Origin of the sequence: Massilia sp. TWP1-3-3 (assembly GCF_049897805.1) — a bacterium.
Classification (GTDB): domain Bacteria; phylum Pseudomonadota; class Gammaproteobacteria; order Burkholderiales; family Burkholderiaceae_D; genus Telluria_A.
Genome location: NZ_JAFCWX010000010.1, coordinates 1 through 108,448, shown reverse-complemented (window position 1 = coordinate 108,448; position 108,448 = coordinate 1). Strand labels below are relative to the sequence as shown.

Here is a 108,448-nt window from a genome sequence, read left to right as displayed (position 1 = left end):
CGCTGGTCTGGCTGGCCGTGTTCCTGAGCGCCGAGCGCTTGCAGCAAAAACTTGGCCCGCAGGTCATGACGGCCTTCGAACGCTTGATGGGGCTCATTCTCAGTGCCATGGCGGTCGAGATGTTTTTGGCGGGCATACGCGCCTTCGTCAAATCGCTGTAACTGCCGGAGTCCGCCTCTATCCATCTCTTGGTAGGCATATTTGCTATTATATAGCAAAATTGTGTATTTTAAATCGCAGTCTTACCGTATAGTTCCTGGAGATCGCTTTGTCAACGTTTTCGCGCTGGCCGAGGCGGCATTCCATACAAAAACGGAGACAAACCATGCATTTTGCACTGCCTCACGCCCTCATTTTCCTATCCGTGTCTTGCTGCCACGCAGTTGCAGCCGATGGCGCCACGGTAACGCCCGTGGCCCCTGCTACCGCCACGGCCACCCGTTCGCTCGGCATTACCACCCGCGCTGGCGAGTCAACCATCGCCTACGATGTGAACGCGCGCGGCCAGGTCGCCGCCGTGCTGCAGGATGAAGCCGGGCGCCAGCGCGGCGTGCTGTTTGAAAAAGGTGTGTTGACCGAGCTGGCCGCGCGCGCCGGCCAGTACAGCGATGCCAAGGGCATCAACCAGCGCGGCGAAATCGTTGGTTCTGCCAGCCAGAGCGATGGCACCTGGCGCGCCTTTTTGTTCGACCGCGTGAACGGGCGGCGCGACTTGCCCACGCTGGGCGGGCCGAGCAGCTATGGCATGGCGATCAACGACGCCGGCGAGGCCGTCGGTTTTGCCGATACCGAGGCAGGCGAGTGGCACGCCTTTGCCTACGCAGGCGGGGACGCGCTGACCGACCTGGGCACGCTGGGCGGCAAGGTCAGCTACGCGAGCGGCATGAACAATCACGGGCAGGTGGTTGGCACCGCCGCCACTGCCGACGACTACCGCCACGCCTTTGTCTACAGCTCCGTGGCGGGCATGCGCGACCTGGGCACGCTGGGCGGCCGCCTGAGCTCGGCCACGGCGATCAACGACGCCGGCATGGTCGTCGGCGCCTCGGAAATGCCGAACCGCCAGTGGCATGCCTTCGTCCATGACGGCAAGCGCATGATCGACCTTGGTGCGATGATTGGCTACGGCAACAGCTACGCGAGCGACATCAACAGCGGCGGACACGTGGTAGGCACGGTGCTGACCGGCGACGAACGCCGTACCTTCGTATGGCGCGACGGAAAAATGACGGTGCACCGGGGCGGCAAGGGCTTGCACCTGACCAATGCCATCAACGATAGTGAACTGGTCATCGGCGCCACCTACGACCTGCACATGGATGCGGCCAGCATGCCCTCGAACGCCGTTCCCAGCATCGCAAAGAACCCGTACCGGCTGTTTTCCTACATTGCCATTGTGCTGCTGTTGGCGGCATCGGCCGTGGCCTACCGGCAGCTCGCGCGTCACAATGCAGACGAGCCGCGCAGCGCTTGATGCCTGTGGCTTTTTTGCCTCCTTGGCGATAATAGCAAGATATATACAGCCAGCATGAAAATTGTTGCTAAAATTATAGTTTTACAACTTTCTTCCTGGTCCAACATGAAATCTTTCGCCCTAGCTTTTGCGGTCGCCGCCGCCGCCCTTCCGGCCCACGCTCAGGAAACGAGCAGCAATGTTGAGCGCTGCGAACGGCCGCTGGGCACGATCGCGGTGAGCGAAAATCAGGGCGCCAGCCAGCACCAGTTGCAAAGTTACGGTCTCGGTTCGCCCATTTCGCTGCTGCGCATCATGATCCAGCAATCGCATTGCTTCACCGTCGTCGAGCGCGGCGTGGCCATGCAAAACTTGCAGGAAGAGCGCGCCCTGGCCGCCGGCGGGCAAATGCTGGCTGGCTCGAACGTAGGGCAGGGCCAGTTGCAGGCGGCTGACTTCGTGATGACGCCGGGCGTGCAATTTACCGCCGGCGACACCGGCGGCATGGGGGCGGCGTTGAGCAGCTATGGCGGGCGTTTCCTCGGCGGCCTGGGCGGCATCGTGGGCGGTATCGCCGGCAACATCAAGTTTAAGGAAGCGCAGACTTCGCTGCTGATCGCCGACGTGCGCTCCGGCATTCAGGTGGCGGCGGCCGAAGGCATGGCCAAGAAGACGGACTTTGGCGTGTCGGGCTGGAACTGGGGCGGCGGTGGCTACACCAGCCTGGGCGGCTACACCAATACGCCGGAAGGCAAGATGGTCGCCGCCAGCTTGCTCGACAATTACAATCGCATCGTCAACACCATCCGCAACCAGCCGAGCCTGGTAAAGTCCAGCAGCGCGGCCAGCCGCGTAAATGCGGCCGCATCGACCCGCGAAGGCACGCCGGTGGCGGGCGGCGCCAGCGTGTATGCGCGCCTGGCATCGGTCAAGGTGTACAGCGAACCACGTTCGAGCAGCAAATTGATGGGCTCGCTCAAGCGTTCGGAAGAAGCCATTGCCACCGGCGAAGAGCGCGACGGCTTCGTCAAGATCGATGGCGAAAACGTGTCCGGCGGCTGGGTGCAGCGCACGCTCGTGACGACCTCGCCGGCGCCGCAATAAGCCACATGCCGGTGGCCGGCCAGCGGGGCGCCGCCACTGGCCGTGTGCGGTGTTATTGCGCAGTGCTGGCGCGCGCGGCGAACGCGCCGGCAGGCAAGCGCTGCTTGAGGATCGCCAGCACTTCCTGCGCTTCGGCCGGCGTGAGCGAGGGGGCGATGCAGACCGCGCGCGTGCCGCAGTCAAAGGCGATGGGGCCGGCACGCTCGCCCCAGAAGGGCGGGAGCCGGTCGCGCCGCCAGCTGAACCACCTGACTGAAAAATCGATCGTACGCAGAGAACTGATGCGGTCCGTGGCATAGTTGCGGCTGTAGCCAGAGCCAAACAATTCAATCCGGTAGGTGAGGGCGGCCCCGTCATCGATGATCACTTCCTGGCCGAACAGCTGCCACAGCAAGAGCAACAGGCCATAGGCAAGCATCAGGCACAGCACGACCTTGCCCCCGGTGGCGGCGTGTTTTTCATGTCCGCCCAGCACTGCACCGGCGACCAGCATAAGCCAGCCGCAAGTAGCGACGATGGCGAGCCAGTTGCGTTTGACGGGGATCGCGATGCGCAGCGCATCGACGCTGCGCGCGATGGAGTAGCGTGGGCGAGTCTTGGACTGCATGCTAGTGTCCCGAGTTGGAAGTTCGTGTATAAATATCCCGAGAATCCCCGCGATACTGCGTCAAAAATGCTCGCAAGGCCTCGGCCTTGCTCCGCTTTTGTTCCTTGTCTCTCGGCGATTTCCGAATATTTATAAACAACGAACTTCCAACTCAGGACACTAGCGTCCCGCTGGCTTGTCCAGCCCGAACAGCATGCTTGACCCCTGCGGGACGACATTGGCGGGCAGATGGCCATCCCATTTGCGCACCGATTCCAGCTGCGCTTGCGCCTGCAACTGGCGGATGTCGAGGTCGATTTTCGCGATTGACGCATCCTTCGCTTTGACAAATTCTTCGGCCGCAAGGCGCAACTGGTAAGCCTCGCGCACTTTCTGCTCGGCCTTTTGCACCGCCATGCTCGCTTCAAAGGTTTCGTTGATGGATTTCTGGATTGCCGGGTCGGCGTAGGTCATGCCTTCCGAGTAGCCCAGGTTGTCGATGGAAATGCCTTTGATGGTGAAGGTGTCCCGCGTTTCTTGCAGCACTTTGGCGAAAATGGCGGCCTTGTCTTTTCTTGCCGCATCCAGTTCGCGCGAACCGAATTCGCGCGACAGGGCCGCCTGCACGAAGCCGCGGATGTTGGTGTCGGCAATGCTCGACAGCGGCGTGCCGGCGTAGTGGTAAAGAAATTTTGCCGCCAACTGTTCCGGCACCGAGGCTGTCATCACCACGCCGACGGTAAAATCGATGCTCTCGCGCGATTCGACCGAAATGGCCTGGTTCGACATGCTGGTGCCGGTCTTGTTCGAGCGGGTCCATTCGCGCGTGACGGGCGTGCGGTCGACGGTGATCAGCTTGGCGGCGAGCACGCGCTGGCGAAAGCCGCCGCCCGGTACGCCCACGTAGGCAATGACCACGCGCTTGGACGCGACCTTGTTTTCGGCCAGATAGTCTTCCGACATGAAGGCTTTCTGGGTCTTGCTGTTGCCGTCCATTTGGATCAGGAAGGCCGTTTCGTTGGGTTTGATTTCAACCACTTCGGGAGGGGTGCAGCCTGCAAGCAGCAGGGCGGCAATCGGCGCTAAACGGGTCAGGGTGAGTGATTTCATTTTTTTGAGCGCAGCATCAGGTGAAGGGCCAGCGCGAACAGGCAGGTGATGACGAGCGGCGCCAGGGACGACAGGTACAGCAGGAACATCGACAGGTGGTAGGCGGAGTCGGATGCATCGAGTTGCGCCACGGTGGCCGCACCCATGGCGGGCGCGATAAATACGCGCGCGGCGGCAAGCGAGACGGCGCCTGCGGCCAGTACTGCACTGACGACAAAAATTTTTCTGATCATGGCTCGCTTCCTTGTTTGCAGGGAAGTCCAGCTTAGCGAAGGGCCGTTAAAAATGTCGTAAAGACTAGGGGCTTAGCTGTAAAGGAAATGTAAAGAAGACGCGTAAGTAGGTGCAGTGCTTGCGCTGGCCGGCCATTGATGCAAGCATGACGTTTGTTGCCATCGCAGGAGGAAACCGGTGTCGCCCACGCTGTATTACCACCCGCTGGCATCGTACTGCCACAAAGTGCTGGTCGCGCTGTACGAGCTCGGGACGGCGTTCGAACCGCGCTTGATCGACCTAGGCAATGATGCCGACCGGGCCGCGCTGAGGGCGCTCTGGCCCATGATGAAGTTTCCGGTATTGAACGACCATGCGCGCGGACGCACCGTGGCCGAGAGCTCGGTCATTATCGAATACCTGGACCATCACCACGCGGCGCCGCACATCTTGATCCCGCGGCAGTGGGAAGCGGCGCTCGACGTGCGTCTGTGGGATCGGGTGTTCGACCATCATGTGCAGGGGCCGATGCAGGAGATCGTGCTCGACCGTTTGCGTGCAGCGGGCGGCGACTTACCAGCGCAGCGCGCGGCGCTGGGCAGCGCATACCACATGATCGACGAGCGCATGGCGGGGCGCACCTGGGTGGGCGCGGACGCGTTTTCGATGGCCGATTGCGCGGCGGCGCCGGCGCTGTTCTACGCCGGCACGGTGCAGCCGTTCCCCGATGCATGCGTGCAATTGCGGGCATACTTCGACAGGCTGATGGCGCGCCCGTCAGTGGCGCGCGTCTTGGAGCAAGCCAAGCCATACTTCGGTATGTATCCGTTTGCCGAAGCAATTCCCGGGGCATTTCGCTAATCAGTTCGCGAACACGTAGGGGGAAGCGCAGCGCATTGCGCCATGGCTAGTGTCTCCATGACGCTCGCCTTGGCGGAATGCGCTAGCGCTTTTCCGCCCTACCGGACGCCGTGCTTCTGGACAAGGATTTTAGCCAGCTGCGCGAACAAGTAGGGCGGAAAAGCGCAGCGCATTCCGCCATGGCTAATGTCTCGGTGACGCTGCCCTTGGCGGAGTGCGTTAGCGCTTTTCCGCCCTACCGGACACCGTGCTTCTGGGCAAGGATTTTAGCCAGCTGCGCGAACAGGTAGGGCGGAAAAGCGCAGCGCATTCCGCCATGGCTAATGTCTCGGTGACGCTGCCCTTGGCGCAATGCGCTAGCGCTTTTCCGCCCCACCAGGCGCCGCGCTTTGGTGAGCCAGGATGTTGACCAGCTGGCCAAACGGATCGCGCACGTAAAATCGCCGCACGCCCCAGGGTTCGTCGACCGGGCCATACTCTGCCATGAAGCCGGCAGCACCCATGCGTGCGCATGCTTCATCGACGTCATCGACTTCGATCGACAGCGCCGGTACGGCCGTGCCCGCCCCGCCTTCCGACGCAAAGCTCAGCTGCAAGCGCATGGACTGCTCGGACCCGTAGGTCCTGATCCAGCCCTGATCCATCAACAGCTCGAGGCCGAGCACGTCCTGGTAAAAGGCCTGCGCCCGCGCCGGGTCGCCGGTGCCGACGTTGGCAACGATGCGCTTGACTTTCATTTGCCCAGAATCGAGACGACGTTGTCGGTGCCCGGCGCGCCAAAGGCTTGCGTCTTGAGCACGTGCAGCTGGTCGCGCACCTGCGCCGCCTTTTCGAATTCCAGGTTGCGCGCATGGTCGAGCATCAGCTTTTCGAGCCGCTTGATCTCTTTGCCGATCTGCTTTTCGCTCATCGACTCGATCTTCGCGGTTTCCTTTTCGGTCTCCATATGCTCGCGCGCCTGCTGCGGGCTGTAGACGCCGTCGATGAGCTCCTTGATCTGCTTCTTGATGCCCACTGCCGTGATGCCGTGCAAGATGTTGTGCGCCTGCTGCTTGGCGCGCCGCCGCTCGGTTTCGTCGATCGCCTGGCGCATCGAATCGGTGACCCGGTCGGCATACAAAATCGCCACGCCATTGATGTTGCGCGCCGCGCGCCCGATGGTCTGGATCAGGCTGCGCTCGGAACGCAGGAAACCTTCCTTGTCGGCGTCCAGGATGGCCACCAGCGACACTTCCGGCAAATCCAGGCCCTCGCGCAGCAGGTTGATCCCGACCAGCACGTCAAAGGTGCCAAGACGTAGGTCGCGCAAGATCTCGACCCGTTCCACCGTCTCGATGTCGCTGTGCAGGTAGCGCACCTTGATGCCATGGTCGCCCAGGTAGTCGGTGAGCTGCTCGGCCATGCGCTTGGTTAGCGTGGTGACCAGCACCCGCTCGTCCTTCTTGACCCGGTCCTGGATCTCGGACATCAGGTCGTCGACCTGCGACAGGGCCGGCTTGACGATCACTTGCGGGTCGACCAGGCCGGTGGGGCGCACCACCTGCTCGACGACATTGTCGGAGTGCGTTTTTTCATACTCGGCCGGGGTGGCCGAGACGAAGATCGTCTGGCGCAGCTTGCCCTCGAATTCTTCGAACTTGAGCGGGCGGTTGTCCAGCGCCGACGGCAGCCGGAAACCATAGTCGACCAGGTTGGTCTTGCGCGAGCGGTCGCCGTTGTACATGGCGTTGAGCTGCCCGACCAATACGTGCGACTCGTCGAGGAACATCAGCGCGTCCTTGGGCAGGTAGTCGACCAGCGTTGGCGGCGGCTCGCCCGGCATGGCGCCCGACAGGTGGCGCGAATAGTTCTCGATACCTTTGGTGAAGCCGATTTCGGCCATCATCTCCAGATCAAAACGGGTGCGCTGCTCGATGCGCTGCTCTTCAATGAGCTTGTTCTCCTTGCGGAAAAACTCGAGCCGGTCGGCCAGTTCCAGCTTGATCGATTCGATCGCGCGCAGCACCGTGGAGCGCGGCGTGACGTAGTGCGAACCGGGGTAGACGGTAAAGCGGGGAATTTTCTGGCGCACGCGCCCGGTGAGCGGATCGAACAGCTGGAGCGACTCAATCTGGTCGTCGAACATCTCGAGGCGGATCGCCAGTTCGGCATGCTCGGCCGGGAAAATGTCGATGGTGTCGCCGCGCACGCGGAAGGTGCCGCGCCCGAAGTCCACTTCGTTGCGCGTGTACTGCATCTGGATCAGGCGCGCGATGACGTCGCGCTGCGCGACCTTGTCCTTGGCGCGCAGCGTCAGGATCATTTGGTGGTATTCGCTCGGGTTGCCGATGCCATAAATGGCCGACACGGTAGCCACGATGATGACGTCGCGCCGCTCCATCAGGCTCTTGGTGCACGACAGGCGCATCTGCTCGATATGCTCGTTGATCGACGAGTCCTTTTCAATGAACAGGTCGCGCTGCGGGACGTAGGCTTCGGGCTGGTAGTAGTCGTAGTAGCTGACGAAATACTCGACCGCATTTTGCGGGAAGAATTCGCGAAACTCCGAGTACAGCTGCGCGGCCAGCGTCTTGTTGGGCGCAAACACGATGGCCGGACGGCCCGCCTGGGCGATCACGTTGGCCATGGTGTAGGTCTTGCCGGAACCGGTCACGCCGAGCAGTGTCTGGAACGACAGGCCGTCGTTGATGCCTTCGATCAGGCCGGCGATGGCGGTGGGCTGGTCGCCCGCCGGCGCGAACGGCTGGTGCAGCTTGAAGGGGGAGCCGGGGAACGTGATGACGTTCGGCGCGCTCTCGGTTGCAATTGATAGTTCTGCCATGGGTACTGACCTTTGTTAGAATGGTGGTCCCGCAAACGGACCCAATGTTCATATGGGTCCGCTGTCTATACAACCACAGCCGACAACCCTTTTATCCAGATGACTTCCACAGCTTCCGCCAGTATGTTCAGCGCGATCGACATGGCCCCGCGCGACCCGATCCTGGGCATCACCGAGGCGTTCAACGCCGACACCAGTCCAGCGAAGATCAACCTTGGCGTCGGGGTCTATTATGACGACAACGGCAAAGTGCCGCTGCTCGCCTGCGTGCGCAAAGCTGAAGAAATATTGATCGAACAGCAAGCGCCGCGCACCTACCTGCCGATCGAAGGCCTGGCTGCCTACGACAAGGCGGTGCAAGAGCTGGTATTTGGTGCCGGCAGCCCGATTATTCAAGACGGGCGCGCCGTCACCGTGCAAGCCATCGGCGGCACTGGCGCACTGAAAATCGGCGCCGACTTCCTGCAGCGCTTTGCGCCCGGTTCGTGCGTCTACATCAGCGACCCGAGCTGGGAAAACCATCGCGCGCTGTTCGAAAGCGCCGGCTTCACCGTCCGGACTTACCGCTACTACGACGCGGCCACCCGCGGCGTCGACTTTGCCGGCATGCTGGCCGACCTGCAAGCCATGCCGCGCGGCGCCATCGTGCTGCTGCACGCATGCTGCCACAATCCGACCGGCGCCGACCTGACTGCGGCCCAGTGGGATCTGGTCGTCGCCGCCGTGGCAGACGCCGGCCTAGTGCCGTTCCTCGACATGGCTTACCAGGGCTTTGGCGCCGGCATCGCAGCCGACGGCGCGGTCGTGGCCAAGTTTGCCGCAGCCGGCGGGCCGCTGCTGGTCTCCAATTCCTTTTCCAAATCCTTTTCGCTGTACGGCGAGCGCGTGGGTGCGCTCAGCGTGGTGGGCGCGAGCGCCGAGGAGGCCGCGCGCCTGCTTTCGCAGCTCAAGCGCGTGGTGCGCACCAACTACTCGAACCCGCCGGTCCATGGCGGCAAGGTGGTCGCCACCGTGCTCACTTCGCCGGATTTGCGCGCCCTGTGGGAAGACGAGCTGGCCGGCATGCGCGTGCGGATCAAGGAGATGCGCACGGCCTTCGTTGAAAAACTCAGGCTACAGGCTCCCGAACACGACTTTGCCTTTGTGCGCGAGCAGGTCGGCATGTTTTCGTATTCGGGGCTGACCCGGCAGCAGGTCGAGCGTTTGCGCACCGAGCACGCGATTTATGCGATCGACACGGGACGCATCTGCATTGCCGCGCTCAATTCGAAAAATATTGATCGCGTCATTGACGCGATTGCGAAAGTCCTCTAAAATCTTGCTTCTTCGGATCGCGCACTGTGCGGTTCGAAAGGCATCAGGAAGTACTGCAACACTTTGTGCGAATGTCATCATCTTGACAGTGCAATCTGGGAAGTACATAATGTTGCCTCTTTTCCCTGATAGCTCAGTTGGTAGAGCGACGGACTGTTAATCCGCAGGTCCCTGGTTCGAGTCCAGGTCGGGGAGCCAGAATATGAAAGGCCACGTTGAAAAACGTGGCCTTTTTTGTTATTGCGCTGCTATCGGCAGCGCCTGTATCTGTTTGTCGGCAATTTGCTACAAGTGCAATAGTTAAATTTGCTTGCAGGTAAGTAACTCCTTATCATGATGCAATTGGACAAAACACAAGCTTAGTGTCTCGCCAATTTCTCCATTTATATTCCCATGAAAACTACTTTTCTTTCGATCGCCCTGGTCATCGCCTCCATCGGCGCGGCCCAAGCCCAGAATGCCGACATGCAAAACGGTGTTCCCCTGTCGGCGCAACCGGCGCAGCAGGCACAATTGCCTCAGAGCGCACAGCCGCAGCAACAGCCTGCGCGCCTGGCAGTCAAGAAGACCCACTTCATGATCGGCATGGGTATCACCGGCGGCGGCGACGACATTGCGACGACCGAATTTACCGACGGCTCGAGCCAGACCATCCATTCGGGCGGCCTGGTCGCCTTCACGGTTGGTGTTGAACATCGCATCAATGAGCAGTTTTCGGTGCAGGGGAACGTTGGTTTTCACGTCGACAATTCGACCGCCAAGAATGGCGACATTCATTTCCGCCGTTATCCGATCGAAGTCATCGGCTATTACCACGTCTCGCCAAAATGGCGCTTCGGCACCGGTATTCGCCACGTGACCAACGTGCGCCTCAAGAGCAGCGGCGTGATTGACGGCTACGACACCGAGTTCGACAACACCACGGGCGCGCTGGGGGAAGTTGAGTACATGTTTTCCCCTAGTGCTGGCGTGAAAGTACGCTACGTCCGCGAAAAGTACACGGTGAGCGGCACCAATTACAAATTCGACGGCAATCATGTCGGCCTTTTCGGCAATTACTACTTCTAATATTGCTGCCGGGCCGCTATAATGCGGCCTCTTTTCCCTGATAGCTCAGTTGGTAGAGCGACGGACTGTTAATCCGCAGGTCCCTGGTTCGAGTCCAGGTCGGGGAGCCAGAATTGTAGGGCTACATCGCGAGGTGTAGCCCTTTTTCTATTGCAGTTTTACTTATTGGACAACCATGAACGATCTCGCGAAATCTGTGCAATTCTGGGATGAATGGCAGTTGGCGGCCGTGGCCGCCGGCGTTGCCGCGCCGCTGGCGGAACTGGGCTGCGACGTCCTGCGCACCCATCGCAACAATCGCTGGAGCAAGGATTTTCTGGGCGTCGAGGAAGATGGTCCGGTGATGCTCGAAATGTGCCTGGACGACCCGGCACAGGCCGAAATGCTGTTCCTCGAAAACCTGCATCCCTACGATGTCGCCCTGCTGGCGGCCGCGCGCAGCCGCCTTAAGCTGGATTGACCGGGACTGCGAGGCGAACAAAGGCCGTCGTCCAGGATGGCTTGCTGGGGAACGGCGCTCGCTGATGCCTTGCGGCGGCCCGCCACGCAGCCCATCGCAGCCATCGCAGCCATCGCAGCCATGGCAGCGACGAGCAGCGCAAGGCTGCCCGGTTCCGGCACGGCCACTGCGGCGTTAAAGGTCAGATCGTCCATGACGAAGTATTCGGGTTTGTTGCTAAAGACCGTGACGCGGTCCACCAGGCCAGCATAGCCGCTGGAAAGGAAGGTCGGGCGGTCCGACACTTCCAGCGTGCCCGATGAGCCGACCAGGGCACCGCCGCGGAACATGTTGAAATGCACGAGCACGCGCGCGTCGCCGGCCAGGCTGGCGCCTTCGAAAGTAAATGCGGTGGCGCTGCCAAAGTCGTTCTTGTTGCTCAAGCTGAACAGGCGGGTCTGGCCCGACGCCGGGTTGTAGGGCGACTGCGCGAAGTCGTAATAATTCCAGTCGCTGAAAGTGAAGCCGCCATAGGAGCTCATCGCGCCGATACCGGTCAGGTCATCGAAATTGAGAACCGTCGCGGTCGCCATCGGCGCTGCCATAACCAGCGCTGCAACGGCCAAGATGCGCTTGAAAGCTGTTTTCATCGTATGGTCCCGGTAGTTGGTCTCGCCATGGCTTCGTGGCCGGCTGCAACAAGCAGACTGCAGGCGCTTCCCACTAACTTATCGTTCTTCGATGATTATTGTCAATTCGTAATTTGTTTTTCAACAAGAAATGACGCGAATGGTGTTGTATTTGCGATATCGTGGTCTTGCCAAGTGGACAGTGCCCGCCTGCCTGTTTTTCTATTCCGCGAACAAATGATGTGCCTCATGCCCACTGCATAGCGCTGGGCTAGCCTGTCCGTTTGGGAGGGGCAAAGATGAAACTGCTTTCATGGAATATCCAGCGTGGGCGTGGCCTGCGCGACACTTGCAGCATCGCGCGCGTGGTGGCCGACCTGCGCCACATGGCCGACTTTGACGTACTCTGCCTGCAGGAAGTCTCGTCCGGCTATACCGATCTGCCGGGCGCCGACGGCGGCAACCAGTTCATGCAACTGGCGCGCCTGCTGCATGGCTACACGCCCCTTGCCGGCGTAGCCACCGATACGCAGGGGGAGGGCGACGCCAGGCTACTATTTGGAAACATGATTTTTTCGCGCTTTCCGGTCGTGCAGGTGCTGCGCCATGCGCTGCCTTGGCCGGCCGATGCCGCCGTCATGAGCATGCAGCGCGGCGCCATTGAAGCCACACTCGACACAGCGCGCGGCTTGCTGCGCGTAAGCACGGCCCATCTTGAATATTTTTCGCTTGTGCAGCGCGCGGCGCAAGTGGAGCGTTTGCGCGAACTGCACCGCGACGCCTGCCTGCACGCAGCGGCCACGCGCCCGGGCGACAGCGACAACGGGCCTTTTTGCGCGGTACCGCGCGCCATGCCGGCACTGCTTACGGGCGACTTCAATTTCTTGCCCGGTTCAGCCGAGTACCTGCGCCTGCAAGACCCGTACGAAGATGGCGTGCCGGCCATGCGCGATGCGTGGCGCGTGCGCCATCCCGCGCTGACGCACGCGCCTACCGTCTGCCTGCATGACGAGCGCACCGTACCTTTTACGAGCGACTTCATCTTCGCCAGCGCCGACCTGGCGCCGCGCGTGCGCGAGCTGCGCGTCATGCCGGGCAACTTCGGCCCCGACCACCAGCCTTTGCTGATCGAGCTGGACTGAAAAAAGGGCCGCGTTTCGCAAAACGCGACCCCCACCGACCTCGCCAGATCAACAGTTGGCTTACTTGCCGCCCTGGTTGCCCTTTGGCTCTTGCGAACCGGCCTGCTGCGCGGCCGGGTTCACGTGGTGGCCTTGTTTGCCGCCGTCAGCCTGCTGGCGCGCGCCGCCCTGGTTGCCACTGGAACTTGACTGCTGGTTCTGCTGTCCGGCTTTGTCTTTGCCTGACGAGCCCGATTTGTTGCCGCCTTGTGGCGTGTTGTGGCCACCGGCCTGGTTGTTTTTGTTCATGCTGTGCTCCTAGAAATTGTTCAGGTAGGTTTATCTTAGCCATCAGCGCGACCGTGATTCATCGGATGTTCACCCACGCGCCCGTCGGAAGATTTGCGCTCTGCGCGTAGGACTAAGCGCAGCGGCATATTCACGCGCCGTCGTGGTGTAAAACGACAACAAGCGCCCTTGTGCGCACGCTTGCGTATGAGACAATTCCGCGATGAGTCCTCTGCCCGACTTTCAAGCGCTGTTTCGCGTTTCGCCTTATCCCTACCTCGTGATGGACCTCGAGCTGAACATCATTGGCGTCAACGACGCCTACCTGCGCGCGACCGGGCGCATCGAGGGCGACTTGCTGGGGCGCTATGTGTTCGACGCTTTTCCGCAAAACCCGGACGATCCCGATTCGACCGCAATCGAGGAAGTGCGCAGCTCGCTGTTGTATGCCATTGAAAGCGGCCAGCCGCATACCACGGCCTTTCTGCGCTACTCGGTGCCGCGCGAAACGGCGCAGGGCAAGGTATTTGATGAGCGCTTCTGGAGCACGGTGCACACCCCGGTCAAGGGTGCGGACGGCAAGGTCGCCTTTGTGGCGCAAAACGCGATCGACGTAACCGATCTGTACCGCTTCGACCGTACCTCGCACGTCGCTGCCGTGGAGACGGCGCCACCGGCGCGCAGCGTGGCCGACCACTTCACGCACGCCCAGATGCACGAGGCGATGAGCCGCATCATCAACGAAGAGCGCAGCCACCTGCGCAACCTGTTCAACCAGGCGCCCGGCTTTATCGCCGTGCTGACCGGCGAACAGCACGTGTTCGAAATGGTCAATGAAGCCTATTACCAGTTGGTGGGCCACCGCGAACTGATCGGCAAACCGGTGTGGCAGGCGCTGCCCGAAGTACAGGGCCAGGGTTACGAAGAGCTGCTCGACCGGGTCACCAGCACCGGCGAGCCGTTTGTCGGGCGCGGCATCAAGCTGCGCGTGCAGCCGGTGGCGGGCGGGCCGGTGTCGGAGCGCTATATCGACATGCTGTACCAGCCGGTGTTCGGCAACGATGGCAAGGCCATCGGGATTTTCGTGCAGGGCCACGACGTCACCGATGCGGTCACCGCCCAATTCGCCCAGCGCGAAAGCGCCGAGCGCCTGTCCGACGGCATGAACGCGGCGCGCATGCTGGTGTGGGACTGGGACGTCGCCTCTAGCCGGATGGACTTTTTAGACAATGCGGCGCTGGTGCTGGGCCGCAGCGAAAATAATATCGACCTCATGTCCCAGTCCATCCATTCCGAAGACGCCGCGCGCCTGATCCGTTCGCGCGCGCGCGCCATTGCCGACAAAGGCGGCTACCAGTAGATCGTGCGCTTCAAGCGGCCCGATGACGGGCGCCTGCTGTGGCTCGACATCCGCGGCAAGGTGCGCTGCGATGAAGCGGGCAAGGTGCATTCGGTGCGCGGCGTCACGCTCGACATCACCGAGCGCATGAAGGCCGAAGAAGACCTGCGCGAAGCGCACCGGCGCAAGGATGAATTTTTGGCGATGCTGGCGCACGAACTGCGCAATCCGCTCGCGCCCATCAGTTCGGCGGCCCAGTTGCTGCGCCACGCGCGGCTGGACGAAACGCGCATGCGCGACATCACCGACATCATCATCCGCCAGGTGGGCCATATCACCGGCCTGGTCGACGACCTGATCGACGTCTCGCGCGTGACGCGCGGCTTGATCTCGACCGAGAAAAATCCGCAGGATATGCAAGGTATCGTCAACGACGCCGTCGAGCAGGTGCGACCGACCATCGAAGCGCGCCGCCACGGCCTGGCGGTGAGCGTGCCGCCGCAGCGGCTGCGCATTCTGGGCGACCAGAAACGGGTGGTGCAAGTCATTACCAACCTGCTTAACAATGCCGCCAAATATACGCCGCAGGGCGGCCAGATTGCACTGGTCATGACGCGCGAAGGCGCACACGTCAAGCTCGAGGTGCGCGACAACGGCATTGGGATTGCACCCGACCTGCTGCCGCATGTTTTCGACCTGTTCACCCAGGGCGCACGCAGCGCGGACCGGGGGCAGGGCGGCCTGGGGGTGGGGCTGGCGGTGGTCAAGAGCCTGGCCGAGCTGCATGGCGGACAGGTGCTCGCCGCCAGCGACGGGCCCGGCCTGGGCAGTATATTTACGCTGATCCTGCCGCTGCTCGATGGCGACGACGCACACGCGCAGCGCGACGAGCAGCGCCCGGCCGGGACGCCGGCACGGGCCTTGCGCATCATGGTGGTCGACGACAATCCCGATGCGGCGCTGATGCTCTCGATGCTGCTGGAAGCCAGCGGCTACGAAGTGATGACGGAAAACAGTTCGCAGGCAGCCCTGGCGCGGGCGCGCGCGCGTTTGCCCGACGTGTGCCTGCTCGATATCGGCTTGCCCGACATGGATGGCTACCAGCTGGCGCAGCAGATTCGCCTTGTACCGGGCATGGCGTGCGCCACCTTGATTGCCATTACCGGCTACGGCCAGGCACAAGACCGGCGCAAAACCCAGGAAGCGGGCTTTCATCACCATCTGGTCAAGCCGGTCGATCCGGCCGAGCTGGCGGCGCTGCTGTTGAGCGTGGCCGACGACGCTGCGGCGGCCTGAGCTGGGCCGACAGCTTCATCGTTCGCGACCGCTTCGCGGGACAGATCGACAGGTGCAGCGCGGTCAACGCGGCCATGCTAAACTTTCAACCATGACTACACTACGCCTCATCCTCGGTGACCAGCTCAACCCGCTGCACAGCTGGTTTGCCACCGTTAGCACCGACGTGCTTTACACGCTCATGGAAGTGCGTCAGGAAACTGATTACGTTCACCACCACGCGCAAAAAATCATTGCCATCTTCGCGGGCATGCGCGACTTTGCGCGTGCGCTGCGGGCGGGGGGGCACCAGGTTCACTACCTGGCCATCGACGACGCCGAGAACACCCATTCGATCCCCGACAACGTGGCGTGGCTGCGCCAGCGCCACGCCGGCGCCGCCTTCGAATACCAGTGCCCTGACGAATGGCGCCTGGACCAGCAGCTGGCCACGATTCCTGGCGCCGTCATGGTTGGCAGCGAACATTTCCTTACCGAGCGCGACGAGGCGCAGCGCATGTTTGCCGACCGCAAGCAGTGGCTGATGGAATACTTTTATCGCCAAATGCGCATTGTCCACAAGGTGCTGATCGAGAAAGACAAAAAACCGGCTGGCGGCCAATGGAATTTTGACGTCGAGAACCGCAAGAGCTGGCGCGGCGAGCCGCCCGAGCCGCCCGACACGCGCGCCTTGCACGATCACACGGCGCTATGGGACACCATCGTCGCGGCCGGCGTGCAAAGCTTTGGCCGGCCCGACAGCGCGCGCATCGTCTGGCCGCTCAACCGCGCCGAAGCGCTGGTGCATCTGGACCAGTTCATCGACCACGGCCTGCCGCATTTTGGCGACTACCAGGATGCCATGAGCAGCAAGGCCTCGCGCCTGTTTCACTCGATGCTCTCGTTTGCGCTCAACACCAAGATGCTGCACCCGCGCGAAGTCATCGCCGAAGCCGAGGATGCCTGGCGCGCCGGGCATGCGCCGCTGCACGCGGTGGAAGGTTTTATTCGCCAGATACTGGGCTGGCGCGAGTACGTGCGCGGCGTCTACTGGGCCAACATGCCCGGCTACGGCGAGCACAATGTGTTTGGCCACACGCAGGACTTGCCCTCGTGGTTCTGGGACGGCAAGACTAAAATGAATTGCATGCGCCACGCCATCGGCCAGTCGCTTGACGACGCGCATGCGCACCACATCCAGCGCCTGATGGTGATCGGGAACTTCGCGCTGCTGGCGGGCCTGGACCCGCATCAAGTCCACCTGTGGTACCTGGGCGTGTACATCGACGCCTTCGAGTGGGTCGAAATGCCCAACACGGTGGGCATGAGCCAGTTCGCCGATGGCGGTCTGCTGGCCACCAAGCCGTATGTCTCGAGCGCGGCCTACATCGACCGCATGAGCGACTACTGCAAGGGCTGCCATTACGATAAAAAGGCGCGCCTGGGCGAGCGCGCCTGTCCCTACAATGCGCTGTACTGGGATTTTTTCGCGCGCAACGCCGAGCGCCTGTCGGGCAACCAGCGCCTGGCCATGGTGTACCGCAACCTGGGCAAGATGGACGATGAAGCGCGCGCCGCCTTCCAGAATCACGCCGCCGACCTGCGTTCGCGGCTCGACCAACTTTGATTTTTACCCGGGACCACGATGACGCTTCCTGTCGCGCCTGTGAATACGAGTACGCCCCTGCATATCGAAACGCCGCTGATCGCATCAAGCGCCATGGCCGGCCCGACCGGGCGCCAAGTCTGGCTCAAGATGGAGGCGCTGCAGCCACCCGGCTCGTTCAAGATTCGCGGCGTCGGCTTTGCTTGCCAAACCTATGTGCAGCGCGGCGCCAAGCGCTTTATTTCTTCGTCGGGCGGCAATGCCGGCATCGCTGCGGCCTACGCCGGGCGCCGCCTGCAAGTGCCCGTACTGGTGGTGGTGCCGGAGACGACGACCGAACGCGCGCGCGAATTGATTCGGCGCGAACAGGGCGACATCATCGTGCATGGCGCCTCGTTCCAGGAAGCCAATGCGCACGCCCTGGAGTTGGTGGGACCAAGCGACGCCTTCATCCATCCGTTTGACGATGCCTTGCTGTGGGAAGGCCATGCCACGATGATCGATGAAGTCGCGCGCGCCGGCGTCACGCCCGATGCGGTGGTGCTGTCGGTGGGCGGCGGCGGGCTGCTGTGCGGCGTGGTGGAGGGCTTGCGCCGCAATGGCTGGGGTCACGTCCCAATCATGGCCGTGGAAACGGCCGGCGCCGATTCGCTGGCGCAGGCCATCGCGGCCGGGGAACGCGTGACGCTGCCGGCCATTACCAGCATTGCCACCTCGCTGGGAGCGCGCCAGGTGTCGGCGCAGGCGTTTGCGCTGTCGCAGCAGGGTGCGGCCACTAGCGCGGTGACCAGCGTGGTGGTGTCGGACCAGGCGGCGGTGCAGGCATGCCTGCGCTTCATGGACGACCAGCGCGTGGTGGTGGAGCCGGCATGCGGCGCCGCGCTGGCGCTGGTGTACGCCGACGCGCCGCAGCTGGCCGGCTTCAAGAACGTGCTCGTCATCGTGTGCGGCGGGGTGACGGCCACCGTTGCGCAGCTCCAGAAATGGGCTGCGCAATAAATAGCGCCTTCCGGCGCTTGCGTTACAGGGCGTACAGGATGGCGCTCACGCTATCGTAAATTGGATAGACCTTCGCGCCCGACCTTGGCCAACCGAGCATGTCGAAGTGGTCGTAGGTCTTGTACTCCTGAAGAAAATTCCACACGCCGCGCACCGCCTGCCCGTTGTAGTCAATCACCGGCTGCCCTGTCGGCGCGCGCATGCTGATGGTGTTGACCACGCCGTCGTTGCGAAACCACCGGCTGTCGACCGCCACCCGGTCCGGCGCCGACTGCGTGTACGAGCCCAGGCCGCGCCGGCCCAGCGAAGGCACGATCCATTCGCCCGCGTACGGCTTGGTCAGCGGCGCCATATCCTCGCGCGGGTACTGATACTGCGACTGCTGCAGCGGCGCGAGCATGCGGTCGGTGCGGTTGCAGCACCAGGCACCCGCTTCGGTGGCGCTGTTGGCGATCGAGAAGTAGTACACATTGGGCGACGTCCTGACCCACTTGTTGAATTCCCGTGCGCCGTCGGGCCCCATTTCCCATTGGGCCGAGTCGAAATTGTCCTGGTTCCAGACCGGCGCGGCCATCGCGCGCGCCACGTAGCTGGCGCTTGACTCGTTGCTCACGCGCCGGATCCCGAACTGTTCGAGTTTCAGGTCGGGGATGGGATGGGCGGCGTCGGCCGGATCGGCCATGCGGGTGATCAGGGCGGCCCAGTCCATGGCGAAGGGCGCAAAGCTGCCGATCGCGTCGCGCAAGCTGGTGCCGTCGTGCGGGGCAGAGAGCGTGGTGGCGCTGACCACCCAGCCGATTTTCCCGCCTTTGTAAAGCTCCCCGCCGCCTTCGTCGCCATGGGGCGAACCTTGCTCGAGCAGCTGGATCAGCGAACGGATGGTCTGGCCGCCCTGGCTGTGGCCGAGCAGGTGGATGGGGTGCTGGGCGTCCCACGCGGGGTAGAGCGCGATCGGATAGTTTTCGGGATTGTTGGACGGGTCGGCGGCCCAGCACTTGCCGGGCGGCCTGCGTTCTTCGACGTGCTGGAAGCGGGCGGTGTGGGTGTCGCCGTAATCGACGCAGCCGCCCTTGATCTGGTAATACAGTTCGGCCGTGCGGTCCCAGCTCGAGCTGATCGAGCCGACCGAAGCGGCCATGACCATGTGCGTGCCCTGGTGGGAGCGCATGTGGGCGGCAATGTCGTCGAACCCGCCCCAATATTTGAACCCGCTGCGGGTAAATTGTTCCGGCCCGAAGCCGAGAAAGCCGTGCACCAGCACGATCGGATAATTATTCGCGGCACTGGCCGTGGCGCTCACGCCCAGCAAGGCCAGCGCGAGGAGGGATTTGATGCGTCGTTGCATGGCGTTCTTCCTAAAATGAAGTTCGCCACCATTATTAAGGCGCTTCTTGGGCGCGGCCTTGAACCGGGCTAAACAACAGCCGAATGCTGTTGTTTTATGGGTTCGCCGTCGGTCCGTTGCCGCCCAGTGCGCCGCCCGCCGCCTCGGCGCCGCTATTGCCGCGCCAAACAACATAATCGTCGACCGAATACAACTGGCAAGGCTGCTTGCTTTTTTTCGCGCAGGTCGCCAGCGCGCGCGTGTCAGGGTCTTCCCCTTCCTCGGCCCAGCACCAAGCCCCGCTGGGCGAAACGGCAAAGGCGCGCGGGGTGAGCTTGGCGAGGTATTCGCGGTAGGCTTCGCGCCCGCGCTCGCTCAGGTAGGGCACGGCGGCAATATCGTCCACTTTGGCGAAATCGGTCTTGGGCGGCGCGGGCGGAGGGCCGACGGCATACACTTGCTCGGTTGGCATGTCCACCTGACGCAGGAAACGCGCTGTTTCGGTCCACCAGATTTTTTCCCCGTCGCGGCTGGCCAGCATGCCGTGCGCATCGCGCTTGAAGGCGCCAAATTCGTGCAGACGGGCGCGCCCGCCGTTGCCGACAAAGGCGGCGTACATGCGCGCCACCAAAGCCGGTGAGAACAGTGAATCATTGGCACCGTACAGCCACAGGCTGGGAATCTTGTTGGCGTCGCCATAGCTGGCAAATGCGCGCACCAGTTCGGTGCGCCAGTTGCAATCGTTGCCGTCGTCGCGCAAGCCGCCGGCAACATTGATCAGGCCGCGCACGCCCGGTACCGCCTGCGTGCCCAGCGCGATGGCGGCCAAGCCGCCGTAAGACTGGCCAGCGATCACGATGCGGTCGGCGTTGATCCAGTCCTGGCTTCGCGCAAAGGCCACCGCGTCAAGCACATCGGCCGCCTGGGCCCGGCCGTTGGCGGTCATGTCGCAGCCGTGGTCGGCGTAGGTGCCGGTGGAGCCGGCGAAGCCCTGGCGCATCGGCACCATCACCGCGTAGCCGCGCTTGACGAAAGCGGTGGCCATGAAAATGAAACGCTCGCGCTGCTGGAGGTGCGGGTTGCCCGCGTCTTTGCCGTGATTAATGATTAGCAAGGGAAACGGCCCCGGTCCGTTCGGGCGGAACACCGTCGTTTGCAAACTTGCGCTCAGGTCCGGCCCGGCCGGAATCAGGATCACCTGTTCATTCATGCGAAAGTCCAGCGGCAATTCTTGCTCCACTGCCAACGATGGGATCAGCGAGCAGCACACCACAACCGCGCTGGCGATGGCGTGAAGAATGGATCGGGGGCGGTGCAGAGCAATAAAAATGATGGACCCCGGTAAATGGGATTGCCTAAAGGAATGTACTGATTTTATGCATGAGTAATTTCCTGAGCAATACACGATTGATAATTTCCGGCATCAAAATCAAAAATAGTTGCGCCTGGGCGCGCAGGTATTGCGAGCCTGATCACCTTGCCTACCAGTACGCTCGCGCAACTCTTTGTTAGTTCAATAAATGTGACATGGACTTGCGCCAGCGAGTGGCGAGAGCTGGCGACCTTGTTCAAAATCATTGGAAAGAACGCAACAAATTGTTATCATCCACTTGTCCCACCGTGAAGAGAGCAACCATGCAGCGTATCCCAGCCGGCGACTCACGCGAAGCCCCTGTCCTGGCGTTGGAAAAGGTGCATGGCGATGCTGGTCCCGCGCGTCAATCGGGTTCGCGCATGCTGGCGGCGAGTGCGCAGCCGGACTATATTGTCGAGCTCGCCACTGAGCGGGCGGCCGACCCTGCTTTTTGCCTGCTCTGGCGCGCGCTGGTGGTGGCCGGGGGCAGCCACCAGAAAATCTATCAGACGCCCGAGTTTTTCCATTTCCAGCGCGAAACTTGTGACAGCGGCGAGCGGCTCGAACTGTTGACGATCAGCCGGCGCGACGATCGCGCGCTGGTGGGCGTGGTTCCGGTGCGCATCGGACGCCAGGATGTCGTGTTTGGCGTGGGCAAACTGGTGTTGTACAAGGCCAGCGTCGAGATGATCAACTTGCTCGGCAGCGTTCCGGCCGCGCCCGGCGGCGTGCTCACGCAAAAGCTCGGCTTGCAGCTGCTGGCCGCTTTCCCCCAGGCCAAGGCAATTTTCATGCAATCGTTGCCCTTGTCCAGCCCGCATTGGCGCGCGCTGCAAGCGAGCGCCGACAGCGCCCCACAGTTGCTCGGCTGCGCCTTGATGGGGCAGTGGCGCGAGTGCCACACGCTGCCTTTGCCGGCCACCTTCGAGCAATATCTGGAAAAATTCAGCGCCAAAAAGCGCTACAACCTGAACCGCCAGATTCGCCAGCTTGCCGAGCAGGCCGGTGCGCTCACCATGCAGCGCATCGGGCGCGCGGACGAGGTGACGTCGATGATGGCCGCGCTCATGTCGCTGGTGCCGCCTGCGCGCCTGGCAAGCGTGCTGCGCCCATCCACTTTTGAGGCGCTGGCGCGCCGGGACCTGCTCTTATGTTATGTTCTGCGTGCCGGCGACGAGGTGCTCGCCGCCGTGATCGGCACGCGTTCGCCGGATGTGTGGCACATACATAATATTTTCGTGAACAATAATTATTTATCTTTATCTGTCGGCACCAGCGCAGTCCACCTGGCAATCAAGGAACTGATGGCCGAACGCTGCTTTCACCTGATCGATTTTGGTTTCGGCACGCCGAACCACGATTTCCGTTCGTCGCATGTGCTTGAAACACGGGCCCAGGTGCTGCTGTTCGACCGTGCGCAGCCCGTGCGCCTGCTGTTTTGCGCGCATGCGCTGTTCAATACGCTGGCCGAGCGTGCGATTGCCAAGGTCAAGTCGTGGCGCAAGGCGCTGCGCGCTGCCCGCAGCGCAAAGCCGGCGTAGGCCGGTGCCCCACGCCTTGACGTCGTCGCGCCCGCATTGCCCCCGCTGCACCCGGCCGTTGTCGGCGTGCATTTGCCGCTGGATCGCCCCGGTCGAGAGCCGCGCTGGCCTGCTCATCTTGCAGCATCCGATGGAAGTTGCCAACGCCAAGGGCAGTGCGCGCCTGCTGCACCTGAGCGTGGCGGGCTCGGCCCTGGTGCAAGGCGAGAGCTTCGACGAGGCGCTGCTGCAGGCGCTGCTGTTCGATGGCGGGCAAACGCCGCTGCTGCTGTATCCTGACACGCCCGGCATGCCGCCGCTCGCGTCGAATCCCGCGCTGCTGGCCGACCCGGCTGCGCTGCGCTTGGTAGTGCTCGACGGCACGTGGCGCAAGAGCCGTAAAATGCTGCATCAAAATCGACTGCTGCAAACCTTGCCGCGGCTGCCGCTCACGCAAATGCCCGCCTCCCATTACCTGATTCGCAAGGCGCACGCGCCGGACCAGCTCTCGACGCTGGAAGCGAGCTGCTACGCGTTGGGGCAACTGCATGGTAATCCCGCGCCATTCTCACCGCTGCTGGACGCGTTCGACAGCTTTGTGGCGCATTTCCAGCAAACGGGCGGAAAACTGGATTCGCTACCGAATCGCCCTTGAACATCCATCCGGCGCGACGTAAAATACTGTATGTTCATACAGTTATGAGGGCGCCGTGACCGACCCCAACGACCAGTCAGAAGAGCATGTCATGCTGCCGCCGCGTCCGCTCGAGGCAAAAAAGGGCCGGGGAGCGGTATCGAACCTGCAAGGGCGCTACGAAGTCAACGGCCGCGAAAGCTTCGATGACGGCTGGGTGCGAGACGAGGAAGAAAGCGCGCCCTTCAAGACCCAGGTTACGGACGAGTACGCCAAAACTATCCTCAGCCGCAACACGTCGCCCGATATTCCGTTCAATGTGTCGCTCAATCCTTACCGGGGCTGCGAACACGGCTGCATTTACTGCTTTGCGCGGCCCACGCACAGCTATCTGGGCTTGTCGCCGGGGCTTGATTTTGAAAGCCGGCTCTTCGCCAAAGTCAATGCGCCCGACTTGTTGCGGCGCGAGCTGGCCAAAGCTTCCTATGTGCCCGAACCGATCGCCATCGGCGTCAACACCGACGCCTACCAGCCGTGCGAGCGCGAGCTGCGCATCACGCGCCGCGTGCTGGAAGTACTGCACGAATGCGAGCACCCGGTCGCGCTCATTTCCAAAGCCTCGCTGATCGAGCGCGACATCGACCTGCTCGCGCCCATGGCCGCCAAAGGCCAGGCCATTGCCGCCATCACCTTGACCACGCTGGACCCGGCCATTTCGCGCACGCTCGAGCCGCGCGCCGCCGCGCCGGCGCGCCGCCTGCGCACCATCCGCACGCTGACCGAGGCAGGCATTCCCGTGCGCGTAAGCGTGGCGCCCGTTATTCCTTTCGTCACCGAGCCGGAGCTTGAACGGGTGCTGGCGGCGGCGCGCGACGCCGGCGCCGTCAGCGCACATTACGTGGTGCTGCGCTTGCCATGGGAAGTCCAGCCATTGTTCCAGCAATGGCTGGAGGCGCATTTTCCCGAGCGCGCGCAGCGTGTGATGAACCGCGTGCGCGAAATGCGCGGCGGCAAAGAGTACGACAGTGACTTCAGCAAGCGGATGCAAGGGGAGGGCGTGTGGGCAGACCTGATCCGCCAGCGCTTCGTCAAGGCGACCGAGCGGCTGGGCATGAACCTGACGAGCGGGCGCTTTGCCGAGCTCGATGCGTCGCGCTTTAAGCGGCCGCTGGTGGTGCCGCCGTCGCAGGCCAAGCAATGCGGCAATGCGACGGGACAGCTGGATTTGTTTTCCTGAGAAAGGAGTTGTTGACTTGATTATTCAGGAAATGCGTCAGGAAGTGCGGCAGGAAATGCGTCAGAAAATAGGTCAGGAAGTTAAGTATCGTTCGATTGCGAAAACATGCGCGTCATGCTTGCCCATTGCGCGCAGCGCGTGCGCGAGATCGATCAGGTAATCCCGATTCGGGCCGCTTGGGCCACTGGAGGCTGCGATCTGGCGAGCAATATCCTGTTCGCTGGCCGCGCCGAGGTAGGCCGCGTTGTCGGCGGTCGCAATATAGACCAGGCCTTCAACGCCTGTCTCGTCATCGAACGTGATCTGGGTTGCCAGACGCAGGTAGCCGTTTTTTTCGCGATGGTCAAGGTGGGTAAATACTTCCGGCGTGATGAGGTAAGCCATGCCATTGCACACGGCGCCGCGTTCGGGCACCAGCGTGACGACGCGTCCGGGCGCCGCTTCGGTGCCGCGGTGGTCGTGCGAGCCCTGCCAGAAGCGCCGCGTCCAGTTGGCGATGCTTGCCGTGCGCCGTTCGATGTACGGAAAGTCCGCCTTGTAGATGAGCGAGCCGTAACCGAACAGCCATACGCTGGCGTGGCCGTCGAATTTGTCCATTTGCTGGTTAATTGCGATGGTGTTGTGCGACATGAGTTCCCTTGCAGACGTTTTTTCGATTATTTTTCGATTATTTTTCGATTATTTTTCGATTGTTTTTCGATGATTATAGGTGCGCGGCGACACCGGCATCGGCCGCTGGAATGTTCCAGTCATGCGCTTCGACAAAGCTGAACAAAAAAGCGATGAAACTCTCGGCCGCCGGCGACAGCGAGCGGTTCTCGCGCCGGTACACAAAAAAGCGGCGCGTCAGTTCCGGCTCGTACAGCTGGCGCATGTTCAGCTGATGCAGCCGCACCAAAGGCTCCGCATACGGCAGACATACCGTCACGCCCAGGCCTGCGCTGACCATCGCCAGCGCCGTCGTCATGAAAGTAACTTCGTTGGCCGGGTTCAGGGGCACTTCGCGCAGCGCGCTATGCATGTCGGACAGCAGCCGTTCCGTGAACTGCCCCTGCAAGGAAATGAACGGATAATCCGACAGGTCCGACCAGGTCAGCCGAGCACGCTGCTCGAGCGGGTGGCCGCGCGGGTACACCATCACGAACGGCATCTCGAACAGCACGGTGGCGTTGACCTGCGCCGTGCCGTCGCGCTCCGGTCCGATGCCCAGGTCCACTTCACCGCTGACCACGCGCGGCGTGACGTGTTCCACCGCGCAGTCGACCAGGCGCACCTGGATGTCCGGGTAGGCGCTGCGATAGGCGGCGATGACCTGCGGCAGCAGCGTGCACGCCATCAGCTGCGGCGCGGCCACGCGCACCACGCCTTTCTTGAGCTGCGTATGATTGACGATGTCGAGCAGCGCGCCGTCGAGGTCATCGATGATTTTAGAAAACAAGGGATACAGCTCGCGCCCCACGTCGCTCAGCGCAATGCGGCGCGTGCTGCGGTCGACCACGCGGATGGCGAGCGTGGTCTCGAGTTCCTTGATCAGGCCGGACAGGGCGGCCTGGGTGACATGCAAGTACTCGGCGGCCAGCGTAAAACTGCCGGTGCGGGCCAGCGCGACAAAGGCGCGCATCTGGCGCAGCGTAGGATTCATGGGTGACTTATAGGATAGGAAACTTATAGGATAGGCTGATAAATGCGGCTGAAGATATTGTTTGTATGATAGTTCGTTTTCGACTCTAATGGGTGCAACCAGAATAGGAGACCAGCATGCCGATCCAACGTATTCACCATGTGGCGTATCGCTGCAAGGACGCCAAGAAAACCGTCGACTGGTACGTCAAGTACCTGAACATGAATTTTGTCCTCGCCATTGCCGAAGACACGGTTCCCTCGACCGGCGCCTACGATCCGTACATGCACGTTTTTCTCGACGCCGGCAACGGCAACGTGCTGGCGTTTTTCGAGCTGCCGCTGCAGCCGGAAATGGGGCGCGACCAGAACACGCCCGAGTGGGTGCAGCACCTGGCGCTCGAAGTCGAGTCGATGGACGAACTGCTGGAGACCAAGGCGCGCCTGCAGGCCGACGGCATCGACGTTATCGGCCCGACCAACCACACGATCTTCCAGTCGATTTATTTTTTCGATCCGAACGGGCATCGCCTCGAACTGGCCGTCAACACGGCGACCGACGAGATGAAGCAAAAGCTCGACGCCGTCAAATGGGACATGCTCAACGAGTGGTCCGAAACCCGCAAGGCGCCAAGGCACGCGGCGTGGATGCACGAGCAGCCTCAAGGATATTAAATGAAACTTGCTACACTGAACAATAACACCCGCGACGGCACCCTGGTCGTGGTCAGCCGCGATCTGGCGCGCTGCCAGCAAGTGCCCCAGATCGCCGCCACGCTGCAGTTCGCGCTCGACAACTGGGAGCTGGTTGCCGGGCCGCTGCAGGCGGTTTACCGCGCCCTCAATGAGAACGCCCACGACAGCGCCAACGACAGCGCCCACGACAGCGCCCACGACAGCGCCCACGAAAGCGCCAACGAAAACGTGCTCGACAGCGTTACCCCGCACGCCCAGCCGTTCGCCGAATCGCTGTGCCACTCGCCGCTGCCGCGCGCCTACCAGTGGGCCGACGGCTCGGCCTATATCAACCACGTAGAGCTGGTGCGCAAGGCGCGCAACGTCGATGTGCCGGCCTCGTTCTACACCGATCCGCTGATATACCAGGGCGGCTCGGACTCCTTTGTCGGCCCCCATGACCCGATCTTTGCGCTGTCCGAAGACTGGGGCATCGACCTCGAAGCCGAGGTGGCTGTCATCAGCGGCGACGTGCCGATGGGCGCTACGCCTGAGCAGTGCGCACAGGCGATCCGCCTCGTCATGCTGGTCAACGACGTTTCGCTGCGCAACCTGATCCCGGGCGAGCTGCTCAAGGGTTTCGGCTTTTTCCAGTCCAAGGCGGCCAGTGCGTTTTCGCCGGTGTGCGTTACGCCCGGCGAACTCGGCCAGGCCTGGCGCGACACCAAACTGTGCCTGCCGATCAGCGTGCAGATCAACGGCAAAGCCTTCGGCAAACCGAATGCCGGCGAGGACATGACGTTCAACTTTGCGCAACTGGTCGCGCACGCTGCCAAAACGCGCGAGCTGGCGGCCGGCACCATCATCGGCTCGGGCACCGTCTCGAACAAGCAGGGCGACCTGCACGGTTCGAGCATCGAGAACGGCGGCGTGGGCTACTGTTGCCTGGCTGAAGTGCGCATGTACGAAACCATCGAGCAGGGCGCGCCCAAAACGCCGTTCCTGCGCTTTGGCGACCGTGTGCGCATCGAAATGCTCGACGCGACAGGCGCAAGCGTCTTTGGCGCCATCGATCAGCAGGTTGCCATGTACCAGGAAAGAGCGCGATGAAACTGTACGATTACTTTCGCAGTTCGGCCGCCTATCGCGTGCGCATCGGCCTGAACCTCAAGGCGCTGACCTACGAAGCGGTCCCCGTGCACCTCACGCGCGACGGCGGCGAGCAGCTCAAGGCGGACTACCTTGCCATCAACCCGGGCGCGCTGGTGCCGGCGCTGGACGATGGCGGCGCCGTCATCACCCAGTCGCTGGCCATCCTCGAGTATCTGGATGAAATGCATCCGCAAGCGCCGCTGATGCCGCGCGACGCGCTGGGACGCGCCCGCGTCAGGTCGCTTGCCTTGACGGTGGCCTGCGACATCCACCCCCTCAACAACCTGCGCGTGCTGCGCTACCTCGTCAAGCAGGGCGGCCTGACCGAGGACGCCAAGAACGCGTGGTATGTGCACTGGGTGCAGGAAGGCTTTGCGGCGCTGGAAGTACTGCTGTCGGCCTCTGGCGACACCGGGCGCTTCTGCCACGGCGACACCCCCACCATCGCCGACTGCGTGCTGGTGCCGCAGGTGTTCAACGCCACCCGCTTCGGCATTGATCTAGCCGCCTATCCGACCATCGTGCGCATCGACGCCGCCTGCCAGGCTGTGCCGGCGTTTGCCGCAGCTCACCCGTCGCGCCATCCGGACGCCGAATAAGAACCGGAACCATGTCGGCGATCGCGTGGTCATAAATGGATACGCGGGCGGTTCGCCCGGACGAGGAGGGTGGCGATGTTCAGGCACATACTAGTTCCTACCGACGGGTCGGCCGGTGCCGACATCGCCATTCAGTCCAGCATGCGGTTTGCCAAATCCATCGGCGCCAAGGTCACCGGCCTGCATGTGGTGGCGCCGAGCGCGAGCGCGCCGCCCCCCGAGGCCGACGATTGCCTACTTGTCGTACAACACAGCGCGCGCCAGCACAGCGTGCCCTGCGACGTTGCCGTCGCCAGGTCGGCGGACGTGCCGCAAGCGATCTTCCAGGCCGCCTTTGACCGCCAGTGCGACCTGATCGCCATGGCGTCGTACGGCCGCAAGGACGCACGCGAACTCACGCTCGGTCACGACACGCAAGAGGTGCTGGCCCGCAGCCAGATCCCGGTGCTGGTTTTCCGCTGACGGGGCGCGGCATGAGCAAGCCCATGAGTAAAAATATCCTGCTGATTCAGGGGCATCCCGACGCTGCGCAGGATCACCTGTGCCACACGCTGGCCGATGCCTACGCCAGCGGTGCGGCCGACGGCGGCCATACGGTACGCTACAGCACGGTCGCGCAGCTTGACTTTCCGCTGCTGCGCAACCAGCGCGAGTGGGACGAGGGCGAAACACCGGCCAGCCTGCGCCAGACCCAGGACGACATCCGCTGGGCCCAGCACCTGGTGCTGGTCTATCCGCTGTGGCTGGGCGACATGCCGGCGTTGCTGAAGGGCTTTCTGGAACAGGTGGCGCGGCCCGGTTTTGCTTTCGCGCGCGACCGCTTGACGCCGCTGGCGAAAAAGCCGCTGGCTGGCCGCTCGGCGCGCGTCATCGTCACCATGGGCATGCCGGCGCTGATGTACCGCTTGTATTTTCGCGCGCACAGCGTCAAGTCGCTCAAGCGCAATATCCTGCGGTTTGTCGGTATCTCGCCCGTGCATGAAACACTGATCGGCATGGCGGGCAGTCCGGACGCGCAGACCATCGCTGGCTGGGTAGGAAAAATGGAAGAATTGGGACGGGCCGCCGTATGAACACGCCGGCCTGAAATGCACTTGCGCCGCATGAAGCGGCGCAAGGATGCGACTGATCGGCGCTCAGCTCACTGCCTCAGCGAACTACATCAGCTCGCTGAAACAGAACATGACATTAATGCGCAGCGCCTGAACGGTCAGGCTCGGAAGGCGAAGAAATCTCTTGCAACGCTTGCTCCGTACCTTTCGATTGCTTGGTAGCCATGTCGCCCAGCGACACGATGCCCACCAGGTCGTGCGTTGCCTGGTCAACAACCGGCACGCGGCGAATCTGCACGTTACCCATTTCGGTCAACACTTCCTCGACCGACTGGCTTGCCATGCAGGTGCGCACGTCGGTGCTCATGACGTCGCCCACGCGGGTGCTGTCGGGCGCCTGTCCGGCTGCCGTTGAGCGCACGGTGATATCGCGGTCGGTGATCATGCCTACCAGCTTGTTGCCGTCGACGACGGGAATCGAGCCGATATTAAATTTATCCATCATTTGTGCGGCTTTGCGGACGCTGTCCTCTGGCGAAATGCGTTGTACATCGCGGGTCATTACGTCTTGAATCGTTTGCATTGTGAACTCCATGGCTTGTTATACGCAGCGAACTGCGGGATCCCCTGCTTGGGGTTTTAGCAATAATGCACGTAATTTCAAAAAGATGACGCGTGGTTGAAATTGCATCAAAATTGGGCAGTCGACCGTCGGCGCGGCGCTCGCGGCAGGCTACAATGCCGCCTTTACCCGGGCCAGCCTGCCATGTCCATCATTCCCCCAGCCATTCCCCCAGCCATGCTTAAAGCGCTCGCGCTCGCCCATCCGTCCTGGCAGCCGCACTTGCTCCACGGGCTGGAAGCGGTGGCGTTGGCCACGCCCGACTACTTGCCAGCGCTTGCAGGCGACGCCTATCTGCCCACCGGGCAGCGCCTGTTCGCCGCCTTTGCCCTGCCGCTGCACGCGGTGCGCTACGTGCTGGTGGGCGAGGGACCCTATCCGCGCGCGCAAAGCGCCACCGGTGTCTGCTTCATGGATGGGGCGGTGGGAAGTTTGTGGTGCGAAGCCGGCTTGTCCAAGCCGGTCAACAAGGCCACGTCGCTGCGCAACTTTATCAAGATGCTGCTGGTGGCGGACGGGCGCTTGGTAGCCGGCGACACGGGCGGCGCCGCCTTGGCCCCGGTGGCGCTGGCCGCCCGCGACGACGGCTCGATCCAAACGCTGGCGCAGCTGCAGGATAATTTGACCAGGCAAGGGTTTTTGCTGCTCAACGCGGCGCTGGTGTTTCGCGCCCATGTGGCGCCGGCAATCGATGCGCGCGCGTGGACCCCGTTCTTGCAGGTGGTGCTCGATGCCTTGCAGGAAGTCGCGCCGACCTTGGTGCTGTGGGGGAAGATTGCGGAGCAGTTGAGGAAATTGCCCGGGACCGAGCGCTTTGCGCAAGTGCTGTCGGAGCATCCCTACAACCTGACGTTTATCGCGCATCCCGGCATGCTCGATCTGTTCCGGCCGATGCGCTTGCTGCGGCTGTCATAACGTTGGGACGGGAAGGCAGGCTGACGTGTGGCCAAGTGCAAAACCGGGCGTGCGCTGACAAGAATGCGCAAGTTTGCTATACTTGACTAAATCATTCAACTAATCAGGCCATTACTCCTTGCCTGCAGCATGAACTGAAGCATGAACTGAAGCACGAACTGAAGCATGAACCGATGCATGAACTGAAGCATGAACCGATGCATGAACTGAAGCAATATTTTAACATACCGGGATTGTGATGCGTCTGACCACAAAAGGCCGTTTTGCCGTAACAGCGATGATCGATCTTGCCCTGCGCCAGGGCAAGGGTCCCGTCACGCTGTCGGGCATCAGCCAGCGCCAGGCCATTTCGCTGTCGTACCTTGAGCAACTGTTCGGCAAACTGCGCCGCCACGAAATCGTCGCCTCGATTCGCGGCCCCGGCGGCGGCTACAGCCTTGCGCGCCGGGCCGACAAGGTCACCGTGGCCGACATCATCATCGCGGTCGACGAGCCGCTCGACGCCACCCAGTGCGGCGGCAAGGAAAACTGCCACGGCGCCGACCCCGCCAGCGGCGCGCGCTGCATGACCCACGAGCTGTGGGCCACGCTGAATGAAAAGATGGTCGACTATCTCGATTCGGTCTCGCTGCAAGACCTGGTCGACCAGCAGAAACACAAGCATACCGAGCAGGTCGTGGTGGTACACCGCCTCCCCGTCGTACCAAATTGAAGCAGATTGGAGTAATTTGATGAACGCGCCTTTGGACAAAAACCTCGAGCAGACCTTCGCGACTGCTCCGCACTTCCCGATTTACATGGACTATTCGGCCACCACGCCGATCGACCCGCGCGTGGCCGACAAGATGATTCCCTTCCTGCGCGAGCAGTTCGGCAACCCCGCCTCGCGCAGCCACATGTACGGCTGGACCGCCGAAGCGGCCGTCGAAGAAGCGCGCGCTGATGTCGCCGCGCTGGTCGGCGCCGACCCGCGCGAGATCATCTGGACCTCGGGCGCGACCGAGTCGAACAACCTCGCCATCAAGGGCGCGGCGCAGTTCTACAAAACGCGGGGCAAGCACATCATCACGGTAAAAACCGAGCACAAGGCCGTGCTCGACGTCGTGCGCGAACTGGAACGGGTGGGCTTTGACGCCACTTACCTCGCGCCGCAAGACAATGGCCTGATCACCGTCGCCCAGCTCGAGGCGGCGATCCGTCCCGACACGATCCTGGTCTCGGTCATGCTGGTCAATAACGAGATCGGCGTGATCCAGCCGATCGAAGAACTGGCCGCGGTGTGCCGCGCCAAGGGCATCATCTTCCATTGCGACGCGGCCCAGGCCACCGGCAAGGTCGTCATCGATCTGGCCAATTCCAAGGTCGACCTGATGACCTTCACCGCGCACAAGACCTATGGTCCAAAAGGCATCGGCGCACTGTACGTCCGGCGCAAGCCACGCGTGCGGCTTGAGGCGCAAATGCACGGCGGCGGCCACGAGCGGGGCCTGCGTTCGGGTACTTTGCCAACCCACCAGATCGTCGGCATGGGCGAGGCGTTTCGCATCGCCAAGCTGGAAATGGATAGCGAGATCACCCGCATCACCGCGCTGCGCGACCGCCTGGCCCGCGGCCTGCAGCAGATCGAAGAGGTCTACATCAACGGCGACATGGACCACCGCGTGCCGCACAACCTGAACGTCAGCTTCAATTACGTCGAGGGCGAGTCGCTGATCATGGCCATCAAGGACATTGCCGTGTCGTCCGGTTCGGCCTGCACCTCGGCCAGCCTGGAACCGTCGTACGTCTTGCGCGCCCTGGGCCGCAGCGACGAACTGGCGCACAGCTCGATCCGTTTTACCATCGGCCGTTTTTCGACCGAAGCCGACATCGATTTCGCAGTCGACCTGCTCAAATCGAAAGTCCACAAGCTGCGCGAACTGTCGCCGCTGTGGGACATGTTCAAGGAAGGAATCGACATCGCTTCCATCCAATGGGCAGCCCACTAACCGTATTGAACGCATTTAAAAATTCAGGAGCACGAAATGGCATATTCGGACAAAGTGTTGGATCACTATGAAAATCCACGTAACGTCGGCGCTTTCGACAAGGGCGACGAGACGATCGGTACCGGCATGGTTGGCGCTCCGGCCTGCGGCGACGTGATGAAGCTGCAAATCAAGGTCGGCGCCAATGGCCTGATCGAAGACGCAAAATTCAAGACCTACGGCTGCGGCTCGGCGATCGCGTCGTCGTCGCTGGTGACCGAATGGGTCAAGGGCAAGACGCTGGACCAGGCGCTGGCGATCAAGAACACCCAGATCGCCGAAGAACTGGCGCTGCCGCCAGTGAAAATTCACTGCTCGATCCTGGCGGAAGACGCGATCAAGGCTGCCGTGCTTGACTACAAAACCAAGCACCCGGCAGTCGCCGCCTGAGTTTGCTGGAGAGATTATGGCAATCACACTGACCGAAAAAGCAGCCAAGCACATTAACCGCTACATTGAACGTCGCGGCAAGGGTGTCGGCTTGCGTTTTGGGGTGCGCACGACGGGCTGCTCCGGATTGGCCTACAAGCTTGAATACGTCGATGAAGCGGCCGCTGAAGACAGCGTCTTCGAGTCGCACGGCGTCAAGGTGTTTGTCGATCCGAAAAGCCTGCCGTACATCGACGGCACCGAGCTCGATTTCACGCGCGAAGGCTTGAACGAAGGCTTTCGCTTCCATAATCCGCAGGTCAAGGATGAATGCGGCTGTGGCGAGAGCTTCCGTATCTGACGCGCATGCAAAACCACTTCGACCTGTTCCAGATCCCCGCCAAGTTTTCCATTGATCTTGGCGCGCTCGACGCGGCCTACCGCGACGTGCAGGGACAGGTTCATCCCGACCGTTTCGTCAATGCCACCGACGCTGAAAAGCGCGTCGCCATGCAGTGGGCCACGCGCGCCAACGAGGCCTACCAGACGCTCAAGCATCCGCAGAAGCGCGCGCATTACATGTGCGAGTTGAACGGCATCGATTTGCAGACGGAATCGAATACGGCGATGCCAATGGCGTTCCTGATGCAGCAGATGGAATGGCGCGAGGCGCTTGGCGAGGCCAGGGCGGCCAAGGATCTTGACGCGCTCGAGTCGCTTAATGCCGAGGTAGGGATGGAGCGCAAGGCGCGCCTGGTGCAGATCGGCGAACAGATCGAGGCGGGCGACTTCGCACAGGCTGCGCAAGGCGTGCGCGCGCTGATGTTCCTCGAAAAATTCGGTGAAGAGCTGCATTACGCGTTTGATGCACTGGATAGTTAAAGCATAAAGCACCACCACATCGTCCTCGCGAACGCGGGGACCCATAGAACATTTGCTCTGCTCAAACGCTTTATGGGTCCCCGCCTGCGCGAGGACGATGTAGTGGGAGCGCCAAGAATAATAATTTAAGCGAACGCATATGGCACTTCTTCAAATTTCAGAACCAGGCATGTCCACCGCGCCGCATCAGCACCGGCTGGCCGTCGGCATCGACCTGGGCACCACCAACTCGCTCGTGGCTACGGTGCGCAGCGGCATTCCCGAGGTGCTGAGCGATGAAGACGGGCGCCCCTTGCTGCCGTCCATCGTGCGCTATCTGCCCAACGGGCACGCCAACATCGGCTACAAGGCGCAGGCGCACCAGACCACGGATCCGCGCAACACCATCGTCTCGGTCAAGCGCTTCATGGGCCGCGGCCTGAAAGACATCGCCTACGCCGAAAACCTGCCGTACGCCTTCCAGGATGCGCCGGGCATGGTACAGATCAAGACGGTGGCCGGCATCAAAAGCCCGGTTGAAATCTCGGCGCAAATCCTGGCCACGCTGCGCCAGCGCGCCGAAGACTCGCTGGGCGACGAACTGGTCGGCGCCGTCATCACCGTGCCCGCCTATTTTGACGACGCCCAGCGCCAGGCCACCAAGGACGCGGCCCAGCTGGCCGGCCTGAACGTGCTGCGCCTGCTCTCCGAACCCACCGCCGCAGCCATCGCCTACGGGCTCGATCATGGCTCTGAAGGCATTTACGCGGTCTATGACCTGGGCGGGGGCACCTTCGACATCTCGATCCTGAAATTGTCCAAGGGCGTGTTCGAAGTGCTCTCCACGGGCGGCGATTCGGCGCTGGGCGGCGACGACTTCGACCACCGCCTGTTCTGCTGGATCTGCGAGCAGGCCAAGCTGGCCCCGTTGTCGGATGAAGACACCGCCACGCTGATGGTCAAGGCCCGCCAGGCCAAGGAAATCTTGTCGACCAACGCCGACACCACCGTCGACGCCATGCTCAACTCCGGCGAAATGGTGCACGTGAAAATCTCGGCCGAGACCTTTACCGAGATCACCCGGCACCTGGTCGGCAAGACCATGAACGCCATCAAGAAGGCCATGCGCGACGCGTCGGTCTCGGTGGACGACGTGGACGGCGTGGTCATGGTTGGCGGCGCCACCCGCATGCCCCATGTGCGGCGCGCGGTCACCGAATTTTTCAAGACCATCCCGCATGCGAACATCGATCCGGACAAGGTTGTCGCGCTCGGCGCGGCGATCCAGGCCAATCTGCTGGCCGGTAACCGGGCTGCGGGCGACGACTGGCTGCTGCTTGACGTGATCCCGCTTTCGCTCGGCATCGAAACCATGGGCGGCCTGGTCGAAAAAATCATCCCGCGCAATTCCACCATTCCGTGCGCGCGCGCGCAGGAATTCACCACCTTCAAGGATGGCCAGACCGCGCTGGCCGTGCACGTGCTGCAGGGCGAGCGCGAACTGGTGTCGGACTGCCGTTCGCTCGCGCGCTTCGAGCTGCGCGGCATTCCGCCGATGGTGGCGGGCGCTGCGCGCATCCGCATCACCTACCAGGTTGACGCCGATGGCTTGCTCTCCGTCTCGGCGCGCGAAACGCGCTCCGGCGTCGAAGCGTCGATCGTCGTCAAGCCCTCGTACGGCCTGGAAGACGACGAAGTGGCGCGCATGCTGTCCGAGTCCTTCAGCTCGGCCCAGGGCGACATGGTTGCGCGCGCGCTGCGCGAAGAACAGGTCGAAGCCGAACGCATCGTGCTGGCCACGCAATCGGCGCTCGACGGCGACGGCGCGCTGCTGTCAAGCGACGAACGCTCTGCCATTGATGACGCCATGGCGCACGTCAAGGCCAGCATGACGTCCACCGACGCCGCTGCCGTGCATGCGGCGGTCGAAGCGCTGGCCCAGGTCACCGAGGAATTTGCCTCGCGCCGCATGGACCAGAGCGTGCGCACCGCGCTGGCCGGCAAATCGCTCGACGAAGTTTAAGCTTTCACGTAAAGGTAACCCCGTGCCACAAATCGTCTTTTTACCCCACCCAGAATACTGTCCTGACGGCGCAGTCATCGAGGCGCCTACCGGCAAATCGGTCTGCGACGTCATGCTCGAAAACGACATCGAGATCGAGCACGCGTGCGACCGCGTCTGCGCGTGCACGACGTGCCACGTGCTGGTGCGCGAAGGATTCGCCTCCTTGAACGAGCCGCAAGAGAACGAGGAAGACCTGCTTGACCGCGCCTGGGGCCTGGAGGCCGTCTCGCGCCTATCGTGCCAGGCGATCGTCGGCACCGCGGACCTGGTGGTCGAGATCCCCAAGTACACGATCAACCACGCGGCGGAAAAGAATCACTGATCGGAGCTGGCCATGAAATGGAGTCAATCATGAAATGGACCGACATAGCGGCCATCGCCGAAGCGCTCTACGACAAGTTCCCGGACCTCGATCCGGGCACGATCCGTTTTACCGACCTGCATAACCGGGTGGTGGAGCTGGACGGCTTTGACGACGAGCGCACGCGCGGCGGCGAAAAGGTATTGGAAGCCATACAACAGGCATGGATCGATGAAACGCACTGACATCAAGGCAAAACCATCAGCGGCTGACACGCTGGCGCCGGAAATTCGTCCCGGACAGTCGATCGCGCTGCTGCAAGAGCTGCACATCCTCACGCGCGACGGCAAGCTCAATCAGGACAGCCGGCGCAAGCTCAAGCAGGTCTATCACCTGTACCAGTTCATCGAACCGCTGCTCAAGGAAATCTTGCAAGACCACGCGGCCATTTCGCTGGTCGACCACGGGGCGGGCAAGTCCTACCTCGGCTTCATTTTGTACGACCTGTTCTTCAAGGGATTGAACGATGGCTCGCGCATCTACGGCATCGAAACGCGCGAAGAGCTGGTGCAAAAGTCGACCGAGCTGGCGCACAAGCTGGACTTTCCCGGCATGTCGTTTTTGAACCTGTCCGTGGCCGAGTCGACCAGGTCCGACAAGCTGCCCGCCCACATCGACATCGTCACCGCGCTTCACGCCTGCAATACGGCGACCGATGACGCGATCGACTTCGCGCTGAAAAAGCACGCCAAATACATGGTGCTGGTGCCGTGCTGCCAGGCCGAAGTGGCCGCTGTCCTCAAGAGGAACAAGGGCCGTGACATGGGCCGCGGCGCGCTGACCGAAATGTGGCGCCACCCGCTGCACACACGCGAATTTGGCAGCCAGGTGACCAACGTGCTGCGCTGCCTGCAGCTCGAGGCGCACGGCTACCAGGTCAGCGTGACCGAACTGGTGGGCTGGGAGCATTCGATGAAAAATGAATTGATTATCGCCAGCTACAAGAACCTGCCGCGCAAGCGCCCGTCCGAGCGCTTGCAGGAAGTGCTCGTCACGCTCGGCCTTGAAGAAATGGGCCAGCGCTTCTACACCGAACAACTTGCCGAAGCCGAAACCACATGAACCAAGCTCCCTGGATCGACCTGCGCAGCGACACCGTTACCCAACCCGGCGCCGAAATGCGCGCCGCGATGGAGCACGCCTCGGTCGGCGACGACGTGTACGGCGACGACCCGACCGTCAACCGCCTGCAGGACGTGACGGCCGAGATGTTCGGCTACGAGGCCGCGCTGTTTGCGCCATCGGGCACCCAGAGCAACCTGATTGCGCTGCTGGTGCATTGCGCGCGTGGCGACGAATACCTGGTTGGCCAGGAAGCGCACACCTATAAATACGAAGGCGGCGGCGCGGCGGTACTGGGCAGCATCCAGCCGCAGCCGATCGCCAACCAGGCCGACGGCAGCATCGCGCTTGCCGACATCGCCGCCTACATCAAGCCGGACGACATGCACTTTGCGCGCACCCGTTTGCTGGCGCTGGAAAACACCATCGGCGGGCGGGTGCTGGGCAGCGCGTACATGGCGGCGGCCACGTCGCTCGCGCGAGCGCGCGGCCTGGCCACGCACCTGGACGGCGCGCGCATCTGCAACGCCGCCGTCAAGCAGGGCATCAGCCTGCGCGAGGCGACGGCCGGTTTCGATACCGTCTCGGTGTGTCTGTCCAAAGGCCTTGGCGCGCCGGTGGGTTCGGTGCTGTGCGGGCCCAAGGCCTTGATCGAACAGGGCAAGCGCTGGCGCAAGATGCTGGGCGGGGGCATGCGCCAGGCCGGCATTGTGGCCGCTGCCGGCCTGTACGCGCTGGAGCACAATATCGCGCGCCTGGCCGATGACCATGCGAATGCGGCCAGGCTGTCGGCCGGCCTGGCGCAGATTGCCCAGCTCAAGGTAGCGACGCCGCAGACGAATATTTTTTACATTGAAGTGCCGCCGGCGGCCGTCGATGCGCTGCGCGCGGCGCTGCTGCGCGAACGCATCCGCGCCACCGTCGGCCAGTATACCCGCCTGGTCACGCACATCAACGTGTCCGCCGCCGACGTCGAACGCATCCTCGACGTCTTCACCGATTTTTTTAAAGACTGGCAGCACGCCTCATGAACGACGATTCCTCGATCCGCCTCGCCAAGCGCGTGGCCGAAATGATGCCATGCTCGCGCGCGGAAGCCGAACAGTATATTGCCGGCGGCTGGATCAGCGTCGACGGCGCGCTGGTCGAAGAGCCGGGTGCGCGCGTGCTCGACGAGCAGGAAGTGATGATCGACCCGGATGCGACGCTTGGCGAAATCGTTCCGGTGACGATCCTGCTGCATAAGAGCGCCGGCTACAACGCGGGCGTGGGCGTTGAGGGTGAGGCGGCCACTATGCTGCTGAGCGCCGAGACGCTGCAGGAAGCCACCCACGGCAAGCAGCGCTTCTTGCGGCGCCACCTGTCGAAGCTGACGCTATGTTCGCCGCTCGACACCAAGGCTGCCGGCCTGGTCGTGTACACGCAAGATTTTCGCGTTGCGCGCAAACTGGTGGACGAAGGGATGCGGGTCGAGCAGGAATTCATCGTTGAAGTGAGCGGTGATATCCGCGAAGGGGGGCTGGCGCTGCTCAATCACGGGCTGACCTTCAACGGCAAGGAAATCGCGCCAATGAAAGTGAGCTGGCAGAACGAAACGCGCTTGCGCTTTGCGCTCAAGGGCGTCAAGCCGGGGCAGATCCTGCATATGTGCCGCATGGTGAACCTGACGATCGTGAGCATGAAGCGCATCCGTATCGGCCGCGTGCCGATGGCAAGCCTGCCGGCGGGGCAGTGGCGCTATTTGCATGAGTACGAAAAATTCTGAGGCGATGCTGAGGTGATGCCGATGCGGCGCTATTTCCTTCGCTTCGTATTCGTACTGAACGTGCGCGAATAAAAGCCCGGCTCTTTCTTCGCCACCCAGGCGATGAAAGTCGCTATTTCAGGATGGCGCTTGAGCGCTTCCCATGTGTGAAACGATTTATACAGTTCTTTTTCGGTAAATACCGAATGAATCTTGCGGTGGCATACCTTGTGGATCGCGAACTGCTGCGTGCCCTTGAACGTCTTGGGCACGAGGTGGTGCCGGTCCACATTGGCCGTCCCTAGCACTCTGCCGCACAGCGGGCAATGTTCCTCTGTCACGCCATCCCCAAGCCAATCCAACGCCATTAATTCGCAGACGCTATTACAATGCGCCTGCTTTCCCATTATAGATAAAGGCTTCACCATGAAATTTCAATGCATTTTCGTCGCTGCAGCCGTCCTGTGCGCCCCGGCATTTGCCGACGACCTGGACAACGTCCGCAGTCTGACGCAGGCCGAGTTCGCGCAATTGTCCAAGGACTTCACGGCTGCCGGCAGCTACAAGAGCGTGTCGCCCGCCGAGCCGCTTGGCATCACAGGGTTCGATATTGGCATGGAAGTGTCGTCGACCAAGATGGAACATGGCGACATCTGGAAAAAAGCGGGCGCAGACAGCACCACCTTGTACATCCCCAAACTGCACATTCATAAAGGACTGCCATTTGGCATCGACGTTGGCGCCAGCCTGAGTGCCATTCCCGGTTCTAACATCAAGCTGGGCGGCGCGGAAATCAAGTACGCCTTGTTGCAGGGCGGGGTCGCGACGCCAGCGGTAGCGGTGCGCGCTGCGGTGACGCGCCTGTTCGGCGTGGACCAGCTCGACATGAATACGCGCAACCTTGAGCTGCTCGTCTCCAAAGGCTTCCTGAACATCACCCCGTACGCCGGCGTGGGCAAGGTCTGGGGCACGCTGACGCCGAACGTTGGGAGCCTGGCAAAAGAGACCCCGAGCGCCAGCAAAATTTTCGCCGGCGTCAATTTCAACCTTGGCCTGGCCAACGTGGCAACCGAGTTCGACCGCACCGGCGGCAACAAATCCATCAGCCTCAAGCTCGGTTTCCGCCTGTAAAATCTCACCGGGGTTGATTTTTGGCGGCGGAAATGGGTTTGGGGGCTTTAGTTTTTCTTTTTCTTTTTGGCTGATTTTGCGGTGTCGGCGTATGAGCCTTCCGTATCGATGTAGCATTTGAGCGAGATTTCCGGCTCGGTATGCTTGAACGATAGCTGGCCGGACTTGGCGTCGCGATAATAGAAGTTCTTGTCGACCTTGCTTAACTTCAAGTTGGCGGATTTGATGAGCTGCTGTTTGTCTACGCCGCTGAAGTAGGCGATGTAGGTGCCTTCCGATCCATCGCCGCTGAGCTCGACTTTCGAGACCGGCAAGCCAAAGACGATCACCGGCTGGTCCAGGTGGGCTATGCCGCCTGCCCACGCGCCTTTTTTGCTCATCTCTGTCACAACGTCATCGTCGCCGCTCTTGAAGGTCGTGCAGGCCAGCATTTGAGCAAGGGCGGCGCGCGTTTTGTCGCTCAAAGCGATGCCTGAGGGCTTGGACTGTGCCGGCGTCGACGCCATGCGCGGCGGCTGCGGGACGACCGCCTGTGGCGGCGGGGCCGCCGGCGTCGCCATGGCCGCCCTGTTGAGGCCGAGCGCCTGCGACATCGACACGTTGACGCGGGTGGAACCGTCGGCCTGCGCCTGCGTCGTCACGCAGCCCGCCAGCGCCCAGACTGAGAGGGCAGTAGCCACCACCGTGGCGATGGCGCGTTTTTTCCGAGCTGTCACAGATATGTTCATTAGATAACCTTTGTTATTTGGCAAAAGTGATGATAATGGCATACATGGGGCGCGATGTCACGGGGACGTGGAGAGCGATTTAGCTTGCGTAACGTAGTTGCCGGGAAACGCCTCGATGTACCAGCGCTAATAATGCTTGATCGAGAGTAACTGAGCCGTTAAGCTGGATGCATAGATTAACCTTGAGGACTCTCAATGAGCACACAATGCGACGGCTGCTCTTCCTGCGAACCGCTTCTGCGGCAATTAGCGCACAAGAATAGCGAAATCGAGCGATTGCATTCCCTCGCCAGGCATGACCCGTTAACGGGCGTGCTCAACCGGCGCAGCATTGTCGAGCTGGTCACCGAGGAGCTGCAGCGCTCCTCGCGCACCGGCCAGCCTTTCTGTTTCGCCGTGATCGGCATCGACCATCTGAAAGATGTTAACGCCCAGATCGGCCCGGACACGGGCGACATGGTGCTGCAAACCATTGCGCGCGAGTCGTGCCTGCTGCTGCGCACGCTGGACCGGTTCGGCCGCGTCGACAGTGACGTCTTTGGCATCATTCTTCCCGCGACCTGGCTGCACCAGGGCGTGCTGGCCATGAACCGCTTGAATGCCTTCGTTGCCGGGTTCGACTGGAACACGGTCACGCCGGGTCGCACGGTCACGTTTTCAACGGGACTGACGACCAATTTTCCAGCCGAGTCGGCCGAAAACATGATCGCGCGCGCCCAGCAAGCGCTGGTGCAGGCGAAGAACGAAGGGCGCAACAAACTCGTCACGCTGGAGCAGGAATTGCCTGCAGGCTTGTTTGCGGCGATGGATGACTGAAAAAAAGCGCCCGCGGGCGCTTTTTTTGCTTACGTCGTGGTGTTGGCCGGCGCTTTGCTCGCCTTGACCGGTTTTGGCAGGCAGATCAGGCGAGTACGCGCAAGCTTGTCATGCAGAAATTGCCGATCCTTGTCCAGGAAAGCGGTTGCCGCCCAGATGCATATTCCTGCGAGCATCGACAAGCTCATGGCCGCCCACGCGCGGTCGTGGTATCCCAGCGCTTGGTAAATCAAGCCGCCCGGCAACATCCAACCCCAAGAAAAGACGTAGCGCACGGCGGCATTGCGAAACGGCACGCGCGCAGTACCAATGTGAACAACCTTGATGCGCCAGGTTTTCATGGCCAGCGTAAAGCCGCTGCCGCTCCACGAATGAATAAAGTAGGCGCCCGCGCCGAGGAAAATGACAAATTTCGGACCATGTTCAACAAAAGGTCCGGTGTACCCTTTAACCGCCATCAAAAAGACTGTCATGGCCAGCGCCAGTACGGCTACGACCAGGAAAGCTTCATAAACCAGGCAGATCAGGCGACGTTTGATGGAAGGTGTTGCGACGAGCGACGTGCTATTTTGCATTGGGAACAGGAACGGCCGGATTGCCCGGTGGTGGATTGGTAACAGGCGGGTTCGACGCGGCCGGCAGCGGCTTGACCGGTGCGCCAGGCTTCACTTGCGACTTGGGCGGCAGGTTGGTCACGTGCTTGTTGAGGGCGGCGTCGGCAGCGAGCTTGCGCTTTTCTTCTTCCGGCAATTGCTGATACTGCTCCCACTTGGCCGATTTTTGACCCTTGTCGAGTTTTTTGCTCAGCGTATAGTTCTCGCGGGCGACGCGCCGTTCGTCGGGGGTCAGCTTGGTCCAGGCGCGCATGCGTTCTTGCACGCGCATCTGCTCATCGGGCTTCATCGATGAATAGCGGTTTGCAATTTCCAGCCATTTCTGCTTGCGCAGGCCTTCCATATTGTCCCACTCGGCCTTGAGTGGATCGAGCGCGATCTGTTGCGGGCCCGACAGCGTTTTCCACAGCGGCTTGTCAGTCGTCACCGCCACCGGCGCCTTGACGGCCGGTGACTGGGCAACTGGCGGGGCAACTGCCGGCGCAGCCTGGCGCGCCGCGGCACTACTGGCAATCGACAGGGCGGCAACGGCAACGGCGATAGCGCGAAGTGGGAACGTGATTGGAGTCATCCTTATTGCGTGCGCTTTTCCAGGTAGGCATTAAAGCCGGTGTCAAGGTAGGCCGTCAGCGGCAGGTCGTCGGCCAGCAAGGCCGCGTCCAGCTCGGCCATCTCGGAAATGCGCTGCTGCTCTTCGTATTCATAAATGCCGGCCAGGCCGACCACGAGCGCGAGCAGCGGCACGATGACGGCCATGCGTCCGAGCGTGGAAAAGGAAAACAGTGAACCGATATTGCCGGCCATCTGGCGCTGCGCCAGGCGCACGGGCGCATCGGGCTTTTTGCGTGCCATGGCCGCCTTGCGCGCCGCAGCGAGCCGATCGACCGTGGAAGAGGGCAGTTGCTCAGCATGCTCGTTGAGCGCGTGGCGCACCTTGTAGGCGAAATTGAGGTCGTCGGAGTTCATAGTTTTATTCCCTTGGCTTTCAGCGATTCAGCCAGTGCGTGAGTCGCTCTCGAACAGTGCGTCTTGACGCTCCCCTCGGAACACCCCATCGCTTCGGCCGTTTCAGCCACATCCATGTCTTGCCAGTAACGCATGAGGAAGGCTTCCCGTTGACGCGCGGGGAGCTTTTGTACTTCCGCATCGATAATCGTCAGCGTTTGCATGCGTTCGACCAGATCGGCGCTCGATTCCGCAGCCGCCGACCCCTCCTGGGCCTCGAATGATTCGAGTATATCAAAGTCCTCGTCGTCGCCATCCCTTTTCCCCATTGCCCCGAACAAACTGACCCAGGTATTGCGCACTTTCTCGCGCCGGAAATAATCGAGTATGGTGTTTTGCAAAATGCGCTGGAACAGCATCGGCAATTCGGCCGCCGGCTTGTCGCCGTATTTCTCGGCAAGCTTGATCATCGCGTCCTGCACGATGTCGAGCGCGGATTCATCCTTGCGAACGGCGTACACGGCTTGCTTGAAAGCACGCCGTTCTACGTTCTCAAGGAAGTCCGAAAGTTCTTTGTCTGTGGCCATGCGGTGCGCGGTGGAGGGGTGGCTTCTCGGAAAACTGACGCATGCTAGCAAAAAATGGCAAGTTTTGCATTGAATTTAGTCTTGTTTCCTTTAAGACACGCTGTAAACGGGAGAATTCGGTCTTTTTGTCCTTGACCAAAATGGTGCAGCGCGGTAAGGTATAGAACGCTTTGCAACCCCGAAGCTGTATGGTCTAGTTGAGACCGGCACACAAGGCCATCCTCGACATGACGCGCTTTCATATGTAGGCAGTTTGCTCTAACCCGCGCCACAAGCGCGAGAGGTTCGCAGTAATCGCTACAGAAACTCATGCCAAACGAGTTGCGTTTAGCGCCGGTTTGTAATCTCCCTACGGCGAGATGAAAGATCGACGTGACCGCAGAAAGAAGGGAAGCCTGAGCACTGTATCGATACCCGACTCTCGTTAGGAAAGAGCATCCGATCACCTCCCAATGGGTTTTGAAAGGAATGTATCATGAACAACGAAGTAGCAGTTCCCATCACGGGCGCTGAGATTTTAGTACGTTGTCTGGCCGAAGAGGGCGTCAAGCACGTCTTTGGATATCCGGGCGGAGCCGTACTCTACATCTACGACGCCATCTTCAATCAAGACAAATTCCAGCACGTTTTAGTACGCCACGAGCAGGCCGCCGTGCACGCAGCCGACGCCTATTCGCGCAGCTCGAACACCGTGGGCGTGGCCCTCGTGACGTCAGGTCCCGGCGTGACCAATGCCGTCACTGGCTTGTCGACCGCGTACATGGATTCGATCCCGATGGTCGTGATCTCCGGGCAAGTGCCGAGCCACGCGATTGGCCAGGATGCGTTCCAGGAATGCGACACCGTCGGCATCACCCGCCCTTGCGTCAAGCATAACTTTCTCGTCAAGGACGTGAAAGACCTCGCCTCGACGATCAAGAAAGCATTCTTTATTGCCAGGACCGGCCGTCCGGGTCCCGTCCTGGTCGATATTCCCAAAGACATCAGCATGCACAAGTGCGTCTACGACTATCCGAAGGAAGTCGAGATGCGTTCGTACAAGCCGGTCGACAAGGGCCACGCGGGCCAGATCCGCAAGGCCGTGCAATTGCTGCTGCAAGCCGAACGCCCGATGATTTACACCGGCGGCGGCGTGATCCTGGCCAATGCCTCGCCCGAACTGAACCGGCTGGTCGACAAGCTCGGCTTTCCGGTCACCAATACGCTGATGGGCCTGGGCGCTTACCGCGCCTCGAGCGACAACTTCGTCGGCATGCCAGGCATGCACGGCACCTATGAAGCGAACATGGCGATGCAGCATTGCGACGTCCTGATCGCCATTGGCGCGCGCTTTGATGACCGCGTGATCGGCAACCCGAAGCACTTTGCCTCCAATCCGCGCAAGATCATTCACGTCGACATCGACCCCTCGTCGATTTCCAAGCGCGTCAAGGTCGACATTCCCATCGTGGGCAACGTCAAGGACGTGCTGATCGAAATGCTGTCGCAGCTGGAAGCGGCCGAAGCCAAACCCAATCCAGCCGGCATCAAGGACTGGTGGAAGCAGATCAATGAATGGCGCGGGCGCAAGTGCCTGGCCTACGCTGACTCGAGCCTGGTCATCAAGCCGCAGTCCGTGGTCGAAAAAGTGTGGGACATCACCAAGGGCGACGCCTTCATCACGTCCGACGTGGGCCAGCACCAGATGTGGGCGGCCCAGTACTACCGCTTCGACAAGCCGCGCCGCTGGATCAATTCGGGCGGCCTGGGCACCATGGGCGTGGGCTTGCCGTACGCCATGGGCGTGCAGATGGCCAACCCCGGCGCGACCGTTGCCTGCATCACCGGCGAAGGTTCGATCCAGATGTGCATCCAGGAACTTGCCACTTGCAAGCAGTATCACTTGACGCCGAAAATCATTTTGCTCAATAACCGTTTCCTCGGCATGGTTCGCCAGTGGCAACAGATCGATTACGGTTCGCGCTATTCCGAGTCCTACATGGATTCGCTGCCCGACTTTTCGATGCTGGCCGAGTCTTATGGGCACGTCGGCATGAAGATCGAAAAGCCAAGCGACGTCGACGGCGCGCTGCAGGAAGCGTTCGCCATGAAGGACCGGCTGGTGTTCATGAACTTCATTACCGACCAATCTGAAAACGTCTGGCCGATGGTCAAGGCGGGCAAAGGTCTGTCCGAAATGCTGCTCGGATCGGAGGACCTGTAATGCGCCATATTATTTCTGTCTTGCTTGAAAACGAAGCCGGTGCGCTCTCGCGCGTGGTGGGCCTGTTCTCGGCGCGCGGCTACAACATTGAAACCTTGACTGTTGCTCCGACCGAAGACGCCACCTTGTCGCGAATGACGATCGTCACCAGCGGTTCGGACGACATCATCGAGCAGATCACCAAACACCTGAACCGCCTGATCGAGGTGGTAAAAGTGGTTGACCTGACCGAAGGTGCACACATCGAGCGCGAGCTCATGCTGATCAAAGTGCGCGCGGTGGGCAAGGAACGCGAAGAGATGAAGCGCACTGCGGATATCTTCCGCGGACGCATCATCGATGTCACGGAAAAGACGTACACGATCGAGCTGACCGGCAACAAGGGCAAGCTCGACGCGTTCATCGATTCCATCGACCGCGCCTCCATTCTCGAAACGGTACGTACCGGCGGATCCGGCATTGGCCGCGGCGAACGCATTCTCAAAGTTTGATCGTGCTGTCGGCACCACGCCGCAGCACAACCATTACACTAAAAATATAGGAAATATCATGAACGTTTTTTACGACAAAGACTGCGACCTCTCCCTCGTTAAAGGCAAGAACGTTGCCATCATCGGCTACGGCTCCCAGGGCCATGCCCACGCGCAAAACCTGAACGATTCGGGCGTCAACGTCACCGTCGGCCTGCGCAAGGGTGGCGCATCGTGGAACAAGGTTGAGCAAGCCGGTCTGAAAGTGGCGGAAGTCGACGAAGCAATCAAGGCTGCCGACATCATCATGATCTTGCTGCCGGACGAGAACATCGCCCAGGTCTACAACGAAAACGTGGCGCCGCACGCCAAGCAGGGCGCCGTATTGGCCTTTGCGCACGGCTTTAACGTGCATTACGGCCAAGTCGTGCCACGCGCCGACCTCGACGTCATCATGATCGCGCCAAAAGCACCGGGCCACACCGTGCGCGGCACCTACGCGGCAGGCGGCGGCGTGCCGCACCTGATCGCTGTCTACCAGGACAAGTCCGGCTCGGCGCGCGATATCGCCATGTCGTACGCCATGGCCAACGGTGGCGGCCGTGCCGGCATCATTGAAACCAACTTCCGCGAAGAAACCGAAACCGATCTGTTCGGCGAGCAAGCCGTCCTGTGCGGTGGCGCGGTCGAGCTGATCAAAGCCGGTTTCGAAACACTGACCGAAGCTGGCTACGCGCCGGAAATGGCGTATTTCGAGTGCCTGCACGAACTCAAGCTGATCGTCGACCTGATCTATGAAGGCGGCATTGCCAACATGAACTACTCGATCTCGAACAACGCGGAATACGGCGAATACGTGACCGGTCCTAAAGTGGTGACGTCGGCCACCAAGGAAGCCATGCGCCAGTGCCTGAAAGATATCCAGACCGGCGAATACGCCAAGAGCTTCATCCTGGAAAACAAGGCCGGCGCACCGACCTTGATCTCGCGCCGCCGTTTGACCGCCGAGCATCCAATCGAAGAAGTCGGCGCGAAACTGCGCGCGATGATGCCGTGGATCGCGAAGAACAAGCTGGTTGACCAGTCGAAAAACTAAGTAGTCCCTACATCGTGCTCGCGCACGCCGATGTCGCAAAAGCGGCGACGGTACAGTAGAGTTACATCGTCCTCGCGAACGCGGGGATCCATAGAACGGTTGCTATGAGCCGATGTTCCATGGGTCCCCGCGTGCGCGAGGACGATGTAGGTAAATGTAGCAATTCTGTAACGCGCGCTACAGTTGCAACAAGTAATATCAAATCCACCAGCGACATCCATTTCCGGGTATCTTTCCTGATATTCAACTCGGAGAACACCCAATGTCACCCAAAAAAATCGCCCTGCTGGCCGCCAGCCTGGCTCTCGCAGCACACGTTCAAGCCCAAACCGTGCCCACCACCGGCACCCTCGTCATTGTCCCCGCCACCGGCGAAGTTACCCACGCCAACGACGAAGCGACAGCGAGCTTCATGGTCGAAGAGCAAGACAAGGACAAGGCCGCCGCCGCCTCGCGCGTCAACCAGAAAATGAAGGAGGGTACCGAACTCGTCCGCAAGGAAGACCCGCAAGCCGTCCTCAAGACCATGGGTTACTACACTTACCCCGTCTACCCCGAAGACCGTCCGGTTCCCGTCGACGGCGTGGCTGTCAAAAAACCGCGCCTGCCCACCAGCTGGCGCGTTGGCCAATATCTGGAAGTAAAAACGAGCAACATCGCCGGCCTGCCGAAAATGACGTCCTCCGTCCAGAAAACACTGGCCCTGAACGGCATCGGCTTTGGCCTGTCCCCGGCCACCACCAAAAAGCTCGATGACCAGCGCATCAAGGTCACGTACCAGAACTTGAATGAACGCATTGCCTCGATCGCTGCCGCCATGGGCCGCAAGGTCAGCGACGCCGTGGTCGAGACGATCGACTTTGAAGGCTCTGGCAACTACACCGGCGACGCCCAGGCGGGCAGCGCAGCGGCACCAAGACTGATGCGCTCGCAGGCGATGAATGAGCAGCAAGTGGCCGAGCCAAGCTTCGAGCCGGGCGACACCACGCTGCAAATGCGCCTGGTGGGCAAGGTAAAGTTCAAATAGCAACCATCACGGGGGAGGGGCACGTTCAAGCAAGCATACCGATTCGCTAAGTAGCCGGTCCGCCCACTATAATAAGTGGGCTCGCCCGCTCGCCCTGTCCGGGCGCGACCGCGCGATGCCCCCAACACTTGAAACGGACACTTATGGCCTCCTTCCCCCGCCGCAGAAAGAGCGGCAACCAGCCGAAAGCGAAAACCGGGAACATCTCGCGTTTCACCCGCTTTAAAAGCATTGGCCGGCGCAAGATCGACGCCGACGGCAATCCCGTGCGCGCGCGCGGCATTTACCTGCTGCCCAACGCGTTCACCACGGCGGCGCTGTTCTGCGGCTTTTACGCCATCGTTCAGGCCATGAATTTGCGCTTCGAACTGGCCGCCTGGGCCATCTTCGTGGCCATGGTGCTTGATGGGCTCGATGGCCGCGTCGCGCGCCTGACCAATACCCAGTCCGAATTTGGCGCCCAGTACGACAGCCTGTCCGACATGGTCAGCTTTGGCGCTGCACCGGCGCTGGTGATCTACGAATGGTCGCTGCGCACGCTGCCGGGCAAATGGGGCTGGATCGCCGCCTTTGTTTACTGCTCGTGCGCCGCGCTGCGCCTGGCGCGCTTCAACACCAATATTGAAGTCGTCGACAAGCGCTTCTTTCAGGGTTTGCCCAGCCCGGCCGCCGCGGCCATGGTGGCCGGCTTCATCCTGATCGTCACCGACCTTGGCTACAGCCCGATCCTGCTGCGCTGGTTCGCCTTTGGCATCACGCTGTTCGCGGGCCTGTCGATGGTGACCAATGTGCCGTTCTACAGCTTCAAGGAGGTCAACCTGCGCAAATCGGTGCCGTTCATCGTCGTGTTTCTGATCGTCCTGGGCCTGGCGCTGGTGTCGATCGACCCGCCCAAGGTGTTGACCGCCATTTTTGTTTTATATGGTTTGTCCGGTTACGGCGTGTTCCTGTGGCGCCTTGCAAAAGGCAAGCCGGTGAGCATCGTGCAAACCGACGACGATCTACTCGACCCGAGCGAGCGCCGCTGACCGACGCCGGGTCGGCGTGGCGGTGCCTGCATTTCACTTCTTGACAACTGGAGAAGCCATGATTGACCCGAACCGCCTGATCATTTTCGACACCACCCTGCGCGACGGCGAGCAGTCGCCCGGCGCCTCCATGACCAGGGATGAAAAAGTGCGCATCGCGCGCCAGCTCGAGCGCATGCGCGTGGACGTCATCGAGGCGGGCTTCGCGGCCGCTTCGCCGGGCGACTTCGAGGCGATCCGCGCGATCGCCGCCGTCATCAAAGATTCCACCGTCTGCTCGCTCTCGCGTGCCAACGAGCGCGACATCGCGCGCGCTGCCGAGGCGCTGCAGATGGCCGCGCGCAAGCGCATCCACACCTTCATCGCCACTTCGCCCCTGCACATGAAAATGAAGCTGCGCATGGAGCCTGAACAGGTTTATGAGCAGGCGCTTGCGGCCATCCGCTGCGCGCGCCAGTACACCGACGACATCGAATTTTCACCCGAAGACGGCAGCCGCTCCGACCAAGACTTCCTGTGCCGCGTGCTCGAAGGCGTGATCGCCGAAGGCGCCACCACTATCAACTTTCCCGACACCGTCGGCTACGCGGTGCCCGAGGTTTTCGGCGCCACCATCAAGCGCCTGCGCGAACGCATTCCCAATTCGGACAAGGCGGTCTGGTCGGTCCACTGCCACAACGACCTGGGACTGGCCGTGGCCAACTCGCTGGCCGGCGTGATGATCGGCGGTGCGCGCCAGATCGAGTGCACCATCAATGGCCTGGGCGAGCGCGCCGGCAACACCGCGCTCGAGGAAGTTGTCATGGCGCTGCGCACCCGCAGCGACTACTTCGGCCTGCAGCTGGGCATCGACACCACGCAGATCGTGGCGGCCTCGAAAATGGTCTCGCAGATCACCGGTTTTGCCGTGCAGCCGAACAAGGCGGTGGTAGGCGCCAACGCCTTTGCGCATGCCTCGGGCATTCACCAGGACGGCATCCTCAAGGCGCGCGAAACTTACGAGATCATGCGCGCCGAAGATGTGGGCTGGGCCGCCAACAAGATCGTGCTCGGCAAGCTGTCCGGCCGCAATGCCTTCAAGGCGCGCCTGGAGGAACTGGGCATTGCGCTGGCGTCCGAAGGGGAAGTGAACGCCGCCTTTGCCCGCTTCAAGGAGCTGGCCGACCGCAAGAGCGAGATTTTCGACGAGGACATCTCGGCCCTGGTGTCCGAGGAAGACCACGCGCACGAGGGCGAGTATTACCGCTTTGTGTCGATGTCGCAGCGCTCCGAAACCGGCGAGACGCCCAGCGCCAAAGTGGTGTTCGCCATCGACGACAAGGAATTTACCTGCGAAGGCGAGGGTGATGGCCCAGTCGACGCCACCGTCAACGCCATTGAAAAGGAAGCGGCCAGCGGCGCCGAGCTGGTGCTGTTTTCGATCAACGCCATCAGCAACGGCACTCAGTCGCAGGGCGAAGTGACGATGCGCTTGTCGCGTTCCGGGCGCATCGTCAACGGCGTGGGCTCGGACCCGGACATCATCGTGGCCTCGGCCAAGGCGTACCTGTCGGGGCTGAACAAGTTGCACTCGAAGGTCGAGCGCGTCAATCCGCAGCATTAGGACCTCTTGGCCGCGCTCAATCATGCGTACAGCTATAGCGCGCCTTCGCAGCTAAGCGACGACGGCCGGCCGCAACTGCAGCTGGCCACGTCCAGCGCCGCTGGCCTGCATCCGCATTTTTTTGAAGGCCAGTTGACGTCGCCGCGCCTCTCGGCGGAACTGCTAAGCGCAGTGCACCTGATCGTCGGGTCGCGCTTTTTTGTGCCCGCCAATACGCTGGCGCGTCTGCTTGCCCTGGCCGATCCGGTGGTTACCGCCGGCGGGGGCGTGCTGCGCTTCGAAGGCTTTTCCGGCTGCTGCAGCGCGTATATTCGGGTTGACATGCTGCCCGGCGCGTATGACGGCGACGTCGTCGCCAAAGGCACCACCAACGTCGACTTCAACGCCCCGATGCGCGCGGCGCTGGCCCGGGTGCGCGATGCCGACGGGCTGGCCCTGTCGGTGGGCCGCGACGCGCTGCGCCTGCGTTCGGGCGAGAGCGATATGGTGGAGAAGAAAGTCGCCTTGCCGCTGCGCTGGATACGTGGAATGCTCGAGGTGCAGTCCTACCAGGCGTCGATGCGCAAGCGGATCGACGCGGGCGGTATTGAAGCGCTGCGCTTTTTTCGCACATTACCCAAGGCGTCCACCAGCAAAACACCGCTCTGGGTCCTGGCCGGGCCGGGCGGCCTGCGCACCACGGCGCGGCCCGATGCAAATGGCGTACGCGTGGCCGATACGTCGCGCCTGCGCGTGCTTGAACTGCTGCTGCCGAAAGCGAAAAGCTTGACCGTGTATGCCGACGATGCCCAGCAGGCCAGCGCCTGGGTGCTGGACTTTGGCCACATGCGCCTGTCGCTGGTGCTCTCGGCCGAAACCTGGCGCGGCTTTTCCGGCGAAGGCCAGGCGCTGCGCGCGCTGATGAGCGCGGGTAATGATGGCGCCGTTGCCAGCGTCCGCGCGCAGCTGCAGTGGCAGGCCAGCCTGGACGCGCAAGAGCTGGCGCGCACGTTGTCGCTCGAGAAAACGCAGGTGGAAGACGCGCTGCGCGTGCTGGGCGTCTCTGGCCTTGCCGGATTCGACGTCACGCAAGGCCAGTACTTTCATCGGGTGCTGCCGTTCGACCTCTCGCTGATCGAGGACATGCATCCCCGCATGGCGCTCGCCCGCGTCCTGCTTGCCGAAGGCGCCGTCAGCGTGGAGCGCGCCGCCCCGTTTAAAGCGTCGGTGCGCAGCGGCGGTGTGCTGCACCGGGTGCGCGAAGTGGAGGGCGAACTGGCTTGCACCTGTCCATGGTTTGGAAAATACCAGGGCGCGCGCGGGCCTTGCAAGCATGTACTGGCGGCAGAAGCGCTGCGCTCCGAACTACCCTCAGGCCGCCCCAAGGGAACCACATGAAGAACGAGAGCGTTTTCCAGGCCCACTGCGTGCTCGAAGCGTCCATCCGCAGCGGCGACTTCGACGCCGTCATTGCGGCATTGCGGCAGATGACGGCTCAGGACCGCGAGGCGCACGCCGCAACGCTCAAGCATCTGGAAAGCCGTCTGCAGGCTGGCCGTTGGGAGCGGGACGGCAAGGCAGCATCCTGGTGGGGCACGCAAGTAAGCCAGGAACATTTGTCGGCTGCCGGCGCCGCACTGTTTTTTTGCGGCGGCAGCCTTGAACGGAGCGAACACTGGCAATACCAGGATACGCTATATCCGCACCTTGACCTGCTCGAAGCGGCGGCCTTGCGCGGCCTCGCCACGGAGCTGGTGAGCAGCCGCCCTGTGTACTTTACCGTCGCCCAGCGTTTGGTGTGCGACGGCTTGTCCGACCGGCCTGGCAACGACGCCTACATCCTTGGCTTGATGGCACTTCCACAGCTCAAGAAGGGCGCACCGTCGATCTTCGCGGCGATCGACGCCGACCCCGCACTGCTGGACGGCCACTTGCTGCGCCTCTTCGACGTAGAAGGCACCAGCGACTTGAATATGTCTGGTGTGGAGAAATATTCGTTTGGCAATAGCTGGACGTTCGCATTGCTGCAGCTGGCAAAGGAGGGCAGGCTCGACCGGACCGAGCTGCTTGATCGCTGCATCGGTACGCTCGAGAAAGACTGGCCACAATTTCGCAGCGGCTGGTTCTCGCGCTTTCACGAACAGTTGGCGCCGACGCTCGATCAAATGACCGGCTTGTCCGCGCGCTATCTGGCCCTGTGCCACAGCCGCATTCCCCCCACCGTCGCCCTGGCGCTCAATGCAGTGGGCGCGCTGGTCAAGGCAGGGCGCGTCGGGTGCGACGATGTGCTCGACGCCCTGGTTCCCGTCATGTCGTCGGCCGTCAAAGGACAGGTCGATGCGGCACTCAAGCTGCTCGACGCGGTGGTCAAGAATGATCCTGCGACCGCACACCGCGCCGCTGCGCTGGCCCAGCGCGCGCTCGCGCACGAGGCGGGCGAGGTGCACAAAAAGGTGATCGCTCGCATCGCGGCATGGGGGTGCGACGAGGCGACGCCCTCCGACCTGGCAGCCATGCTGCCGCATGTTTCGGCACTGCACCGCCCTGCGCTGGCCATGCTGGTCGGTGTGGCAGCTCCAGCAAGCTACCAGCTGCCCAGCGTCGATACGCACCTGCCCATCGGCGTGCTGGCGCCGCTGGATCCATCGCGCAAGCTTGTCCCGCTCAACGCTATAGACGAACTGGTGCAAACCATCGCCTATGTTTTCGAAAACGAAGCGGCCATCGACGACTTCGAGCGCGCGCTGGAAGCTCTGGCGCGCCTGGCGCCTGCGCTCAAGAGCGCGCAAGAGCGATTCCTGCCCGTGTTAAAGCGCGGGTTGAAGATGCTCGCTGCAGACCGTGACGTGGCCGGCGCACTGGCGCGCATGCTGGGGGCCGTGTTTGACGCAACGCTCTCTTTTGCCGCGCTCGACACGCGCTCCTCGAACGGCGACCTGAAGCGCCGCATGGCGGACCTGACCGTGTTCGTCACCCGGCACGGCGGACTGGCTCCCTTGTCGAGCGCGACGCACCAGCGCGGCTTCATCGATCCGCTGGTGCTGTGCGAGCGTATCGAAGCCCACGCGCGGGCGGGCGCCGTGTCAATCCTCGACGAACAGGTGCGCGCACTGCTGCGCTTGCCCGCGGGGCAAGGAGCGCAGGCGCTCCCGCGTTTGCAGGCGCTTGCGCAAACGCCGTTCGTGCAGGCGTGCCGCTATGCATTGGGAGATGATGTGGACATGGGCGACGAGCCGGCGCTGTTTCAGGCCGCCGCCCGGATTCGCCAGCCGGACCAGGATGATGCGCGCGTGCTGCTCGCCTTTGGCGACTTGGGGCCGGACGGCGCCATCGCCGCCCGCTATGCCTGGTCGGTCGCTGCGTGGGCCGGGCCCCCGCCGGTCCCGTACATCGTCCTTGACGTGCAGCCGGCAGCGAGCAACCCGGACCCCAGCCTGATCGCGATTCGCCGCCATGGCATTGGCGACTGCCGCTATTTCAGCTGGGGCGAGAGCAACCTGCTGTATGCCGCTTCGGTGCTGCCTTCCAGCCTGGAAGCTTTTTTCGCCGACGGCGCGTACCGGATCGGCCGCAACATCGACTGGTTGGAGGCGCGCTGGCACGACAAGGCTTACCTCACGCCGCTGATGGATCCCACGGTTCCCGTTACGCCAAGCGCCGTCAAGATGATCGCGCTGGCGCTTGGGGCAAAAGAGGCGGGGCAGCTTGCAGTGGCAGTCGACGCCTTCGTGGCCGTGCTGCTCGAGGAGCGCGCCGATGCGACGCAGATCGCGCAGGAGATGCGCTGGACCTTGCTGTCCTTGATCGGGAAAAGCGCGCGTTATGCCAAGAGCCTTGCCAGCGCCGCGCGCGCGCATCCCTCGATGCCGCAGCGTGTCATTGGCATGCTGTGCGTGGTGCTGGACATGGGCGACGTTACGCCCCCGAAGGACACGGGTGCTTTGCTGGAACTGCTGCTTGAGTTATCCGTGAGCAGTGCCCTTGAACTGCCGGCGGGCGCGCGTTCCCGGATTGCGCTGTTGAAACTGACGGGCAAGGGCAAGGCGGCGCAGAAGGAACTGCTGGCGCGCTTTCCGTGATCAGGCGCGAATGTTGATCAGCATGCCGATGCGATCATCGGCTGCCTGCACGACCTTGGCCGACAGCTTGAAGCCCACTTCGTACATCATTGAACTGGTCAGCGACGCGGCAATATCGGTGCCGCCTTCGGCGGCCGCCATGCCGCGTCCTTCGGCTGACAGCGTCACGCCGCCGTTCGGACCCGATTCCTTGAATGCTGCCTGCTGGGGCTGGAAGTTGGCCGTATTCATGTTGGCGACGTTGCGCGCTTCCACATCCAGCGCCTGCTGGTTGGCAATCATGCCGGATAAGCCGGCGCCCAGTGCGGAGATACTCATGATGTTATTTCCATAAAGCAATACAAACAGTGTACACCGATCCCCTGTGCACGGCGCGCGATTCGCGGCAAGGCTGAAGGAAAAGCGTGATTGTGTCGTTTCCGGCACTGCCTGGCGGCGCTCCTACCACTGCTGCGCCTTGGCCGGCTCCTCGTGCTCCGGGCAGATCGTCATCTTCGGCGCGCTGTTGCGGGTGGCCTGATCCCTGCCGTCGGGCGAATGCGCCGATTCATACGTCATGCAATAGGTGCCGTACGCCGTAACGACGCGGTAGCGCTTGCGCCCATATTGACCCGGGTCGATCAGCTCCTTGACCTTGGCCTGCTCATACCACCTGGGCGGCGCCAGTTCGTTTGCCAGCGCAATGCCTTTTTCGAGCCGTGATTGCGCCGTGTCGACCGGCTTCTTGATGTGCTGCTCCGGAAACTCCTTCTTGATTTCCCGGTCGATCTTGCCGATATCGCGGCGCGCCTGCTGCATCATCTCGTACGCGCTTTTTCCGGACGGCGCCTGCACCGTGGCCGGGCCAGGCGCCGCCTCCTGTGAAGCCGGCGCCGGCTTCGCCAGGACTGGCGTCACAAGCGTCAGCTGCGGCGCTACAGTCTTTTTGTGCACCACGGGTGCGACCCTGGCAACGGGCGGCATGACGGCCACGGCAGCGCCCGGCCGCACATCGATCCACTGAATCGTCGCGGCCGGTGCCCCGTCGGCGTCGACCCTGACCTGGCTTGTCAACAGCCAGCACAGCGCCAGTGCAATATGCACCGCAATGGTCGCCGCCACCCCGATGAGGCGATGGCCGGACGCGACGTGGACGGGCGATTTGCGCATCGCCGGGAGTATAAAGTGGGTGTTGTGCGGGCAGGCCCGGCAATAAAAAGGAGCGCCGGGCGGCACCTTGGGGGCCGCGTGGCGCTCCTTCGTGCCCGGCGCTATGGTTTAGCTGGACTTGGCCTTGTCCGCGCAGGCTGAATGCATCATCAGACGGGCCGCTTCGTCATTGCCGCGAAACAGCGACAAGCCGAAACCGAATTTTGTCATTCCGCTCGGGAAAAAGCGGCCTTCGCCCGGCCGGTCCGGAACCGTCCGGCTGCCCGCGCCGAATTTGCCGTAGCGGCGGGTGAGCAGCTTGGTGACCGCGGCGCGCTCGTCATTCGACACGGCCGACGGGAATTCGCGCGTGATCGTCGTCACCGTCCACGCTTGCCGAGTCGGGTCGGTCAGGTTCGGCGTGAGGCTGATGCCCACCCGCGTCGGGGTGTCGCCGTTGGCGTTGTAAAAGCCGGTCAGTTCATTGGTCTGGCAAGCGGCCGTAACGCGCCCGAGCGCAGGCAGCGCCGACGCATCGAAAATGCGGTCGTGCAGGAAAGGCGCGGCGTCGCCCGCCGCCGGATACGTCATCGACAGCACGCGCAAGTCATCTTCAGTCAGTTTTTTATCGGACGTTAGCTGCACCTTGTTGTTGACCTTGTACGAGCCCTGGGCCGGCGTCCATTGGATCTTGGACAGCTCCGCGATGCCGTCGCCGACGCACAGCTCGGCGACACAGGGCAATCCATTTTTTTCCAGGGCCTGGCCCATGCTGATTGCATGAACACCAACGAGGGTTAACGCAACAGCAATGACTTTAAATGACATGGTGACTTTCCGGGTTCGTTGAGATGGGCGCTACGTTTTTTGCGGTGTCGTTGCCGCGCACGCCACTTGATTTAACGTGAAGATTTCGGGCGTGTCAATATAACCAGCGAGCGGGTGCTCGGAAACTGTTGGTTATTGCGCAGAAGATTATCAATCGCGAAATAGTCGTTTTTCTTCGTACATCGGGTCTGGTCCGTTTTGCATCATGCGTACGATGCCGCCGCGGTCGAAGTGCACGTGCATCATCGAATTCCACACGCCGCTTTCCTTGTAACGGTAAGACCACACTTCCAGGTCGGGCAGCGCCAGGTAAGAGCGTTCCGCCGGACGGCCCAGCGTGTGCAGCACGTCCGCCTTGGTGGCGACGCCGATTTTGATCGTGGCAAATATTTCGCCAGTGAGAACCTGCTCGAAACTGGCCAGGCGGCCGTCCGGCCCCATGCGCGCCATCCAGGTCGCCTGGCCAAAGGGACCGGTCGCGTATTCGAGTACTTGTCCGGATGGGGCAGGGTAGCGCGCCGTCGGCTGGCCGAACTTGGCAGTGACGACGGCCAGGCTGTCGCCAATGGCCGGCGGGGTGCGCAGCATGCCGGCGCAGCCGGCCAGCGTACAGGCCGCTGCCAGCAAGGTCAATTTGGCTACCATGTGCATAAAGACCACCTCGCGTACGGCGAAAAGCCGCTAAAACACCATTCTGCACCAGTCAAATGCAGCGCGCACTGGCGACACGGAGGGTTTTCGCTTATACTTGCCGGTCTGGCCGTTTTGGCCGGTTCATCAATCGAAGTTCACGGTGCGCTGGGTTGCGACTCTTGCACCGCATGTGAAAGGTAAATCATGACCGTAGAAAACATCAACAAAGCAGCGATTATCGCTGACAACGCCCGTGCGCAAAACGACACCGGCTCCCCTGAAGTTCAGGTCGCACTGCTGACCGCGCGCATCAACGAACTGAACGGCCACTTCAAAGCTCACGCTAAAGATCACCACTCCCGCCGTGGTCTGATCATGATGGTCAACCGTCGTAAGAGCCTGCTGTCCTACCTGAAAAGCAAGGACGCTGCCCGTTACCGCGATCTGATCGCCAAACTGGGTCTGCGTAAGTAATTTTTGCAGCCGCACGTTTAACAAGAAATGCCTGCGCAGCTTGCTGTGCAGGCATTTTGCATTTTGCAGTCGAATTATGTTGGAGAGGCAACGAGTGTTGCCTGTGGTGAGGTGAACGACAGCCCCTGAAAATCTGTCGGCAATTAGAAAGGGATTACCCATGTTTAATAAAGTTACGAAAACCTTCCAGTACGGCCAGCATCAAGTGACCCTGGAAACGGGCGAAATCGCACGCCAGGCGTCCGGCGCCGTGATGGTATCGATCGAGGACACCGTCGTTCTGGCGACCGTGGTTGCGCGCAAAGACGCCAAGCCAGGCCAGGACTTCTTCCCGCTGACCGTCGATTATGTCGAGAAAACGTACGCTGCCGGTAAAATCCCGGGCGGTTTCTTCAAGCGCGAAGGCCGTCCATCCGAAAAAGAAACACTTACCAGCCGCCTGATCGATCGTCCGATCCGCCCGCTGTTCCCGGAAGGCTACCTGAACGAAGTCCAGGTCATCATCCACGTTCTGTCGGTCAACCCTGAAATCGATCCGGACATCGCCGCGATGATCGGCGCATCGGCCGCGCTGTGCGTGTCGGGCGTGCCATTTTCGGGCCCTGTGGGCGCAGCGCGCGTCGGCTACGCCAACGGCCAGTACATCCTGAACCCGACCACCACCCAGCTCAAGACATCGCAGATGGACCTGGTTGTTGCCGGTACCGAAACGGCCGTGCTGATGGTGGAATCGGAAGCGGATCAGTTGTCCGAAGAAATCATGCTCGGCGCTGTAGTTTTTGGCCACGACCAGATGAAAGCGGTCATCGACGCCATCCACGACCTGGTGCGCGACGGCGGCAAGCCTGAAGTGCAGTGGGCGCCACCGGCCAAGAACGAGGCGCTCATTGCCCGCGTCAAAGAACTGGCCGACGCCAAGATCAACGAAACCTACCAGATCAAGGACAAGGTCGCCCGTACCGCCAAGCTGAAGGCGACCTTTGCCGACGTGTATGCCGCACTGAAGGAAGACGCCGCCGCCGCCGGTACCACGGCGCCGGACAATGTCGACGTCGGTAACGTCCTGTTCGACATCGAAGCCAAAGTCGTGCGTTCGCAGATCCTGAACGGCGAGCCGCGCATCGATGGCCGCGACACCCGCACCGTGCGTCCGATCGCCATTCGCACCAGCATCCTGCCGCGCACCCACGGTTCGGCGCTGTTTACGCGCGGCGAAACCCAGGCGCTGGTTGTGGCCACGCTGGGCACCGCCCGCGACAGCCAGAAGATCGACGCGCTGATGGGCGAGTACACCGACGACTTCATGATGCATTACAACATGCCTCCGTTCGCCACCGGCGAAACCGGCCGTGTCGGTACGCCAAAGCGCCGCGAAATCGGCCACGGCCGCCTGGCCAAGCGCGCGCTGATCGCAGCGCTGCCCAACCCTGAAGACTTCTCGTACTCGGTGCGCCTGGTGTCCGAAATCACCGAGTCGAACGGTTCCTCGTCGATGGCGTCGGTGTGCGGCGGTTGCCTGGCACTGATGGATGCTGGCGTTCCAATGAAGGCGCACGTGGCCGGCATCGCGATGGGCTTGATCAAGGAAGGCGGCAGGTTCGCCGTGCTGACCGACATCCTGGGCGACGAAGATCACTTGGGCGACATGGACTTCAAGGTAGCCGGTACCCCAACGGGTATCACCGCGCTGCAGATGGACATCAAGATCATGGGCATCACCAAGGAAATCATGCAAGTGGCACTGGCGCAAGCCAAGGAAGCACGCCACCACATCCTCGGTGAAATGCAAAAGGCGATGCCGCACGTGAAGACCGAACTGTCGGACTTCGCACCGCGCCTCATCACCATCAAGATCAACCCTGAGAAAATCCGTGACGTCATCGGCAAGGGCGGCGCAGTCATTCGCGCGCTGACCGAAGAGACGGGCACCCAGATCGACATCAGCGACGAAGGCGTGGTCACGATCGCGTCGGTCGATGCTGCCGCCGGCCAGGAAGCCAAGCGCCGCATTGAAGAGCTGACCGCATCGGTTGAAGTAGGCAAGACCTACGATGGCATCGTGCTCAAGCTGCTCGATTTTGGCGCGATCGTCCAGGTCATGCCAGGCAAAGACGGCCTGCTGCACATCTCGCAGATCGCCAACGAGCGTGTCAATGCCGTGGCCGATTACCTGAAAGAAGGCCAGGCAGTGCGCGTCAAAGTTCTCGAAACTGATGACCGCGGCCGCCTCAAACTGTCGATGAAAGCTGCTGAAGGTAACGAAGCGGCGCCCGCTGCTGTATAATACGTAAATGGCTCCGGCCGACACAACACCGCCGGTGCGCAAGCGCTGGCGGTTTTTTTTTAAGATGTGTTGCAAATGGCAACGATTTACCCCGAGTTTGCGTCGGGGCAAGAGCAGGCGATTTGCCGCTGCCATGATCATCATGCATCTCGCAGCTTTACTGAATTGAACAGGGGAATAGAATGGCAAAAGACGACGTTATCGCAATGGAAGGGCGGGTGCTGGAAAGCCTGCCAAATACAACTTTTAAAGTATCCCTGGAAAACGGCCACGTTGTACTCGGCCACATTTCCGGCAAGATGCGCAAAAATTACATCCGCATCCTGCCAGGGGATAAAGTCAGTGTCGAAATGACGCCTTACGACTTGAGCAAGGCACGGATCGTATTTCGCAGTAAATAGGGCTGTGCGCGCTGTCGCGAGCACCCCGGCGTCAAGCCAGCAAAGACCGCAAGCGCGCAAGCCCTGGCGGTTTTTTCACGCCCGCCACTGGTGAACGGTCGCGCATGGCCGGCCATTTTTTTGCTGCTATATTGTCGCCATGCCTACCCTTGATCCCCGTATCGACGCCTATATCGCAGCGTCCCCTGCGTTTGCGCAGCCGATCCTCACGCACCTGCGCGAAGTGATCCACGCCGCCTGTCCCGACGTTGAAGAGACCATGAAGTGGCGCCGGCCGCATTTCCAGTACAAGGGCATGCTGTGCCAGATGTCGGCGTTTACGGCGCATTGCGCGCTGGGATTCTGGAGGGGGGCGATCCTGTTTCCGGAGTTGGCGGAAAAGGAGTCGATGGGCCACTTTGGGCGCCTTGCCTCGGTCAAAGACCTGCCTTCCAAAAAAGAGCTGACGGCGGTGCTCAAGCGGGCCATGAAGCTCAATGACGAAGGCGTCAAGGCCGCCACCAGGCCCAAGGCGGCGCCCGAGGCGCTGGTGGTGCCGGACGGCTTGGCCACGGCGCTGAAGGCCAACAAGGCCGCACAGAAGGTCTTCAACGCCGGCAGCGCGAGCTTCAAGCGCGAGTACGTGATCTGGATCGACGAGGCCAAGACCGAAGCAACGCGGCTGCGCCGCATGGGCCAGGCGCTGGCGTGGCTGGCCGAGGGCAAGGCGCGCAACTGGAAGTACGAGAAGTGTTAACTGGGTGAGTGATCGCTGCTCGGGTCCGCCGGCCTTTCCACAAGCTGGGACACTTTCGTCAGTCCATCCATGTCGCCTCCGGTGAGGTCATTCGATCATGAAATGGCGCGTGAAGATGCGCGTAGTAGAGACCGTACCCGAAAGACCAGAGGGCCGTAGGGCGGAAAAGCGAAAGCGCATTCCGCCATGCATGAGCTACCGCGACGCATGCCTTGGCGGAATGCGCTAACGCTTTTCCGCCCTACAATGATTTTGTCGGGTCTGCTCCTCCCGGCGTAAAAAAGCCGCCGAACGCGCTCGCGTCGGCGGCTTTTGCCGGGTCAACTATTACTTGTCGCTGACGACAAACTCCCCGACTTCTTTCAACTGCGCCGTGATGGCCGCCGGGTCGCCAACCACGATCACCGACTGGTTCTCAGGCACAAAATACTTTTTGCCCATCTCGCGCACCTGCTCTGGCGTGACCTTCTGGATCATCGGCACAAACTGGCCCAAAAACTCGGGCGGCAGCCCGATCAGCCAATTGCTGGCCAGCGTGCCGGCCACCGCTCTTTGCAACTGATTGCTGAGCAAATAGCCGCCCGCCACGTAGCGCTTGTTCATCACCAACTCGGAAGGCGGCACCAGATCGGTACCAAGCCGGCGGTACTCGTTGAAAAACTCCTTGATCGCCGCGCCCGTCACTTCGTTGCGCACGTCGGCACCGCCCATGATCGCGCCGCCATTGCGGTAGGTGCGCCCGCCTGCCGACGCGCCGTAGGTGTAGCCCTTTTCTTCGCGCAGGCTGGTGTTCAGGCGGCTGCTGAAGCCTCCGCCGATGATGGTGCTGGCCAGGCGCAGTGGCACCAGGTCGGCCCCTGTGGCCGAGATCGCCGGGCTGCCAAGGCGCACCGTCGACTGCACGCTGCCGGCGCGCGCAAGCACCACGCGCACCGGTTTGGCGTTGAGCGAAGCGCCTGGCGTTTCGGGCACGCCCGCGCCTTGCGCTTTCCAGTCGCCAAACGCTGCCGTCGCCATCTTCATGGCTTCGGCTTCGGTCACGCGCCCGGTGATGACGAGCAGCGTGCGGTCGGGGCGAATGCGCCTGGCGTGTTCGGCGCGCAAGTACTGGGGCGTGACGGTGGTGATGGCTTCGGCCGTCGGCATGGTCGAACCGTACGGATGCTCGCCATAGACTGCCTGGCTCAGCGCGCGCTCGGCCCGAAAGCCCGGCTGGGTCTCGGACGCTTTCAAGCCTTCGAGTGCGTTGGCTTTGGCCAGCTCCACTTCATTGGCGGGAAACGAGGGTGTGCGCGTCACCTCGGCCAGCAGCTGCATCATCGCCGCGCCGTTCGAGGCCAGGGACGACGCCTGCACCGAGATGCCGTCGTTGCTGGCGAAGGCAGCGACCGCTCCGCCCATCCCCTGCGCCGCTTCAGCAATGGCGCGCGAATCGCGCTTGGCCGTGCCCTCGTTGAACAGGCCGGCGAGCATGGTTGCAAAACCCGGGTGCTGCTTGTCGTCGGCGGTAAAGCCGGAGCCGCGCACGGCAAGCAGCATGTCAACGCGCGGCAGGCCCTGGCGCGGCACGACCCAGATGGTCATGCCATTGGCCAGCGTCTTTTTGTGGATTTGCGGCGGCGGGATCGGCTTGTCCTTGCCATAGGGCGGCAGAGCAGAGGCAGCGGCTGCAGTGTCGGCCGCGTTGTCGACTGCGTTGTTAGCCGAATACGCGACCGGGGTGAACAGCATGGATACGGCGAGTGTCAGCATCAGTTTTTTCATGGATGCTCTCCTTATTTCGTGGCGGCGGTTGGTGCGGCGGCGGCGGCGGCGGCGACAGGCGCCACTTTCGGGGCCACCTTGCGGTCGATGACGGTGCGGTTGGCGCGGGTCAGGTAGGTTGCAGCAACCCGCTGGATGTCTTGCGACGTGACCGCGTCAATCCAGGCCGGAACCTGGTTGGCGATGTTAGCGTCGCCCCACAGCGACTGCATCGTGGCCAAGGTGTCGGCGCGGCTGATGAACGGTTCGAGCATGTCGTACCAGTCGGCCAGCATGCGCGTTTTCACGCGCTTGAGCGTGGCCGCGTCGACGCCGTTCTTGACGATTTTGGCGATTTCTTCATCCATGGCAGCGAGCATCGCGTCCGCGCTGGTGTTCGGCTTGTAGAGCGCAAAAATAGTAAACAGCGCCGGGCCGTCCACATCCCACGGACTGGCCACCTGGTCCACGTTGAGCGACAGTTCGCGCCCTTTGACCAAGCCCTGGTACAGGATCGAGGCGTCGCCGCTGGCCAGCAAATCGCCCAGCACGGCCATTGGCGGCAGGTCGCGGCTGCCGCGCGCGGGCATGCGCCAGCCCGCTGCAATGGCCGGCACCTGGGCCAGCGCATCCATCTGTTCGATGCGCTTTTCGCCCGTGCCGAGCGGCTCGCTGAAGTCCGACGACGGCGGCGTGGCACGCTTGGCGATGGCGCCGAAGTACTTGGCGGCCAGCGCAAAGCCCTGCTCGGGCGTCACGTCGCCGGCGATCGACAGCACCGCATTGTTGGGGCCATAGTAATCGCGGTGGAAGTTGCGCACGTCGTCCAGGCTGGCGCCTTCCAGGTCCTTGAAGCTACCGTAGCCGTCATGGTTGTTTTCCCACTTCGAGAACGCCAGTTGCGGCATGTCGATCCACATGAAGCCGCCGTACGGCTTGTTCTTGACGTTGACGCGGATTTCTTCCTTGACCACGTCTTGCTGGTTCTTCAGCGTGACGGCATTGAAGTCGAGTGTCTTCATGCGGTCCGCCTCGAGCCACAGGATCGAGTCGAGCGCCGAGACGGGAGCCGCTTCGATGTAGTTGGTGTAGTCCGGATGGGTGGAGCCGTTGTTGTTGCCGCCGCCGCCGGTGATGGTGGTGTCGAACACCCCTTTTTTGGCGTTCGGCGTGCCCTGGAACATCAGGTGTTCGAACAGGTGCGCAAAGCCGGTGCGGTTCTTCGGTTCGAGCCGCATGCCCACGCGGTACACCACGCTCACGCCGATGGTGGGGGAGGTGTGGTCCGGCGAGACGATGACGGTCAAACCATTGTCGAGCTTTTTGACGCTGACCGGGATCTTCCAGTTGTCGGTGGCGGCAAACGCCGACAGCGACAAGGAAAGTGATGCGAGGAGAAACGGAATCTGACGCATATGCATAAATACCTCAAAGATGGCTGACCCGAATTAAGGGCCCGAAAAACAGCGACGCGTTGGCGAAGCATCTTAACGTATGCTGGTTTTTTAGCAAACATTTTTAGCTGAAAGGCCGGCGACCCCTTCAAGCCTTCAGGGCGCCAGGTGCGCCCCGAGCCGCTTGCCCAGGCAAAGCAGGGTAAGCGTTGGCGGCAAGCCCCACGCCTGCGGAATGACCGACGCATCGCAGACATACAGGTTGGCAATCGCCGTGCGCAGGTTGGCGTCCACACCGGCGCCGATGCGCACGCTGCCGCCCGGGTGCGCGGCAAAGTGCCAGCTCTTGAACACGTGTTTGGCGCCGCAGGCGGCCAGCACGGCGCGCGCGAGGTCCACGCCGGCTGCAAGCTTTTTGCGGTCGGTTTCGCGCAAAGTCTTGTCGGCCCAGCGCGGCCCGACGCTGCCGCCGATCTCGTCGCCAATCTTGACCATGATGCTCAAGGTGCGATGGTGCGCGAGCAAGCGGTCGAAGCGGCCCACCGGGGCCGCGAAGCCCTGGTACATCGGTTTGGGCAGCGTCAGGTCGGCCAGCGAAATGCCATCCTGGTCCAGGCGCATGCCGGTTGCCATCGGCACTTCGGCGCCGCCGTCCAGACCTTCCACGCTGCCCATGACGGCCACCACGGGATCGCTGAAAAAGGCGCTGGTGCGCGGCCACAGGCCGGACGCATGCAGCAGGCGCGGGCTGCCCAGGCCACCGCCGGCCAGCACCACAATGTCGCCCAGCGCCGTATGCAGGGCGCCGTTGCGCGTAAATTGCACGCCGGTCACCTTGCCGCCATCGACCATCGCGCGCGTGACCGTGGCCCGGTCGAGCAGCAGCGCGCCGTTGGCGACAGCTTCATCGATGAAGTCGCGCGCGGTCCACTTGGCGCCGAACGGACAGCCATAGACGCAACGCCAGCAGCCGCTGCGGCACATTTGCGGACGAATCATTTTCTCGAGCTTGTGCCACTCCAGTCCCAGCGACCTGGCGCCGGCCATGATGCGCGTGGCCATCGGTCCGACCAGGTTGTCGGGCAAGGGGCCGATCGGCAGCTCGGCGCGCAGCGCGGCCAGCGCCGGGCCAAGGTCGATGCCGTGCGCGGCGAACAGGGCGGCGGGCGGGTCGGCGGCGGTGGCAAAGTTAATCGCGGAACTGCCGCCGGCCGCGATGCCCTGCACCAGCAGCGAGGCGTCGCGATGCACAAAGGCGCCGCGCCCGGGAACGGCGGCGATTGCCGCCATCTGGCCGAGCGTGCCCGTCAGCGGCGCCGCGCTGCCCTGTTCCAGGATCAGCACGCGCTTGCCGCGCAGTGCCAGTTCGCGCGCGACGCTGGCGCCGCCGGGGCCGCTGCCAACGACGATGGCGTCGTGATGGGTGTCGCTGGGCAGGGGCATGGACATGGTCTGTTGTTTCGGCGGGTTCGATCAGCCCACAGTATCGCTTGATCCCGCATTTTCGTCGACTGGGCGGCCAGGAATGCAGTTCGTCGCAAGCCGCTGGAGGGGCAGGGGCAAGGCCGCTATAGTGAACTCATACCCCAACCGCTTTTACAGGAGCACCATCATGAACATCGCAAAAAACATGGAAGCCATCTTCTTCGTCGCCATCGCCTGCATCAGCGCAACCGGCTTTGCCACGGCATCGGCGCCAGCGAGCACCAGCGTTGCCGTCAGCGCGCCGGCCGAAGCGGCCATGCAGGTCGTCACCGTCAGCGCCAAGCGCATGACGGCCGCTGAAAAAGCCGTTGCCGCACAATAAGCTGGAACGCGGCAGCCGTTGCTGGTAGTGTGGTGACCTGGCTAAAAAAACAATCATCGCACGGAGAGACAGATGGGTCAGCTGATGAAGTGGAGCGTTGCAACGCTGCTGGGCGCGTCGTTTGGCGTGGCTGGGGCCGAGGCTGCCACCGAGCTTGCAAGCGAGGTTGCCACAGAAACCCGCAGTCTCGACGCCCGCGTGGTGCGCGTCAAGCTCGATGGCCAGATCGATCTGCGGCTCAAGCAAGGTGCGGCGCCGTCGCTGGTGATCAGCGGCGACAAGAAGCTTCTCGCCGGCACCACCAGTGAACAGCAGGGCGATACGCTCACCATCACCAACGAGGTCAAGGGCTTCAAGCTCGGGCGGCGTGGCCAAGGTCTGCGCGCCGAACTGACCTTGCCGCAACTGCGCGAAGTGTCCACCGACAGTGTTGGCTCGGCCGACGTGAGCGGCTTTTCAGGCGACGAGCTCGAGCTGAACCTGGAAGGCGCCGGTAGCATGAAGGTTAATTGCAGCTACCGCCTCGTGACGGCCACGCTGGGCGGCGTGGGCAGCATGCAGGTCGACGGCGGCAACTACGAAGGGATCGACCTCAATTTGCGCGGCGCCGGTTTCGTCACGCTCAAGGGCAGCAGCAAGTGGCTCAAGGCCAGCCTGGGCGGGCTGGGCAGCATGGATGCCCAGCACCTGCAGGTCGACACCGTCAATCTTGACTTGAGCGGCCTGGGCAGCGCATCGGTCTGGGCGCGCCAGAACGCCAACCTGAATCTGTCGGGCTTGGGTTCCGTGACGGTCTACGGCAAGCCGGTCAACCGCAGCGTGAGCGTGGATGGCCTGGGCAAAGTGAGCTGGAAGTAGACGATGCAACCGACGCAACCGATGCGACCCTTCACCCGATTTTGGTGCGCGCGCGCCCTTGCCGCTGCGCTGTTGGCGCTGTCGGCACTGGGCGCGACTGCCAATGCCGTGGCCGGCTTTGCGGAAGGGGCCGTCGCCTACAATGCCAGGCATTACGCGCGCGCACTTAGTGAGGTCACGCCGCTGGCCAAGGCCGGTCATGCCGACGCGCAGCATTTGCTCGGCTTGATGTATTACATGGGCCGCGGCGTTGCGCGCGACTACAAGCAAGCCATGCTCTGGCACCGCAAGGCGGCCGAGCAGGGCAAGAGCGATGCGCAGTACGTGGTCGGTGCCATGTACTACACCGGCAATGCGGTCGAGGCCAATCCGCGCCAGGCGGTCACGTGGTTCCGGCGCGCGGCCGAGCAAGGCCACGCGGGCGCGCAGCACGCGCTGGCGCTGATGTACCGCTACCATGCGGCCGGCCTGCCGGGAGACAAAGTGCTGGCCTATATGCTGTGGAGCCTGGCCGCCTCAAGCGGCAACGCCAACGCGCTCGAGCAGCGCGCCGCCATTGCCAGGGACATGACGGCCGAACAAATCGAGGAAGCGCTCGCCATGTCGCGCTCGTGGCGCCTCGGCATGCCGCTGCCGACCAGGTCGCGCACGGGCGAGAGCGCCTGATACGCGCTTGCCGTCCCTGAAGTAATCAGCGCGTTGCCACCAGTTGCGTGACGTCATTGACGAGCGTACCCGATACCAGTCGCGGCACCACCATCAGCAGCTCGGCGCCGTGAGGACCGTACGGATCGTCGGCGTTGATCGTGATTTTCAGCTGTTCATTGCGGGCCACGAAAACATACGGCGAGGCGGCGACCAGTGGCGATCTGGGCATGCCGTCAATCGTGACGTACATCCGGTTGCCCCACATGCTCAGCTCCATTTTCTTGCCATTCGACAGGCGATATTGCCCCTTGACCTGGTCGAATTCATCGGCCCACAGGTTGTGCCGCTCCTGCGGTAGTGCGATGTGCACGCGCGGGCTTGAGATGCGTACCTCATCAACGGCGCTTGCCGTCTGCGCCATCGTTCCGGCAGCTGCGCTTGCCAGAAGCATCCCCATCATCAGCTTATTCATTGTTGTCCCCCTCGTCTGTTTTGCCGGTCTTGATGCGCTACCCGGGCTACTTCAAGTATAGGAATCGGGCGCCGATTTGCGAGGTGTTTTTGCGCTGCCGGCGGTGCTGCCCGGGCGCCAATTTGAGCGTTGGCGTAGAATCGACCTTTGATTTTTTGAGGGCTTTTGCCATGCGCGCAATCGAAATAAGCCGGTACGGCGCTCCTGAAGTGCTGCAGTTGTGCGAGCGCCCGATTCCCGAACTCAAAGCCGGGGAAGTGCTGATCAAGGTGCATGCTGCCGGCGTGAACCGGCCCGATGTGCTGCAGCGCCTGGGGCATTATCCCGTTCCTCCTGGCGCCTCGGACTTGCCGGGACTGGAAGTTGCCGGTGAAATCATCGATGGCGACCTGAGCAACAGCGCCTTCAAAAAAGGCGATGTGGTCTGCGCCTTGGTGCAGGGCGGCGGTTATGCGGAGTATTGCGCGGCCCCGTTGCAACAGTGCTTGCTGGTGCCAGCGGGCCTTACGGCGCTCGAGGCGGCCTCGCTGCCCGAGAATTTTTTCACGGTATGGAGCAATGTGTTCGACCGCGCCGGCTTGTCCGGGGACGATACCTTGCTGGTGCAAGGTGGCAGTTCCGGCATTGGCGTGACGGCGATCCAGATGGCTACGGCGCTCGGGCACCGGGTGTTCGCCACCGCCGGCAGCGACGACAAGTGCCGCGCCTGCGAAGCCTTGGGCGCCGAGCGGGCGATCAACTACCGGACTGAGGATTTTGTTGCCGTGGTCAAGGAGTTGACGGCCGGAAAAGGCGTTGACGTCATTCTGGATATGGTCGCCGGCGAGTATGTGGGGCGCGAAATCAATTGCCTGGCCGACGATGGCCGGATTGCCTTGATTGCCTTGCTCGGTGGCGCCATGGCGACCGTGGACCTGGGGCAGGTGCTGCGGCGCAGGCTCAGTATCAGCGGCTCGACGCTGCGCCCGCGGCCGGTGGCGTTCAAGGCGGCCATTGCGCGACGGCTGCAAGAGACCGTGTGGCCGTTGATCGAGGCGGGCAGAATCAAGCCGGTCATTTTCAAGACCTTCCCGCTGGCGCTGGCGAGCGAGGCGCACGCGCTAATGGAAAGCTCGGCGCATGTGGGCAAGATCATGCTGCAGGTCATCTGAGCTATACATCGTCCCGTGCCGCAGCGTGGAGCGTAGGTCGGATAAGCGGATGGCCTGGGCGGCCCTTATCCGACCTACGCCCTGATCGTGGTCTGGATCGTCGATTGCGTTTCCCACCACCGACTTGGTTTGACCATCCCTCAAGGGAGAGTTAAAATAGCGGGTTAATCACATCTGGGCTTCTATGCGCCGCAAACTCGTCGTTGGAAATTGGAAAATGAATGGCAGTCTTGCGTCGAACGCAAGCCTGTTATCCGGCATTTCCGAAGGCCTCGCTGGCACCACCGGCAGCGGCGCCGCGTGCGCCGTGTGCGTCCCCGCCCCGTATCTGGCGCAGTGCCAGGCATTGCTGTCGGGCAGCCAGGTCGGCTATGGCGCGCAAGACGTTTCTTGTCACGCTGCCGGCGCCTTTACCGGCGAAGTGGCGGCGTCAATGCTGGTCGATTTTGCATGCCAGTATGTGATCGTGGGCCACTCCGAGCGGCGTGCCATGCATGCCGAAAGCAGTGCGCTGGTCGCCAAAAAAGCACTCGCTGCGCTGGACGCGGGCCTCACCCCCATCGTCTGCGTCGGCGAAACACTGGCCGAGCGCGAGGCGGAGCAAACCTACGTGGTGGTGCGCAATCAGCTCGAGGCCGTGTTGGCGCTGGTAGGCGACCGTGTGGCGCAGATCGTCGTCGCCTATGAGCCAGTGTGGGCCATTGGCACCGGCAAGACGGCCACGCCCGAGATGGCGCAGGAAGTGCATGCCCGCCTGCGCGCACAGATCGCAGAAAAGAATCCGGTAGAATGCAGCGCCGTGCAGATCCTGTATGGCGGCAGCATGAAACCCGACAACGCCGTGGAACTGATGGCGCAGCCGGACATCGATGGCGGCCTGATCGGTGGGGCAGCGCTGAAAGCGGCGGATTTCCTCGTCATCATCCGCGCCGGAAAATAAAAGAACGTAGTCAAAAGAATTTAGTCACGTACGTGCAGTCTTCAGTGCAGTATTCAATAAGCGCAGTCAAACCTGGAATGGAATAGAAATGAACTCGTTGCAAAATTTGGTTGTTATTGTGCAGGTCGTGTCCGCCCTGGCCATCATCGGTCTGGTGTTGCTCCAGCACGGCAAAGGCGCCGATATGGGCGCAGCCTTCGGTTCGGGCGCTTCGGGCAGCCTGTTCGGTGCGACCGGCTCGTCGAACTTCATGTCCAAGTCGACCGGCGTGGCCGCTGCGATCTTTTTCGCGTCCACCCTGGTGCTGGCCAACTACGCCACCAAGCGCACGGAAGGCGTGAGCGGCGGCATCATGGAAGGTGCCGCCAAGGTGACCGCGCCTGCGCCAGTCACGGGCTCTGCAGCGATCCCGCAAGCGGCGCCAACGGTGCCAGCCGCGCCGCCAGCCGCTGTGACGGTGCCTGCAGCGCCGGTTGCGACGCCAGCGCCGGCAACGCCGGCCGGTCAGGTGCCGAAGTAATTTTTACTGTATAGTTCTACAGCGTTTCAGCAAGTCCGGCCGCGCATGCGGCCAAGCATCAAAAAGAAGTAATGTTTTTAAGTTTTATCCTTGTTATTACGCAAGTATGCATTGAATACAGCACTGTAACAATGTAGAATAGCGGACTTCAATGCCGACGTGGTGAAATTGGTAGACACGCTATCTTGAGGGGGTAGTGGGAGAAATCCTGTGCGAGTTCGAGTCTCGCCGTCGGCACCAAGAATTACAAAGAAGCCAGCAAGGATGCATGAGTATCAAACGCTCATGCCTAAGCTGGCTTTTTTACGAGGATCAGTCTCCTGGATCCTGGTGGTAGGCTTCAAGCCAGGATCGTTAAGACAGGGCGCTGCGCTAGGCAGTGGTTCATTAACCGATCGTTCAACATAGGCTTATTCGTGGACTCTACTACATTCGTCCTCTCGGAATACTTCCCCGTTCTGCTGTTCATCCTGGTCGGCCTGGGCGTCGGCGTGGTGCCCCAGGTCCTGGGTTACCTGCTCGGCCAGCACAAGCCCGACGCGGCAAAACTGTCCCCGTACGAGTGCGGCTTCGAAGCATTCGAAGACGCCCGCATGAAATTCGACGTCCGGTATTACCTGGTCGCGATTCTGTTTATTTTGTTTGATCTGGAAACGGCGTTTTTCTTCCCATGGGGTGTCTCCATGCGTGAACTGGGCTGGTCCGGTTTCGTCACGATGATGGTGTTCATCGCCGAATTCGTGGTCGGTTTTTGGTACATCTGGAAGAAAGGTGCCCTTGATTGGGAATAAGCCATGTCAATTGAAGGCATACTAAACGAAGGTTTTGTCACCACGACGGCCGACAAGCTGATCAACTGGGCGCGCACGGGCTCGATGTTCCCGATGACGTTCGGTCTGGCTTGCTGCGCTGTTGAAATGATGCACACGGGTGCGGCCCGTTACGACATGGACCGCTTCGGCGTCGTGTTCCGTCCGTCGCCGCGCCAGTCCGACGTCATGATCGTCGCCGGCACGCTGTGCAACAAGATGGCCCCCGCACTGCGCAAGGTCTATGACCAGATGCCCGAGCCGCGCTGGGTCATTTCCATGGGTTCGTGCGCCAATGGCGGCGGCTACTATCACTATTCGTACTCGGTAGTGCGCGGTTGCGACCGCATCGTGCCGGTCGACGTCTACGTGCCGGGTTGCCCGCCGACGGCGGAAGCGCTGCTGTACGGTATTTTGCAGCTGCAAAACAAGATCAAGCGCACCAACACCATCGCCCGCTAAGCTGACTGTGACACAAGCTGAATATGACAAGCAAAATTGAAAACCTGGCCGCAACCCTGGCATCCGTGCTGGGCGAGGGCGCAAGCGTCAAGACGGCGCTGGGCGAAGTGACGCTCGTCGTCAAGGCGGCCGACTATTCGGCCACCATGCTGACCCTGCGCGACCATCCCGCCTTGCGCTTCGAGCAATTGCTCGATGTGTGCGGCGTGGATTACTCCACCTACGGCGAAGGCACCTGGGATGGCTTGCGCTTTGCCGCCACCTCGCACCTGCTGTCGATCACGCACAACTGGCGCGTGCGCGTGCGCGTGTTCGCGCCCGACGACGAGATGCCGGTGCTGGACTCGATTACCCCGATCTGGCGCGCCGCCAACTGGTACGAGCGCGAAGCGTTCGACCTGTACGGCATCCTGTTCGAAGGCCACAACGACCTGCGCCGCATCCTGACCGACTACGGCTTCATCGGCCATCCGTTCCGCAAGGACTTCCCGATTACCGGTTACGTCGAAATGCGCTACGACCCGGAGCAGAAGCGGGTGATCTACCAACCCGTGACGATCGAGCCGCGTGAAATCATTCCGCGCGTGATCCGCGAAGAAACCTACGGGATGAACCCAGGGGCTAAACACCATGGCTGAAATTAAGAACTACACCCTGAACTTCGGACCGCAGCACCCGGCAGCGCACGGCGTGCTGCGCTTGGTGCTCGAGCTCGACGGCGAAGTCATCCAGCGCGCCGACCCGCACATTGGCCTCTTGCACCGCGGTACCGAAAAGCTGGCCGAGACGCGCACCTACCTGCAGTCGGTGCCGTACATGGACCGTCTGGACTATGTGTCGATGATGGCCAACGAACACGCCTACGTGCTGGCGATCGAAAAGCTGCTTGGCATTGAAGTGCCGCTGCGGGCCCAGTACATCCGCGTCATGTTCGACGAAATCACGCGCTTGCTGAACCACCTGATGTGGCTGGGCGCGCACGCGCTTGACGTGGGCGCCATGGGCCCGTTCCTGTACGCTTTCCGCGACCGCGAAGACCTGTTCGACGCCTATGAAGCTGTTTCGGGCGCACGTATGCACGCGGCATACTACCGTCCGGGCGGCGTGTACCGCGACCTGCCGGATGCAATGCCCAAGCACAAGGCATCGATCATCCGCAGCGCCAAGGCGATCGACGAACTGAACGAACACCGCAAGGGTTCGCTGCTCGACTTCCTGGAAGACTTTTCGACCCGTTTCGTCAAGTACGTGGACGAATACGAAACGCTGCTGACCGACAACCGTATCTGGAAACAGCGTACCGTCGGCATCGGCGTGGTCTCGCCTGAAGACGCGCTGGCCATGGGCTTTACCGGCGCCATGCTGCGCGGTTCGGGCGTGGAGTGGGATCTGCGTAAAAAGCAGCCCTACGCCGTGTACGACAAGATGGAATTTGATATTCCCGTTGGCACCAATGGCGACTGCTACGACCGCTACCTGGTGCGTATTGAAGAGATGCGCCAGTCGAACCGCATCATCAAGCAAGCCATCACGTGGCTGCGCGCCAATCCGGGCCCGGTCATGGTCGACAACTACAAGGTGGCGCCGCCGTCGCGCACCGACATGAAATCGAACATGGAGTCGCTGATTCACCACTTCAAGCTGTTCACCGAAGGCTTCCACGTCCCGCCGGGCGAGGCGTATGCCGCAGTGGAACATCCGAAGGGCGAGTTCGGCATCTATATCGTCTCCGATGGCGCCAACAAACCGTACCGCCTGAAGATTCGCGCTCCGGACTATGCCCACCTGCAAAGCCTGGACGAGATGGCGCGCGGACACATGATCGCGGACGCGGTCACCATCATCGGCACCCAAGACATCGTATTCGGAAGTATTGACCGGTAAGCAGGTCATTCCTGACCCGTGGCACCATTGAGGCAAAAAAACATGTTGTTATCAGAGCAGTCATACAAAAAAATCGACCGTGAAGTCGCCAAGTTCCCGCCTGACCATAAAGAGTCGGCAGTCATGGCGGCGCTTGCCATTGCCCAGGATGAAAAAGGCTGGCTCCCGCCGGAAGTGATGCAGGACGTTGCCGACTACCTGGGCATGCCAGCCATTGCCGTGCAGGAAGTTGCCACGTTCTACAATATGTACAACGTCAAGCCGGTCGGCAAATACAAGATTTCCGTCTGCACCAACTTGCCATGCCAGCTGTCCGGCGGCGAGAAGGCGGCCCAGTACATGAAGGAAAAGCTCGGCATTGGTTTTCGCGAAACCACCGCTGACAATCAATTCACGCTGGTGGAAGGCGAGTGCATGGGCGCCTGCGGCGACGCACCGGTCATGCTGGTCAATAACAAGCGCATGTGCAGCTGGATGTCGAACGACAAGATCGACGCACTCGTCGAGGAACTGAAGAAATGACCTCACTCCATAATCGCCACATCGCCCCGCTGATCTTGGCTGGCCTGGACGGCAAGAACTGGCATTTGCAGGATTACGTGAACCGCGGCGGCTACAGCGCGCTGCGCCGCATCCTGGAAGAAAAAATCACGCCTGAACAGGTGATCGCGGAATTGAAGGCATCGAGCCTGCGCGGTCGCGGCGGCGCCGGTTTCCCGACGGGCTTGAAGTGGAGCTTCATGCCGCGCCAGTTTCCTGGCCAAAAATACCTCGTCTGCAACACCGACGAAGGCGAGCCTGGCACGTTCAAGGACCGCGACATCATCCGCTACAACCCGCACGCGCTGATCGAAGGCATGGCCATTGGCGCTTACGCCATGGGCATCACCGTGGGTTACAACTATATCCACGGCGAGATTTTTGCCGACTACGACCGCTTTGAAGAAGCGCTGGAAGAAGCGCGCGCCGCCAACATGCTGGGCGAGCGCATCCTGGGCAGCGAGTTCACGTTCCAGCTGCACGCTTTCCACGGTTACGGCGCCTACATTTGCGGCGAAGAAACGGCCTTGCTGGAATCGCTCGAAGGCAAGAAAGGGCAGCCGCGCTTCAAGCCGCCTTTCCCTGCCTCCTTTGGCCTGTACGGCAAGCCGACCACGATCAACAATACCGAAACCTTCGCTGCAGTGCCATGGGTCATCAACATGGGCGGCGAGGCGTACGCCAAGCTTGGCAAGCCAAACAATGGCGGCACCAAGATCTTTTCGATGTCGGGCGACGTCGCATTGCCAGGCAACTATGAAGTTCCGATGGGCACGCCGTTTTCGGAGTTGCTCAAGCTCGCGGGCGGCATGCGCGACGGCAAAAAAATCAAGGCAGTCATTCCTGGCGGCTCGTCCATGCCAGTGCTGACGGGCGAAGTCATGATGGCCACTGACATGGACTACGACTCGATCGCGAAAGCGGGCTCGATGCTCGGTTCCGGTGCCGTCATCGTCATGGACGAGACGCGCTGCATGGTCAAGTCGCTGCTGCGCCTGTCGTACTTCTATTACGAAGAATCTTGCGGCCAGTGCACGCCGTGCCGCGAAGGCACGGGCTGGCTGTACCGCATGATCCACCGCATCGAGCACGGCCAGGGTCGCGCCGACGACCTGGACATGCTGCTCTCGATCGCCGACAACATCCAGGGCCGCACCATTTGCGCGCTGGGCGATGCGGCGGCGATGCCGGTACGGGCCATGATCAAGAACTTCCGCGAAGAATTTGAATATCACATTGAGCACAAGCGCTGTATCGTGCCCGCTTATATCTAAGGCCAGAGAAATCTCATGGTTGAAATTGAAATTGACGGTATTAAAGTTGAGGTCCCACCAGGTTCCATGGTGATGGACGCAGCGAACAAGATCGGGACCTATATCCCGCACTTCTGCTATCACAAGAAATTGTCGATCGCTGCCAACTGCCGCATGTGCCTGGTTGAAGTGGAAAAGGCGCCCAAGCCTTTGCCGGCTTGCGCCACCCCTGTCTCGGCCGGCATGATCGTGCGTTCGAACAGCGAAAAAGCGGTTCAGGCGCAAAAATCGGTGATGGAATTTTTGCTGATTAACCACCCGCTCGATTGCCCGATCTGCGACCAGGGCGGCGAATGCCAGTTGCAAGACTTGGCAGTTGGCTACGGCAAGTCGCACTCGCGCTACGAAGAAGAAAAGCGCGTCGTGGCGCCAAAAGAAGCCGGTCCGCTGATCTCGATGAACGAGATGACCCGTTGCATCCACTGCACCCGCTGCGTGCGTTTCGGCCAGGAAGTGGCCGGCGTCATGGAACTGGGCATGCTGGGCCGCGGCGAGCACGCTGAAATTACCTCGTTCGTCGGCAAGACGATCGACTCTGAAGTGTCGGGCAACATGATCGACCTGTGCCCGGTTGGCGCACTGACGTCGCGTCCTTTCCGCTACACTGCGCGGACCTGGGAACTGTCGCGCCGCAAGTCGATCAGCCCGCACGATTCGCTCGGCACCAATTTGATCGTCCAGGTCAAGGGCGGCAAAGTGATGCGCGTTCTTCCTCTGGAAAATGAAGCGATCAATGAATGCTGGCTGTCGGACAAGGACCGTTTTTCGTACGAAGCGCTGGACAACGATTCGCGTTTGACCAAGCCGATGTTGAAGCAGGGCGGCCAGTGGCAGGAAACTGACTGGCAGACTGCACTCGAATACGTCGCGCACGGCCTGCGCAACATCAAGCACGAGCATGGCGCGGACAGCATTGCCGCCATCGGCACCGGCCATTCGACGGTGGAAGAATTGCACTTGCTGGCCAAAGCCATGCGTGGCCTGGGCACCGAAAACATCGACTTCCGCCTGCGCCAAAGCGACTTCGCCCTTGGCGGCGATGTGATTCCTTGGCTCGGCATGCCGATCGCAGAACTAAGCACCGTCAAGCGCGCGCTGATCGTCGGTTCCTTCCTGCGCAAGGATCACCCGCTGGTCGCCACGCGCCTGCGCGCCGCCGTCAAGGCTGGCGGCAAGCTGTCGATCGTGCACGGGTCGGACGACGAGCTGTTGATTCCAACGGCGAACAAGATGATTGCTGCGCCTTCGGATTGGCTGGCCGCCTTGTCGGAAATCGTCGCTGCCGTAGCAACCGCCAAAGGCGTCGCCGCCCCTGCAGGTTTTGGCGATATCAAGCCGTCCGAGTCCGCCAACAAGATTGCAGCGAGCCTGAACACTGGCGACGCAGCCGTACCAGCAGTTGTCCTGATGGGCAACGCTGCAGCGCACCACCCGCAAGCGTCCGCACTGCACGCCGCTGCCCAGTGGATTGCCGAGCAGACCGGCGCCAAGTTCGGCTACCTGACGGAAGCAGCAAACACCGTCGGCGCCTACCTGGCCGGTGCTGTTGCCAAGAATCCGCAAGCGCTGTTCGAGACGCCTAAAAAAGCCTACGTGCTGCTCAATGCCGAGCCTGAGCTGGACGCTGCCAACCCGCAGCAAGCTAGAGCCGCGCTTGACGCTGCTGAAATGGTGGTCGTCATGTCCGCCTTCCAGCATGGCTACGAGTACGCCGACGTGCTGTTGCCGATCGCGCCGTTTAGCGAAACGTCCGGCACCTACGTCAATTGCGAAGGCCGCGCGCAAAGTTTCAACGGTACCGTTAAGCCGATGGGCGACGCCCGTCCGGCCTGGAAAGTACTGCGCGTGCTGGGCAACTTGCTGAGCGTTCCCGGCTTTGACTACGACACCTCGGAAGCCGTGCGCGACGAGTTGTTCGGCAAAGGCGTGACCGATTTGTCGGGTAAATTGAACAACGCATCGAAAACGGCTGTGTCGTGCGCGTCGTTCGGTACCTCGGGCGCGCTGGAACGCGTGACCGACGTGCCGATCTATTTCGCCGACGCCATTGCGCGCCGTTCCGAGCCGCTGCTGCGCACCGCCGACGCCAATATGCCGCTGGTGCAACTGCCTGCCGCGCTGGCCGAGAAGCTGGGCGTAAAAGCCGGCGACAAAGTCAAGGTCACGCAGGGCTCCGGCTCGGCGATCCTGGTGGCGGGCATCGATGCCCGTCTGCCGGCGAACGCGGTGCGTGTTGCCTCGTCGCATGCCGCAACGTCCACCCTGGGTGCGATGTTCGGCGCCATCGCGGTTGAAAAAGCAGGGGAGGCTATCTGATGCCCGAAATGATTAATAGCATCAACGCCTGGGGCACGACCAATATCGGCTACGTGTGGCCCGTGATGTGGACCATCGCCAAGATCATGTGCGTGCTGCTGCCGTTGATGGGCCTGGTTGCCTATGCAACGCTGTGGGAGCGAAAACTGATCGGCTGGATCCAGATTCGTATCGGCCCCAACCGCGTCGGCCCTGCCGGCCTGCTGCAGCCGATTGCCGATGCCTTGAAGCTTTTGTTCAAAGAAATCGTGGTACCGGCCAAGGCGTCGTCCGGCCTGTTCATCCTCGGTCCTATCATGACCATCATGCCGGCCCTGGCCGCATGGGTGGTGGTGCCTTTTGGCCCTGGCCTGGCGCTGGCCAACGTCAACGCCGGCTTGCTGCTGTTGATGGCGATTACCTCGATCGAGGTGTACGGCATCATCATCGCGGGCTGGGCGTCGAACTCGAAATACTCGTTCATGGGCGCCATGCGTGCTTCGGCGCAAATGATTTCGTATGAAATTCCGATCGGCTTTGTGCTGGTGGTAATTTTGATGGTATCGGGCAGCCTGAATTTCTCCGACATCGTCAGCATGCAAAACAAGGGCTGGGGCGTGGAACACGGCGTGAGTTTTGTGTCGTGGAACGTGCTGCCGCTGCTGCCGCTGTTCGTGGTGTATCTCACGTCCGGTCTTGCCGAGTGCAACCGCAGCCCGTTCGACGTCGTCGAAGGCGAGTCCGAAATCGTTGCCGGCCACATGGTCGAGTACTCGGGCATGTCGTACGCGATGTTCATGCTGGCCGAATACGCCAACATGATCCTGATCGGCACGCTCGCGGCCATCATGTTCCTGGGCGGCTGGCATGCACCGTTTGGCTTCCTCGAAGTGGGCGGCACGCTGGGCGGTTTCCTGGGCTTCTTCTGGCTGTTTGCCAAAGCGTTCTTCATCGTCTCGCTGTTCATCTGGGTGCGTGGTACTTTCCCGCGCTACCGCTATGACCAGATCATGCGCCTGGGCTGGAAAATCTTCATCCCGGTGACGCTGGTGTGGTTGGTATTGGTCGCGGGCATCATGCAGACGTCCTGGAATATTTGGAAGTTGTAAGGAACAAGGACAATGACTCAAATTAAAGACTTTTTCAGCAGCATGCTGCTGGTCGAACTGTTCAAAGGCCTGGCGCTGACGGGCAAGTACATGTTCGCACGCAAGATCACCGTGCAATACCCGGAAGAGAAGACCCCGATGTCGCCTCGCTTCCGCGGTCTGCACGCGCTGCGCCGCTACCCGAACGGGGAAGAGCGCTGCATCGCCTGCAAGCTGTGTGAAGCGGTGTGCCCGGCAATGGCGATCACGATCGAATCGGAACAGCGCGACGACGGTTCGCGCCGTACCACGCGCTACGACATCGACCTGACCAAGTGCATCTTCTGCGGCTTTTGCGAAGAATCCTGCCCGGTCGATTCGATCGTCGAGACGCACGTGCTCGAGTACCACGGCGAGAAGCGCGGTGACTTGTACTACACCAAAGAGATGCTGTTGGCTGTCGGCGACCGCTACGAGCCCGAGATCGCTGCCGCACGTGCCGCTGACGCTCCTTACCGTTAATCTGCACCTCTTCTGGGTTAGTTATGGAATTTAAAACAATTATGTTCTACGTGTTCTCGGTGATCATGCTGTTCGCCGCAACACGCGTCATCACTGCCAGGAACCCGGTTCACGCGGCGCTGTTCCTGGTGCTGGCGTTCTTCAATGCGGCCGGCATCTGGCTGCTGCTGCAGGCGGAATTTTTGGCCATTGTGCTGGTGCTGGTGTATGTCGGCGCCGTCATGGTGCTGTTCCTGTTCGTGGTCATGATGTTGGATATTAATATCGACAAGATGCGCGAAGGGTTCTGGTCCTACCTGCCGATTGCCACCACCATCGGCGTGGTGATCGTGCTCGAGATGGCTGCCGTCCTGTGGCGCGGCTTCCTCGATTTTGAAGACCAGAGTGTCATCCATGGCAACATCGGCGGCACCAAGCAATTGGGCCTGCTGATCTACACCAAGTACATCTACGGCTTTGAGATCGCCGCGGCGATCCTGCTGGTGGCTATTGTCGCCGCCGTCGCGCTCACGCTGCGCAAGCGCAAGGACACCAAGGCATTCAACCCGGGCGACGCCGTGCGCGTCAAGCGCAACGACCGCCTGCGCATCGTCAAGATGGCAACGGTCGACCAGCCGGCCATCGACGCCGCATCGAAGGCAGCTGCACTGGCCGCCGCCGAAGCCCAGGACGCCGCCTCGAAAGAAGCCGTCAGCAAGGAGACCAAATGACTTTAACGCTCGCACACTACCTGGTCCTGGGCGCGATCCTGTTCGCGATTTCGATCGTGGGCATTTTCCTGAACCGTAAAAACGTCATCGTGCTGTTGATGGCCATTGAATTGATGCTGCTGGCGGTGAACATGAACTTCATCGCGTTCTCGCACTATTTGGGCGACGCGGCAGGGCAGATCTTCGTTTTCTTCATCCTGACCGTCGCAGCCGCCGAATCGGCAATCGGCCTTGCGATCCTGGTGGTCATGTTCCGTAACCTGGACACGATCAACGTCGAAGACCTGGACCGCCTCAAAGGCTAAGCGTTTCAACGCTCGGCCCCTTGGCTTGCAGTTAACACTAGAATAAACAACGATTAAGGTTCAACATGGCGGGTACTCTCAACCCTAACCTCCTGCTTGCAATTCCCCTTGCGCCGCTGGCCGGCGCAGTGATTGCAGGCTTGTTCGGTACGAAGTTCTTTGGCGATATGGTCGGGCGCAAGACGTCGCATACGGTGACGATCGCGGGCGTGCTCATTGCCCTGGTGCTGTCCGTGATCACGCTCATGGATGTCAATAGCGGCGGCTGGTTCAACGGCACCATTTACAACTGGATGACGGTCGGCCCCCTGAAAATGGAAGTCGGCTTCCAGATCGATGCGCTGTCGGCGATGATGATGTGCGTGGTCAGCTTCGTCTCGCTCATGGTGCACATCTACACCATCGGCTACATGGCCGAAGACCCGGGCTACAACCGCTTCTTTGCCTATATCTCGCTGTTCACGTTCTCGATGCTGATGCTGGTCATGGCGAACAACTTCCTGCAACTGTTCTTCGGCTGGGAAGCAGTGGGCCTGGTGTCGTACCTGCTGATCGGCTTCTGGTACACCCGTCCTACCGCGATCTTCGCGAACATGAAAGCTTTCCTGGTGAACCGCGTGGGCGACTTTGGCTTCATCCTTGGTATCGGCCTGCTGCTGGCGTTTGCCGGTACCATGAACTACCAGGAAGTGTTCGCCAAGAAGACCGAACTGGCCGCGCTGCTCTTGCCGGGCACCGACTGGATGCTGCTGACGGTTGCCTGCATTTGCCTGTTCATTGGCGCGATGGGCAAGTCGGCCCAGTTTCCGCTGCACGTCTGGCTGCCTGATTCGATGGAAGGCCCGACTCCGATTTCCGCACTGATCCACGCCGCGACCATGGTCACGGCAGGTATCTTCATGGTGGCGCGCATGTCGCCGCTGTTTGAATTGTCCGACACGGCGCTGTCGTTCGTGCTGGTCATCGGTTCGATCACCGCACTTTTCATGGGCTTTTTGGGCATCATCCAGAACGACATCAAGCGCGTGGTTGCTTACTCGACGCTCTCGCAGCTGGGCTACATGACGGTGGCGCTGGGTTCGTCCGCCTACTCGGTCGCCGTGTTCCACCTGATGACGCACGCCTTCTTCAAGGCGCTGCTGTTCCTGGGCGCCGGTTCCGTCATCATCGGCATGCACCACGACCAGGACATCCGCAACATGGGCGGCCTGCGCAAGTACATGCCGATCACCTGGATCACCGCGCTGCTTGGCTCCCTGGCGCTGATCGGCACCCCGTTCTTCTCGGGTTTCTATTCGAAGGACAGCATCATTGAAGCGGTGCACGCAACCCATATCTGGGGCGCAGGCTTTGCCAACTTTGCGGTACTGGCCGGCGTATTCGTCACTGCCTTCTACTCGTTCCGCATGTACTTCCTGGTGTTCCACGGCGAAGAGCGTTTCGGAAAAGCGCACACGGATGACCATAGCCACGGCCATGACTCGGACGCGCACAATGAAGAAGACGCTCATGACCATGACGACCACGCGCACCACGGCCTCGCCCCGGGCCAGAAGCCGCACGAGTCGCCGCTGGTGGTCACGCTGCCACTGATCCTGCTGGCCATCCCGTCGGTGATCATCGGCGCCATGACGATCGGCCCGATGCTGCACGGGGACTTCTTCAAGGGCGTCATCACCGTGGCCGAAAACCACGAAGCGATGAAAGAGCTGGCGCACGAGTTCCATGAAGTGGACGGCTGGCTGGGCATGGCAACCCACGCCTTGATGACGGCGCCGTTCTGGTTGATGCTGGCCGGCGTAGGCTCGGCCTACTACTGCTACATGGTCAACCCGCGCGTGCCGGCATGGTTCTATGCCAAGTTCAAGGCGGTCCACACGCTGCTGGACAACAAGTACTACATGGACAAGTTCAACGACGTGGTGTTCGCCGGCGGCGCGCGCCTGCTCGGCGGCGGCCTGTGGAACGTGGGCGACAAGGGCCTGATCGATGGCGTCATCGTCAACGGCAGCGCCAAAGTGGTCGGCTGGATGTCGTCCATCATCCGCGGCGGCCAGACCGGCTATATCTACCATTACGCGTTCGTGATGATCATCGGCGTGCTCGGCGCACTGATGTACTTCCTCCCGTTCTGGCACGCTTAACAAGACCGCAAAGATAACGACAACATGAATTCTCTCCCGTATCTGAGCCTGGCGATCTGGCTCCCGATCATCTTCGGCGCACTGATTTTGTTTATTGGCCGCGATGACAATCCTGGCCTCTCGCGCTGGCTCGCCTTGGCTGGCGCCATCGTCAGCTTTGCCATCACGCTTCCGCTGCTGCAAAACTTCGACAACGCCGCGCACGGCATGCAGTTTGCCGAAGAAGCGCCGTGGATCGGCCAGTTCGATATCTGGTACCGCCTGGCAGTGGACGGCTTGTCGCTGTGGTTCGTGCCGCTGACCGCCTTCATCACCGTGATCGTCGTGATCTCGGCCTGGGAAGTAATCGAAAAGCGCGTGGCCCAGTACATGGGTGCGTTCCTGATCCTGTCGGGCTTGATGATCGGCGTGTTCAGCGCCATGGACGGCCTGCTGTTCTACTTCTTCTTTGAAGCGACCTTGATCCCGATGTTCATCATCATCGGCATCTGGGGCGGCTCGAACCGCGTGTACGCGTCGTTCAAGTTCTTCTTGTACACCTTCCTGGGTTCCTTGCTGACGTTAGTGGCCATCATCTACCTGTACAACGCCTCGGGCAGCTTCAATATTCTCGACTGGCACAAGCTGGCGTTGACCTCGCGCGAACAGACCTTTATTTTCCTGGCTTTCCTGGCGGCATTTGCCGTCAAGGTGCCGATGTTCCCGGTCCACACCTGGCTGCCGGACGTCCACGTCGAAGCGCCAACGGGCGGCTCGGCCGTGCTGGCCGCGATCATGCTGAAACTGGGCGCGTACGGCTTTCTGCGGTTTTCGCTGCCTATCACGCCGGATGCATCGATCGCGATGGCCCCTTTCATCATCACGCTGTCCTTGATCGCGGTGATCTACGTCGGCCTGGTCGCACTGGTCCAGAAAGACATGAAAAAACTGGTCGCCTATTCGTCGATCGCGCATATGGGTTTTGTGACGCTGGGCTTTTTCATGTTCAACCAGATGTCCGTCTCGGGTGGCATCGTGCAGATGATTTCTCACGGCTTCATTTCCGGCGCAATGTTCCTTTGCATCGGCGTACTGTATGACCGCATGCACTCGCGCGAAATCGCCGACTACGGCGGGGTGGTCAACACCATGCCGAAGTTCGCAGCCTTCATCGTGCTGTTCTCGATGGCGAACTGCGGCTTGCCTGCGACGTCCGGTTTTGTCGGCGAATTCATGGTGATTTTGGGCGCGGTCCAGTACAACTTCTGGATCGGCATGCTGGCTGCCACGGCATTGATCTTTGGCGCGGCTTACTCGCTGTGGATGGTCAAGCGCGTGGTGTTCGGCGCCATCGCCAACAAGAACGTCGCCGCACTGGTCGACTTGAACAAGCGCGAATTCCTGATGCTGGGAATCCTGGCGATCGCTGTGATCGCAATGGGCCTTTACCCGGCGCCATTCACCGATACGATGCAAACTTCGGTTGCTGACTTGATCGCACACGTCAAAGTGTCGAAACTGCGGTAATAAAACAGACTATGAACGAAATTATCAATCCAAATCTGGTCCCGGTTTACGCCGAAATCTTCCTGCTGGTCGCCGCCTCGGCGATCCTGCTGATCGACATGTTCCTGTCGGAGTCGCGCCGCACGCTGACCTATGTGCTCTCGCTGGCCACGCTGGCCGGCTGCGCGTACCTGAGCTGGGGCGACTACGCCGCCGGCACCACGGTCTACACCTTCTACAACATGTTCGTCTCGGATCCGATGTCGAACCTGCTCAAGATGTTCACCTATCTGGCTGTGGCCATGACGCTGATTTACTCGCGCCAGTACGTGGGGCAGCGCGGCATGGTGTCCGGTAACCTGGGCGGCGAATTCTACGTGCTGGCGCTGTTCGCGCTGCTCGGTCAGATGATCATGATCTCGGCCAACAACATGCTGATCGTGTACCTGGGCCTGGAACTGATGTCGCTGTCGCTGTATGCGCTGGTGGCGCTGCGCCGCGACCATGCGGTGTCGACCGAAGCTGCGATGAAGTACTTCATCCTCGGCGCGCTCGCTTCCGGCTTCCTGTTGTATGGCATCTCGATGCTGTACGGCGCGACCGGTTCGCTCGACATCGGCGAAATCGCGAAGTTCATCGCCACCGATCCACGCGCCAACGGGACCGTTCTCGTCTTCGGTATCGTATTCGTGGTTGCCGGCCTTGCCTTCAAGCTGGGAGCCGTACCGTTTCACATGTGGGTTCCGGACGTCTACCAGGGTTCGCCAACGGCCGTGACGCTGTTGCTGGGCGCTGCGCCAAAGATTGCCGCTTTCGCCATCTGTATTCGCCTGCTCGCCGAAGGACTGTTCCCGCTCGCGATCAAATGGCAGCCGATGCTGATGGTGTTGGCCGTGCTGTCGCTGGCGATCGGCAACCTGACTGCCATCGCGCAGACCAACCTGAAACGCATGCTGGCCTATTCGACCATCGCGCAAGTAGGATTTGTTTTGCTTGGCCTGATGTCGGGCGTGGTAGCAGGGCGTGAAGACCCGTCGCTGGCGATGGCCTCTGCCGCCTACAGCTCGGCGATGTATTACATTATTACCTATGTCTTGACTACGCTTGGCACCTTCGGCTTGATCATGCTGCTGGCGCGCTCCGGTTTTGAAGCGGAAGAACTCGCCGACTTCAAGGGCCTGTCCAAGCGCAGCCCGTGGTTTGCGACCGTGATGTCGATCCTGCTGTTTTCGCTGGCCGGCGTGCCGCCGATGATGGGCTTTGCCGCCAAGTTCGCAGTGCTGCAATCGGTGCTCAATACCGGTGCCGTGTGGCTGACCGTGGTGGCGGTGATGTTCTCGCTGATCGGCGCGTTCTACTACCTGCGCGTGGTCAAGGTCATGTGGTTCGACGAACCGCTCGATACGGTGCCGCTGGCCGTACCGTTTGACATGCGCGCCACCTTGACCGCCAACGGCATCGCCATCGTGGTGCTGGGTATTTACGCCGGTCCGTTGCTGGCGGCCTGCTCGAACGCGATGCTCAAGACGCTCGCCAGTTGATGGATATTTGATGGATGTGTCAATCTCAAGCTGGTTGGTGATCGCGCTTGCACTGGTGTTCGCCAACCTGCCGTATGTGACTGAAGCTCTGTTTGGCATCATTGCGCTCAAAGGCAGGAAGCACGCGTGGACGCGCGTGCTTGAGCTGCTTGTTCTATACTTTGCCACTGGTGCGGTCGCGTATGCGCTCGAAGCCCGGATCGGCAATGTCTTCACCCAGGTCAGGGAGTTCTACATGATCACGGTGCCTCTCTTTGTCGTGCTCGGGTTTCCCGGCTTCGTCTATCGCTACCTGCGCAAGCAACACGCTTAAACGAACCGGGAGTTGGCAGCATGGATTCACAGCTTGAAGAAACCCGTATTGACGGCAGTGTGGTCTATGACGGCCCATTCCTGAAGGTCACCAGCGACCGTGTCAGCCTGCCTGACGATTCGGTCGGCATGCGCGAATATATCAAGCACCCCGGCGCCGTCGTGATCCTGGCGCTGTTCGACGACGGCCGCGTGCTGCTCGAACGCCAGTTCCGCTACCCGCTCGGGCGCGTCTTCATCGAGTTCCCGGCCGGTAAAATCGACCCGGGCGAATCCACGCTCACCTGCGCCAAGCGCGAACTGCAGGAAGAAACCGGCTACACCGCCAGCAACTGGCAGTTCCTGTGCACCATCCACAATGCCATCGCCTACTCGGACGAGCACCTCGACCTGTTCGTCGCGCGCGGCTTGACCGCCGGCGAGGCCAAGCTCGACGAGGGCGAGTTCCTCGAGACTTTCACCGCTACCGTGCCCGAAATGCTGGCCATGGTGCGCAGCGGCGCCATCACCGACGTCAAGACCATCATCGGCGCCTTCTGGTTAGAGAAGATCGCAGCCGGCGCGTGGCAAAGCTGAATCACAGCGCCATGAGAGCGATCCTGTTGTTGGTCATGCTGTGCTGCGCGAACCTGGCGCACGCCTCGCGCACGCTGTTCCAGGTGCGCTGCGAAGACACCATGGCCCGGGCCGTGACGGTGATGTCGACCCAGGAAAATGGGTATTCGATCGACAATTCAAAGTCCTTTCGCGCGCTTACTGCGCTCAAGGGCGGCGCACCGGCCAACGCCTATGTGCTGGGACTGACGCGCACCCAGTCGCGCCTCGAGATCGACCTGAACGGCAGCATCTTGCAAGATCCGCTGTCCGGCTACGAGTGCATTTCGCCGCGCATCGGCGTGTCGCTGTACTACATTCCGATCGTGATTTACATCGGCAGAGAGTTTTCGCCGGGAACCTGCGCATATGATGAAATTCTTGCTCATGAGATGCGCCATCTCAAGACCTATCTTGACCATTTGCCGAAAGTGGAGTCAGTGGTACGCAAGGCGTTGTCGGACCGTTTCGATAACAAGCCGCTGTACGCGCGTTCCGGCCAGGCGCGCGCGGCGCTGCAGCGCGAGGTCGACACCGGTTGGATGCCCTACATGAAACGCGAGCTGATCAAGGTCGAAGAAAAACAGGCGCTCATCGATTCGCCGCAAGAATATGCGCGACTGAGCAGAGTTTGCCAAGGTGAGGTACAGTCCCTTATCGGACCGGCCCAAAAAACGAGAAGATAAATCAATGACCCAGCAAGCGCCCAACTACGTTGCCCTGATTCCGGCCGCCGGCGTCGGCGCGCGAATGGCGGCCGACGGGCCTAAACAGTATCTGCCCATCGCCGGCAAACCCATGCTGCGGCACACCATCGACGCCTTTCTGGCCAGCCCGCTCGTCGCCCACGTCTACGTGGTCGTCAGCGCGGCGGACCCGTACATCGACGCGCTCGTCTCTGGCATTGACGCCAGCGCCCGCGTAACCGTGCTACGCTGCGGCGGCGCCTCGCGGCTCGCCTCGGTGCAAAACGCGCTGCACCTGCTCGGCGGGACCCTCGACGCGCAGGACTGGGTGCTGGTGCACGACGCCGCGCGGCCTGGCTTGAACGCGGCGCTGATTGAAAAACTCATTATTAGCGTTGGCGGGCACGCCGTTGGCGGCCTGCTCGCGCTGCCGGTGGTTGATACCGTCAAGCGCGAAGGCAGCGCTGTCTCCGCCGTTTCCACAATACCGCGGGACGGCTTGTGGCTTGCGCAGACCCCGCAAATGTTCCGCTACCGGCTGCTGCGCGACGCGCTTGCAGCGGCCACCGACGCCAGCATCATTACCGATGACGCCAGTGCGGTCGAAGCAATGGGCGCCTCGCCCATGCTGGTCGAAGGACATCCCCGTAATTTGAAAGTGACGCTGCCCGCCGACATCCGGATCGCCGAGATGTACCTGGCCGCGCCTTAACCTGACTATTGTGAACATATATTATGGCTCTGGCTTCCTATAACCTCGCACCCCCGTTTCGCATCGGGACCGGCTACGACTGCCACGCCCTCGTCGAGGGCCGCAAGCTGGTCATCGGCGGCGTGACGATTCCCCACAAGACTGGCCTGTTCGGCCACTCCGACGCCGACGTGCTGCTGCACGCGATCATCGACTCCATGCTCGGCGCGGCCGGGCTGGGCGACATCGGCAAGCACTTCCCCGACACCGATCCCATGTTCGCCGGGGCCGACTCGCGCACCTTGCTGCGTGAAGTGGCGCACCGCGTGGTGGCGACCGGTTACACGATCGGCAATATCGACGCCACCATCATCGCGCAGTCGCCCAAGATGGCGCCGCACATCGCGCAGATGGTCTCCCGCGTCGCCGAAGACGTCGGCGTCTCGCCCCAGCAAATCAACATCAAGGCCAAGACCAACGAGAAGCTCGGTTATCTTGGCCGCGAAGAAGGCATGGCGGCCGAGGCGATCTGCATGCTGATCAAAACACCGGCCGCGTAGTTCGGCGCACCCGGGAATAGCAAAGCGATAACGCCCACTACAGCCGTATCATTCGGTATGATGATCGCTTGCTAACGATCGGGAATGCCGAATGATCTTCATGTACGTGATTGTGGCGGCCATTGCCGTCATCATGCTCGCCTTGCTGGTGGCGCCAGCCGAACTGACCGCGCTCGGGCTCTGGTTCGAACGGCGCATCGGCGGCCTCGAACTGAAACGTGCGCACGTCGACGGCTTCGACATGCCTTACCTTGAAGGCGGCAAGGGCGAGGTCCTGCTGCTCATTCACGGCTTTGGCGGCGACAAGGACAACTTCACCCGCATCGCGCGCTTTCTCACGCCGCACTACCGCGTGATCATTCCGGACTTGCCCGGCTTTGGCGACGCCTCCCGCAACCTCAAGGCCAGCTATACCATGGCCGAGCAGGTCGGTCGCATCCACGGCCTGGTCACCGAGCTTGGCATCACGCGCTTGCACATGGGTGGCAATTCGATGGGCGGCTTCATCGCCGCGCAGTTCGCCGCGCCGTATGGCCATATGGTTGCCAGCCTGTGGCTGCTCGACCCGGGGGGCACCGTCGCTTCCCACAGTTCAGCCATGCTGCTCAACTACCAAAAGACCGGCAAGAATCCGCTGCTGGTGGAGAAGGTCAGCGACTTCAACGAAACGATCCGCGCCACGACCCACAAGGCGCCGTTCCTGCCCGGCTTTGTGCGCCAGACGCTGGGCCGGCGCGCGGTGGCCGACTTGGAGCTGCACACGCGCATCATGAAACACATGGCCGAGTCGCCCCTGCTTGAGCAAACATTCAAGCCGATGGACACGCCGGCGTTAATCGTGTGGGGCGCCGAAGACCAGATCCTCAACCCGGCCGGCGCAGAATCGTTCCGCCAGTTGTTCCCCAATTCGCGCGTCATCATCATGGAGGGCATCGGGCACTTGCCGATGGCCGAAGCGCCCGAGCAAACGGCCAAGGACTACCTGGCGTTTCGCGCCTCGCCGCTTTTGACAATCGGGCGCGAACGATGAACAATATCGGCTTCTGACCGCCGCCATTCAACCTGAGGAATTGCCATGCTAGCCGCCACCCCCGTCGATGTCGCCCCGCTTGAATGCGAAATGAGGCCGTACATGACGACGCTGTACGCCGACCCCGCCAAAAAATCCAAGGTCAACTTGCCGCTGGGGGCGACACTGAGAAAGTGTTCGTCGCCGGCCGAGGGTTCGCAAGTGCTGACCGCGCCCGACAGCGGCGGCACCGAGATGTGCGTGTTGTACGAGTTCGGCGTGGACGCCAACAAGGCTGATGTCCAGATCGGCAAGATGAGGACTGGCGTGGGCAAGTCGCTGGCCGACAAAAAGTGTCCGGCGATCGACTACGGCAAGCAAAGCTATCCGGGCAAGGATTACTTTTTCCTGTCCGATAACGTCCCTCTGCCCAACGCGTTCGCCATCAAGGCGCGCGTGGAAACCGCCGGCCTGGCCTTCTTGAAGGACGAGCAGAAAGCGCGCAAGGATGGCAAGCCGGCGATCGACTTCGGCAACTCGCCCCTGGGCGTGGCCTCGATTTCGCAGGCGCCCGCGCTCGAGTGCCGTCAGCATGCGAGTTTTTTCGAGGGGCGCTATGCTGCCTGCTACCGGGCCGAGTTTTACAACAAGGCGGTCAGGGGAGGGTGGACGCTGCTCATCGCGCTCAACAAAAAGCGCGAGTACCAGTTCATTGAAAGTGCGCACGAACTCAAGGGCGCCGCTACGCGCTAGCGAACGCGCTCAGGCGATATCGAACACCAGGCACGTGGTCGTCGCAAACGCGTACAGCTTGCCGTTCGCGTCCGTGATCCGACCCTCGGCAATGCCTACCTGGGCGCCGAGGTTGACCACTTTTCCTTCCGCCCGCACCGGGCCGGTCTTGTCGGTCATCGCGCGGATATAGTTCACCTTCAGTTCCAGCGTCGTATAGCCTTTGCCGGCCGGGAGCAGCGTGTGGATCGCGCAGCCGACCGCCGTGTCGAGCAGGGAAGCGGCATACCCGCCATGCACCACGCCGCTCGGATTGTAGTGCGCCAGCGTGGGCGAGCCCTGAAATACCGTCACGCCCGGCGCCACCGAAATCGGCGTGATGCCCAGCAGTTCGGCAATGGGGGCGGGCGGCAGGGTGCCGTTGCCGATCGCGCCGAGGAACTCGATGCCGCTGCGGTTTTTCAGCTCGTCGCGGGCCGCAACGCCGGGTGCGGCCAGCACTGCGCGCGTCGCCGCCGCCTCGTCCAGCCATTGCTGGCGTTTATCTGTGTTTTCCATAAGCGCGTCCTTTTTTTTGATCGGGTTAACAGCAAAGTACACAAAGCGTGTAGATGCACTATAATCCATTTCAGCGAACATGTGTAATTGCACCTATATGGATTGCAACTGCGTGTCCTTGCACCTATCTGAAGACATCCATGACTGACCTGATCGAAAAGCCGCTTGGCTGCACCTGCTTCAAACTGCGTAAACTCACGCGCGCCATGTCGCGCCTGTATGACCAGCACATGGCCACGGTCGGTCTGAAGACTACCCAATACAGCCTGCTGGTAAACGCCGCGCGCGCCGCTCTGCCGGTGGCCGAACTTGCCGACATCCTCGGGCTTGATCGCACCACGCTTACGCGCAATCTCAGGCCGCTGCTGGACGCGGGCTGGGTCGAGCTCAAGAGCGGGGCCGACAGCCGCCAGCGCATCGTCACCATCACCGGCTCCGGGCGCCAGATGCTCAAGCGCGCCTACATCGCCTGGCGCCGCGCGCAAACCGAATTTGAAACGCGGATGGGGCGCGACGCCGTACGCGCGCTGCACCAGCAACTGGAAACCACCATGATCCAACTGACCCCTTTGCTCGAGGATGCAAGCCATGAACACGCACAATGACATGACGCCGCGCGCGGCCTGGATGCTGATCCTGGCGGCCGCCGCGATCCTGATGATCACCATGGGCGCGCGCCTGACCACGGGTTTGTTCATGTCCCCGATTAACACCTCGACCGGGCTTGGGATTGCCAGGATCAGCTTTGCGATGGCGATCGGGCAGTTTGTCTGGGGTGCCGTGCAGCCCGTGTTCGGCGCCGTGGCCGACAAGTGGGGTTCGGCCAAGGTCATCATCCTGGGCGCCTTCATGCTGGCCATCGGCACGGCGCTCACGCCCTTCGTCAGCTCGCAGTGGGGGCTGATCCTGTGCATGGGCATCCTGAGCGCGGCGGGGGCGGGCGCCGGCTCGTTTTCGATCCTGATCGGGGCCACCGCGCAGCGCCTGCCGGCCGAGCGGCGCGCCTTTGCATCGGGCTTCATCAACGCCGGCGGCTCGTTCGGGCAGTTCGTGTTCGCGCCGCTGATGCAAGCCATCATCGGCGGGGCGGGCTGGGTCATGGCCATGCTGACCATGGCGGCGGCCACGCTGCTGACCATTCCGCTGGCCTGGCCGCTGCGCAAGTCGGCGGGGCTGGCCAAGGCCGGTCCTGCGGCCTCGCTCAAACCGGTCGAAGCACCCGGCATCGGCCTTGGCGCGCAAATAAAAATCGCGCTCAAGGACCCCAGCTACCTGTTCCTGCACGCCGGCTTTTTTACCTGCGGCTTTCATATCGCCTTTCTGGTCACGCACCTGCCGGGCGAAGTCGCGCTGTGCAATTTGTCGCCGAGCGTGTCGGCCATGGCGCTGGCGCTGATCGGGCTATTCAATATCGCGGGCAGCCTGTCGATGGGCGCCTTGTCGTCGCGCTACCGCATGAAGACCCTGCTGGCATTGCTGTATGCGAACCGCGCGCTGATCATCGGCGCGTACCTGCTCGCGCCCAAGACGCCGATGACGTTTTACGTGTTCGCCGGCGCGCTTGGCTTTACCTGGCTTGCCACGGTGCCGCCGACCGCCGGGCTGGTGGGCAAGCTGTTCGGCGTACGCTACCTCTCCACGCTGTTTGGCCTGACGCTGCTGTCACACCAGACCGGCGCGTTTTTCGGCGCGTGGCTGGGCGGCCTGTCGTTCGTCACCTACGGCGACTACACCTGGATGTGGTACGCCGACATCGTGCTCGCGCTGGCTGCCGCGCTGATCAACCTGCCGATCCGCGAGGCGCCCGTGGCGCGCGGACCGGCGCTCGCGGCCAAGGCGTGACATGGCGCGCGATCTTTACGCCTACCGCGACGTGGCGGTTGAATCGTTCATCGACCAGCGCAGCGGCCTGCTGCGGATTCGCCCGATGGCGGGGCAAGCGTTCGCGCCCAGCCTGGCCGTGCAGTGTTCGCGCCGCCTGGTCGACGCCAGCGTGTACCCGGCGGGCACGCGTTTCCTGGTGTCGGCCAAGCTGACCGACCGGCTGGGCGGCACGCCGTTCCTGTACGTGTATCACGCCGATCCGGTGCTCGTGCTGACGCCTGCCCAGGCCAAAAAATTCCTGGGTGAATTCCGGCGCGGCCGAATATAGCAGGCGGGTAGGGTGTTCCAGCGGAACGGCGCTGTGGTGTGAAAATGCTACTATTTGGGGCGATACGCTGCGATACACCGACTAATTTCTGAGAGGAACGCTATGGCTACGAGAAAAATCGCTGTGATTGTGGGCAGCTTGCGCACGGAGTCGTTCAACCGCAAGGTTGCCAAGACGTTGATGCTGCTCGCGCCGCCCCAGCTGGACATGGAGATCGTCGAGATCGGCCAGCTCGCGCTCTACAACCAGGACGATGACGCTGCGCCCCCGGCCACCTACGTGGAATTTCGCGACAAGATTCGCCAGTTCGACGGCGTCCTGTTCTGCACCCCGGAATACAACCGCTCCATGCCCGGGGTACTGAAAAACGCGATCGATGTCGGCTCGCGCCCCTATGGCCAGAGCGCGTGGGAAGGCAAACCATGCGCGGTAGTGAGCGCGTCGCCGGGCGCCTCCGGCGGCTTTGGCGCCAACCACCACTTGCGCCAGTGCCTGGTGTTCTTGAACATGCCAGCCATGCAGCAGCCCGAAGCTTACCTTGCCAAGGCCGACAAACTGTTCACCGGCGACGAGCTGACCGACGAACATACGCGCCCCTTTTTGCAAAAGTTCATCGACGCCTTTGCCACCTGGGTCGAACGCCACGCGGACTAGTTCGCTTCCCGTCAATTCTCCACTTCGCGCCGCCCCAGCAGAATGGCCGAGACGGCCAGCAGCGCCGCGCCGACCACTGCGGCGAGCATCATCGCGTGCTGCTGCTTGGCCGGATCGCTACCCAGCATCGCCATGATCGGATACGACCATGGATACCAGACCCAGTAAGTGGAGCTGCCGATCTGCTGCGCCCCCATGGTGGCGACCACGCCTACCGCCAGCGGCAGCACCAGGTTCTGGAAACGCCAGCTGATCGCGTGCTGGAACACCAGTACCGGGATGCAGGTCAGCGCCACCTTGCCCAAGATGGTCAGCAGCTCGATCGACAAGGCGCCGTCCATGGGCGCCCCCGCCAGCAGCAGGCCGCCGACCGTGAGCAGCGTGGCGCCCAGTAGCACCAGCGTCGAACCCACCACGAACAACCAGGCCAGGATGCCCTTGACGACAAACAGCTGCAACTGCAACAACGGCAACGTGAGCATCAGGCGCCAGGTCTGGTTCTTGTGTTCCTGGCCGTTGAGCAAACCGGTGATCAAGGCCATATACAGCGGCATCATGAAGTACGACCACGAACCCGTAATGCCGGTCCAGTAAAAGAACCACTGCCTGGCATCGATCTGCGCGATGTCGTGGCGCTTGACGAGCATGGCGAAGTTCAGCAGCACCACCACCAGCGGGATGACGAACATCATCAATAGCGCCAGCGAGCGCCGGATCTTGAGCAGTTCTACCGCAACGAGCTTACGAAACATGGTGCTCCCCCAAAAACCATTGTTCAAGCGACGGCGTGTGATACACCGACTGGTACAGCCGTATCCCCGCATGCACCAGCAGCGCGTGCACGCGGTCGGCATGGTGCCGCTCCACGCCTGACACCCGCAACTGCCCGCCTTCGGTGCGTTCGACCTGGTAGGCGGCGCCGGAGAGCAACTGGTGCGCGCGCGCAATGTCGCCCACGTCGATCGCCAGCGCGCCCGTCTGCTGCGCCAGCAAGTCGTCGATTGGCGCCTGGAAACGCACGGTGCCGCCCTTGAGCAGCGCCACATGGGTGGCCGTCTTTTCGATTTCCGCCAAGTTGTGGCTGGAGATAAAAATGCTGGTACCGTTGACGGCCGGCAGCGACTTGAGCAAGGTGCGAATGTCGAGCGTGCCTTCGGGATCGAGGCCGTTGGTCGGCTCGTCCATGATCAGCAGGCGAGGCGAGCCCAGCAGGGCGTGGGCGATCGCCAGGCGCTGCTTCATTCCCAACGAGAACTTGCCGATCAAGCGCCCGCGGGTTTTCTCGAGCTTGACCAGTTCCAGCACCCGCCCCACCTCGGTTGGCGCCAAGTCCTTGATGATGCAGCCAATGCGCAGGAATTCGTCGGCATTCAAGTTGGGGTACAGGCTGGGCGCGTCGACAATGGCGCCGATCTGGCTCAGGATGGCGCGGCGCTCTGTGCGCACGTCCATGCCCAGCACGTCGATGTCGCCGCGGTCGGCCCGCAACAGGCCGGTGATCATCCGAATCACCGTCGACTTGCCTTCACCGTTGTTGCCCAGGAAAGCAAAAATGCTGTGCTCGGGCACCGCCAGGCTGAGTCCGTCAATCACTTGGTGCTTGCCGAAGGCCTTGCACACCCCGCTCATCTGGATGACGTGGGAAATCATGATTTACCTTGGATCTGTTTTAATTAGTCAATATTAGCGGCGTGCCTTGGCTCAATCTTGCGCCAAGCGACAGGATGCGTTTTTTCAGCGCCCAACTGTCGAAATGTGGCAATCACGCTATGATGATATTTTGCGCAAGTGGGCCTACTGCCGTGTTCAAGCTCCGCCACATCGACCATATCGTGCTGCGTGTCATCAATCTGGACGCGATGATGCACTTTTATTGTTCGGTGCTGGGCTGCATCCTTGAGCGGCGCGACGACGCTGTCGGCCTGGTTCAGTTGCGTGCCGGCACTTCCTTGGTCGACTTGGTGCCCGTGGGTGGCAAGCTTGGCAGCATTGGCGGTGCTGCCCCAGGTGCGCAAGGGCGTAACGTCGATCATTTTTGTTTTCGCGTGGAAGCTTTCGATGCGGTCGCCATCCACGCCCACCTCGCCCACCATGGCGTTGCGGCCGGCCCCGTGGAGACGCGCTACGGCGCCGAAGGGCAGGGCCCTTCCCTCTATCTGCACGATCCTGAAGGTAATACGGTCGAATTGAAAGGTCCGCCGGCGGACCGCCATGGAACTTTCCGTGGTGTCTAAATCGCTCGAAAGCACTTGACCTACAGCATTTTTTGTTGCATTGCACCATCGTCCACAGAGGCAAGCATTCTGAGTCCTCCGGGAAAAAACACCGCCTCATTTTATTGCGCTGCAACATAAGCGTGCCAAGATGGGAAAAGTCGTGTTGACGACTTAAACACGATTGATCCAGATCAAAGGCGCGGACGCTCACTAACCTAGCCTTGCTACTTGTGCTGAAGACGTGCTGTCGGGTTCGCAGAAATCAACGACAGTCAGGTGTTCACCACTTCTTGCAGCGGCGAGACAACATATTGGCAACCAGCCCAGTTGTCTCGGAGCCGCATTCCTTTTCCATGAATTTTTCACATAGAGGTGCACATGTATCCATTCTCACAATCCGTTACTCCTGCTGTGCGTTCGCATCTCGATGCACAAATGTCGTTCATCAACGACATGTCCAAGTCGCTGTTCCAGTCGTTCCAGCAACTGTGCGACCTGAATATCCAGCTGACCCAGACCATGCTGGAAGAAGCCACCCAGACCGGGCAGCAAATGCTGACGGCTGACCGCCAGACCGACGTCATCAGCGCAGCAGCATCGCGCGCCCAGCCAGCAACCGACAAGCTGCGCGCGTACCAGCAGCACATCTCGCGCGTTGCAGCCGATGCGCAAGTCCAGCTCGCTCGCGTCACCGAGCAGCACGTTCAGGAAACCAGCCGCACCGCACGTGCGCTGGCCGATGAAGTGCAGCGTGTCGCAACCGAGGAAACCGAACGCAATATGCGCAACCAGCAAGAAACCATGCGCAAATTCAGTGACCCGTTTGCACAAAACGGTTCGCAGCGCGGCAATGGTGATATCCGTGGCGGCGCCAGTATGCAGAGCGGCCAGAGCGGCAGCTCGCAAGGTGGTTCGCAATCTGGTTCGCAAGGCGCCAGTAGCCAGGGCAGCTCGACCGGCGGCAGCCAGAGCGATCTGAGCGGCAGCGGCTTGCATGGCAGCGGCGCAAACATCGGCAGCAGCGCTTCGACCAGCGGCAAGAGCGGCGCAACTGGCAAGCCGTCGTAATTTCCTCTGTAGCATTCCCGTAGCTCAGGTGCTTGCCGCCTGAGTTCCAGGCCCGCCAACGGTTCGCTGTGGCGGGCTTTTCATCGTTTGCTCAAGAGCGTTGTTTGCTCAAGAAGCGTCATTTGCTCAAGAAAAGCGGCTTGCTCAAGAAAACTGCCGTTGCCAGCCCTTCGCGCCGACCGCGACCAATTCAGGTGCCGCGACGGGCCGTCCCAGCCCGAAAAACGGCCGCAACCATCCCACTCGCCGCACCAGCTCAAAGACGCCGAAGCTGATCGTGATCGTCAAGACAATCAAGATCAGGGCTTCCGGCCCCGGCGCTACCTTGGCCGGTTTGATCAGGTGCGCGATCGAGACGATCAGCGTCTGGTGCAGGATGTAGACCGGGAATACGGCCTCGGTCAAATAAACGCGGCTTGCATTATCCCGGTTCAGGTGACGTTGGGCAAACCCGCATGCGGCCATGATCGCGCTCCACGCGCACAGCATGTAGACCACGCGCATCGCCATGCGCCAGGTCTCAATGGCCGCGTGCAGCGCGGGATTGTCGGGCAGCGAGTAGAACACGATCAACGCGGCCCAGCTGGCACAAGCTAGCCCCAGCGCAATCCAGCGTGCATCGTCAAAGCGCTGCCACGCTGCGCCAGAGCGGCCCAGCATGGCGCCCAGGATAAACAACGGCAGATAAGTCGCATGGTTGTACCAGTCCCCCGTCAGGTCGTGGGTAGCGGGAAACCGCGACAGCAATGCGATGCGCGCCATGCCCAGCACCGCCACCGGCAACACGATCAGCTTCCAGCCGGCCAGCGCGGCGACGACCTTGCGCGCGACAGCGTCAAAACGCGGTCCGAGCGCCAGCACGATCGCGCCCAGCACCAGTGTATAGACCCACAGGTAGGCGACGAACCACAGATGGTTCCAGGTCGGCAGGCGAAGGCATTCGGTGCTGCGGCAAAAGTCGCCATTGGTCGTCATGTACAGGTGCATGAATTGGCTATAGCTGGCGTTGTAGGCGACCTTTTCCACCAGTTCAAAATACGCCTGCGGCGGCACGATCACGAACATGCCGAACACCAGCGGCACCAGCAGGCGCACGCTGCGCTGGCGCATGAAGCGCGCCGCGCCAACCTTGGCCAGCATGAAGCTGGCCGCCACGCCCGAGATCAGAAACAGCAGGCCAAGACGCCATGGCGAGGACAGCATCATGAACGGCTCGGCCACGTCGCTGGCGAAAGCGCTCTTGACGTGCCAGTCCCAGGTCACGTAGTACATGCCCACGTGGTACAGAATCAAGACCAGGAAGGCGAGAATGCGTACCCAGTCAAGGAAATACAAGCGGCTGTTCGGATTCATGAAAAGACCTCGCTGAAGATGTGGATGACAGCTACAGCGTAAGAGGCCGGCGCGCGCCCGGCCAGCGACATGTGGCGAGCCGGGATGCCGGTGAGGCGAAACGGATGCTCTGGCCCTTGTCGATTACTCGGACGGACTACGAAAGTTTTTCGATGACGCCGGCGCGGTATTGGCGGCTGCACGGCACGCGCGCGCCGCCCCGCAGCACCAGTTCGCAATCGCCCTTGTCCAGCGCAATGACGCGCTCGATCCAGTTCAGCTGCACGGCCGCGCGCCGGTGGCAGCGCACAAAACCCGGACCGAGTTTGTCCAGCAGGCCGGCCAGCGTCTGGCGCATCAGCGGCGCCTCGGCCCCGGTGTGCAGCACGACATAATTGTCGGCCGTCTCCAGCCATTGCAGCTGGTCGACCTTGATCACGCGGGTGACGCCGCGCTCGCTAATGAGCAGCTGGCGCACCGCGTGGCCGCTGTCAAAGGCCGGCACGCTGTGCGGCGCGCGCAGGCGCAGGCGCACCCGTTCGAGCGCGCGCTGCAGCCTGGCCTGGTCGTAGGGCTTGAGCAGATAGTCGATGGCGTTGGCGTCGAACGCCTTGATGGCGTACTGGTCGAAGGCGGTGGCGAACACGATCAGCGGCGCGGGCGCCGGCAGCGAGGCGGCCAGCTCGATCCCGCTGATTTCCGGCATCTGGATATCGAGGAAAGCCACGTCCGGCTTGAAGGCCGCGACCTCCTCGAGCGCCTCGACGCCGTCGCGCGCTTCGGCCAGCGCCGTGACGTCGGCTTCCTGCGCCAGCAGCCGGCGCAGCTTGTCGCGCGCGGGGCGCTCGTCGTCGACGATCAGGATCCGCATGGCAGCCGCATCTCGGCGCGCACGCCTGCCGGCGCCAGCTGCGTCAGCGCCAGCGTGGCGCGCTCGCCGTACAGCACCGAGAGGCGCTCGCGCAAGTTGGACAGGCCAATGCCGCTTGAGGCGGGAGCGTGGGTCAGCACGCCCGTGTCGTCGTCCAGGCGCACCAGCAGAACGCCGTCGGTGCAAGTGGCCGAGATGGTAATGTGGGTCAGCTGGCGGCGCCGCTCCACCGTGTGCTTGAAGATGTTCTCCAGCAGTGGCTGGATGCTCATGACCGGCAGCACGCACGCGAGCGTGTCGTCTTCGATGCGCCAGGCGATTGCCACGCGCTCGGCATAGCGCTCCTGCATCACGCGCGCGTAACCTTGCGCCAGGCGCAGTTCGGTCGCCAAAGGCGCCTCGTGCAGGTCGCTCACGTCAAGCGTGGTGCGCAGCACGTCGGCGAGCTGGATCAACGTCGCGTCGGCCCGGTCGACGTCGGTATGCATCAGCGACGAAATGGTGTTGAGCGCGTTGAACAGGAAGTGCGGCTGCATCTGCTGGGCCAGGCGCTGAAGCTGGGCCTGGCGCAGCAGCGCATTGGCCTTTTCGACGCGTAGCTTTTCTTCGAGCAGCTGCAAGTACGACAGGACGCCGAAGCGCACCAGGTAGATCAGGATGATGAAAACGGTGAGCTTGGCCGACTCGTAGACGAAGGTCTCGCCCCAGGGTTCATGTTCGTAGCGCTGGCCGGCCATGGCGTAGACGGCGTGGCGGATGCCGAAGGCGATCGGGACGAATGCAGTCCAGTACAGCGGCAGCCACATGGCCTGCAAGCTGAACCAGCGCGCCGGCTGGTTGATCAGGTCATCGCGGCTGCGCGTGAAGTAATACTGAATCAGGAGCAGGCAGGTACCGGCAAAAAAAGACGAGCTTTCCCACAGCACCGGCTGCCAGTAGGCGTGGCCTTCGTCGCGCGCGTAATCCTGGACCGCGACCGCGACCATCATTGCCCAGAACAGCAGAAGGGCGAGTGCGAAGAAGCGTTTGCCTCGGTGGATGGACATGGGCGCCTATCGTAAAGGTTGCCGATTATAAGGTGAAGCCGCTTCCAGCGGTACCGCTGCGATCTGCTGCCAGAACCTGTTGCCAGAGCCAGGCTGCCACTGCCGCCCACGCAATTTCCAGCCGATAATTTGGTCGGCAAATTCCCACATGGGCGCAATACCTTGCCCTACCTTGCAGCGCATGAGCCTGCCATAAGATTTGTTTTCTTCGATTGCCCGAAGAGCCCCTCGATAACTTCCCCACAACCTGCAAGGAGCCATGATGAAACCAGTTCAAACCGTTAGCCAAGTCCTCGCCGCTGTTGCCCTCAGCGCGGCATGCGCCCTTCCCGCCATGGCGCAGAACACGGCGCCTGCCGAGACCACGGCCAACAATATGGCAGCCACTTCGACCGCGACACCGACCACCACGACGACCGAGCGCGTTGAAGAAAAGCATCGTGATTTCGGCTGGATCGGCCTGCTCGGCCTCGCCGGTCTGCTCGGCTTGCGCCGCAAACCGGAAGAACATCGCTTGACCACGACCATGAGCCCGCAGCGTTAAGCTACAGCGCGGTTGGCCTGATCGAACACGGCGGATGGGGGCGAACACGACATCGCTGACGTTTCGCCTCCGCTTGCACGCAGCGCATCGTTGAAATGCCCGGCAGCCTAAAAGCGATACTTGATGCCAGCTTCCAGGTTGCGCACTTGCATCCGCGCTTCGCGCTTGTTGCTGGTGCCATAGTCGTTCAATTCCAGCGTTGCCGAAAAGCGCTCCGAGAAGCGATATTCCGTCCCTACGCCCAGCAAGGGCGTGGTCGATTCAAACGTAAAGCTGGTGCTGCCCGGCACGTCAACCACCATGCGCTGCCGCGCCACGCCGACCTTGCCGGTCAGCAGCCATTTATCGTTCAAGTTCATGCTGCCTTTGATGGCCGCGTGAAAAATGCCAAACAGCGCCGTTGGCTCGCCGTTAAAGGTGTACTCGCCAAAAAACGTGATGCCGCCCTCGACCGCAAAGTTGGGGTGGAAGGCGTAGCCGACATAACCGTTCAAGGGCAACGGATTGTTGTTGCTGTCAAGCGACGTCAAGCCGTCCCTGATGGTCACCTTGCCGCTGCCGGCGCCGACTGCCAGGCCGACATAGGCGGATGGATCGGCGTGGACGGCAGGCGCTGCCGTCGCAGCGGCAACCAGCGTTGCGAACAGGATCTTCTTCATTGCAAACCTTCAGTAGTCAGTGAGTCGCGAAAAATATAGCCTGCCGCGCTTGCCTTGCTACGGAAAGTCGGGATGCCAATGCGATATTGACGAATGGTAATGTATGAGCTGCCGTTCTGACAAGCTTGTGGTCGCGGCGCCGCCATCTCTTACACGCGTCTGCGCCCTGATCGTCTTTCACCGACTTTGGCAGGCATAAGACAGGCGAGGCCGCTATTCATCGGGAACCATCGGTGGACTCTGGAAGGGCGGCAGCAGACTCGCCACCCTTCGGCCCCCCAAATACAACCCACGTCGAAAAGTCCTGCGTGAACGCCGTAAAACGGTGCTCCACGCCGGCACCGACGAAAAAGCAGTCCCCGGGAGCGAAGCCGTACTGGGATTCTCCAATGGCAATTGTTCCGCTGCCATGCTGGATAAAGTAGAGTTCGTCCTGTTCGTGCGGCGTCTGCTGATCGCTGCCGATGGGCGCATACAGTTCGACGGACATTGAACCGTGCGCCATGGCTGCGATGAACGGGGCGCCGGAAGGCCAACGTTCGCTGGCTTTGCCAGGAAGCAATCGCATGAGTTCGGAAGCAGAAGCTTTCATTATTTACCGCCCGCGTGAAAGGTCCATGACGGTTTCCCTGTCATTGACGGGTCTGCCCGCGCCGGTGCGCTACCTGCGTTTGCGCTCTTCCGGCAAGCAAGCTATGTCTCAATTGATCCTGCTACTCGTCGCCGCTCTCATCATCTTTTACCTTCTTGGTCCGCTCCTCATCGAGCTTCTTCTTGAGCGCAGTCACGTCGCCCATGAATTCGTCGACGCTGTGATCGGGACTCACGCGCATCGATGGCTGCAGCACCACCGACATATACGGATCATCGGCCAGGCTGCCGGTGCGCTGCTCGTTACTGAGCAGTTTCAGACCGGACCCCAGCAGCGCGAGCACCACGCACGCGAGCGCAAAGCGGCGCGTGTTATGCGGCTTGACCGTCCCCAGGTGATAGAACACCACGCCGGCGGCGATCGCGATCGCCGCGTGCGAGCTGTAACGGGTCAGCCCTTCGAGCGAAAACGCATACGCCGTCGCGCTCGAAATGATCTTGTAGGCGGTCAGCGCCGTCACGCCGCAGCCAAAGATGAACAAATGCCGCCCCAGCCGCGCGTGGCGCCCGAACAGGCGGTTGGCGAACGCCCACGCGCCGCTCCAGACCAGCCCCGCGCCAATGCCGTACGCCAGCGCCTGGATATAGCGCACCAGCTGGAACGCCTGTGTGTCGTTGATCCACACCATGAACAGCGCCACCGCGCCGATCATCAGCATGCCCACCAGCCCCGGCAGCACGCCTTCCCAGCCGTGGCGCGTGCGGTCCAGCATTTCAGGCGCCACGGCAAAATCGGCGGCGCGCACGCGCAGCGTGGTGTGGCCGATCCGCACCACGGTGTTGCCGGTCAGCGCCAGCGTCGCATGGCGCTTGCCCCGATGGATCACGCCGTTCTTGCTGCCCAGGTCGCGCAGCACGATGGCGCCGTCGGCGTCAGCTTCAATCACGGCGTGGCGCGGCGCGGCAAAGGCGTCGTCGAGAATAAAATCGTTGTCGTAGCCGCGTCCGAGCCGGATCGGCAGCGTATTGACCTGATGCCGGTGCAGCACGTCGCCATTGCGCGCCAGCGTTTCGATGAAGTAGGGCGCGCTCATTTGGCGCCCCTGCGGCCCAGCGCATCGAGAAACGCGCGCGTGGTGCGCAAACCGTTTTCGTACGAAACGCCCGAGACGTCGAGCCGGCTTTGCAAATTGGCCCTGCCGTCGTCGGTGCTGGCCGTGAGCAACGTAAAGTTGTACAGGCCCGCGAACTTGCGATACGCGCGCACGCAACTGACCACCCGCAGCGGCAGCGTCTTGGTCTTGACGAAGCTTTCGGTGCACATCGGGCCGGTCAGGCGCGCATCCTTGTTGTTGCCCAGATTTTCCGCCTTGAACAGCGTGCTGGCCAGCGCAGCAAAACGCAATTCATCCAGGCTGGTGGAACGCACGTACTGGTGCGTCATCGAGACATGCCCGGTCTGCTGCGACTCCGACACGAAAATGGCCGACTCCATCGCGCAGGCGATGGTGTCGGCATTGAAGGTCGCTTCGGCCTTGACATTCGAGCGCCCCCAGCAGCGCACCTGCTCGGACTCGCGCACCGGCACCACGTACGGTCCCATCATCTTCAGGTCGAGCGGGGCGTCGAGCAGGCGGTCGATCATCGCGCGCTGATGCGCCAGCAACTGCTGGCCGATCAGGGGATTGAAGTCTTTGGGCGGGGCCGGCTGCGCGGCCACCTTTTTCAGCAGTTCCTGGGCAAACCGGATCGGCACCAGGAAGCTGACCAGCTCCCCGTCGCGCCGCTTCGACACGTTTACGCCGGCCACCACCCCGTCCACCGTCACGCTCGGGCCGCCGCTCATGCCCGAGTTGATCGGGCCGGTAAACATCAGCTGGTCGTAAAAGCTGCGCGAGATGATGCCGTTGTACGAGCCTTCGGAGATCGCAAAGCCCAGGTCCAGCGGATTGCCCAGCGAGTACAGATACTGGCCTTGCGTCAGCTTGACGGGCTTGTCGGGCACCTCGAAAAAGCCGGTGCCGGCGCGGTTGATGCGCACCACGGCCAGGTCATGCAGCACGTCCACGGCCAGCAGCTGCACCGGGCCGCTTTTACCGTCGGTGTCGACAAATTCGCCCACATATACGTCCGGGTCGATCGCCATTTGCGACACCACGTGGTAGTTGGTCAGCACCAGGTTGCTGGTGCCGACCATGAAGCCCGAGCCCACGGAAGACTGGCTGCGTCCGTTCTTGAGCAGCATGCGGATTTGCAAAAGGTCGCCCTTGGCGGCGGAATACAGCTTTTGCGCAGCCGACGAGGGTGGCGGCAGCGGGGCGGCATCGTCAATCGCGGCGCTGGTCGCCGCACCGGTGGCAGGCGGCACGGCTGCGGTGGGCGGTACGGCGATGGCAGCGGCAGGCGGCGCCACTGGCGCGGGAAGTTTGATCGGGGCGGGGGCTTTAGCCGGGGGCGCGCTTTGCGCCGCGTGCGCGCCATGGGCGGCCAGGCACGACATCAGCACGGCAATCGGAATTAATTTCATGCAATCCTTGGCAAAATGATTCTTCGTCTTGCCGCCAGCTTACCGTATCCGCACCAATCAGAGTTCGCCGTCCTGTGCGACGGCCTCGGCCAGCGGCGTCATCATGTGGCCGAGCTTGGCGGCCTTGGTGTCAAGGTAGCCCGTGTTGAAGGCATTGCGGTTCACCAGCAGCGGCACGCGCTCGGTCACGCGCACGCCCAGTTTTTCCATCGCTTCGATCTTGCGGGGATTGTTGGTCATCAGGCGCAGCGAACGGATGCCGAATTGGGCGAACATGGGCTGGCACAATTCGTAATTGCGTGCGTCCGCATGAAAGCCGAGCGCGACGTTGGCTTCGACCGTGTCGGCGCCGGCTTCCTGCAGGCGGTAAGCGCGAATCTTGTTCACCAGCCCGATGCCGCGGCCTTCCTGGCGCAGGTACAGCAAGATGCCGCGGCCTTCGTCGGCAATGCGCTTGAGGGCGCCCTCGAGTTGGGCGCCGCAGTCGCAACGTTGTGAAAAGAGTACGTCGCCGGTCAGGCATTCGGAGTGCACGCGCGCCAGCACCGGTTCGCCATTGCCGATCTCGCCCAGCGTCATGGCCAGGTGTTCCTTGCCGGTGGCATGCTCCACAAACGCATGCAGCGTGAACTGCGCCCACGGGGTGGGGAGCAGGCACGAGGTGGTGTAATCCAACAAATCTTGGTGCGGGACGGACGGCATGGTGCTGTTCTCAAATCTATTGCTGTAGCCCCAAGTGTAGCGGAAAACCCGGCCTCCCGTTGGGGGCCGGGCTCTAAAGCTGCCTGTCTGATCAGTAGGGCAGGTCGAATACCAGCACTTCGGCCGCCTCGGCCTGGCTAAGGCGAATGGCGCTTTCGCCACTGATCTTGAGCGCGTCGCCCCCTTCCAGCGCGGTGCCGTTGACGTTGATGCGCCCGCGCACCACGTGCACGTAGCCGGTGCGCCCTGCCGTGAGCGCGTGTTCGGCGCTGTCGGCCCCGTTCAGGATTGCCGCGTACAGGGCCGCATCCTGGTGGATCAGCACCGAACCGTCGCGCCCGTCGCTCGAGGCCACCAGGCGCAGCTGTCCTTGCTTGGACTGGGGCGCAAAATGCTTTTCCTCGTAACTGGGCGCAATGCCGGTCACGTGCGGCTTGATCCAGATCTGCAAAAAATGCACCGGTTCGCTTTGCGAGCCGTTAAATTCGCTGTGGCGTACGCCCGAGCCTGCGCTCATGCGCTGCACGTCGCCGTAATGGAGCACGGAACCGGTGCCCAGGCTGTCCTTGTGTTCCAGCGCGCCCTCCAGCACGTAGGAAATGATTTCCATGTCGCGGTGGCCGTGCGTGCCAAAACCCTGGCCCGGCGCCACCCGGTCTTCGTTGATGACCAATAGCGGGCCGAAACCGACGTGTTGCGGATCGTGGTAGTCGCCGAATGAAAACGTATGCTGCGACTGCAGCCAGCCGTGGTTTGCATTGCCGCGTTCTGCGCTTTTTCTGACTTCCAGCATGATGTGCTCCGATGAAGTTGAGATGCAATAATTTCGATGTTTTTGCCTGACTGATGTAGCCAGTATAGAAGCACTGCACGCAATTGAAAAACGGAGAATCTCATCAGCTATGATCGAAAAAATCGAACATGACAAATAGTAGCGGTTCGGGGGCGCAATTGTCGGGATTGCAATCGTCGGTGGCTGGCAAACATTTAGATGTACCATAGGAACAATTGGGAACCATTACGACAAAAAATGACAACTTCCTCGGCTCCGTTGGTGTTTTTCCGCGTATTGGCAAACCAGAGCGGCGCGCCCGCCGCGCTGTTGATGGATATCGGCCCGGGCAACGCGGCTGACGTGCTGGCGCTGTTCGACAGCGCCGATTTTGTCGCCCTTGGCGGCGGGATGCCGTGCTACTACCGCACGGCGCTGGCCGTTCCGCTGGCCGAGGCGCTCAGCGCCGCCGGCTGGCACCAGCTGGTGCTCGGCACGCTGCTGCGCGAGGACAAGCGCCTGCTGCAGGAAGCCATCCCGCAAGGCACGCTGCTCATTGAAGGCGACTGGTACATGGCGGCGCCGCCCAAGGCCACCGGCGCCCAGGCCGCCTCGCGCGCCTTGTCGCTGCAACTGGCGCAGCTGGTCGCCGCCGACGCCCACACCCACGATATCGAAGCGCTGCTGCGCAAAGATCCCACGCTGTCCTACCACTTGCTAAGGCTGGTCAATTCGCTCGGCATGGGCACCGGGCGGCGCATCACCAGTTTTTCGCAGGCCATCCTGATCCTGGGGCGCCAGCAATTGCGGCGCTGGGTCAACCTGATGCTGTTTGCGGCGCGCCAGGGCGATGTTCGCTCCGGGATGCTGCTTGCGCGCGTGGCAGTGCGCGCGCGTTTGCTCGAACAACTGGCCAAGGCGCGCGGCCTGGACAAGCATACCCAGGACCAGGCTTTCATCATCGGCATGTTTTCGCTGCTCGGCGTCCTGTTCGGCATGCCGCTGACCGAGGTGCTTGCGCCGCTGTCGATGAGCGACACGGTGCACCAGGCGCTGCTCGAGTACAAGGGCGAGCTTGGCCTGATGCTGCGCCTGTCCGAAGCGTTTGAAGAGGGCGACGATGCCGCCGTCGCCGGCCAGCTCGCCGCATTGGGGCTGGGCGTGGCGGAATTTAACGCGGCGGCGACCGACGCCAACCTCTGGATGCTTGGCGCGCTAGCAGCTTGTCGGACTTAACGAGGCGAGCCGGAAATTCAGCTGGCCGAGGACAGATTTCGACGATTTTGAAGGTCAATAGTGGTTCTATTGACCAAAAAAGCGGTGAAATATGGA

General features: G+C 61.7%; 119 protein-coding genes and 3 tRNA genes (1 of these 122 cut by a window edge). 84 read left to right on the top strand and 38 right to left on the bottom strand.

The annotated features are described in order from the left end of the window. The 3 genes from ACP7D4_RS12345 to ACP7D4_RS12335 all read left to right on the top strand — a co-directional run. Positions 1–161: the 3' portion of a MarC family protein gene (locus tag ACP7D4_RS12345; RefSeq protein ID WP_426102518.1), read on the top strand. 442 nt of this gene lie to the left of the window's left edge; only the last 161 of its 603 coding nucleotides appear in the window; its start codon lies off the left edge, out of view; the stop codon is at positions 159–161. A 164-nt stretch (positions 162–325) separates the two neighbouring features. Then, positions 326–1,474: an HAF repeat-containing protein gene (locus ACP7D4_RS12340; protein ID WP_426209339.1), complete on the top strand. Its 1,149-nt coding sequence runs from the start codon at positions 326–328 to the stop codon at positions 1,472–1,474. A gap of 105 nt (positions 1,475–1,579) precedes the next feature. Next, entirely contained in the window at positions 1,580–2,557 is a 978-nt protein-coding gene (locus ACP7D4_RS12335) for a CsgG/HfaB family protein (protein ID WP_426209338.1), read from the top strand. A 52-nt stretch (positions 2,558–2,609) separates the two neighbouring features. Here ACP7D4_RS12335 and ACP7D4_RS12330 read toward each other — a convergent pair whose 3' ends face one another. The 3 genes from ACP7D4_RS12330 to ACP7D4_RS12320 all read right to left on the bottom strand — a co-directional run bounded on the left by ACP7D4_RS12330 (position 2,610) and on the right by ACP7D4_RS12320 (position 4,486). Beyond that, positions 2,610–3,164: a hypothetical protein gene (locus tag ACP7D4_RS12330; RefSeq protein ID WP_426102524.1), complete on the bottom strand. Its 555-nt coding sequence runs from the start codon at positions 3,162–3,164 to the stop codon at positions 2,610–2,612. Positions 3,165–3,323: 159 nt separating this feature from the next. Next, a complete protein-coding gene (locus tag ACP7D4_RS12325) occupies positions 3,324–4,253 on the bottom strand; it encodes a hypothetical protein (RefSeq protein ID WP_426102526.1) in 930 nt (309 codons plus the stop codon). Beyond that, the gene (locus ACP7D4_RS12320; RefSeq protein WP_426102528.1) at positions 4,250–4,486 is read right to left on the bottom strand and encodes a hypothetical protein; all 237 of its coding nucleotides are present in this window, start codon (positions 4,484–4,486) and stop codon (positions 4,250–4,252) included. The genes ACP7D4_RS12325 and ACP7D4_RS12320 overlap by 4 nt, the downstream gene beginning before the upstream one ends. Before the next feature lie 178 nt (positions 4,487–4,664). Here ACP7D4_RS12320 and ACP7D4_RS12315 point away from each other — a divergent pair, with 178 nt between their 5' ends. Then, the gene (locus tag ACP7D4_RS12315; RefSeq protein ID WP_426209336.1) at positions 4,665–5,327 is read left to right on the top strand and encodes a glutathione S-transferase family protein; all 663 of its coding nucleotides are present in this window, start codon (positions 4,665–4,667) and stop codon (positions 5,325–5,327) included. A 356-nt stretch (positions 5,328–5,683) separates the two neighbouring features. Here ACP7D4_RS12315 and ACP7D4_RS12310 read toward each other — a convergent pair whose 3' ends face one another. Both ACP7D4_RS12310 and uvrB read right to left on the bottom strand, forming a co-directional pair. After that, a complete protein-coding gene (locus ACP7D4_RS12310; protein ID WP_426209334.1) occupies positions 5,684–6,064 on the bottom strand; it encodes a VOC family protein in 381 nt (126 codons plus the stop codon). Then, positions 6,061–8,148 (bottom strand): excinuclease ABC subunit UvrB, encoded by a 2,088-nt coding sequence (gene uvrB / locus ACP7D4_RS12305; RefSeq protein WP_426102534.1) that lies wholly within the window; start codon positions 8,146–8,148, stop codon positions 6,061–6,063. Before uvrB ends, ACP7D4_RS12310 begins: the two co-directional genes overlap by 4 nt. Before the next feature lie 99 nt (positions 8,149–8,247). Here uvrB and ACP7D4_RS12300 point away from each other — a divergent pair, with 99 nt between their 5' ends. From ACP7D4_RS12300 to ACP7D4_RS12280, 5 genes are all read left to right on the top strand, one after another. Then, positions 8,248–9,462, top strand: a complete 1,215-nt coding sequence (locus tag ACP7D4_RS12300) for an amino acid aminotransferase (RefSeq protein ID WP_426209332.1) — start codon at positions 8,248–8,250, stop codon at positions 9,460–9,462. A gap of 122 nt (positions 9,463–9,584) precedes the next feature. Then, a tRNA-Asn gene (locus ACP7D4_RS12295) sits at positions 9,585–9,660 on the top strand. Positions 9,661–9,855: 195 nt separating this feature from the next. Next, on the top strand, positions 9,856–10,530 hold the full coding sequence (locus ACP7D4_RS12290) for a hypothetical protein (protein WP_426209331.1): 675 nt from the start codon (positions 9,856–9,858) through the stop codon (positions 10,528–10,530). A gap of 34 nt (positions 10,531–10,564) precedes the next feature. Further along, a tRNA-Asn gene (locus ACP7D4_RS12285) sits at positions 10,565–10,640 on the top strand. 65 nt (positions 10,641–10,705) lie between these two features. Then, positions 10,706–10,990 (top strand): hypothetical protein, encoded by a 285-nt coding sequence (locus tag ACP7D4_RS12280; RefSeq protein ID WP_426102540.1) that lies wholly within the window; start codon positions 10,706–10,708, stop codon positions 10,988–10,990. Here the strand turns inward: ACP7D4_RS12280 and ACP7D4_RS12275 are convergent. Beyond that, positions 10,939–11,619 (bottom strand): hypothetical protein, encoded by a 681-nt coding sequence (locus tag ACP7D4_RS12275; RefSeq protein WP_426209330.1) that lies wholly within the window; start codon positions 11,617–11,619, stop codon positions 10,939–10,941. The two genes, ACP7D4_RS12280 and ACP7D4_RS12275, sit on opposite strands and share 52 nt — an antisense overlap. 278 nt (positions 11,620–11,897) lie before the next feature. Between ACP7D4_RS12275 and ACP7D4_RS12270 the strand changes: the two genes are divergently transcribed. After that, positions 11,898–12,740 carry an endonuclease/exonuclease/phosphatase family protein gene (locus tag ACP7D4_RS12270; protein WP_426209328.1) on the top strand — a complete coding sequence of 281 codons (843 nt, stop codon included), beginning with the start codon at positions 11,898–11,900 and terminating at the stop codon, positions 12,738–12,740. Positions 12,741–12,800: 60 nt separating this feature from the next. Here ACP7D4_RS12270 and ACP7D4_RS12265 read toward each other — a convergent pair whose 3' ends face one another. Beyond that, complete coding sequence (locus ACP7D4_RS12265) at positions 12,801–13,028, bottom strand: hypothetical protein (protein ID WP_426102546.1); 228 nt, start codon at positions 13,026–13,028, stop codon at positions 12,801–12,803. A gap of 202 nt (positions 13,029–13,230) precedes the next feature. Between ACP7D4_RS12265 and ACP7D4_RS12260 the strand changes: the two genes are divergently transcribed. The 4 genes from ACP7D4_RS12260 to ACP7D4_RS12245 all read left to right on the top strand — a co-directional run bounded on the left by ACP7D4_RS12260 (position 13,231) and on the right by ACP7D4_RS12245 (position 18,226). Next, positions 13,231–14,367, top strand: coding sequence for a PAS domain-containing protein (locus tag ACP7D4_RS12260; protein ID WP_426209327.1), 1,137 nt, complete (start codon positions 13,231–13,233; stop codon positions 14,365–14,367). A gap of 3 nt (positions 14,368–14,370) precedes the next feature. After that, entirely contained in the window at positions 14,371–15,642 is a 1,272-nt protein-coding gene (locus tag ACP7D4_RS12255) for an ATP-binding protein (protein ID WP_426209325.1), read from the top strand. A 91-nt stretch (positions 15,643–15,733) separates the two neighbouring features. After that, positions 15,734–17,248 carry a cryptochrome/photolyase family protein gene (locus tag ACP7D4_RS12250; protein ID WP_426102550.1) on the top strand — a complete coding sequence of 505 codons (1,515 nt, stop codon included), beginning with the start codon at positions 15,734–15,736 and terminating at the stop codon, positions 17,246–17,248. 18 nt (positions 17,249–17,266) lie between these two features. Further along, a complete protein-coding gene (locus ACP7D4_RS12245) occupies positions 17,267–18,226 on the top strand; it encodes a pyridoxal-phosphate dependent enzyme (RefSeq protein WP_426209324.1) in 960 nt (319 codons plus the stop codon). A gap of 22 nt (positions 18,227–18,248) precedes the next feature. Here ACP7D4_RS12245 and ACP7D4_RS12240 read toward each other — a convergent pair whose 3' ends face one another. Next, positions 18,249–19,571, bottom strand: a complete 1,323-nt coding sequence (locus tag ACP7D4_RS12240) for an esterase/lipase family protein (RefSeq protein WP_426209322.1) — start codon at positions 19,569–19,571, stop codon at positions 18,249–18,251. 94 nt (positions 19,572–19,665) lie between these two features. Continuing rightward, entirely contained in the window at positions 19,666–20,760 is a 1,095-nt protein-coding gene (locus ACP7D4_RS12235) for a dienelactone hydrolase family protein (protein WP_426209321.1), read from the bottom strand. Between the two features lie 425 nt (positions 20,761–21,185). Here ACP7D4_RS12235 and ACP7D4_RS12230 point away from each other — a divergent pair, with 425 nt between their 5' ends. From ACP7D4_RS12230 to ACP7D4_RS12220, 3 genes are all read left to right on the top strand, one after another. Beyond that, positions 21,186–22,445 (top strand): GNAT family N-acetyltransferase, encoded by a 1,260-nt coding sequence (locus ACP7D4_RS12230; RefSeq protein ID WP_426209319.1) that lies wholly within the window; start codon positions 21,186–21,188, stop codon positions 22,443–22,445. Between the two features lie 4 nt (positions 22,446–22,449). Next, positions 22,450–23,079 (top strand): tRNA-uridine aminocarboxypropyltransferase, encoded by a 630-nt coding sequence (locus tag ACP7D4_RS12225; protein WP_426209317.1) that lies wholly within the window; start codon positions 22,450–22,452, stop codon positions 23,077–23,079. A 91-nt stretch (positions 23,080–23,170) separates the two neighbouring features. After that, complete coding sequence (locus ACP7D4_RS12220) at positions 23,171–24,295, top strand: PA0069 family radical SAM protein (protein WP_426209436.1); 1,125 nt, start codon at positions 23,171–23,173, stop codon at positions 24,293–24,295. A gap of 72 nt (positions 24,296–24,367) precedes the next feature. On the opposite strand, the gene ACP7D4_RS12215 is transcribed toward ACP7D4_RS12220, so the two are convergent. After that, positions 24,368–24,925, bottom strand: a complete 558-nt coding sequence (locus tag ACP7D4_RS12215) for a gamma-glutamylcyclotransferase (RefSeq protein ID WP_426209315.1) — start codon at positions 24,923–24,925, stop codon at positions 24,368–24,370. Positions 24,926–24,998: 73 nt separating this feature from the next. Next, a complete protein-coding gene (locus ACP7D4_RS12210) occupies positions 24,999–25,937 on the bottom strand; it encodes a LysR family transcriptional regulator (RefSeq protein WP_426209313.1) in 939 nt (312 codons plus the stop codon). 116 nt (positions 25,938–26,053) lie between these two features. On the opposite strand from ACP7D4_RS12210, the gene ACP7D4_RS12205 reads away from it, so the two are divergent. The 5 genes from ACP7D4_RS12205 (at position 26,054) to ACP7D4_RS12185 (ending at position 29,414) form a co-directional block, all read left to right on the top strand. Next, the gene (locus tag ACP7D4_RS12205; protein ID WP_426102566.1) at positions 26,054–26,590 is read left to right on the top strand and encodes a VOC family protein; all 537 of its coding nucleotides are present in this window, start codon (positions 26,054–26,056) and stop codon (positions 26,588–26,590) included. Further along, entirely contained in the window at positions 26,591–27,700 is a 1,110-nt protein-coding gene (locus ACP7D4_RS12200) for a fumarylacetoacetate hydrolase family protein (protein ID WP_426209311.1), read from the top strand. Then, positions 27,697–28,341, top strand: a complete 645-nt coding sequence (gene maiA / locus ACP7D4_RS12195; RefSeq protein WP_426209309.1) for a maleylacetoacetate isomerase — start codon at positions 27,697–27,699, stop codon at positions 28,339–28,341. The genes ACP7D4_RS12200 and maiA overlap by 4 nt, the downstream gene beginning before the upstream one ends. 75 nt (positions 28,342–28,416) lie before the next feature. Then, the gene (locus ACP7D4_RS12190; RefSeq protein WP_426102572.1) at positions 28,417–28,803 is read left to right on the top strand and encodes a universal stress protein; all 387 of its coding nucleotides are present in this window, start codon (positions 28,417–28,419) and stop codon (positions 28,801–28,803) included. A gap of 23 nt (positions 28,804–28,826) precedes the next feature. Further along, on the top strand, positions 28,827–29,414 hold the full coding sequence (locus ACP7D4_RS12185) for an NAD(P)H-dependent oxidoreductase (protein ID WP_426102574.1): 588 nt from the start codon (positions 28,827–28,829) through the stop codon (positions 29,412–29,414). 115 nt (positions 29,415–29,529) lie between these two features. Here the strand turns inward: ACP7D4_RS12185 and ACP7D4_RS12180 are convergent, their stop codons facing one another. Continuing rightward, complete coding sequence (locus ACP7D4_RS12180; protein ID WP_426102576.1) at positions 29,530–29,976, bottom strand: CBS domain-containing protein; 447 nt, start codon at positions 29,974–29,976, stop codon at positions 29,530–29,532. Positions 29,977–30,159: 183 nt separating this feature from the next. Between ACP7D4_RS12180 and ACP7D4_RS12175 the strand changes: the two genes are divergently transcribed. The 12 genes from ACP7D4_RS12175 to ACP7D4_RS12120 all read left to right on the top strand — a co-directional run bounded on the left by ACP7D4_RS12175 (position 30,160) and on the right by ACP7D4_RS12120 (position 39,440). Beyond that, complete coding sequence (locus ACP7D4_RS12175; protein WP_426209307.1) at positions 30,160–30,930, top strand: uracil-DNA glycosylase; 771 nt, start codon at positions 30,160–30,162, stop codon at positions 30,928–30,930. 238 nt (positions 30,931–31,168) lie between these two features. Next, positions 31,169–31,642: a Fe-S cluster assembly transcriptional regulator IscR gene (gene iscR / locus ACP7D4_RS12170; RefSeq protein WP_426209306.1), complete on the top strand. Its 474-nt coding sequence runs from the start codon at positions 31,169–31,171 to the stop codon at positions 31,640–31,642. A gap of 19 nt (positions 31,643–31,661) precedes the next feature. Then, positions 31,662–32,918: an IscS subfamily cysteine desulfurase gene (locus ACP7D4_RS12165; protein ID WP_426102582.1), complete on the top strand. Its 1,257-nt coding sequence runs from the start codon at positions 31,662–31,664 to the stop codon at positions 32,916–32,918. Between the two features lie 36 nt (positions 32,919–32,954). After that, entirely contained in the window at positions 32,955–33,347 is a 393-nt protein-coding gene (gene iscU / locus ACP7D4_RS12160; protein WP_426102584.1) for a Fe-S cluster assembly scaffold IscU, read from the top strand. 16 nt (positions 33,348–33,363) lie between these two features. Continuing rightward, on the top strand, positions 33,364–33,687 hold the full coding sequence (gene iscA, locus ACP7D4_RS12155; protein WP_426102586.1) for an iron-sulfur cluster assembly protein IscA: 324 nt from the start codon (positions 33,364–33,366) through the stop codon (positions 33,685–33,687). Positions 33,688–33,692: 5 nt separating this feature from the next. Further along, the gene (gene hscB / locus ACP7D4_RS12150; protein WP_426102588.1) at positions 33,693–34,208 is read left to right on the top strand and encodes a Fe-S protein assembly co-chaperone HscB; all 516 of its coding nucleotides are present in this window, start codon (positions 33,693–33,695) and stop codon (positions 34,206–34,208) included. Between the two features lie 139 nt (positions 34,209–34,347). Further along, the gene (hscA, locus tag ACP7D4_RS12145) at positions 34,348–36,210 is read left to right on the top strand and encodes a Fe-S protein assembly chaperone HscA (RefSeq protein WP_426209304.1); all 1,863 of its coding nucleotides are present in this window, start codon (positions 34,348–34,350) and stop codon (positions 36,208–36,210) included. Positions 36,211–36,232: 22 nt separating this feature from the next. Further along, positions 36,233–36,574 carry an ISC system 2Fe-2S type ferredoxin gene (gene fdx / locus ACP7D4_RS12140; protein WP_426102592.1) on the top strand — a complete coding sequence of 114 codons (342 nt, stop codon included), beginning with the start codon at positions 36,233–36,235 and terminating at the stop codon, positions 36,572–36,574. Between the two features lie 29 nt (positions 36,575–36,603). After that, positions 36,604–36,798: a Fe-S cluster assembly protein IscX gene (iscX, locus tag ACP7D4_RS12135; RefSeq protein ID WP_426102594.1), complete on the top strand. Its 195-nt coding sequence runs from the start codon at positions 36,604–36,606 to the stop codon at positions 36,796–36,798. Beyond that, complete coding sequence (locus tag ACP7D4_RS12130) at positions 36,785–37,675, top strand: class I SAM-dependent methyltransferase (protein WP_426102596.1); 891 nt, start codon at positions 36,785–36,787, stop codon at positions 37,673–37,675. The genes iscX and ACP7D4_RS12130 overlap by 14 nt, the downstream gene beginning before the upstream one ends. Further along, on the top strand, positions 37,672–38,706 hold the full coding sequence (ltaE, locus tag ACP7D4_RS12125) for a low-specificity L-threonine aldolase (RefSeq protein WP_426209302.1): 1,035 nt from the start codon (positions 37,672–37,674) through the stop codon (positions 38,704–38,706). The genes ACP7D4_RS12130 and ltaE overlap by 4 nt, the downstream gene beginning before the upstream one ends. Next, entirely contained in the window at positions 38,703–39,440 is a 738-nt protein-coding gene (locus tag ACP7D4_RS12120) for an rRNA pseudouridine synthase (RefSeq protein WP_426209301.1), read from the top strand. Before ltaE ends, ACP7D4_RS12120 begins: the two co-directional genes overlap by 4 nt. A 29-nt stretch (positions 39,441–39,469) precedes the next feature. On the opposite strand, the gene ACP7D4_RS12115 is transcribed toward ACP7D4_RS12120, so the two are convergent. Then, positions 39,470–39,847: a hypothetical protein gene (locus tag ACP7D4_RS12115; protein WP_426102602.1), complete on the bottom strand. Its 378-nt coding sequence runs from the start codon at positions 39,845–39,847 to the stop codon at positions 39,470–39,472. Between ACP7D4_RS12115 and ACP7D4_RS12110 the strand changes: the two genes are divergently transcribed. After that, positions 39,846–40,550 carry a hypothetical protein gene (locus tag ACP7D4_RS12110; protein ID WP_426209299.1) on the top strand — a complete coding sequence of 235 codons (705 nt, stop codon included), beginning with the start codon at positions 39,846–39,848 and terminating at the stop codon, positions 40,548–40,550. The genes ACP7D4_RS12115 and ACP7D4_RS12110 overlap by 2 nt on opposite strands. A 47-nt stretch (positions 40,551–40,597) precedes the next feature. On the opposite strand, the gene ACP7D4_RS12105 is transcribed toward ACP7D4_RS12110, so the two are convergent. After that, a complete protein-coding gene (locus ACP7D4_RS12105; RefSeq protein WP_426102606.1) occupies positions 40,598–41,320 on the bottom strand; it encodes a hypothetical protein in 723 nt (240 codons plus the stop codon). A gap of 153 nt (positions 41,321–41,473) precedes the next feature. Between ACP7D4_RS12105 and ACP7D4_RS12100 the strand changes: the two genes are divergently transcribed. Continuing rightward, positions 41,474–42,094 carry a GGDEF domain-containing protein gene (locus ACP7D4_RS12100; protein ID WP_426209298.1) on the top strand — a complete coding sequence of 207 codons (621 nt, stop codon included), beginning with the start codon at positions 41,474–41,476 and terminating at the stop codon, positions 42,092–42,094. A gap of 29 nt (positions 42,095–42,123) precedes the next feature. Here the strand turns inward: ACP7D4_RS12100 and ACP7D4_RS12095 are convergent, their stop codons facing one another. The 4 genes from ACP7D4_RS12095 to ACP7D4_RS12080 are packed head-to-tail and all read right to left on the bottom strand — an operon-like array spanning position 42,124 to position 44,240. Then, a complete protein-coding gene (locus ACP7D4_RS12095; RefSeq protein WP_426102610.1) occupies positions 42,124–42,669 on the bottom strand; it encodes an RDD family protein in 546 nt (181 codons plus the stop codon). Beyond that, a complete protein-coding gene (locus ACP7D4_RS12090) occupies positions 42,659–43,279 on the bottom strand; it encodes a DUF3106 domain-containing protein (protein ID WP_426102612.1) in 621 nt (206 codons plus the stop codon). Before ACP7D4_RS12090 ends, ACP7D4_RS12095 begins: the two co-directional genes overlap by 11 nt. A 2-nt stretch (positions 43,280–43,281) precedes the next feature. Beyond that, a complete protein-coding gene (locus tag ACP7D4_RS12085) occupies positions 43,282–43,674 on the bottom strand; it encodes a DUF3619 family protein (protein ID WP_426102614.1) in 393 nt (130 codons plus the stop codon). After that, positions 43,671–44,240, bottom strand: a complete 570-nt coding sequence (locus tag ACP7D4_RS12080) for an RNA polymerase sigma factor (RefSeq protein WP_426102616.1) — start codon at positions 44,238–44,240, stop codon at positions 43,671–43,673. The genes ACP7D4_RS12085 and ACP7D4_RS12080 overlap by 4 nt, the downstream gene beginning before the upstream one ends. A gap of 475 nt (positions 44,241–44,715) precedes the next feature. Here ACP7D4_RS12080 and ACP7D4_RS12075 point away from each other — a divergent pair, with 475 nt between their 5' ends. The 8 genes from ACP7D4_RS12075 (at position 44,716) to ACP7D4_RS12040 (ending at position 55,725) form a co-directional block, all read left to right on the top strand. Then, positions 44,716–46,443, top strand: a complete 1,728-nt coding sequence (locus ACP7D4_RS12075; RefSeq protein ID WP_426209296.1) for an acetolactate synthase 3 catalytic subunit — start codon at positions 44,716–44,718, stop codon at positions 46,441–46,443. Continuing rightward, positions 46,443–46,934 (top strand): acetolactate synthase small subunit, encoded by a 492-nt coding sequence (ilvN, locus tag ACP7D4_RS12070; RefSeq protein ID WP_093389534.1) that lies wholly within the window; start codon positions 46,443–46,445, stop codon positions 46,932–46,934. Before ACP7D4_RS12075 ends, ilvN begins: the two co-directional genes overlap by 1 nt. Before the next feature lie 58 nt (positions 46,935–46,992). Beyond that, on the top strand, positions 46,993–48,009 hold the full coding sequence (ilvC, locus tag ACP7D4_RS12065; RefSeq protein ID WP_426209295.1) for a ketol-acid reductoisomerase: 1,017 nt from the start codon (positions 46,993–46,995) through the stop codon (positions 48,007–48,009). Between the two features lie 262 nt (positions 48,010–48,271). Further along, positions 48,272–49,036: an SIMPL domain-containing protein gene (locus ACP7D4_RS12060; protein ID WP_426209294.1), complete on the top strand. Its 765-nt coding sequence runs from the start codon at positions 48,272–48,274 to the stop codon at positions 49,034–49,036. Between the two features lie 143 nt (positions 49,037–49,179). Beyond that, complete coding sequence (gene pssA / locus ACP7D4_RS12055; protein WP_426102624.1) at positions 49,180–50,064, top strand: CDP-diacylglycerol--serine O-phosphatidyltransferase; 885 nt, start codon at positions 49,180–49,182, stop codon at positions 50,062–50,064. A 58-nt stretch (positions 50,065–50,122) separates the two neighbouring features. Then, positions 50,123–51,667: a 2-isopropylmalate synthase gene (locus ACP7D4_RS12050; protein WP_426209292.1), complete on the top strand. Its 1,545-nt coding sequence runs from the start codon at positions 50,123–50,125 to the stop codon at positions 51,665–51,667. A 6-nt stretch (positions 51,668–51,673) separates the two neighbouring features. Then, the gene (locus tag ACP7D4_RS12045) at positions 51,674–53,044 is read left to right on the top strand and encodes an SWIM zinc finger family protein (RefSeq protein WP_426102628.1); all 1,371 of its coding nucleotides are present in this window, start codon (positions 51,674–51,676) and stop codon (positions 53,042–53,044) included. Beyond that, positions 53,041–55,725 (top strand): DUF6493 family protein, encoded by a 2,685-nt coding sequence (locus ACP7D4_RS12040; protein ID WP_426209291.1) that lies wholly within the window; start codon positions 53,041–53,043, stop codon positions 55,723–55,725. The genes ACP7D4_RS12045 and ACP7D4_RS12040 overlap by 4 nt, the downstream gene beginning before the upstream one ends. Here ACP7D4_RS12040 and ACP7D4_RS12035 read toward each other — a convergent pair whose 3' ends face one another. From ACP7D4_RS12035 to ACP7D4_RS12020, 4 genes are all read right to left on the bottom strand, one after another. Beyond that, positions 55,726–56,043 carry a flagellar basal body protein gene (locus ACP7D4_RS12035; protein WP_426102632.1) on the bottom strand — a complete coding sequence of 106 codons (318 nt, stop codon included), beginning with the start codon at positions 56,041–56,043 and terminating at the stop codon, positions 55,726–55,728. A 123-nt stretch (positions 56,044–56,166) separates the two neighbouring features. Beyond that, a complete protein-coding gene (locus tag ACP7D4_RS12030; RefSeq protein WP_426102634.1) occupies positions 56,167–56,874 on the bottom strand; it encodes a hypothetical protein in 708 nt (235 codons plus the stop codon). 108 nt (positions 56,875–56,982) lie between these two features. Then, entirely contained in the window at positions 56,983–57,681 is a 699-nt protein-coding gene (locus tag ACP7D4_RS12025) for a hypothetical protein (RefSeq protein WP_426209289.1), read from the bottom strand. Between the two features lie 150 nt (positions 57,682–57,831). After that, on the bottom strand, positions 57,832–58,326 hold the full coding sequence (locus ACP7D4_RS12020; RefSeq protein ID WP_426209287.1) for a hypothetical protein: 495 nt from the start codon (positions 58,324–58,326) through the stop codon (positions 57,832–57,834). Between the two features lie 192 nt (positions 58,327–58,518). Here ACP7D4_RS12020 and rpsO point away from each other — a divergent pair, with 192 nt between their 5' ends. From rpsO to ACP7D4_RS12000, 4 genes are all read left to right on the top strand, one after another. After that, positions 58,519–58,788 carry a 30S ribosomal protein S15 gene (rpsO, locus tag ACP7D4_RS12015; RefSeq protein ID WP_099789292.1) on the top strand — a complete coding sequence of 90 codons (270 nt, stop codon included), beginning with the start codon at positions 58,519–58,521 and terminating at the stop codon, positions 58,786–58,788. A gap of 160 nt (positions 58,789–58,948) precedes the next feature. Next, positions 58,949–61,072, top strand: coding sequence for a polyribonucleotide nucleotidyltransferase (gene pnp, locus ACP7D4_RS12010; RefSeq protein ID WP_426102640.1), 2,124 nt, complete (start codon positions 58,949–58,951; stop codon positions 61,070–61,072). 182 nt (positions 61,073–61,254) lie between these two features. Further along, complete coding sequence (gene infA, locus ACP7D4_RS12005; protein WP_426102642.1) at positions 61,255–61,473, top strand: translation initiation factor IF-1; 219 nt, start codon at positions 61,255–61,257, stop codon at positions 61,471–61,473. Between the two features lie 139 nt (positions 61,474–61,612). Then, complete coding sequence (locus ACP7D4_RS12000; protein WP_426209286.1) at positions 61,613–62,209, top strand: YdeI/OmpD-associated family protein; 597 nt, start codon at positions 61,613–61,615, stop codon at positions 62,207–62,209. Between the two features lie 327 nt (positions 62,210–62,536). On the opposite strand, the gene ACP7D4_RS11995 is transcribed toward ACP7D4_RS12000, so the two are convergent. The 3 genes from ACP7D4_RS11995 to ACP7D4_RS11985 form a co-directional block, all read right to left on the bottom strand. Beyond that, positions 62,537–63,973 (bottom strand): M16 family metallopeptidase, encoded by a 1,437-nt coding sequence (locus ACP7D4_RS11995; protein WP_426102646.1) that lies wholly within the window; start codon positions 63,971–63,973, stop codon positions 62,537–62,539. A gap of 11 nt (positions 63,974–63,984) precedes the next feature. Beyond that, positions 63,985–65,373, bottom strand: a complete 1,389-nt coding sequence (locus ACP7D4_RS11990; protein WP_426209284.1) for a M16 family metallopeptidase — start codon at positions 65,371–65,373, stop codon at positions 63,985–63,987. Positions 65,374–65,502: 129 nt separating this feature from the next. Then, complete coding sequence (locus ACP7D4_RS11985) at positions 65,503–66,795, bottom strand: GMC family oxidoreductase N-terminal domain-containing protein (RefSeq protein ID WP_426209283.1); 1,293 nt, start codon at positions 66,793–66,795, stop codon at positions 65,503–65,505. A 163-nt stretch (positions 66,796–66,958) separates the two neighbouring features. On the opposite strand from ACP7D4_RS11985, the gene ACP7D4_RS11980 reads away from it, so the two are divergent. The 3 genes from ACP7D4_RS11980 (at position 66,959) to ACP7D4_RS11970 (ending at position 68,677) form a co-directional block, all read left to right on the top strand. Then, positions 66,959–67,153 carry a hypothetical protein gene (locus tag ACP7D4_RS11980; RefSeq protein WP_426102652.1) on the top strand — a complete coding sequence of 65 codons (195 nt, stop codon included), beginning with the start codon at positions 66,959–66,961 and terminating at the stop codon, positions 67,151–67,153. Positions 67,154–67,225: 72 nt separating this feature from the next. After that, positions 67,226–68,011, top strand: coding sequence for a GIN domain-containing protein (locus ACP7D4_RS11975; RefSeq protein WP_426102654.1), 786 nt, complete (start codon positions 67,226–67,228; stop codon positions 68,009–68,011). A 3-nt stretch (positions 68,012–68,014) separates the two neighbouring features. Continuing rightward, on the top strand, positions 68,015–68,677 hold the full coding sequence (locus tag ACP7D4_RS11970) for a tetratricopeptide repeat protein (protein ID WP_426102656.1): 663 nt from the start codon (positions 68,015–68,017) through the stop codon (positions 68,675–68,677). Positions 68,678–68,702: 25 nt separating this feature from the next. Here the strand turns inward: ACP7D4_RS11970 and ACP7D4_RS11965 are convergent, their stop codons facing one another. After that, entirely contained in the window at positions 68,703–69,131 is a 429-nt protein-coding gene (locus tag ACP7D4_RS11965; protein ID WP_426209281.1) for a hypothetical protein, read from the bottom strand. Between the two features lie 170 nt (positions 69,132–69,301). On the opposite strand from ACP7D4_RS11965, the gene ACP7D4_RS11960 reads away from it, so the two are divergent. The 25 genes from ACP7D4_RS11960 (at position 69,302) to ACP7D4_RS11840 (ending at position 91,445) form a co-directional block, all read left to right on the top strand. Then, positions 69,302–70,282, top strand: coding sequence for an NAD(P)H-quinone oxidoreductase (locus ACP7D4_RS11960; RefSeq protein ID WP_426209280.1), 981 nt, complete (start codon positions 69,302–69,304; stop codon positions 70,280–70,282). A 184-nt stretch (positions 70,283–70,466) separates the two neighbouring features. Further along, entirely contained in the window at positions 70,467–71,222 is a 756-nt protein-coding gene (gene tpiA / locus ACP7D4_RS11955; RefSeq protein ID WP_426209278.1) for a triose-phosphate isomerase, read from the top strand. A gap of 88 nt (positions 71,223–71,310) precedes the next feature. Continuing rightward, entirely contained in the window at positions 71,311–71,742 is a 432-nt protein-coding gene (gene secG / locus ACP7D4_RS11950; protein ID WP_426102664.1) for a preprotein translocase subunit SecG, read from the top strand. Positions 71,743–71,895: 153 nt separating this feature from the next. Continuing rightward, positions 71,896–71,982, top strand: a tRNA-Leu gene (locus ACP7D4_RS11945). Positions 71,983–72,158: 176 nt separating this feature from the next. Next, complete coding sequence (locus ACP7D4_RS11940) at positions 72,159–72,533, top strand: NADH-quinone oxidoreductase subunit A (RefSeq protein WP_426102666.1); 375 nt, start codon at positions 72,159–72,161, stop codon at positions 72,531–72,533. Positions 72,534–72,536: 3 nt separating this feature from the next. Beyond that, complete coding sequence (locus ACP7D4_RS11935) at positions 72,537–73,013, top strand: NuoB/complex I 20 kDa subunit family protein (RefSeq protein WP_426102668.1); 477 nt, start codon at positions 72,537–72,539, stop codon at positions 73,011–73,013. A gap of 23 nt (positions 73,014–73,036) precedes the next feature. Further along, positions 73,037–73,651 (top strand): NADH-quinone oxidoreductase subunit C, encoded by a 615-nt coding sequence (locus ACP7D4_RS11930; RefSeq protein ID WP_426209276.1) that lies wholly within the window; start codon positions 73,037–73,039, stop codon positions 73,649–73,651. Beyond that, on the top strand, positions 73,644–74,897 hold the full coding sequence (locus tag ACP7D4_RS11925) for an NADH-quinone oxidoreductase subunit D (RefSeq protein ID WP_426102672.1): 1,254 nt from the start codon (positions 73,644–73,646) through the stop codon (positions 74,895–74,897). Before ACP7D4_RS11930 ends, ACP7D4_RS11925 begins: the two co-directional genes overlap by 8 nt. Positions 74,898–74,939: 42 nt before the next feature. Next, positions 74,940–75,419: an NADH-quinone oxidoreductase subunit NuoE gene (nuoE, locus tag ACP7D4_RS11920; protein ID WP_426102674.1), complete on the top strand. Its 480-nt coding sequence runs from the start codon at positions 74,940–74,942 to the stop codon at positions 75,417–75,419. Further along, entirely contained in the window at positions 75,416–76,711 is a 1,296-nt protein-coding gene (gene nuoF, locus ACP7D4_RS11915; RefSeq protein ID WP_426102676.1) for an NADH-quinone oxidoreductase subunit NuoF, read from the top strand. Before nuoE ends, nuoF begins: the two co-directional genes overlap by 4 nt. Before the next feature lie 15 nt (positions 76,712–76,726). Next, positions 76,727–79,066: an NADH-quinone oxidoreductase subunit NuoG gene (gene nuoG, locus ACP7D4_RS11910; RefSeq protein ID WP_426209274.1), complete on the top strand. Its 2,340-nt coding sequence runs from the start codon at positions 76,727–76,729 to the stop codon at positions 79,064–79,066. Beyond that, positions 79,066–80,154 (top strand): NADH-quinone oxidoreductase subunit NuoH, encoded by a 1,089-nt coding sequence (gene nuoH / locus ACP7D4_RS11905; RefSeq protein ID WP_426209272.1) that lies wholly within the window; start codon positions 79,066–79,068, stop codon positions 80,152–80,154. The genes nuoG and nuoH overlap by 1 nt, the downstream gene beginning before the upstream one ends. Before the next feature lie 12 nt (positions 80,155–80,166). Next, positions 80,167–80,655, top strand: a complete 489-nt coding sequence (gene nuoI / locus ACP7D4_RS11900) for an NADH-quinone oxidoreductase subunit NuoI (RefSeq protein ID WP_426102682.1) — start codon at positions 80,167–80,169, stop codon at positions 80,653–80,655. A gap of 23 nt (positions 80,656–80,678) precedes the next feature. Then, a complete protein-coding gene (locus ACP7D4_RS11895; protein ID WP_426102684.1) occupies positions 80,679–81,365 on the top strand; it encodes an NADH-quinone oxidoreductase subunit J in 687 nt (228 codons plus the stop codon). Next, complete coding sequence (gene nuoK, locus ACP7D4_RS11890; RefSeq protein ID WP_426102686.1) at positions 81,362–81,670, top strand: NADH-quinone oxidoreductase subunit NuoK; 309 nt, start codon at positions 81,362–81,364, stop codon at positions 81,668–81,670. Before ACP7D4_RS11895 ends, nuoK begins: the two co-directional genes overlap by 4 nt. A 65-nt stretch (positions 81,671–81,735) precedes the next feature. Next, entirely contained in the window at positions 81,736–83,814 is a 2,079-nt protein-coding gene (gene nuoL, locus ACP7D4_RS11885; RefSeq protein WP_426209271.1) for an NADH-quinone oxidoreductase subunit L, read from the top strand. Positions 83,815–83,838: 24 nt separating this feature from the next. Then, positions 83,839–85,320: an NADH-quinone oxidoreductase subunit M gene (locus tag ACP7D4_RS11880; protein WP_426102690.1), complete on the top strand. Its 1,482-nt coding sequence runs from the start codon at positions 83,839–83,841 to the stop codon at positions 85,318–85,320. Positions 85,321–85,331: 11 nt separating this feature from the next. Beyond that, positions 85,332–86,840: an NADH-quinone oxidoreductase subunit NuoN gene (gene nuoN / locus ACP7D4_RS11875; RefSeq protein WP_426209270.1), complete on the top strand. Its 1,509-nt coding sequence runs from the start codon at positions 85,332–85,334 to the stop codon at positions 86,838–86,840. 10 nt (positions 86,841–86,850) lie between these two features. Continuing rightward, complete coding sequence (locus ACP7D4_RS11870) at positions 86,851–87,153, top strand: DUF2818 family protein (protein ID WP_426102694.1); 303 nt, start codon at positions 86,851–86,853, stop codon at positions 87,151–87,153. Between the two features lie 20 nt (positions 87,154–87,173). Beyond that, positions 87,174–87,728 (top strand): NUDIX domain-containing protein, encoded by a 555-nt coding sequence (locus ACP7D4_RS11865; protein ID WP_426102696.1) that lies wholly within the window; start codon positions 87,174–87,176, stop codon positions 87,726–87,728. Between the two features lie 11 nt (positions 87,729–87,739). Next, the gene (locus ACP7D4_RS11860; protein ID WP_426102698.1) at positions 87,740–88,432 is read left to right on the top strand and encodes a hypothetical protein; all 693 of its coding nucleotides are present in this window, start codon (positions 87,740–87,742) and stop codon (positions 88,430–88,432) included. Between the two features lie 4 nt (positions 88,433–88,436). After that, positions 88,437–89,144 (top strand): 2-C-methyl-D-erythritol 4-phosphate cytidylyltransferase, encoded by a 708-nt coding sequence (ispD, locus tag ACP7D4_RS11855; RefSeq protein WP_426209268.1) that lies wholly within the window; start codon positions 88,437–88,439, stop codon positions 89,142–89,144. A 23-nt stretch (positions 89,145–89,167) separates the two neighbouring features. Then, positions 89,168–89,683 (top strand): 2-C-methyl-D-erythritol 2,4-cyclodiphosphate synthase, encoded by a 516-nt coding sequence (gene ispF, locus ACP7D4_RS11850; RefSeq protein WP_426102702.1) that lies wholly within the window; start codon positions 89,168–89,170, stop codon positions 89,681–89,683. Between the two features lie 91 nt (positions 89,684–89,774). Next, positions 89,775–90,713: an alpha/beta fold hydrolase gene (locus ACP7D4_RS11845; protein WP_426102704.1), complete on the top strand. Its 939-nt coding sequence runs from the start codon at positions 89,775–89,777 to the stop codon at positions 90,711–90,713. A 45-nt stretch (positions 90,714–90,758) separates the two neighbouring features. Continuing rightward, positions 90,759–91,445, top strand: a complete 687-nt coding sequence (locus ACP7D4_RS11840; protein WP_426102706.1) for a hypothetical protein — start codon at positions 90,759–90,761, stop codon at positions 91,443–91,445. A 9-nt stretch (positions 91,446–91,454) separates the two neighbouring features. Here ACP7D4_RS11840 and ACP7D4_RS11835 read toward each other — a convergent pair whose 3' ends face one another. Next, a complete protein-coding gene (locus ACP7D4_RS11835) occupies positions 91,455–91,982 on the bottom strand; it encodes a PaaI family thioesterase (RefSeq protein ID WP_426209266.1) in 528 nt (175 codons plus the stop codon). A gap of 140 nt (positions 91,983–92,122) precedes the next feature. On the opposite strand from ACP7D4_RS11835, the gene ACP7D4_RS11830 reads away from it, so the two are divergent. The 4 genes from ACP7D4_RS11830 to ACP7D4_RS11815 all read left to right on the top strand — a co-directional run bounded on the left by ACP7D4_RS11830 (position 92,123) and on the right by ACP7D4_RS11815 (position 94,788). Then, positions 92,123–92,587 (top strand): MarR family winged helix-turn-helix transcriptional regulator, encoded by a 465-nt coding sequence (locus ACP7D4_RS11830; RefSeq protein ID WP_426102710.1) that lies wholly within the window; start codon positions 92,123–92,125, stop codon positions 92,585–92,587. Then, positions 92,571–93,824 carry an MFS transporter gene (locus ACP7D4_RS11825; protein ID WP_426209265.1) on the top strand — a complete coding sequence of 418 codons (1,254 nt, stop codon included), beginning with the start codon at positions 92,571–92,573 and terminating at the stop codon, positions 93,822–93,824. The genes ACP7D4_RS11830 and ACP7D4_RS11825 overlap by 17 nt, the downstream gene beginning before the upstream one ends. 1 nt (position 93,825) lies before the next feature. Continuing rightward, positions 93,826–94,134 carry a hypothetical protein gene (locus tag ACP7D4_RS11820; protein ID WP_426209263.1) on the top strand — a complete coding sequence of 103 codons (309 nt, stop codon included), beginning with the start codon at positions 93,826–93,828 and terminating at the stop codon, positions 94,132–94,134. A 102-nt stretch (positions 94,135–94,236) separates the two neighbouring features. Continuing rightward, positions 94,237–94,788, top strand: a complete 552-nt coding sequence (locus tag ACP7D4_RS11815; RefSeq protein ID WP_426102716.1) for an NADPH-dependent FMN reductase — start codon at positions 94,237–94,239, stop codon at positions 94,786–94,788. An 11-nt stretch (positions 94,789–94,799) separates the two neighbouring features. Here the strand turns inward: ACP7D4_RS11815 and ACP7D4_RS11810 are convergent, their stop codons facing one another. Together ACP7D4_RS11810 and ACP7D4_RS11805 are read right to left on the bottom strand one after the other, a co-directional pair. After that, complete coding sequence (locus ACP7D4_RS11810; RefSeq protein WP_426102718.1) at positions 94,800–95,540, bottom strand: ABC transporter permease; 741 nt, start codon at positions 95,538–95,540, stop codon at positions 94,800–94,802. Then, positions 95,530–96,438, bottom strand: a complete 909-nt coding sequence (locus ACP7D4_RS11805; protein ID WP_426209262.1) for an ABC transporter ATP-binding protein — start codon at positions 96,436–96,438, stop codon at positions 95,530–95,532. The genes ACP7D4_RS11810 and ACP7D4_RS11805 overlap by 11 nt, the downstream gene beginning before the upstream one ends. Before the next feature lie 152 nt (positions 96,439–96,590). On the opposite strand from ACP7D4_RS11805, the gene ACP7D4_RS11800 reads away from it, so the two are divergent. Next, positions 96,591–97,022: a VOC family protein gene (locus ACP7D4_RS11800; RefSeq protein ID WP_426102722.1), complete on the top strand. Its 432-nt coding sequence runs from the start codon at positions 96,591–96,593 to the stop codon at positions 97,020–97,022. Between the two features lie 360 nt (positions 97,023–97,382). Then, positions 97,383–98,072, top strand: a complete 690-nt coding sequence (locus ACP7D4_RS11795) for a phasin family protein (RefSeq protein WP_426209261.1) — start codon at positions 97,383–97,385, stop codon at positions 98,070–98,072. Between the two features lie 144 nt (positions 98,073–98,216). Here the strand turns inward: ACP7D4_RS11795 and ACP7D4_RS11790 are convergent, their stop codons facing one another. The 3 genes from ACP7D4_RS11790 to ACP7D4_RS11780 all read right to left on the bottom strand — a co-directional run bounded on the left by ACP7D4_RS11790 (position 98,217) and on the right by ACP7D4_RS11780 (position 101,321). Then, positions 98,217–99,425, bottom strand: a complete 1,209-nt coding sequence (locus tag ACP7D4_RS11790) for an acyltransferase family protein (RefSeq protein WP_426102726.1) — start codon at positions 99,423–99,425, stop codon at positions 98,217–98,219. A 136-nt stretch (positions 99,426–99,561) separates the two neighbouring features. Further along, positions 99,562–100,275: a LytR/AlgR family response regulator transcription factor gene (locus tag ACP7D4_RS11785; protein ID WP_426209260.1), complete on the bottom strand. Its 714-nt coding sequence runs from the start codon at positions 100,273–100,275 to the stop codon at positions 99,562–99,564. Beyond that, complete coding sequence (locus ACP7D4_RS11780) at positions 100,263–101,321, bottom strand: sensor histidine kinase (protein WP_426102730.1); 1,059 nt, start codon at positions 101,319–101,321, stop codon at positions 100,263–100,265. The genes ACP7D4_RS11785 and ACP7D4_RS11780 overlap by 13 nt, the downstream gene beginning before the upstream one ends. 262 nt (positions 101,322–101,583) lie before the next feature. Here ACP7D4_RS11780 and ACP7D4_RS11775 point away from each other — a divergent pair, with 262 nt between their 5' ends. Beyond that, on the top strand, positions 101,584–101,865 hold the full coding sequence (locus ACP7D4_RS11775; protein WP_426209259.1) for a WGxxGxxG family protein: 282 nt from the start codon (positions 101,584–101,586) through the stop codon (positions 101,863–101,865). Positions 101,866–101,972: 107 nt separating this feature from the next. On the opposite strand, the gene ACP7D4_RS11770 is transcribed toward ACP7D4_RS11775, so the two are convergent. The 6 genes from ACP7D4_RS11770 to ACP7D4_RS11745 form a co-directional block, all read right to left on the bottom strand. Further along, positions 101,973–102,524, bottom strand: a complete 552-nt coding sequence (locus tag ACP7D4_RS11770; RefSeq protein ID WP_426102734.1) for an outer membrane beta-barrel protein — start codon at positions 102,522–102,524, stop codon at positions 101,973–101,975. A gap of 217 nt (positions 102,525–102,741) precedes the next feature. Next, positions 102,742–103,116: a cupin domain-containing protein gene (locus ACP7D4_RS11765; RefSeq protein WP_426209257.1), complete on the bottom strand. Its 375-nt coding sequence runs from the start codon at positions 103,114–103,116 to the stop codon at positions 102,742–102,744. Between the two features lie 121 nt (positions 103,117–103,237). Next, the gene (locus tag ACP7D4_RS11760; RefSeq protein WP_426102738.1) at positions 103,238–104,209 is read right to left on the bottom strand and encodes an FHA domain-containing protein; all 972 of its coding nucleotides are present in this window, start codon (positions 104,207–104,209) and stop codon (positions 103,238–103,240) included. Continuing rightward, positions 104,206–105,642 (bottom strand): S1 family peptidase, encoded by a 1,437-nt coding sequence (locus tag ACP7D4_RS11755; protein WP_426102740.1) that lies wholly within the window; start codon positions 105,640–105,642, stop codon positions 104,206–104,208. The genes ACP7D4_RS11760 and ACP7D4_RS11755 overlap by 4 nt, the downstream gene beginning before the upstream one ends. Positions 105,643–105,699: 57 nt before the next feature. Further along, on the bottom strand, positions 105,700–106,344 hold the full coding sequence (gene ribA / locus ACP7D4_RS11750) for a GTP cyclohydrolase II (RefSeq protein WP_426102742.1): 645 nt from the start codon (positions 106,342–106,344) through the stop codon (positions 105,700–105,702). A gap of 91 nt (positions 106,345–106,435) precedes the next feature. Then, complete coding sequence (locus tag ACP7D4_RS11745) at positions 106,436–107,137, bottom strand: pirin family protein (protein WP_426209255.1); 702 nt, start codon at positions 107,135–107,137, stop codon at positions 106,436–106,438. 237 nt (positions 107,138–107,374) lie between these two features. Here ACP7D4_RS11745 and ACP7D4_RS11740 point away from each other — a divergent pair, with 237 nt between their 5' ends. Further along, positions 107,375–108,352, top strand: coding sequence for an EAL and HDOD domain-containing protein (locus tag ACP7D4_RS11740; protein ID WP_426102746.1), 978 nt, complete (start codon positions 107,375–107,377; stop codon positions 108,350–108,352). The last annotated feature ends 96 nt before the right edge of the window (positions 108,353–108,448 follow it).

Excerpts from the sequence above, each read along its gene's own strand:
- ACP7D4_RS12340 (WP_426209339.1), top strand. The coding sequence starts at position 326 with ATGCATTTTGCACTGCCTCACGCCCTCATTTTCCTATCCGTGTCTTGC.
- ACP7D4_RS12335 (WP_426209338.1), top strand. The coding sequence starts at position 1,580 with ATGAAATCTTTCGCCCTAGCTTTTGCGGTCGCCGCCGCCGCCCTTCCG.
- ACP7D4_RS12330 (WP_426102524.1), bottom strand. The coding sequence starts at position 3,164 with ATGCAGTCCAAGACTCGCCCACGCTACTCCATCGCGCGCAGCGTCGAT.
- ACP7D4_RS12325 (WP_426102526.1), bottom strand. The coding sequence starts at position 4,253 with ATGAAATCACTCACCCTGACCCGTTTAGCGCCGATTGCCGCCCTGCTG.
- ACP7D4_RS12320 (WP_426102528.1), bottom strand. The coding sequence starts at position 4,486 with ATGATCAGAAAAATTTTTGTCGTCAGTGCAGTACTGGCCGCAGGCGCC.
- ACP7D4_RS12310 (WP_426209334.1), bottom strand. The coding sequence starts at position 6,064 with ATGAAAGTCAAGCGCATCGTTGCCAACGTCGGCACCGGCGACCCGGCG.
- uvrB (WP_426102534.1), bottom strand. The coding sequence starts at position 8,148 with ATGGCAGAACTATCAATTGCAACCGAGAGCGCGCCGAACGTCATCACG.
- ACP7D4_RS12300 (WP_426209332.1), top strand. The coding sequence starts at position 8,248 with ATGACTTCCACAGCTTCCGCCAGTATGTTCAGCGCGATCGACATGGCC.
- ACP7D4_RS12290 (WP_426209331.1), top strand. The coding sequence starts at position 9,856 with ATGAAAACTACTTTTCTTTCGATCGCCCTGGTCATCGCCTCCATCGGC.
- ACP7D4_RS12280 (WP_426102540.1), top strand. The coding sequence starts at position 10,706 with ATGAACGATCTCGCGAAATCTGTGCAATTCTGGGATGAATGGCAGTTG.
- ACP7D4_RS12275 (WP_426209330.1), bottom strand. The coding sequence starts at position 11,619 with ATGAAAACAGCTTTCAAGCGCATCTTGGCCGTTGCAGCGCTGGTTATG.
- ACP7D4_RS12270 (WP_426209328.1), top strand. The coding sequence starts at position 11,898 with ATGAAACTGCTTTCATGGAATATCCAGCGTGGGCGTGGCCTGCGCGAC.
- ACP7D4_RS12265 (WP_426102546.1), bottom strand. The coding sequence starts at position 13,028 with ATGAACAAAAACAACCAGGCCGGTGGCCACAACACGCCACAAGGCGGC.
- ACP7D4_RS12260 (WP_426209327.1), top strand. The coding sequence starts at position 13,231 with ATGAGTCCTCTGCCCGACTTTCAAGCGCTGTTTCGCGTTTCGCCTTAT.
- ACP7D4_RS12250 (WP_426102550.1), top strand. The coding sequence starts at position 15,734 with ATGACTACACTACGCCTCATCCTCGGTGACCAGCTCAACCCGCTGCAC.
- ACP7D4_RS12245 (WP_426209324.1), top strand. The coding sequence starts at position 17,267 with ATGACGCTTCCTGTCGCGCCTGTGAATACGAGTACGCCCCTGCATATC.
- ACP7D4_RS12240 (WP_426209322.1), bottom strand. The coding sequence starts at position 19,571 with ATGCAACGACGCATCAAATCCCTCCTCGCGCTGGCCTTGCTGGGCGTG.
- ACP7D4_RS12235 (WP_426209321.1), bottom strand. The coding sequence starts at position 20,760 with ATGAATGAACAGGTGATCCTGATTCCGGCCGGGCCGGACCTGAGCGCA.
- ACP7D4_RS12230 (WP_426209319.1), top strand. The coding sequence starts at position 21,186 with ATGCAGCGTATCCCAGCCGGCGACTCACGCGAAGCCCCTGTCCTGGCG.
- ACP7D4_RS12220 (WP_426209436.1), top strand. The coding sequence starts at position 23,171 with ATGCTGCCGCCGCGTCCGCTCGAGGCAAAAAAGGGCCGGGGAGCGGTA.
- ACP7D4_RS12215 (WP_426209315.1), bottom strand. The coding sequence starts at position 24,925 with ATGTCGCACAACACCATCGCAATTAACCAGCAAATGGACAAATTCGAC.
- ACP7D4_RS12210 (WP_426209313.1), bottom strand. The coding sequence starts at position 25,937 with ATGAATCCTACGCTGCGCCAGATGCGCGCCTTTGTCGCGCTGGCCCGC.
- ACP7D4_RS12205 (WP_426102566.1), top strand. The coding sequence starts at position 26,054 with ATGCCGATCCAACGTATTCACCATGTGGCGTATCGCTGCAAGGACGCC.
- ACP7D4_RS12200 (WP_426209311.1), top strand. The coding sequence starts at position 26,591 with ATGAAACTTGCTACACTGAACAATAACACCCGCGACGGCACCCTGGTC.
- maiA (WP_426209309.1), top strand. The coding sequence starts at position 27,697 with ATGAAACTGTACGATTACTTTCGCAGTTCGGCCGCCTATCGCGTGCGC.
- ACP7D4_RS12190 (WP_426102572.1), top strand. The coding sequence starts at position 28,417 with ATGTTCAGGCACATACTAGTTCCTACCGACGGGTCGGCCGGTGCCGAC.
- ACP7D4_RS12185 (WP_426102574.1), top strand. The coding sequence starts at position 28,827 with ATGAGTAAAAATATCCTGCTGATTCAGGGGCATCCCGACGCTGCGCAG.
- ACP7D4_RS12180 (WP_426102576.1), bottom strand. The coding sequence starts at position 29,976 with ATGCAAACGATTCAAGACGTAATGACCCGCGATGTACAACGCATTTCG.
- ACP7D4_RS12175 (WP_426209307.1), top strand. The coding sequence starts at position 30,160 with ATGTCCATCATTCCCCCAGCCATTCCCCCAGCCATGCTTAAAGCGCTC.
- iscR (WP_426209306.1), top strand. The coding sequence starts at position 31,169 with ATGCGTCTGACCACAAAAGGCCGTTTTGCCGTAACAGCGATGATCGAT.
- ACP7D4_RS12165 (WP_426102582.1), top strand. The coding sequence starts at position 31,662 with ATGAACGCGCCTTTGGACAAAAACCTCGAGCAGACCTTCGCGACTGCT.
- iscU (WP_426102584.1), top strand. The coding sequence starts at position 32,955 with ATGGCATATTCGGACAAAGTGTTGGATCACTATGAAAATCCACGTAAC.
- iscA (WP_426102586.1), top strand. The coding sequence starts at position 33,364 with ATGGCAATCACACTGACCGAAAAAGCAGCCAAGCACATTAACCGCTAC.
- hscB (WP_426102588.1), top strand. The coding sequence starts at position 33,693 with ATGCAAAACCACTTCGACCTGTTCCAGATCCCCGCCAAGTTTTCCATT.
- hscA (WP_426209304.1), top strand. The coding sequence starts at position 34,348 with ATGGCACTTCTTCAAATTTCAGAACCAGGCATGTCCACCGCGCCGCAT.
- iscX (WP_426102594.1), top strand. The coding sequence starts at position 36,604 with ATGAAATGGACCGACATAGCGGCCATCGCCGAAGCGCTCTACGACAAG.
- ACP7D4_RS12130 (WP_426102596.1), top strand. The coding sequence starts at position 36,785 with ATGAAACGCACTGACATCAAGGCAAAACCATCAGCGGCTGACACGCTG.
- ltaE (WP_426209302.1), top strand. The coding sequence starts at position 37,672 with ATGAACCAAGCTCCCTGGATCGACCTGCGCAGCGACACCGTTACCCAA.
- ACP7D4_RS12120 (WP_426209301.1), top strand. The coding sequence starts at position 38,703 with ATGAACGACGATTCCTCGATCCGCCTCGCCAAGCGCGTGGCCGAAATG.
- ACP7D4_RS12110 (WP_426209299.1), top strand. The coding sequence starts at position 39,846 with ATGAAATTTCAATGCATTTTCGTCGCTGCAGCCGTCCTGTGCGCCCCG.
- ACP7D4_RS12115 (WP_426102602.1), bottom strand. The coding sequence starts at position 39,847 with ATGGTGAAGCCTTTATCTATAATGGGAAAGCAGGCGCATTGTAATAGC.
- ACP7D4_RS12105 (WP_426102606.1), bottom strand. The coding sequence starts at position 41,320 with ATGCCATTATCATCACTTTTGCCAAATAACAAAGGTTATCTAATGAAC.
- ACP7D4_RS12100 (WP_426209298.1), top strand. The coding sequence starts at position 41,474 with ATGAGCACACAATGCGACGGCTGCTCTTCCTGCGAACCGCTTCTGCGG.
- ACP7D4_RS12095 (WP_426102610.1), bottom strand. The coding sequence starts at position 42,669 with ATGCAAAATAGCACGTCGCTCGTCGCAACACCTTCCATCAAACGTCGC.
- ACP7D4_RS12090 (WP_426102612.1), bottom strand. The coding sequence starts at position 43,279 with ATGACTCCAATCACGTTCCCACTTCGCGCTATCGCCGTTGCCGTTGCC.
- ACP7D4_RS12085 (WP_426102614.1), bottom strand. The coding sequence starts at position 43,674 with ATGAACTCCGACGACCTCAATTTCGCCTACAAGGTGCGCCACGCGCTC.
- ACP7D4_RS12080 (WP_426102616.1), bottom strand. The coding sequence starts at position 44,240 with ATGGCCACAGACAAAGAACTTTCGGACTTCCTTGAGAACGTAGAACGG.
- ACP7D4_RS12075 (WP_426209296.1), top strand. The coding sequence starts at position 44,716 with ATGAACAACGAAGTAGCAGTTCCCATCACGGGCGCTGAGATTTTAGTA.
- ilvN (WP_093389534.1), top strand. The coding sequence starts at position 46,443 with ATGCGCCATATTATTTCTGTCTTGCTTGAAAACGAAGCCGGTGCGCTC.
- ilvC (WP_426209295.1), top strand. The coding sequence starts at position 46,993 with ATGAACGTTTTTTACGACAAAGACTGCGACCTCTCCCTCGTTAAAGGC.
- ACP7D4_RS12060 (WP_426209294.1), top strand. The coding sequence starts at position 48,272 with ATGTCACCCAAAAAAATCGCCCTGCTGGCCGCCAGCCTGGCTCTCGCA.
- pssA (WP_426102624.1), top strand. The coding sequence starts at position 49,180 with ATGGCCTCCTTCCCCCGCCGCAGAAAGAGCGGCAACCAGCCGAAAGCG.
- ACP7D4_RS12050 (WP_426209292.1), top strand. The coding sequence starts at position 50,123 with ATGATTGACCCGAACCGCCTGATCATTTTCGACACCACCCTGCGCGAC.
- ACP7D4_RS12040 (WP_426209291.1), top strand. The coding sequence starts at position 53,041 with ATGAAGAACGAGAGCGTTTTCCAGGCCCACTGCGTGCTCGAAGCGTCC.
- ACP7D4_RS12035 (WP_426102632.1), bottom strand. The coding sequence starts at position 56,043 with ATGAGTATCTCCGCACTGGGCGCCGGCTTATCCGGCATGATTGCCAAC.
- ACP7D4_RS12030 (WP_426102634.1), bottom strand. The coding sequence starts at position 56,874 with ATGCGCAAATCGCCCGTCCACGTCGCGTCCGGCCATCGCCTCATCGGG.
- ACP7D4_RS12025 (WP_426209289.1), bottom strand. The coding sequence starts at position 57,681 with ATGTCATTTAAAGTCATTGCTGTTGCGTTAACCCTCGTTGGTGTTCAT.
- ACP7D4_RS12020 (WP_426209287.1), bottom strand. The coding sequence starts at position 58,326 with ATGGTAGCCAAATTGACCTTGCTGGCAGCGGCCTGTACGCTGGCCGGC.
- rpsO (WP_099789292.1), top strand. The coding sequence starts at position 58,519 with ATGACCGTAGAAAACATCAACAAAGCAGCGATTATCGCTGACAACGCC.
- pnp (WP_426102640.1), top strand. The coding sequence starts at position 58,949 with ATGTTTAATAAAGTTACGAAAACCTTCCAGTACGGCCAGCATCAAGTG.
- infA (WP_426102642.1), top strand. The coding sequence starts at position 61,255 with ATGGCAAAAGACGACGTTATCGCAATGGAAGGGCGGGTGCTGGAAAGC.
- ACP7D4_RS12000 (WP_426209286.1), top strand. The coding sequence starts at position 61,613 with ATGCCTACCCTTGATCCCCGTATCGACGCCTATATCGCAGCGTCCCCT.
- ACP7D4_RS11995 (WP_426102646.1), bottom strand. The coding sequence starts at position 63,973 with ATGAAAAAACTGATGCTGACACTCGCCGTATCCATGCTGTTCACCCCG.
- ACP7D4_RS11990 (WP_426209284.1), bottom strand. The coding sequence starts at position 65,373 with ATGCATATGCGTCAGATTCCGTTTCTCCTCGCATCACTTTCCTTGTCG.
- ACP7D4_RS11985 (WP_426209283.1), bottom strand. The coding sequence starts at position 66,795 with ATGTCCATGCCCCTGCCCAGCGACACCCATCACGACGCCATCGTCGTT.
- ACP7D4_RS11980 (WP_426102652.1), top strand. The coding sequence starts at position 66,959 with ATGAACATCGCAAAAAACATGGAAGCCATCTTCTTCGTCGCCATCGCC.
- ACP7D4_RS11975 (WP_426102654.1), top strand. The coding sequence starts at position 67,226 with ATGGGTCAGCTGATGAAGTGGAGCGTTGCAACGCTGCTGGGCGCGTCG.
- ACP7D4_RS11970 (WP_426102656.1), top strand. The coding sequence starts at position 68,015 with ATGCAACCGACGCAACCGATGCGACCCTTCACCCGATTTTGGTGCGCG.
- ACP7D4_RS11965 (WP_426209281.1), bottom strand. The coding sequence starts at position 69,131 with ATGAATAAGCTGATGATGGGGATGCTTCTGGCAAGCGCAGCTGCCGGA.
- ACP7D4_RS11960 (WP_426209280.1), top strand. The coding sequence starts at position 69,302 with ATGCGCGCAATCGAAATAAGCCGGTACGGCGCTCCTGAAGTGCTGCAG.
- tpiA (WP_426209278.1), top strand. The coding sequence starts at position 70,467 with ATGCGCCGCAAACTCGTCGTTGGAAATTGGAAAATGAATGGCAGTCTT.
- secG (WP_426102664.1), top strand. The coding sequence starts at position 71,311 with ATGAACTCGTTGCAAAATTTGGTTGTTATTGTGCAGGTCGTGTCCGCC.
- ACP7D4_RS11935 (WP_426102668.1), top strand. The coding sequence starts at position 72,537 with ATGTCAATTGAAGGCATACTAAACGAAGGTTTTGTCACCACGACGGCC.
- ACP7D4_RS11930 (WP_426209276.1), top strand. The coding sequence starts at position 73,037 with ATGACAAGCAAAATTGAAAACCTGGCCGCAACCCTGGCATCCGTGCTG.
- ACP7D4_RS11925 (WP_426102672.1), top strand. The coding sequence starts at position 73,644 with ATGGCTGAAATTAAGAACTACACCCTGAACTTCGGACCGCAGCACCCG.
- nuoE (WP_426102674.1), top strand. The coding sequence starts at position 74,940 with ATGTTGTTATCAGAGCAGTCATACAAAAAAATCGACCGTGAAGTCGCC.
- nuoF (WP_426102676.1), top strand. The coding sequence starts at position 75,416 with ATGACCTCACTCCATAATCGCCACATCGCCCCGCTGATCTTGGCTGGC.
- nuoG (WP_426209274.1), top strand. The coding sequence starts at position 76,727 with ATGGTTGAAATTGAAATTGACGGTATTAAAGTTGAGGTCCCACCAGGT.
- nuoH (WP_426209272.1), top strand. The coding sequence starts at position 79,066 with ATGCCCGAAATGATTAATAGCATCAACGCCTGGGGCACGACCAATATC.
- nuoI (WP_426102682.1), top strand. The coding sequence starts at position 80,167 with ATGACTCAAATTAAAGACTTTTTCAGCAGCATGCTGCTGGTCGAACTG.
- ACP7D4_RS11895 (WP_426102684.1), top strand. The coding sequence starts at position 80,679 with ATGGAATTTAAAACAATTATGTTCTACGTGTTCTCGGTGATCATGCTG.
- nuoK (WP_426102686.1), top strand. The coding sequence starts at position 81,362 with ATGACTTTAACGCTCGCACACTACCTGGTCCTGGGCGCGATCCTGTTC.
- nuoL (WP_426209271.1), top strand. The coding sequence starts at position 81,736 with ATGGCGGGTACTCTCAACCCTAACCTCCTGCTTGCAATTCCCCTTGCG.
- ACP7D4_RS11880 (WP_426102690.1), top strand. The coding sequence starts at position 83,839 with ATGAATTCTCTCCCGTATCTGAGCCTGGCGATCTGGCTCCCGATCATC.
- nuoN (WP_426209270.1), top strand. The coding sequence starts at position 85,332 with ATGAACGAAATTATCAATCCAAATCTGGTCCCGGTTTACGCCGAAATC.
- ACP7D4_RS11870 (WP_426102694.1), top strand. The coding sequence starts at position 86,851 with ATGGATGTGTCAATCTCAAGCTGGTTGGTGATCGCGCTTGCACTGGTG.
- ACP7D4_RS11865 (WP_426102696.1), top strand. The coding sequence starts at position 87,174 with ATGGATTCACAGCTTGAAGAAACCCGTATTGACGGCAGTGTGGTCTAT.
- ACP7D4_RS11860 (WP_426102698.1), top strand. The coding sequence starts at position 87,740 with ATGAGAGCGATCCTGTTGTTGGTCATGCTGTGCTGCGCGAACCTGGCG.
- ispD (WP_426209268.1), top strand. The coding sequence starts at position 88,437 with ATGACCCAGCAAGCGCCCAACTACGTTGCCCTGATTCCGGCCGCCGGC.
- ispF (WP_426102702.1), top strand. The coding sequence starts at position 89,168 with ATGGCTCTGGCTTCCTATAACCTCGCACCCCCGTTTCGCATCGGGACC.
- ACP7D4_RS11845 (WP_426102704.1), top strand. The coding sequence starts at position 89,775 with ATGATCTTCATGTACGTGATTGTGGCGGCCATTGCCGTCATCATGCTC.
- ACP7D4_RS11840 (WP_426102706.1), top strand. The coding sequence starts at position 90,759 with ATGCTAGCCGCCACCCCCGTCGATGTCGCCCCGCTTGAATGCGAAATG.
- ACP7D4_RS11835 (WP_426209266.1), bottom strand. The coding sequence starts at position 91,982 with ATGGAAAACACAGATAAACGCCAGCAATGGCTGGACGAGGCGGCGGCG.
- ACP7D4_RS11830 (WP_426102710.1), top strand. The coding sequence starts at position 92,123 with ATGACTGACCTGATCGAAAAGCCGCTTGGCTGCACCTGCTTCAAACTG.
- ACP7D4_RS11825 (WP_426209265.1), top strand. The coding sequence starts at position 92,571 with ATGAACACGCACAATGACATGACGCCGCGCGCGGCCTGGATGCTGATC.
- ACP7D4_RS11820 (WP_426209263.1), top strand. The coding sequence starts at position 93,826 with ATGGCGCGCGATCTTTACGCCTACCGCGACGTGGCGGTTGAATCGTTC.
- ACP7D4_RS11815 (WP_426102716.1), top strand. The coding sequence starts at position 94,237 with ATGGCTACGAGAAAAATCGCTGTGATTGTGGGCAGCTTGCGCACGGAG.
- ACP7D4_RS11810 (WP_426102718.1), bottom strand. The coding sequence starts at position 95,540 with ATGTTTCGTAAGCTCGTTGCGGTAGAACTGCTCAAGATCCGGCGCTCG.
- ACP7D4_RS11805 (WP_426209262.1), bottom strand. The coding sequence starts at position 96,438 with ATGATTTCCCACGTCATCCAGATGAGCGGGGTGTGCAAGGCCTTCGGC.
- ACP7D4_RS11795 (WP_426209261.1), top strand. The coding sequence starts at position 97,383 with ATGTATCCATTCTCACAATCCGTTACTCCTGCTGTGCGTTCGCATCTC.
- ACP7D4_RS11790 (WP_426102726.1), bottom strand. The coding sequence starts at position 99,425 with ATGAATCCGAACAGCCGCTTGTATTTCCTTGACTGGGTACGCATTCTC.
- ACP7D4_RS11785 (WP_426209260.1), bottom strand. The coding sequence starts at position 100,275 with ATGCGGATCCTGATCGTCGACGACGAGCGCCCCGCGCGCGACAAGCTG.
- ACP7D4_RS11780 (WP_426102730.1), bottom strand. The coding sequence starts at position 101,321 with ATGTCCATCCACCGAGGCAAACGCTTCTTCGCACTCGCCCTTCTGCTG.
- ACP7D4_RS11775 (WP_426209259.1), top strand. The coding sequence starts at position 101,584 with ATGAAACCAGTTCAAACCGTTAGCCAAGTCCTCGCCGCTGTTGCCCTC.
- ACP7D4_RS11770 (WP_426102734.1), bottom strand. The coding sequence starts at position 102,524 with ATGAAGAAGATCCTGTTCGCAACGCTGGTTGCCGCTGCGACGGCAGCG.
- ACP7D4_RS11765 (WP_426209257.1), bottom strand. The coding sequence starts at position 103,116 with ATGAAAGCTTCTGCTTCCGAACTCATGCGATTGCTTCCTGGCAAAGCC.
- ACP7D4_RS11760 (WP_426102738.1), bottom strand. The coding sequence starts at position 104,209 with ATGAGCGCGCCCTACTTCATCGAAACGCTGGCGCGCAATGGCGACGTG.
- ACP7D4_RS11755 (WP_426102740.1), bottom strand. The coding sequence starts at position 105,642 with ATGAAATTAATTCCGATTGCCGTGCTGATGTCGTGCCTGGCCGCCCAT.
- ribA (WP_426102742.1), bottom strand. The coding sequence starts at position 106,344 with ATGCCGTCCGTCCCGCACCAAGATTTGTTGGATTACACCACCTCGTGC.
- ACP7D4_RS11745 (WP_426209255.1), bottom strand. The coding sequence starts at position 107,137 with ATGCTGGAAGTCAGAAAAAGCGCAGAACGCGGCAATGCAAACCACGGC.
- ACP7D4_RS11740 (WP_426102746.1), top strand. The coding sequence starts at position 107,375 with ATGACAACTTCCTCGGCTCCGTTGGTGTTTTTCCGCGTATTGGCAAAC.